This is a genomic window from Reyranella sp. (assembly GCF_965249915.1).
Lineage (GTDB): Bacteria > Pseudomonadota > Alphaproteobacteria > Reyranellales > Reyranellaceae > Reyranella.
The window spans coordinates 3,009,533-3,116,002 of sequence record NZ_OZ252257.1 but is presented as its reverse complement, the minus strand read 5'-3'; the positions used below and the strand labels follow the sequence as shown (position 1 = coordinate 3,116,002).

128 protein-coding genes and 1 other annotated feature (1 of these 129 running past the window's edge) are annotated in these 106,470 nt (G+C 66.6%); of the genes, 69 read left to right on the top strand and 59 right to left on the bottom strand.

Annotation, left to right across the window (positions count from 1 at the left end):
- Positions 1-118: 118 nt before the first annotated feature.
- A complete protein-coding gene (locus ACP15H_RS15495; protein WP_425067081.1) occupies positions 119-613 on the bottom strand; it encodes a hypothetical protein in 495 nt (164 codons plus the stop codon).
- Positions 614-785: 172 nt separating this feature from the next.
- Here ACP15H_RS15495 and nhaA point away from each other — a divergent pair, with 172 nt between their 5' ends.
- Both nhaA and ACP15H_RS15485 read left to right on the top strand, forming a co-directional pair.
- The gene (gene nhaA, locus ACP15H_RS15490; protein WP_425067080.1) at positions 786-1,985 is read left to right on the top strand and encodes a Na+/H+ antiporter NhaA; all 1,200 of its coding nucleotides are present in this window, start codon (positions 786-788) and stop codon (positions 1,983-1,985) included.
- 97 nt (positions 1,986-2,082) lie between these two features.
- Positions 2,083-2,478 (top strand): hypothetical protein, encoded by a 396-nt coding sequence (locus ACP15H_RS15485; RefSeq protein ID WP_425067079.1) that lies wholly within the window; start codon positions 2,083-2,085, stop codon positions 2,476-2,478.
- A gap of 10 nt (positions 2,479-2,488) precedes the next feature.
- Here ACP15H_RS15485 and ACP15H_RS15480 read toward each other — a convergent pair whose 3' ends face one another.
- From ACP15H_RS15480 to ACP15H_RS15460, 5 genes are all read right to left on the bottom strand, one after another.
- Positions 2,489-2,785 (bottom strand): DUF1971 domain-containing protein, encoded by a 297-nt coding sequence (locus ACP15H_RS15480; RefSeq protein WP_425067078.1) that lies wholly within the window; start codon positions 2,783-2,785, stop codon positions 2,489-2,491.
- A 55-nt stretch (positions 2,786-2,840) separates the two neighbouring features.
- Positions 2,841-3,236, bottom strand: a complete 396-nt coding sequence (locus tag ACP15H_RS15475) for a group III truncated hemoglobin (RefSeq protein ID WP_425067077.1) — start codon at positions 3,234-3,236, stop codon at positions 2,841-2,843.
- A gap of 44 nt (positions 3,237-3,280) precedes the next feature.
- A complete protein-coding gene (locus ACP15H_RS15470; RefSeq protein WP_425067076.1) occupies positions 3,281-3,541 on the bottom strand; it encodes a hypothetical protein in 261 nt (86 codons plus the stop codon).
- 319 nt (positions 3,542-3,860) lie between these two features.
- A complete protein-coding gene (locus ACP15H_RS15465; RefSeq protein WP_425067075.1) occupies positions 3,861-4,397 on the bottom strand; it encodes a hypothetical protein in 537 nt (178 codons plus the stop codon).
- A 60-nt stretch (positions 4,398-4,457) separates the two neighbouring features.
- Positions 4,458-4,796, bottom strand: a complete 339-nt coding sequence (locus ACP15H_RS15460; RefSeq protein ID WP_425067074.1) for a hypothetical protein — start codon at positions 4,794-4,796, stop codon at positions 4,458-4,460.
- A gap of 402 nt (positions 4,797-5,198) precedes the next feature.
- Here ACP15H_RS15460 and ACP15H_RS15455 point away from each other — a divergent pair, with 402 nt between their 5' ends.
- Positions 5,199-5,390 carry a hypothetical protein gene (locus tag ACP15H_RS15455; RefSeq protein ID WP_425067073.1) on the top strand — a complete coding sequence of 64 codons (192 nt, stop codon included), beginning with the start codon at positions 5,199-5,201 and terminating at the stop codon, positions 5,388-5,390.
- Between the two features lie 25 nt (positions 5,391-5,415).
- On the opposite strand, the gene ACP15H_RS15450 is transcribed toward ACP15H_RS15455, so the two are convergent.
- The 3 genes from ACP15H_RS15450 to ACP15H_RS15440 all read right to left on the bottom strand — a co-directional run bounded on the left by ACP15H_RS15450 (position 5,416) and on the right by ACP15H_RS15440 (position 7,393).
- Positions 5,416-5,871, bottom strand: a complete 456-nt coding sequence (locus ACP15H_RS15450) for a YccF domain-containing protein (RefSeq protein WP_425067072.1) — start codon at positions 5,869-5,871, stop codon at positions 5,416-5,418.
- A gap of 87 nt (positions 5,872-5,958) precedes the next feature.
- Complete coding sequence (locus ACP15H_RS15445; protein ID WP_425067071.1) at positions 5,959-6,579, bottom strand: hypothetical protein; 621 nt, start codon at positions 6,577-6,579, stop codon at positions 5,959-5,961.
- Positions 6,566-7,393, bottom strand: a complete 828-nt coding sequence (locus ACP15H_RS15440; RefSeq protein WP_425067070.1) for a response regulator — start codon at positions 7,391-7,393, stop codon at positions 6,566-6,568. Before ACP15H_RS15440 ends, ACP15H_RS15445 begins: the two co-directional genes overlap by 14 nt.
- Before the next feature lie 184 nt (positions 7,394-7,577).
- Here ACP15H_RS15440 and ACP15H_RS15435 point away from each other — a divergent pair, with 184 nt between their 5' ends.
- Both ACP15H_RS15435 and ACP15H_RS15430 read left to right on the top strand, forming a co-directional pair.
- Positions 7,578-8,486, top strand: coding sequence for a fructose bisphosphate aldolase (locus ACP15H_RS15435; RefSeq protein ID WP_425067069.1), 909 nt, complete (start codon positions 7,578-7,580; stop codon positions 8,484-8,486).
- 100 nt (positions 8,487-8,586) lie between these two features.
- Positions 8,587-9,000: a hypothetical protein gene (locus ACP15H_RS15430; RefSeq protein ID WP_425067068.1), complete on the top strand. Its 414-nt coding sequence runs from the start codon at positions 8,587-8,589 to the stop codon at positions 8,998-9,000.
- Positions 9,001-9,002: 2 nt separating this feature from the next.
- Here the strand turns inward: ACP15H_RS15430 and ACP15H_RS15425 are convergent, their stop codons facing one another.
- Positions 9,003-9,740, bottom strand: a complete 738-nt coding sequence (locus ACP15H_RS15425; RefSeq protein ID WP_425067067.1) for a C40 family peptidase — start codon at positions 9,738-9,740, stop codon at positions 9,003-9,005.
- Positions 9,741-9,980: 240 nt separating this feature from the next.
- On the opposite strand from ACP15H_RS15425, the gene ACP15H_RS15420 reads away from it, so the two are divergent.
- Positions 9,981-10,703: an SOS response-associated peptidase family protein gene (locus ACP15H_RS15420; RefSeq protein WP_425067066.1), complete on the top strand. Its 723-nt coding sequence runs from the start codon at positions 9,981-9,983 to the stop codon at positions 10,701-10,703.
- A 237-nt stretch (positions 10,704-10,940) separates the two neighbouring features.
- Here the strand turns inward: ACP15H_RS15420 and ACP15H_RS15415 are convergent, their stop codons facing one another.
- Entirely contained in the window at positions 10,941-11,456 is a 516-nt protein-coding gene (locus ACP15H_RS15415; RefSeq protein WP_425067065.1) for a response regulator, read from the bottom strand.
- A gap of 41 nt (positions 11,457-11,497) precedes the next feature.
- On the bottom strand, positions 11,498-11,950 hold the full coding sequence (locus ACP15H_RS15410; protein ID WP_425067064.1) for an Hsp20 family protein: 453 nt from the start codon (positions 11,948-11,950) through the stop codon (positions 11,498-11,500).
- A gap of 207 nt (positions 11,951-12,157) precedes the next feature.
- Between ACP15H_RS15410 and ACP15H_RS15405 the strand changes: the two genes are divergently transcribed.
- The 6 genes from ACP15H_RS15405 (at position 12,158) to ACP15H_RS15380 (ending at position 16,269) form a co-directional block, all read left to right on the top strand.
- On the top strand, positions 12,158-13,330 hold the full coding sequence (locus tag ACP15H_RS15405) for a sensor histidine kinase (RefSeq protein WP_425067063.1): 1,173 nt from the start codon (positions 12,158-12,160) through the stop codon (positions 13,328-13,330).
- Positions 13,331-13,469: 139 nt separating this feature from the next.
- Positions 13,470-13,862 carry a response regulator gene (locus ACP15H_RS15400; RefSeq protein WP_425067062.1) on the top strand — a complete coding sequence of 131 codons (393 nt, stop codon included), beginning with the start codon at positions 13,470-13,472 and terminating at the stop codon, positions 13,860-13,862.
- Between the two features lie 75 nt (positions 13,863-13,937).
- Complete coding sequence (locus tag ACP15H_RS15395; RefSeq protein ID WP_425067061.1) at positions 13,938-14,111, top strand: hypothetical protein; 174 nt, start codon at positions 13,938-13,940, stop codon at positions 14,109-14,111.
- A 235-nt stretch (positions 14,112-14,346) separates the two neighbouring features.
- Positions 14,347-14,979 (top strand): cell envelope biogenesis protein TolA, encoded by a 633-nt coding sequence (locus ACP15H_RS15390; protein ID WP_425067060.1) that lies wholly within the window; start codon positions 14,347-14,349, stop codon positions 14,977-14,979.
- Complete coding sequence (locus ACP15H_RS15385) at positions 14,976-15,599, top strand: hypothetical protein (RefSeq protein WP_425067059.1); 624 nt, start codon at positions 14,976-14,978, stop codon at positions 15,597-15,599. The genes ACP15H_RS15390 and ACP15H_RS15385 overlap by 4 nt, the downstream gene beginning before the upstream one ends.
- 79 nt (positions 15,600-15,678) lie before the next feature.
- The gene (locus ACP15H_RS15380; RefSeq protein ID WP_425067058.1) at positions 15,679-16,269 is read left to right on the top strand and encodes a hypothetical protein; all 591 of its coding nucleotides are present in this window, start codon (positions 15,679-15,681) and stop codon (positions 16,267-16,269) included.
- 41 nt (positions 16,270-16,310) lie between these two features.
- On the opposite strand, the gene ACP15H_RS15375 is transcribed toward ACP15H_RS15380, so the two are convergent.
- The 5 genes from ACP15H_RS15375 to ACP15H_RS15355 all read right to left on the bottom strand — a co-directional run bounded on the left by ACP15H_RS15375 (position 16,311) and on the right by ACP15H_RS15355 (position 20,416).
- Positions 16,311-17,054 (bottom strand): alpha/beta fold hydrolase, encoded by a 744-nt coding sequence (locus tag ACP15H_RS15375; RefSeq protein ID WP_425067057.1) that lies wholly within the window; start codon positions 17,052-17,054, stop codon positions 16,311-16,313.
- 118 nt (positions 17,055-17,172) lie between these two features.
- Positions 17,173-17,556, bottom strand: a complete 384-nt coding sequence (locus tag ACP15H_RS15370) for a nitrile hydratase accessory protein (RefSeq protein ID WP_425067056.1) — start codon at positions 17,554-17,556, stop codon at positions 17,173-17,175.
- Positions 17,556-18,215, bottom strand: a complete 660-nt coding sequence (nthB, locus tag ACP15H_RS15365; protein ID WP_425067055.1) for a nitrile hydratase subunit beta — start codon at positions 18,213-18,215, stop codon at positions 17,556-17,558. The genes ACP15H_RS15370 and nthB overlap by 1 nt, the downstream gene beginning before the upstream one ends.
- The gene (gene nthA / locus ACP15H_RS15360; protein WP_425067054.1) at positions 18,212-18,865 is read right to left on the bottom strand and encodes a nitrile hydratase subunit alpha; all 654 of its coding nucleotides are present in this window, start codon (positions 18,863-18,865) and stop codon (positions 18,212-18,214) included. The genes nthB and nthA overlap by 4 nt, the downstream gene beginning before the upstream one ends.
- A gap of 72 nt (positions 18,866-18,937) precedes the next feature.
- Entirely contained in the window at positions 18,938-20,416 is a 1,479-nt protein-coding gene (locus ACP15H_RS15355) for a SulP family inorganic anion transporter (RefSeq protein WP_425067053.1), read from the bottom strand.
- A 76-nt stretch (positions 20,417-20,492) separates the two neighbouring features.
- Positions 20,493-20,548, bottom strand: a sequence feature (sul1 is cis-regulatory element that is thought to sense ions involved in sulfur or methionine metabolism; They are found in Alphaproteobacteria).
- Positions 20,549-20,764: 216 nt separating this feature from the next.
- Here ACP15H_RS15355 and ACP15H_RS15350 point away from each other — a divergent pair.
- Together ACP15H_RS15350 and ACP15H_RS15345 are read left to right on the top strand one after the other, a co-directional pair.
- Positions 20,765-20,956, top strand: a complete 192-nt coding sequence (locus ACP15H_RS15350) for a hypothetical protein (RefSeq protein WP_425069906.1) — start codon at positions 20,765-20,767, stop codon at positions 20,954-20,956.
- Between the two features lie 17 nt (positions 20,957-20,973).
- The gene (locus ACP15H_RS15345; protein WP_425067052.1) at positions 20,974-21,324 is read left to right on the top strand and encodes an AraC family ligand binding domain-containing protein; all 351 of its coding nucleotides are present in this window, start codon (positions 20,974-20,976) and stop codon (positions 21,322-21,324) included.
- Here ACP15H_RS15345 and ACP15H_RS15340 read toward each other — a convergent pair.
- Positions 21,290-22,396 carry an alpha/beta hydrolase family esterase gene (locus ACP15H_RS15340; protein ID WP_425067051.1) on the bottom strand — a complete coding sequence of 369 codons (1,107 nt, stop codon included), beginning with the start codon at positions 22,394-22,396 and terminating at the stop codon, positions 21,290-21,292. The two genes, ACP15H_RS15345 and ACP15H_RS15340, sit on opposite strands and share 35 nt — an antisense overlap.
- A 404-nt stretch (positions 22,397-22,800) precedes the next feature.
- Here ACP15H_RS15340 and ACP15H_RS15335 point away from each other — a divergent pair, with 404 nt between their 5' ends.
- Entirely contained in the window at positions 22,801-23,085 is a 285-nt protein-coding gene (locus tag ACP15H_RS15335; RefSeq protein WP_425067050.1) for a hypothetical protein, read from the top strand.
- Positions 23,086-23,106: 21 nt separating this feature from the next.
- On the opposite strand, the gene ACP15H_RS15330 is transcribed toward ACP15H_RS15335, so the two are convergent.
- A complete protein-coding gene (locus tag ACP15H_RS15330; RefSeq protein WP_425067049.1) occupies positions 23,107-23,574 on the bottom strand; it encodes a hypothetical protein in 468 nt (155 codons plus the stop codon).
- 42 nt (positions 23,575-23,616) lie between these two features.
- Between ACP15H_RS15330 and ACP15H_RS15325 the strand changes: the two genes are divergently transcribed.
- On the top strand, positions 23,617-24,132 hold the full coding sequence (locus ACP15H_RS15325; protein ID WP_425067048.1) for a hypothetical protein: 516 nt from the start codon (positions 23,617-23,619) through the stop codon (positions 24,130-24,132).
- Between the two features lie 44 nt (positions 24,133-24,176).
- Here ACP15H_RS15325 and ACP15H_RS15320 read toward each other — a convergent pair whose 3' ends face one another.
- The 3 genes from ACP15H_RS15320 to coxB are packed head-to-tail and all read right to left on the bottom strand — an operon-like array spanning position 24,177 to position 27,615.
- A complete protein-coding gene (locus tag ACP15H_RS15320) occupies positions 24,177-24,488 on the bottom strand; it encodes a hypothetical protein (RefSeq protein WP_425067047.1) in 312 nt (103 codons plus the stop codon).
- On the bottom strand, positions 24,485-26,977 hold the full coding sequence (gene ctaD, locus ACP15H_RS15315) for a cytochrome c oxidase subunit I (protein WP_425067046.1): 2,493 nt from the start codon (positions 26,975-26,977) through the stop codon (positions 24,485-24,487). Before ctaD ends, ACP15H_RS15320 begins: the two co-directional genes overlap by 4 nt.
- Positions 26,974-27,615, bottom strand: a complete 642-nt coding sequence (gene coxB / locus ACP15H_RS15310; protein WP_425067045.1) for a cytochrome c oxidase subunit II — start codon at positions 27,613-27,615, stop codon at positions 26,974-26,976. The genes ctaD and coxB overlap by 4 nt, the downstream gene beginning before the upstream one ends.
- Positions 27,616-27,654: 39 nt before the next feature.
- Here coxB and ACP15H_RS15305 point away from each other — a divergent pair, with 39 nt between their 5' ends.
- Entirely contained in the window at positions 27,655-28,185 is a 531-nt protein-coding gene (locus ACP15H_RS15305; RefSeq protein ID WP_425067044.1) for a DUF2231 domain-containing protein, read from the top strand.
- On the opposite strand, the gene ACP15H_RS15300 is transcribed toward ACP15H_RS15305, so the two are convergent.
- The 5 genes from ACP15H_RS15300 to ACP15H_RS15280 all read right to left on the bottom strand — a co-directional run bounded on the left by ACP15H_RS15300 (position 28,152) and on the right by ACP15H_RS15280 (position 33,859).
- Positions 28,152-28,643, bottom strand: coding sequence for a CopD family protein (locus ACP15H_RS15300; RefSeq protein WP_425067043.1), 492 nt, complete (start codon positions 28,641-28,643; stop codon positions 28,152-28,154). The genes ACP15H_RS15305 and ACP15H_RS15300 overlap by 34 nt on opposite strands.
- Entirely contained in the window at positions 28,640-29,335 is a 696-nt protein-coding gene (locus tag ACP15H_RS15295) for a cytochrome c oxidase assembly protein (protein ID WP_425067042.1), read from the bottom strand. Before ACP15H_RS15295 ends, ACP15H_RS15300 begins: the two co-directional genes overlap by 4 nt.
- A 121-nt stretch (positions 29,336-29,456) precedes the next feature.
- Positions 29,457-30,251 (bottom strand): formate/nitrite transporter family protein, encoded by a 795-nt coding sequence (locus tag ACP15H_RS15290; protein ID WP_425067041.1) that lies wholly within the window; start codon positions 30,249-30,251, stop codon positions 29,457-29,459.
- A gap of 6 nt (positions 30,252-30,257) precedes the next feature.
- Entirely contained in the window at positions 30,258-32,525 is a 2,268-nt protein-coding gene (locus ACP15H_RS15285; RefSeq protein ID WP_425067040.1) for an FdhF/YdeP family oxidoreductase, read from the bottom strand.
- A 71-nt stretch (positions 32,526-32,596) separates the two neighbouring features.
- A complete protein-coding gene (locus tag ACP15H_RS15280) occupies positions 32,597-33,859 on the bottom strand; it encodes a DUF2254 domain-containing protein (RefSeq protein ID WP_425067039.1) in 1,263 nt (420 codons plus the stop codon).
- Positions 33,860-34,060: 201 nt separating this feature from the next.
- On the opposite strand from ACP15H_RS15280, the gene ACP15H_RS15275 reads away from it, so the two are divergent.
- Positions 34,061-35,215 (top strand): hypothetical protein, encoded by a 1,155-nt coding sequence (locus ACP15H_RS15275; RefSeq protein ID WP_425067038.1) that lies wholly within the window; start codon positions 34,061-34,063, stop codon positions 35,213-35,215.
- Positions 35,216-35,222: 7 nt separating this feature from the next.
- On the opposite strand, the gene ACP15H_RS15270 is transcribed toward ACP15H_RS15275, so the two are convergent.
- The 8 genes from ACP15H_RS15270 to ACP15H_RS15235 form a co-directional block, all read right to left on the bottom strand.
- The gene (locus tag ACP15H_RS15270; RefSeq protein WP_425067037.1) at positions 35,223-35,969 is read right to left on the bottom strand and encodes a M48 family metalloprotease; all 747 of its coding nucleotides are present in this window, start codon (positions 35,967-35,969) and stop codon (positions 35,223-35,225) included.
- A 164-nt stretch (positions 35,970-36,133) separates the two neighbouring features.
- The gene (locus tag ACP15H_RS15265) at positions 36,134-37,366 is read right to left on the bottom strand and encodes an MFS transporter (RefSeq protein ID WP_425067036.1); all 1,233 of its coding nucleotides are present in this window, start codon (positions 37,364-37,366) and stop codon (positions 36,134-36,136) included.
- Positions 37,356-38,525 carry an MFS transporter gene (locus tag ACP15H_RS15260; RefSeq protein WP_425067035.1) on the bottom strand — a complete coding sequence of 390 codons (1,170 nt, stop codon included), beginning with the start codon at positions 38,523-38,525 and terminating at the stop codon, positions 37,356-37,358. Before ACP15H_RS15260 ends, ACP15H_RS15265 begins: the two co-directional genes overlap by 11 nt.
- Positions 38,525-39,880, bottom strand: coding sequence for an FAD-dependent oxidoreductase (locus tag ACP15H_RS15255; RefSeq protein ID WP_425067034.1), 1,356 nt, complete (start codon positions 39,878-39,880; stop codon positions 38,525-38,527). Before ACP15H_RS15255 ends, ACP15H_RS15260 begins: the two co-directional genes overlap by 1 nt.
- A 57-nt stretch (positions 39,881-39,937) precedes the next feature.
- Complete coding sequence (locus ACP15H_RS15250; RefSeq protein ID WP_425067033.1) at positions 39,938-40,258, bottom strand: ArsR/SmtB family transcription factor; 321 nt, start codon at positions 40,256-40,258, stop codon at positions 39,938-39,940.
- 50 nt (positions 40,259-40,308) lie between these two features.
- Positions 40,309-41,556 (bottom strand): organoarsenical effux MFS transporter ArsJ, encoded by a 1,248-nt coding sequence (arsJ, locus tag ACP15H_RS15245; protein ID WP_425067032.1) that lies wholly within the window; start codon positions 41,554-41,556, stop codon positions 40,309-40,311.
- Entirely contained in the window at positions 41,556-42,599 is a 1,044-nt protein-coding gene (locus ACP15H_RS15240) for an ArsJ-associated glyceraldehyde-3-phosphate dehydrogenase (protein WP_425067031.1), read from the bottom strand. Before ACP15H_RS15240 ends, arsJ begins: the two co-directional genes overlap by 1 nt.
- A gap of 16 nt (positions 42,600-42,615) precedes the next feature.
- Positions 42,616-43,464, bottom strand: a complete 849-nt coding sequence (locus tag ACP15H_RS15235; protein ID WP_425067030.1) for a metalloregulator ArsR/SmtB family transcription factor — start codon at positions 43,462-43,464, stop codon at positions 42,616-42,618.
- A gap of 97 nt (positions 43,465-43,561) precedes the next feature.
- Between ACP15H_RS15235 and arsB the strand changes: the two genes are divergently transcribed.
- From arsB to ACP15H_RS15220, 3 genes are all read left to right on the top strand, one after another.
- A complete protein-coding gene (gene arsB / locus ACP15H_RS15230; protein WP_425067029.1) occupies positions 43,562-44,605 on the top strand; it encodes an ACR3 family arsenite efflux transporter in 1,044 nt (347 codons plus the stop codon).
- A 156-nt stretch (positions 44,606-44,761) separates the two neighbouring features.
- Entirely contained in the window at positions 44,762-45,286 is a 525-nt protein-coding gene (locus ACP15H_RS15225; protein ID WP_425067028.1) for a hypothetical protein, read from the top strand.
- Positions 45,287-45,389: 103 nt separating this feature from the next.
- Positions 45,390-46,064: a nitroreductase gene (locus ACP15H_RS15220; RefSeq protein ID WP_425067027.1), complete on the top strand. Its 675-nt coding sequence runs from the start codon at positions 45,390-45,392 to the stop codon at positions 46,062-46,064.
- Positions 46,065-46,184: 120 nt separating this feature from the next.
- Here ACP15H_RS15220 and ACP15H_RS15215 read toward each other — a convergent pair whose 3' ends face one another.
- The 5 genes from ACP15H_RS15215 to ACP15H_RS15195 form a co-directional block, all read right to left on the bottom strand.
- Positions 46,185-46,496 carry a hypothetical protein gene (locus ACP15H_RS15215; protein WP_425067026.1) on the bottom strand — a complete coding sequence of 104 codons (312 nt, stop codon included), beginning with the start codon at positions 46,494-46,496 and terminating at the stop codon, positions 46,185-46,187.
- A gap of 146 nt (positions 46,497-46,642) precedes the next feature.
- Complete coding sequence (locus ACP15H_RS15210; protein ID WP_425067025.1) at positions 46,643-47,221, bottom strand: peroxidase-related enzyme; 579 nt, start codon at positions 47,219-47,221, stop codon at positions 46,643-46,645.
- A gap of 36 nt (positions 47,222-47,257) precedes the next feature.
- Complete coding sequence (locus ACP15H_RS15205) at positions 47,258-47,563, bottom strand: hypothetical protein (RefSeq protein WP_425067024.1); 306 nt, start codon at positions 47,561-47,563, stop codon at positions 47,258-47,260.
- 87 nt (positions 47,564-47,650) lie between these two features.
- On the bottom strand, positions 47,651-48,157 hold the full coding sequence (locus tag ACP15H_RS15200; RefSeq protein WP_425067023.1) for a hypothetical protein: 507 nt from the start codon (positions 48,155-48,157) through the stop codon (positions 47,651-47,653).
- A gap of 80 nt (positions 48,158-48,237) precedes the next feature.
- Positions 48,238-48,774: a hypothetical protein gene (locus ACP15H_RS15195; RefSeq protein WP_425067022.1), complete on the bottom strand. Its 537-nt coding sequence runs from the start codon at positions 48,772-48,774 to the stop codon at positions 48,238-48,240.
- 140 nt (positions 48,775-48,914) lie between these two features.
- Between ACP15H_RS15195 and ACP15H_RS15190 the strand changes: the two genes are divergently transcribed.
- The 4 genes from ACP15H_RS15190 to ACP15H_RS15175 all read left to right on the top strand — a co-directional run bounded on the left by ACP15H_RS15190 (position 48,915) and on the right by ACP15H_RS15175 (position 51,897).
- The gene (locus ACP15H_RS15190) at positions 48,915-49,586 is read left to right on the top strand and encodes a response regulator (protein ID WP_425067021.1); all 672 of its coding nucleotides are present in this window, start codon (positions 48,915-48,917) and stop codon (positions 49,584-49,586) included.
- Entirely contained in the window at positions 49,583-50,980 is a 1,398-nt protein-coding gene (locus tag ACP15H_RS15185) for a sensor histidine kinase (protein WP_425067020.1), read from the top strand. The genes ACP15H_RS15190 and ACP15H_RS15185 overlap by 4 nt, the downstream gene beginning before the upstream one ends.
- 73 nt (positions 50,981-51,053) lie before the next feature.
- Positions 51,054-51,353, top strand: coding sequence for a hypothetical protein (locus tag ACP15H_RS15180; RefSeq protein WP_425067019.1), 300 nt, complete (start codon positions 51,054-51,056; stop codon positions 51,351-51,353).
- A gap of 61 nt (positions 51,354-51,414) precedes the next feature.
- The gene (locus ACP15H_RS15175; RefSeq protein ID WP_425067018.1) at positions 51,415-51,897 is read left to right on the top strand and encodes a DUF3833 family protein; all 483 of its coding nucleotides are present in this window, start codon (positions 51,415-51,417) and stop codon (positions 51,895-51,897) included.
- 15 nt (positions 51,898-51,912) lie between these two features.
- Here ACP15H_RS15175 and ACP15H_RS15170 read toward each other — a convergent pair whose 3' ends face one another.
- The 4 genes from ACP15H_RS15170 to ACP15H_RS15155 form a co-directional block, all read right to left on the bottom strand.
- Positions 51,913-53,097 (bottom strand): acetate/propionate family kinase, encoded by a 1,185-nt coding sequence (locus ACP15H_RS15170; protein WP_425067017.1) that lies wholly within the window; start codon positions 53,095-53,097, stop codon positions 51,913-51,915.
- A 7-nt stretch (positions 53,098-53,104) separates the two neighbouring features.
- A complete protein-coding gene (locus ACP15H_RS15165; RefSeq protein WP_425067016.1) occupies positions 53,105-54,067 on the bottom strand; it encodes a phosphate acetyltransferase in 963 nt (320 codons plus the stop codon).
- Entirely contained in the window at positions 54,060-54,275 is a 216-nt protein-coding gene (locus ACP15H_RS15160) for a hypothetical protein (RefSeq protein WP_425067015.1), read from the bottom strand. The genes ACP15H_RS15165 and ACP15H_RS15160 overlap by 8 nt, the downstream gene beginning before the upstream one ends.
- Before the next feature lie 114 nt (positions 54,276-54,389).
- Positions 54,390-54,836, bottom strand: a complete 447-nt coding sequence (locus tag ACP15H_RS15155) for an acyl-CoA thioesterase (RefSeq protein WP_425067014.1) — start codon at positions 54,834-54,836, stop codon at positions 54,390-54,392.
- A gap of 397 nt (positions 54,837-55,233) precedes the next feature.
- On the opposite strand from ACP15H_RS15155, the gene ACP15H_RS15150 reads away from it, so the two are divergent.
- Complete coding sequence (locus tag ACP15H_RS15150) at positions 55,234-55,635, top strand: hypothetical protein (RefSeq protein ID WP_425067013.1); 402 nt, start codon at positions 55,234-55,236, stop codon at positions 55,633-55,635.
- Positions 55,636-55,699: 64 nt separating this feature from the next.
- Positions 55,700-56,176 carry a CYTH domain-containing protein gene (locus ACP15H_RS15145; RefSeq protein WP_425067012.1) on the top strand — a complete coding sequence of 159 codons (477 nt, stop codon included), beginning with the start codon at positions 55,700-55,702 and terminating at the stop codon, positions 56,174-56,176.
- A 112-nt stretch (positions 56,177-56,288) separates the two neighbouring features.
- Here the strand turns inward: ACP15H_RS15145 and arr are convergent, their stop codons facing one another.
- From arr to ACP15H_RS15110, 7 genes are all read right to left on the bottom strand, one after another.
- Positions 56,289-56,699 carry an NAD(+)--rifampin ADP-ribosyltransferase gene (gene arr / locus ACP15H_RS15140; RefSeq protein WP_425067011.1) on the bottom strand — a complete coding sequence of 137 codons (411 nt, stop codon included), beginning with the start codon at positions 56,697-56,699 and terminating at the stop codon, positions 56,289-56,291.
- A 163-nt stretch (positions 56,700-56,862) separates the two neighbouring features.
- Positions 56,863-58,059: an aromatic ring-hydroxylating oxygenase subunit alpha gene (locus ACP15H_RS15135; RefSeq protein ID WP_425067010.1), complete on the bottom strand. Its 1,197-nt coding sequence runs from the start codon at positions 58,057-58,059 to the stop codon at positions 56,863-56,865.
- A 46-nt stretch (positions 58,060-58,105) separates the two neighbouring features.
- Entirely contained in the window at positions 58,106-58,477 is a 372-nt protein-coding gene (locus ACP15H_RS15130; RefSeq protein WP_425067009.1) for a hypothetical protein, read from the bottom strand.
- The gene (locus ACP15H_RS15125; RefSeq protein ID WP_425067008.1) at positions 58,474-61,671 is read right to left on the bottom strand and encodes an efflux RND transporter permease subunit; all 3,198 of its coding nucleotides are present in this window, start codon (positions 61,669-61,671) and stop codon (positions 58,474-58,476) included. The genes ACP15H_RS15130 and ACP15H_RS15125 overlap by 4 nt, the downstream gene beginning before the upstream one ends.
- Positions 61,672-61,815: 144 nt before the next feature.
- Positions 61,816-62,793 carry a divalent metal ion exporter adaptor subunit IhpB gene (gene ihpB / locus ACP15H_RS15120; protein WP_425067007.1) on the bottom strand — a complete coding sequence of 326 codons (978 nt, stop codon included), beginning with the start codon at positions 62,791-62,793 and terminating at the stop codon, positions 61,816-61,818.
- Entirely contained in the window at positions 62,790-64,064 is a 1,275-nt protein-coding gene (locus tag ACP15H_RS15115) for a TolC family protein (RefSeq protein ID WP_425067006.1), read from the bottom strand. Before ACP15H_RS15115 ends, ihpB begins: the two co-directional genes overlap by 4 nt.
- A 68-nt stretch (positions 64,065-64,132) precedes the next feature.
- Positions 64,133-64,429 carry a hypothetical protein gene (locus tag ACP15H_RS15110; RefSeq protein WP_425067005.1) on the bottom strand — a complete coding sequence of 99 codons (297 nt, stop codon included), beginning with the start codon at positions 64,427-64,429 and terminating at the stop codon, positions 64,133-64,135.
- Positions 64,430-64,647: 218 nt separating this feature from the next.
- Here ACP15H_RS15110 and ACP15H_RS15105 point away from each other — a divergent pair, with 218 nt between their 5' ends.
- A complete protein-coding gene (locus ACP15H_RS15105; protein ID WP_425067004.1) occupies positions 64,648-65,415 on the top strand; it encodes an HpcH/HpaI aldolase family protein in 768 nt (255 codons plus the stop codon).
- A gap of 70 nt (positions 65,416-65,485) precedes the next feature.
- A complete protein-coding gene (locus ACP15H_RS15100) occupies positions 65,486-65,953 on the top strand; it encodes a hypothetical protein (protein WP_425067003.1) in 468 nt (155 codons plus the stop codon).
- Between the two features lie 30 nt (positions 65,954-65,983).
- Here ACP15H_RS15100 and ACP15H_RS15095 read toward each other — a convergent pair whose 3' ends face one another.
- Positions 65,984-66,160 (bottom strand): hypothetical protein, encoded by a 177-nt coding sequence (locus tag ACP15H_RS15095; RefSeq protein WP_425067002.1) that lies wholly within the window; start codon positions 66,158-66,160, stop codon positions 65,984-65,986.
- Positions 66,161-66,403: 243 nt separating this feature from the next.
- On the opposite strand from ACP15H_RS15095, the gene ACP15H_RS15090 reads away from it, so the two are divergent.
- The 8 genes from ACP15H_RS15090 to ACP15H_RS15055 all read left to right on the top strand — a co-directional run bounded on the left by ACP15H_RS15090 (position 66,404) and on the right by ACP15H_RS15055 (position 72,268).
- Complete coding sequence (locus ACP15H_RS15090; RefSeq protein ID WP_425067001.1) at positions 66,404-66,754, top strand: hypothetical protein; 351 nt, start codon at positions 66,404-66,406, stop codon at positions 66,752-66,754.
- A gap of 132 nt (positions 66,755-66,886) precedes the next feature.
- A complete protein-coding gene (locus tag ACP15H_RS15085; protein WP_425067000.1) occupies positions 66,887-67,087 on the top strand; it encodes a hypothetical protein in 201 nt (66 codons plus the stop codon).
- Positions 67,088-67,114: 27 nt separating this feature from the next.
- Positions 67,115-67,570 (top strand): hypothetical protein, encoded by a 456-nt coding sequence (locus tag ACP15H_RS15080; protein ID WP_425066999.1) that lies wholly within the window; start codon positions 67,115-67,117, stop codon positions 67,568-67,570.
- Between the two features lie 35 nt (positions 67,571-67,605).
- Entirely contained in the window at positions 67,606-68,166 is a 561-nt protein-coding gene (locus ACP15H_RS15075; protein WP_425066998.1) for a cysteine hydrolase family protein, read from the top strand.
- An 80-nt stretch (positions 68,167-68,246) separates the two neighbouring features.
- A complete protein-coding gene (locus ACP15H_RS15070; protein ID WP_425066997.1) occupies positions 68,247-68,708 on the top strand; it encodes a hypothetical protein in 462 nt (153 codons plus the stop codon).
- Between the two features lie 163 nt (positions 68,709-68,871).
- On the top strand, positions 68,872-69,447 hold the full coding sequence (locus ACP15H_RS15065; RefSeq protein ID WP_425066996.1) for a hypothetical protein: 576 nt from the start codon (positions 68,872-68,874) through the stop codon (positions 69,445-69,447).
- Positions 69,448-69,512: 65 nt separating this feature from the next.
- The gene (locus ACP15H_RS15060; protein WP_425066995.1) at positions 69,513-71,687 is read left to right on the top strand and encodes a catalase; all 2,175 of its coding nucleotides are present in this window, start codon (positions 69,513-69,515) and stop codon (positions 71,685-71,687) included.
- A gap of 44 nt (positions 71,688-71,731) precedes the next feature.
- Complete coding sequence (locus ACP15H_RS15055; protein ID WP_425066994.1) at positions 71,732-72,268, top strand: hemerythrin domain-containing protein; 537 nt, start codon at positions 71,732-71,734, stop codon at positions 72,266-72,268.
- Between the two features lie 122 nt (positions 72,269-72,390).
- Here ACP15H_RS15055 and ACP15H_RS15050 read toward each other — a convergent pair whose 3' ends face one another.
- Positions 72,391-72,792, bottom strand: coding sequence for a hypothetical protein (locus ACP15H_RS15050; RefSeq protein WP_425066993.1), 402 nt, complete (start codon positions 72,790-72,792; stop codon positions 72,391-72,393).
- 65 nt (positions 72,793-72,857) lie between these two features.
- Between ACP15H_RS15050 and ACP15H_RS15045 the strand changes: the two genes are divergently transcribed.
- From ACP15H_RS15045 to ACP15H_RS15035, 3 genes are all read left to right on the top strand, one after another.
- A complete protein-coding gene (locus ACP15H_RS15045; protein WP_425066992.1) occupies positions 72,858-73,316 on the top strand; it encodes a hypothetical protein in 459 nt (152 codons plus the stop codon).
- Positions 73,317-73,342: 26 nt separating this feature from the next.
- Positions 73,343-73,930 (top strand): hypothetical protein, encoded by a 588-nt coding sequence (locus ACP15H_RS15040; protein WP_425066991.1) that lies wholly within the window; start codon positions 73,343-73,345, stop codon positions 73,928-73,930.
- A gap of 149 nt (positions 73,931-74,079) precedes the next feature.
- A complete protein-coding gene (locus ACP15H_RS15035) occupies positions 74,080-74,349 on the top strand; it encodes a hypothetical protein (protein WP_425066990.1) in 270 nt (89 codons plus the stop codon).
- Positions 74,350-74,411: 62 nt separating this feature from the next.
- Here the strand turns inward: ACP15H_RS15035 and ACP15H_RS15030 are convergent, their stop codons facing one another.
- Positions 74,412-75,293: an energy transducer TonB gene (locus ACP15H_RS15030; RefSeq protein ID WP_425066989.1), complete on the bottom strand. Its 882-nt coding sequence runs from the start codon at positions 75,291-75,293 to the stop codon at positions 74,412-74,414.
- Between the two features lie 153 nt (positions 75,294-75,446).
- Here ACP15H_RS15030 and ACP15H_RS15025 point away from each other — a divergent pair, with 153 nt between their 5' ends.
- The 21 genes from ACP15H_RS15025 to ACP15H_RS14925 all read left to right on the top strand — a co-directional run bounded on the left by ACP15H_RS15025 (position 75,447) and on the right by ACP15H_RS14925 (position 91,553).
- The gene (locus ACP15H_RS15025; RefSeq protein WP_425066988.1) at positions 75,447-76,985 is read left to right on the top strand and encodes a terminase; all 1,539 of its coding nucleotides are present in this window, start codon (positions 75,447-75,449) and stop codon (positions 76,983-76,985) included.
- Positions 76,986-77,590: 605 nt separating this feature from the next.
- A complete protein-coding gene (locus ACP15H_RS15020) occupies positions 77,591-77,830 on the top strand; it encodes a hypothetical protein (RefSeq protein WP_425066987.1) in 240 nt (79 codons plus the stop codon).
- A 3-nt stretch (positions 77,831-77,833) separates the two neighbouring features.
- Complete coding sequence (locus tag ACP15H_RS15015; RefSeq protein WP_425066986.1) at positions 77,834-79,507, top strand: portal protein; 1,674 nt, start codon at positions 77,834-77,836, stop codon at positions 79,505-79,507.
- A 2-nt stretch (positions 79,508-79,509) separates the two neighbouring features.
- On the top strand, positions 79,510-79,866 hold the full coding sequence (locus ACP15H_RS15010) for a hypothetical protein (RefSeq protein ID WP_425066985.1): 357 nt from the start codon (positions 79,510-79,512) through the stop codon (positions 79,864-79,866).
- Entirely contained in the window at positions 79,859-80,509 is a 651-nt protein-coding gene (locus ACP15H_RS15005; RefSeq protein ID WP_425066984.1) for a hypothetical protein, read from the top strand. The genes ACP15H_RS15010 and ACP15H_RS15005 overlap by 8 nt, the downstream gene beginning before the upstream one ends.
- 12 nt (positions 80,510-80,521) lie before the next feature.
- Positions 80,522-81,541, top strand: coding sequence for a major capsid protein (locus ACP15H_RS15000; RefSeq protein ID WP_425066983.1), 1,020 nt, complete (start codon positions 80,522-80,524; stop codon positions 81,539-81,541).
- 29 nt (positions 81,542-81,570) lie between these two features.
- Positions 81,571-81,996 (top strand): Bbp16 family capsid cement protein, encoded by a 426-nt coding sequence (locus tag ACP15H_RS14995; RefSeq protein ID WP_425066982.1) that lies wholly within the window; start codon positions 81,571-81,573, stop codon positions 81,994-81,996.
- A gap of 14 nt (positions 81,997-82,010) precedes the next feature.
- Complete coding sequence (locus ACP15H_RS14990) at positions 82,011-82,271, top strand: hypothetical protein (protein WP_425066981.1); 261 nt, start codon at positions 82,011-82,013, stop codon at positions 82,269-82,271.
- An 83-nt stretch (positions 82,272-82,354) separates the two neighbouring features.
- Positions 82,355-82,720 carry a hypothetical protein gene (locus ACP15H_RS14985; protein ID WP_425066980.1) on the top strand — a complete coding sequence of 122 codons (366 nt, stop codon included), beginning with the start codon at positions 82,355-82,357 and terminating at the stop codon, positions 82,718-82,720.
- 26 nt (positions 82,721-82,746) lie between these two features.
- Positions 82,747-83,544, top strand: a complete 798-nt coding sequence (locus ACP15H_RS14980; RefSeq protein WP_425066979.1) for a hypothetical protein — start codon at positions 82,747-82,749, stop codon at positions 83,542-83,544.
- A complete protein-coding gene (locus ACP15H_RS14975) occupies positions 83,544-83,780 on the top strand; it encodes a hypothetical protein (RefSeq protein WP_425066978.1) in 237 nt (78 codons plus the stop codon). The genes ACP15H_RS14980 and ACP15H_RS14975 overlap by 1 nt, the downstream gene beginning before the upstream one ends.
- The gene (locus tag ACP15H_RS14970; protein ID WP_425066977.1) at positions 83,777-84,103 is read left to right on the top strand and encodes a hypothetical protein; all 327 of its coding nucleotides are present in this window, start codon (positions 83,777-83,779) and stop codon (positions 84,101-84,103) included. Before ACP15H_RS14975 ends, ACP15H_RS14970 begins: the two co-directional genes overlap by 4 nt.
- Positions 84,100-84,576 carry a lysozyme gene (locus ACP15H_RS14965; protein WP_425066976.1) on the top strand — a complete coding sequence of 159 codons (477 nt, stop codon included), beginning with the start codon at positions 84,100-84,102 and terminating at the stop codon, positions 84,574-84,576. Before ACP15H_RS14970 ends, ACP15H_RS14965 begins: the two co-directional genes overlap by 4 nt.
- Positions 84,576-85,118 carry a hypothetical protein gene (locus ACP15H_RS14960; protein WP_425066975.1) on the top strand — a complete coding sequence of 181 codons (543 nt, stop codon included), beginning with the start codon at positions 84,576-84,578 and terminating at the stop codon, positions 85,116-85,118. Before ACP15H_RS14965 ends, ACP15H_RS14960 begins: the two co-directional genes overlap by 1 nt.
- Positions 85,119-85,739, top strand: a complete 621-nt coding sequence (locus tag ACP15H_RS14955; RefSeq protein WP_425066974.1) for a hypothetical protein — start codon at positions 85,119-85,121, stop codon at positions 85,737-85,739.
- Positions 85,736-88,222 (top strand): ubiquitin-activating E1 FCCH domain-containing protein, encoded by a 2,487-nt coding sequence (locus tag ACP15H_RS14950; RefSeq protein WP_425066973.1) that lies wholly within the window; start codon positions 85,736-85,738, stop codon positions 88,220-88,222. The genes ACP15H_RS14955 and ACP15H_RS14950 overlap by 4 nt, the downstream gene beginning before the upstream one ends.
- Positions 88,223-88,225: 3 nt before the next feature.
- Complete coding sequence (locus tag ACP15H_RS14945) at positions 88,226-89,644, top strand: hypothetical protein (RefSeq protein WP_425066972.1); 1,419 nt, start codon at positions 88,226-88,228, stop codon at positions 89,642-89,644.
- The gene (locus ACP15H_RS14940) at positions 89,641-90,111 is read left to right on the top strand and encodes a hypothetical protein (protein WP_425066971.1); all 471 of its coding nucleotides are present in this window, start codon (positions 89,641-89,643) and stop codon (positions 90,109-90,111) included. Before ACP15H_RS14945 ends, ACP15H_RS14940 begins: the two co-directional genes overlap by 4 nt.
- Positions 90,108-90,563, top strand: coding sequence for a GNAT family N-acetyltransferase (locus tag ACP15H_RS14935; protein WP_425066970.1), 456 nt, complete (start codon positions 90,108-90,110; stop codon positions 90,561-90,563). Before ACP15H_RS14940 ends, ACP15H_RS14935 begins: the two co-directional genes overlap by 4 nt.
- Positions 90,564-90,594: 31 nt before the next feature.
- On the top strand, positions 90,595-91,002 hold the full coding sequence (locus ACP15H_RS14930; RefSeq protein WP_425066969.1) for a hypothetical protein: 408 nt from the start codon (positions 90,595-90,597) through the stop codon (positions 91,000-91,002).
- Positions 90,999-91,553, top strand: a complete 555-nt coding sequence (locus ACP15H_RS14925; RefSeq protein ID WP_425066968.1) for a virion core protein, T7 gp14 family — start codon at positions 90,999-91,001, stop codon at positions 91,551-91,553. Before ACP15H_RS14930 ends, ACP15H_RS14925 begins: the two co-directional genes overlap by 4 nt.
- A 369-nt stretch (positions 91,554-91,922) precedes the next feature.
- Here the strand turns inward: ACP15H_RS14925 and ACP15H_RS14920 are convergent, their stop codons facing one another.
- Together ACP15H_RS14920 and ACP15H_RS14915 are read right to left on the bottom strand one after the other, a co-directional pair.
- A complete protein-coding gene (locus ACP15H_RS14920; RefSeq protein ID WP_425066967.1) occupies positions 91,923-92,912 on the bottom strand; it encodes a hypothetical protein in 990 nt (329 codons plus the stop codon).
- 9 nt (positions 92,913-92,921) lie between these two features.
- Complete coding sequence (locus ACP15H_RS14915) at positions 92,922-94,733, bottom strand: hypothetical protein (protein ID WP_425066966.1); 1,812 nt, start codon at positions 94,731-94,733, stop codon at positions 92,922-92,924.
- 242 nt (positions 94,734-94,975) lie between these two features.
- On the opposite strand from ACP15H_RS14915, the gene ACP15H_RS14910 reads away from it, so the two are divergent.
- The 3 genes from ACP15H_RS14910 to ACP15H_RS14900 are packed head-to-tail and all read left to right on the top strand — an operon-like array spanning position 94,976 to position 96,311.
- Positions 94,976-95,536, top strand: a complete 561-nt coding sequence (locus tag ACP15H_RS14910; RefSeq protein ID WP_425066965.1) for a YidB family protein — start codon at positions 94,976-94,978, stop codon at positions 95,534-95,536.
- Positions 95,537-95,543: 7 nt separating this feature from the next.
- On the top strand, positions 95,544-95,792 hold the full coding sequence (locus tag ACP15H_RS14905; protein WP_425066964.1) for a GlsB/YeaQ/YmgE family stress response membrane protein: 249 nt from the start codon (positions 95,544-95,546) through the stop codon (positions 95,790-95,792).
- A 30-nt stretch (positions 95,793-95,822) separates the two neighbouring features.
- Positions 95,823-96,311 (top strand): DUF421 domain-containing protein, encoded by a 489-nt coding sequence (locus tag ACP15H_RS14900; protein WP_425066963.1) that lies wholly within the window; start codon positions 95,823-95,825, stop codon positions 96,309-96,311.
- A 315-nt stretch (positions 96,312-96,626) separates the two neighbouring features.
- On the opposite strand, the gene ACP15H_RS14895 is transcribed toward ACP15H_RS14900, so the two are convergent.
- From ACP15H_RS14895 to ACP15H_RS14885, 3 genes are read right to left on the bottom strand one after another with little or no spacing between them, the layout of a single operon-like run.
- Positions 96,627-99,098 carry a GcvT family protein gene (locus tag ACP15H_RS14895; RefSeq protein WP_425066962.1) on the bottom strand — a complete coding sequence of 824 codons (2,472 nt, stop codon included), beginning with the start codon at positions 99,096-99,098 and terminating at the stop codon, positions 96,627-96,629.
- A complete protein-coding gene (locus ACP15H_RS14890) occupies positions 99,095-100,036 on the bottom strand; it encodes a CobW family GTP-binding protein (RefSeq protein WP_425066961.1) in 942 nt (313 codons plus the stop codon). Before ACP15H_RS14890 ends, ACP15H_RS14895 begins: the two co-directional genes overlap by 4 nt.
- Positions 100,033-101,670, bottom strand: coding sequence for an amidohydrolase (locus ACP15H_RS14885; protein ID WP_425066960.1), 1,638 nt, complete (start codon positions 101,668-101,670; stop codon positions 100,033-100,035). The genes ACP15H_RS14890 and ACP15H_RS14885 overlap by 4 nt, the downstream gene beginning before the upstream one ends.
- Positions 101,671-101,789: 119 nt before the next feature.
- Here ACP15H_RS14885 and ACP15H_RS14880 point away from each other — a divergent pair, with 119 nt between their 5' ends.
- The 5 genes from ACP15H_RS14880 to ACP15H_RS14860 all read left to right on the top strand — a co-directional run.
- Positions 101,790-102,770 (top strand): GlxA family transcriptional regulator, encoded by a 981-nt coding sequence (locus ACP15H_RS14880; protein ID WP_425066959.1) that lies wholly within the window; start codon positions 101,790-101,792, stop codon positions 102,768-102,770.
- A gap of 202 nt (positions 102,771-102,972) precedes the next feature.
- The gene (locus ACP15H_RS14875; protein ID WP_425066958.1) at positions 102,973-104,454 is read left to right on the top strand and encodes an ABC transporter substrate-binding protein; all 1,482 of its coding nucleotides are present in this window, start codon (positions 102,973-102,975) and stop codon (positions 104,452-104,454) included.
- A gap of 7 nt (positions 104,455-104,461) precedes the next feature.
- Positions 104,462-105,436: an ABC transporter permease gene (locus ACP15H_RS14870; protein WP_425066957.1), complete on the top strand. Its 975-nt coding sequence runs from the start codon at positions 104,462-104,464 to the stop codon at positions 105,434-105,436.
- 50 nt (positions 105,437-105,486) lie between these two features.
- On the top strand, positions 105,487-106,302 hold the full coding sequence (locus ACP15H_RS14865; RefSeq protein ID WP_425066956.1) for an ABC transporter permease: 816 nt from the start codon (positions 105,487-105,489) through the stop codon (positions 106,300-106,302).
- Positions 106,302-106,470 carry the start of an ABC transporter ATP-binding protein gene (locus ACP15H_RS14860; protein WP_425066955.1) on the top strand. The gene runs 830 nt beyond the window's last position, so the window shows 169 of its 999 coding nt (coding positions 1-169); the start codon lies at positions 106,302-106,304; its stop codon lies beyond the right edge, outside the window. Before ACP15H_RS14865 ends, ACP15H_RS14860 begins: the two co-directional genes overlap by 1 nt.

Genomic DNA, 106,470 nt, shown 5'->3' with positions numbered 1-106,470 from the left:
AAGCGAAAGGTCGCTCGCTGCGCTCGGGATGACCCCGTTTTTCTGAACTGACGCACCGCGCCAACCCGAGCGCGATTGATCCTGCACACCGTGAGGGACCGTTGCCGTCGCGCCGCCGCTATTGCCGGGACGCCACGCAGCCGTCGATGCGGGCGCTCATCGTGTCGGGATCGCCGAGGTCGAAGCGGCGCGTCACGTTGCGCGCGGGCAGCAGCACCTCCATGAGCTTCGAGGCGAAGAACGGGTCGGTGAAGTCGTTTTCCAGGACCGGGCTCCACAGCCGGTCGGGCGATCGCTGGACCAGGGGGAAGGTGAAGCGCCTGCCGCTGGGCTGCAGGACGACGACGACCTCGTCCCGGGCGCCGCTGGTCGGCGGGCCCGCCAGGATGAAGTGACGCCGGCCGTCCTCGTCGAAGCTCAGCCGCAATCCCTCATTGTCCGCGCCCGTCGTGTCGGCGACGCAGCTTACGAACCGGCCCTTGTCGTGGACGATGGCGATGTCCCAGCCGCCGAACGTGCCGATCTTCCGGGTCTGCGCACCCGCGGGCGGCGCCGCGGCGAACGCCGACGCCATCAGTCCCAGGACCAGAAGGCCTCCCAAACGCCGAACCATCGCATCTCCCCCTGAGGGCGCCGCTATGCCACGAATTTGCACGCGCGTGCAGCCGGATGCTGTTGCCGTCGCGCGCCCGATGGGCCAGAACAGGCGCGGGTGTCCGCACAACGGTACGGGCAGGGAATAGCGCTGGTCGGGCCGCCAGCGGTCCTTTGTCTTTGCGAGACCCATGACCCGCAATCCCAACGTGCGTCCGACCCTGTTGCGCCGCTTCATCGACGGCGAGGCCTCGGGCGGCATCGTCCTGATGGTGGCCGCGGCGCTGGCGCTGATCGTCGCCAACTCGGCGCTGGCGCCCGCCTATTTCGCCGCGCTGAAGACCTATGTCGGGCCGCTCAGCGTCTCGCACTGGATCAACGATGCGCTGATGGCGCTGTTCTTCCTGCTGGTCGGGCTGGAGATCAAGCGCGAGATCGTCGACGGACAGCTCTCGACCTGGCCGCGCCGCATCCTGCCCGGCCTCTGCGCCGCCGGCGGCATGGCGGTGCCGGCGCTGATCTTCGCCGCGCTCAACTGGCACAACGGCCAGGTGATCCGCGGCTGGGCGATTCCCACCGCGACCGACATCGCCTTCGCGCTGGGCGTGCTGTCGCTGTTCGGCAACCGCGTGCCCGCGTCGATGAAGGTGTTCCTGACCGCGCTCGCGATCATCGACGATCTCGGCGCGGTGCTGATCATCGCCGTCTTCTACACCGGCAATCTCGACCTCGCGGCGCTGGGCGGCGCGGCCGCGGTGCTGGCGGCGCTGCTGGCGCTCAACCGGTTCAAGGTGAGGGCGCTGCTTCCCTATCTGATGCTGGGCGCGGTCCTGTGGCTGCTGGTGCTGCTGTCGGGCATCCATGCCACGGTCGCGGGCGTGGCGCTCGCCTTCACCATTCCGCTCGGCCGTCCCGTGGCCGGCGGGCGCGCGCCGGCGCCCGGCTCGCCGCTGCACACGCTCGAGCACGCGCTGATCAAGGTCGTGCCGTTCTTCATCATCCCGATCTTCGGCTTCGCCAATGCCGGCGTCTCGCTGGCGGGCTTCGATGCGGCGAAGCTGGTCGATCCGCTGACCCTGGGCGTCGCGGGCGGGCTGCTGCTCGGCAAGGTGATCGGCGTCTATGGCACTGCGCTTGCTACGGTGAAGCTGGGGTTCGCCGACGGTCCGACCAACGCGGCCCCCTTGCATGTGCTGGGTGTGTCGCTGCTCTGCGGCATCGGCTTCACCATGAGCCTGTTCATCGGCCTGCTGGCCTTTCCCGACAGTCCGGCCCTGCAGGACGGCGTGAAGATCGGCATCCTGCTGGGCTCGCTGGTTGCGGCGGTGCTGGGGACGATCGTGCTTCTTCTGAGCCCGCGTCCGGGCGGCGCAGAAGCAAAGGCCTTCTAGGAGGCGCCGGCCGCGCGAGTCGATTGCTTGCGCTGCATCCACGCTGCTAAAAGATTGTCAAACGACCTTTAATCACTTTTCAGAGATTGGCTGGCGCATGGCGCTCCATTGGACGATCGATTCGCGGGCTAAGATCATGGTCGCCACCGGTGACGGGCCCATCGATCTCGACGAAGTCAATCGCATGCTGGACATGATCGTCGGGTCCAACATCCTAGGCTATCGCAAGCTGTTCGATGGCCGGCTGGCCCAGACTCAGATGGAGCCCGAACATCTGCTCACGGTCGGCGTCCGCCTCCGGTCGATCCACGAGGCGGCGGGCAGCGGGCTGGGGCCGCTCGCCCTCGTCGTGCGCGACGAGAATTACTGGCAGGTGGCGCGGCTGCTGGGCATCCTCGCCGTGCCGAAGCGGCCGATGCGCGTGTTCAAGCAGGCGGACAAGGCGCGCGTCTGGCTCGATTCGCCCGCCATCCTGGCCAGCACGCCCGCCTGAGACGGTCCGGCTACGGCGTCGGGGCCGCAACCCCGCCGATGTCCGGCGCCCGGTCGTAGAAATCGACCTGCAGGCGCATCCTCCCCAGCGGCTCCACGTGGTGCGGCTGGTCGGGCAGGACGAGCCCCGGGCGATCCGGGGTCAGGATCGTTGCCGCGCCGCCGGCAACGACGAACCTGACCTCGCCCGCGAGCACGCGGATCACGCCCCACACGCCCGCCTTCGTCCGGTGCTCGCGCCGCAGTGCCGCGGGCAGCGTCGTCTCGTCGAACACCGGCGTCGATTTGTAGGGGGCGGGGGAGGGCATTTCGTTCCTCATGCGTCGGCGCTGGTTCCGCGTTTTGTCCGCGCGTCGCGGCGTCTCAGATGCCCCCGCCAAAGCGGGCGAGGTTCAGCTTGAAGCTCTCCGCAATGCGCCCGGCCCTGACCTGCAGGGCGCGCGCGGCGGCGGGCGGCATTTCCGCCTCGGTGGCCTCGCCCCACAGCGTGAGCCAGCGGTCGAACATCGCCGGCGTGATCCGCGCGCGATGCCGGAAATGGGCCGCCATCGGCCTGCCGTCGTAGCGGCCGGTGCCCAGCATCACCGAGGACCAGAAGGCGGCGAGCTTGTCGAGATGCAGCGGCCAGTCGTCGATCGCGTCGTTGAACACCGGGCCGATCAGCGCGTCGGACCGGACGGCGGCGTAGAAGCGGCCGACCAGCCGGGCCAGGCTCTCTTCGTCGACGCCGTCGATCTCGCCAAACGCCAGGCCGCTCATCGCCTCGCTCCGATCCCATGCCGGAGAGACATCGGGGCGCGGCCTCAGTATTTCGTGTCGCCGCCGCCGCTGGAGGCGCCGCGCGCCGAATCCTCCTTGATCCGCTGCTCGAGCATGGTCGAGGAGCTGGTGGCGCCGTTCCAGGTGCCGTTGACGTTGGAGCGGACGCCCATGTAGCGCTCCGACGCCGCGCCGGTGGCGCCGGGGTTGCCGCCGGTCGGGCCGGCCGTGCCGGTGCCGGCGCTGCCGCTGCAGCCGGCCAGAGCCAGGAACAACGCCGCGAACGGCATCTTCTTCATCGACATGAAAACCTCCGCGGAAGAGCTACGGGGCCTGCCAACAGGCGCCCGCCGACGACGTTGCATGGTTTTCCCTGGGCGCGGCGTTGGCAAGGGCGTTGGCGGCAGCATCTGGGCGATGAGGCGGCCTGAGCCGCGGCGGACAGCAGCGTGGCGAGCCCATCCTGTCGCCAGGCCAAGTGGGGCCCGTCTCAGCGCTGATGGATGTCGTCAGCCTCAATCGCCGCTTTCAGTGCGGCGATTGAGGCCTGCTTTCGCCGCACAATCTGCGGAGAAAGAGCGACCCATTCACCGCACGACGCCGTCCACGGCGCCGCATTCGGCGTTACACCGCCGGCGCCCATCGCGCGCGGGCCTCGTTCAGCACGTCGGCGACGCGCTGGGGCGGGAGTTCCCAGAAGCTGCCGAGTTCCACGCTTCCGGTGAGGTAGCGCCGCCAGGCAGGCTTCGGCGGGCCCAGGTGCGTGAACTCGCCGACGACGACGGTGAACCGTCGCGGTCTGGACAACACGTAGAAGCGGGCGAAGGCGCTCCAGGGATAGTCGACGGTGCGAAACGCATGGCGCCAGATCAGTCCGTGCGGGTCGAGAATGAGCGTCGCGGGGCGAACCGCCATCGCACCGAACGTCACGAGGCAAAGTCCCAGAAAGCCCAGGAAGATGAGATGCCAGGCGGAGTAAACGCGCACGGGGATCAGCAGGATGAGGCCGCCCACGACGATGAGACACAGGCACAACAAAGACAGTTTCAGCCGGTCCTGCCGCAGCACGATCGGCGGGTCGTCGAGCGACCCTTCGACCGCCGGCATCCATTTGGGAAGGCCGAGCTCTTGCTTGGTTCGCAGTCTGGCAGGGCGTGTCATCCGTCCCGCCGATCATGCGAAGGCGGTTGGCCTTTCGCAATGGCCGACGCTGGCCGCGCGCTATCGCTGGCGCAGGGAGGCCACGGCGCCGTAACCGGCGAGGGCGCAGAGGCCGGCCAGGAGGACGAAGAACAGCGCGAAGGGATCGCGGCGGCCGAGGCCCATCCACAGGGCGGCGCCGGCGAAGGCCAGGGTGAGGACGAGGGCGCTCCACCAGATCGCGCGCACGCCGACGCGGAGCTTCTGGATGCGCTCGACGGGTTTTGGCTTTTCGTCCGGATTTTCGCGCGGTGCTTCCTGGGGCGGGTCGCCGGCACCGGGAGGGTCGCCGATCGGGACCTCCTTGCCGGGCTTGGGATCGTCGAGGGGGGGATCTGCGGCCGTGCGGAAGTCTGACATGGTCCTCAACGCAGCAGGCCACCGGGGGCTGCGTCGCTAGGGACCCTGTGGCCGCGAGGACACGCTCCGCTCGAAAGGTTGCCCGGCACGGCGGCGCGCCGGAACGGTCTTGCACCCGTGTCGTTCGCTCTCCCGTCGTGCAATGCGACGACGATTTCGAACAATGAACGGGCAACGGGATACCGACATGGACGACAGCTCTCGCCACCTTCTACTCGCGACCTTCGGCTACCTGCTGTTCATGGGTGGTCTCATCGGCACCCTCGGCGCGGCCTTCGGGGGCTGACACCGTCGCCACGCCACGACCCGAGTGATTCGCATATCTCGCGCAATGCTCCCGCCGGTTGCGCCCGGCGGGTTTCGGGTGTTCGATGGCACTGCAGTCCAACGCCGGAGGGGCGCATGGCCATGCAGGACTTCATCCGCCGCAAGAACATCGAGAACCTGACGAAGCAGCTTGCGAGCGGCCGGCTCGACGAGGCGCAGCGCGACTATGCCGAGAGACGGCTGGCCGAGGAACTCGCCGACGAGAGGGCCTGCTCGCTCACGAACGCTCGCGCCCTGGAGCCGGTGCCAGATCCCGCGCCCTGCTGATCGCGACGCGCGGTCAGGCGCTGCCTCAGGCGCGGCGGCGGTCGATCTCGGCGCGGGCGTTGCGGCGCGCCATCTCTTCGGCCACTTCCGTGGGCACGCAGATCTTGTTCACGGGATTGAGCACCGTGCCCAGCGACTTGGCGATCACCAGCGCGACCGGGATGCCGACGATCGACAGGCACAGTGCGAACACCTGGATTGCGTTCAGGATCACGAACAGCACGCCGAACGGCAGGTAAACCAGCATCACCAGCGTCGAGTAGGCGCGCCACAGCGGGTTCTGCGGCATGTCGAGGTCCGACTTGCTCACCATCTCGTTGCCGAACGGCGCCAGCAGGAACTTGCCGAATTCCATCAGCCCGAGCCCCAGCGGCGCGGTGACGACCAGCAGGGTGAGCACCAGGCCGAGCAGCCAGTAGAAGGCCGCGGTGAGGAAGCCCAGGAACGGGATGTGCCACAGAATATTGCCCAAGGTCCTCAACGTCGCTCTCCCCCTGCCGCGGCCCGCGGCCTCGCGGCCTCGCGGCCACCATGCGCCGTCGGCCGTGAGGATGGCAATCGCTGCCGCTCACATGCGATAGGCGCTGGCGACCTGGGGAGCGTCGGGCGGCTTGCGGGTGAAGCCGAGCGGGCCGGCTTCGGCGGCGCCCAGCCACTTCATCTCAGTCGGGCCCGTGAGATGCAGGAACACCATGATCGAGGTGTAGGGCGTGCCGCGTGCCAGCGCGTTCTGCGCGATCAGCTCGTTGCAGGCGGCCGAGCGGCTGCGATCGCCGGCGGTGTAGCAGGAATGCAGGCCGAGCCGGCCGCTGCCTTCGATCGTGCGGTGCGCGCCCGACAGGAACAGGATCTGCGCGCAGGCCGAAGCACAGCTCGCGCCGTCGCGTACCACGGTGGCGACGCGCTCGCGGTCCATCACCTCGACCATGGCGAAGGCCTCGACGATGGCGCCGCCGGGACCGTCGAGCGCCAGCACCTTGTATCCGGCCGGATCGCGGTCGGCCGATTGCAGCGCGATGCGCAGGCGCGCGGCGTCGCCCTCGGCCACCGGCCCCTCGGCCAGCACGATGCGCGTGCCGTCGGGCCGGGTCAGGGTCGAGAAGGTCATGGCCCCGGCGGGCGGAACGATCCCGCCGATCAGGAGCAGGACGGTGAGCCAGCCGACACGGAGGAAGTCAAAGGCGCGCATGCCGGGCCGGGGCGTCTTCGCGGGACGGCGAAACGGGACCCTGCTGCCAGGCGAGTTCCTCCGCCTCGGCGACGTCCTTCGCCAGCATCCTGTTCATCATCCGGGCAAGCTCGTTGCGACGGTAGGGCTTCACCAGCAGGTTGGCATTGGGCTTGATGTTGCCCCGCTCGACCAGCGCGTGCTCGAAATAGCCTGACGTGAAGAGGATCCTGATGTCGGGGCGGATCGTGCGCGCCTCCTCGGCAAGCCGGCCGCCGTCCATGCCGGGCATGATGACGTCGGTGAATAGCAGGTCGATGCTTTCGTCGCGCGCCAGGATGTCGAGCGCTTCCGCGCCGCTGGCCGCACTGAGCACCTCGTAGCCCAGGTCCTCGAGCTGGTGCATCGCCATCACCCGCACGACCTCGTCGTCGTCGACCAGCAGCACCTTCGGCGCCCGCCGTACCGGCGTCGCCGCCGGTCGAGTCGCGGCGTCGCGCGCGGCCTCCAGCGCCTGCATCATGAGACCGAAGGCCACCAGATTGTGCTGCGGGTCGCGCAGCGGGATCACGACCTCTCGCACCTCGAGGCCGGTGCCGTCGCTGTGCGTACGCTGGCAGATCTCCTCATGCCGGCCATAACGCCGGGCCTTGGCCAGCGACGGCGGCGCGCCGGCCGCGTCGAGGGTCTCGGGGGGAACGATGCGGGCAAAAGGCTGTCCGATCGCATCGGCTTCCTCGTAGCCCAGCAATCCCTTCGCGCCCGCATTCCAGCTCAGCACCTTGCCCTCGATGTCGAGCAAGACCAGCCCGCAATCGCGCAGACTGTCGACCATGAGCTGCTTCAGAATATCGGACCCCAAAATATGCACTTGCCGCTCCGCGGGTTGAAAAAGCAGCGCTTGTGAACAGCCCTGCAACCATTGCTACGCTTGAGCGTCAGATTCGGTTTCGGGACACATTCAGCCCTCACCGAATCGTGACGTCACGTGGGCTCCATTGGAACAGAACGAGGGCGGCATGACGGATCTCCGTGAGACGATGCACGACAGGGTCACGGGCGGGGCGGGCTTCGTGGCCGCGCTCGACCAGAGCGGCGGCTCGACGCCGAAGGCGCTGGCGCAATACGGCATCGCGGCCTCCGCCTATTCGAACGAAACGGAAATGTTCGGGTTGATGCACGAGATGCGCGTGCGGATCATGCGGGCACCGTCGTTCACCGGCGAGCGCGTCCTCAGCGCCATCCTGTTCGAGCGCACGATGCGCGGCACCGCCGACGGCACGCCCGTCCCGGCCTTCCTGTGGAGCCGCGGCATCGTTCCCTTCCTGAAGGTGGACGAGGGGCTGCTGCCCGAGCGCGACGGGGTCAGTCCGATGAAGCCTCTGACCGGCCTCGAGGCACGGCTGGCGGAGGCGGCGGATCTCGGCGTGTTCGGCACCAAGATGCGCTCGACCATCCGCACGGCCTCGCACGAAGGCATCGACGCGGTGGTCGGACAGCAGTTCGAGATCGCCGCGCAGATCGCGCGGCAGGGGCTGATGCCGATCGTCGAGCCTGAGGTGCTGATCGACAGTCCCGACAAGGACGCCGCCGAGGCGATGTTGCGCGACGCGCTGCTGCGCCGCCTCGATGGTCTGCCCGAGGGCGTACAGGTCATCCTCAAGCTGACGCTGCCGAGCGATCCGGGGCGCTACGGCGACCTGCTGGACCATGGCCGCGTCGCGCGGCTGCTCGCTTTGTCCGGCGGCTATCCGCGTGCCGAAGCCTGCCGCCGCCTCGCCGCGACGCCGGGCATGATCGCGAGCTTCTCGCGCGCGCTGACCGAAGGGCTGAACGTCACGATGAGCGATCCCGAGTTCGATGTGGCCCTCGCGCGCTCGATCGCCGAGATTCACGCGGCCTCGACGCGCAAGCGGGTCGGCGACTAGGGGCGTCTGGCGGGCGCGGTGCCGCGTGCCTCGATGCGCCGGAGCGCCCACGCCATGCTAACATGTCTCCAACAGGCCTGGGTCAGCTGGAGACGATTGGATGGCAGAGAGGAAGAAGGCACGCCCGCCCGCCCGCCGTGCGGCGGCCGCGAAGCCGGTCGCCCGCGGCGTCTCGGGCGGCAGGCCGGTGCCCTGGGAGCGACTGGTGCGCTGGTATCCTGCCTGTCATCTCGTGACCGGCGAGCACGAGGCCGACCGGATCGACCGGCCGAAGCTGCTGGGCCGGCTGATCGTGGCCCTGCGGGCCAAGGGCGACTGGGCGATCCGCGTCAGCCGCGACCGCGGCCGCCTGCTCGTGCAGGCCGCCTTCGAAGACGAGAACGACGCGCTGCGCCTGACCGAAGTGGTGGGCGCCAGGCCGGTCCGCCGTTATGTCGGCTGGGCCACGCAGCAGGAATTCGCGTTCGACCCGGAGGTCGCCGAGCGCCTGCGCAAGGCGCTGATGCTGACCTGAAACTACTGCGGCGCGAGCCGGACCGCCTTCAGGTAGCGGGTGTTGTAGTAGTCGGCGTCGAGCGACGTCACCATGACCGGCGAGCCGCGATGCGTGGCGTGCACGAACTGGCCGTTGCCGCTGTAGATGCCGACATGGGTGATGGCGCCGCGATAGCCGAACATCACCAGGTCGCCCTTCTGAAGGTCGCTGCGCGCGACCGGCGTGGCCTCGCGCACCATGTCGTGCGGCATGCGCGGGATGCGCTGCCCGAAGACCGCGCCGTAGAGATAGTAGACGAAGCCGCTGCAGTCGAAGCCGGTCTGGGGAGAGATGCCGCCGTAGCGATAGGGCGTGCCGAGATAGTTCATGGCGCGCGACACGAGACGGTCGCCCCACTCGTTGTTGCCGGTGGACGGGCTGGCCTTCGCCGCGCCGGCCGCCGGGCCGGTCGAGAAGGAGGCCGGGGTCACGGCCGCGGCGGCCGGAGCCGCGGAATTGAAGCCTGAGAAAGAGGCGTTGTCCTGCTGCCATTTGGCGTTGAGCTGGTCGGCCATCCGGTCGGTCGGATCGGCCGGCACCGCCTTGGGCGCGGGCTTGAGCTTGGACTTTGCCGGAACCTTCGCCTGGGCCATCGCGGGGGAAACGACGGCGGTCGTTCCGAAGACTGTAGCGGCGGCCAGCACCGCCACCGACCAGGCGGCGGCCCGGAAGAAGAGGCGAGTGCGTGAGGGGATCGGGTGACCGGCTTCCAACGCCATTAACTTTTCTCCGTGGTGGAACCAAAGGTGGCGGCCTGCGGCCTCAGGGATAATGGCCGACCGGGGCCGGTACGTCCAACAAATGTTGTAATTTTGCCACAGTAAAAATCGCAGCCTAAGTCATTGATTTGTAACGATTAACGGCCATTCCGCGCGGCCTGTGAATAGTCTGGCGCCCTGCGGATTGCGGCAATCAGGGCACCGTGGCGCGGCTCACGCCGACGGTGCTAGCCTTCGCAGATGTGCGGCAAGTTCACGGCCCAGGCTTCGTGGCGCGAGGTCGTTTCCTTCTCCCAGCCGCTGACGCAAAGCGCCGGCGGCGAGGCGGGGGAAGGGGACGGTTTCGAAGTCGATGGCGACGACGATCCCCTCGTCACCTACCGCGTCGGCGCGGCGGTGCCGGTCATCGTGTGGGACGCCGAGGCCGGACGGCGACGGGTCGTGCCGATGCGCTGGGGCTTTCCCGATCCCACGGACTGGCGGCGGCCCCGCCCGATCCATGCGCGCTCGGAGACCATCGACGGCAAGGAGCCGTTCCGCACGCCGTTCCAGGCCGGCCAGCGTGGCATCGTGGTCTTCCGCACCTTCAACGAGGGCGAGGCGGTGGTGAAGCCGTCGGGCCGGACCGAGACGCGGCAATGGACGATCGATCCGCGCGACGGCCGCCCGCGCGGCTTCGCCTTCGTGTGGCGGCGCTACCAGATCGAAGGCCAGCCCGCGCCGCTGCTGTTCTGCGTGATGGCCACCGTGCCGGCCAACGATCTCATCCGCCGCACGATCAAGAGCGGCGAGGACGATCCGCGCATGCCCGCGATCCTCGAGGACGGTGTCTGGGCCACATGGCTGGGGGAGGACGGTGCGCCGCCGGCTTCCGCCAAGGCGCTGCTCAGGACGATGCAAGGCGTGAACTGGACCTCGGCGCCGGAGCCGAAGGCGCCGCGCAAGCCGGCGCCGCCGCGCTGACCGGGGAAGGCTTCCCCGCCTGCGCTATGAGTTGTCGATCACCGTTGCGATCAGCTTCGAGATCGTGTCGCGCGTGAGGTCGCCGGCACTGGAAATGTAGGGCGCGGCGTCGCGCCGGTAGAAATAGGTCGCGCCCTTCGCCGTGCCGTCGTTGCCGGTCCGCGTCGCGGGCGAGATTGAGCGGCGGGGCGCGGCGAAGGATGCCTAGTCCTTCGCCGCGGGGTTCACGACTGAATGTCAGAGCTGGGGAAAGACGCGCGGCCAGCTCATCGGCGGCGGCGAGACCGCGTAGGGCAGCTCCTCGTCTGCCAGGCGCGGGGCGGCCATGACGGTTGCCAGCGCTTCGAGCAGGCGCGGCCGGGAGAAAGGCTTCTCCAGGATCGCCGCCCCGGCATGGCGCGCCGGCAGCGGATTGGAGCGCGCCGTCAGGAACAGCACCGGCACGCCGGCATCGACCAGCCGGTCGGCCAGGACGAAGGCCAGCCGGCCGGCATCGGCGTCGACGAGGGCGGCATCGACCTTGCCGCGGGCCAGCAGAGCCTCGACGGCGGGCAGGCTGGTGGCCGGTCCGACGACGCGGTAGCCCGCTTCGCGCAGGGTCCGCTGCAGGTCGAGCGCCACGATCGCCTGGTCCTCGACGACGAGGATGCGCCCGCGCGGCGTCGCGGCCGCCAGAGCGGCGGGAGGCGAGGGGGGCGGGAGAGTTTGATCGGGCTTCCACTGGGTGTTCGTGGAAGCAGCTGAACCAGTCATGCCTGTCCTCCTGTTGAACGAAACGATGGAAGGGTCGGACGCTACTGCCGGCCGATCGAGACGCGCGGTTCGGCCTTTTCCACGGCGATGACGCGCGGCTTCTTCTCCTCCGGCACCTCGCGGCGCAGGTCGATGGTCAGCAGGCCGTTGGCCAGCCGGGCGCCCACGACCCTGACATGGTCGGCGAGCTGGAAGGTGCGCTCGAAGTCGCGCGCGGCGATGCCGCGATACAGATACTCGCGCTTGTCCTCGCCGCCGGCCGACTTGCCGCCGATCAGCAGCTCGTTCTCCTTCTGCACGACGCTGAGTTCGGCCTCGCCGAAGCCGGCAACCGCCATGACGATCCGGTAGGAATCGTCGCCGGTCTTCTCGATGTCGTAGGGCGGGTATCCGGGCGTGCCGGAGCGGCTGGCCACCGAGTCGAGCAGGTCGAAGACCCGGTCGAAGCCGACGGTGCCGCGGTAAAAAGGTGCGAAATCGATGGTGTTGCGCATGAAGCATCCTCCGTTGAGCGATGGTTGCGACCCGGTCCCCCGAGGGGCGGCCGATTCTGCGGGGCCGGTTGGTGTAACCGGCAACGGATCGATCTAGAAAAGCCCGTTCGGGCTTCAAGGGGGCTCTGAAAAAAATCACGCGGGAGCCGGGAAGGCTCCCTGGAACACGGCGGGGGCACCTTTGCGGCGGCCGGGCGTTCACTGGCCATGCCCGACACATCATCCCCGGCGACGGCTGCGGCCGACGTCGAGAAGCTCCGCCGCCATGTCCGCATTCTGGTCGAGCTGGGCCGCCTCGCGGGCCACGATTCGACGCCGGAGCGCTTTCTCGATCACGCGGTCGTCCAGGTCGGGCGCGCCGTCGAGATCCACCACGTCAAGGTGCTGCGCTACCGTCCGACCACGGCCGACCTGTTGATGGTCGCCGGGACCGGGTGGAAGGAAGGCCTCGTGCGCTCGGCGACCTTCTCGTCCGATCTCCGTTCGCCCCCCGGCCGCGCCTACCGGACGGCCGAGCCGGTCTGCATCGGCGATTTCACGAAGGCGCCGGAGTTCGTGCTTTCGGAAGTGCTGAAGGAGCATGGCATCGTCTCGCTGGCGAATGTGCCGATTCTCACCGAAGGTGCAGCCTGGGGCGTGCTCGAAGTCGACAGCACGACGCCGCGCGATTTCACCTCGGATACGGTCGAGTTCCTGGTTGCCGCCGCGGCGATCATCGCGTCCACCGTGCGCAACCACACATCGGCGCGCGGCGAGGCGGCGGCGCTGGCCGAGGCCGCGTCGGAAGCCCAGCGGCGCGAGGTCCTGCTGCGCGAGCTTCAGCACCGGGTGAAGAACAACTTCCAGCTCATCCTCGCCTCCATCAGCCTGCAGAAGCGGCGCTTCAAGGAGGGCGAGGGGCTGCGCGCCCTCGATCACATCGCCAACCGCATCAACGCCATTTCCCTCGCGCACGACCAGCTGGCGCCGCGCCAGGATGCGCAGGCCGTCGATGTCGCGGGCTATCTCCGCGCGCTGTGTGCCTCGATCGAGCAGCAGGTGGAGAATGTCTCGATCGAGATCGAGGCCGACGAGGTCGAACTTTCGATCGAGCGCGCCGTGCCGCTTGGGCTGATCCTCAACGAGGCGGCCACCAACAGCGCCAAGCATGCCTTTGCCGAGAAGGGGGGCCGCATCGTGGTCAGGCTCCAGACCGGGATCGGCTTCGGCGAGGGCCGGCTGACCATCGCCGACAACGGTCTTGGCTTTCAGAAGACCTCGTCCAACGGCTCCGGACTGAAGCTGATCGAGTCGCTGGCGCGGCAGATCGGAGGACAGATTTCGACGGAAAGCTCGAAGGACGGAACGTCGACCTCGGTCATCTTCCCGATCATCAGCTGAACGAGATGCGGTGTGCGGCGTTTTATCTTTCGTCGCTTCCGTTCGGGAACTAACGCATAAGACCGGTCGTTGGGCCGTTTCGTTCAGGGAGCCGAAGGAGTCCGGATCACGCCGGATCGCGGCTTGGGGGGGGTGAGCGTTGGAAAAGACATCGGTCCTTGTTCTGATCGCCGAAGACCAGGCGGAAATCGCCGACGTGTTGAAGATGTCGTTCGAAGATGGCGGCTACGAGGTGCTGCTCGCCTCGACGGCGGACGAGGCGATGGCCGCCCTGGACTCGCGAGGCGAGGAGGTGCGCGCGCTGGTGACCGACATCAAGTTGGGCTCCAGCGCCACCGGATGGGATGTGGCGCGCCACGCCCGCGAGCTGAAGCCGGACATGCCGGTTGTCTACATGACCGGGTCCGAGGGCAACGACTGGGCCTCGCTCGGCGTACCCAACAGCATCCTGGTGCCCAAGCCCTTCGCGGCCTCGCAGGTGCTGACCGCCGTGTCCCAGCTCCTGAACGCCACCAACACGCCCGGCGCCTAGCGGACGGTGCGACTGTCCGGGGAGAGTCGCTCCGAATAGAGGGGCGGGGCCCGGGAGGCCGCGCTATGGTCCCCAATGATCAAAATCGCGCCCCTCAAGAAATATTCGCTGCGGGCCGAACGCCCCGGCACACACCAATACCTGACCGAGGGCTACAACTCGCTGGGCAAGGCCACCGAGCGAAAGGCGGCGCTTGAGGAAGCCGGCTACACCGTCCTCGTCACCCTGTCCGATCCCTCGGCCGCCTGAGGCGAATCGGCGGCGCGGCGAGGTCGTCGATCGGCGCGTCCCGGTAACCTTCGTCCAGCCAAGCCGTTGAAAACGCTGCGAAATCCCGGCCGGTAAACGAAACAAACGAAATAAACGAAACATTCGAAACGAACGTCGCACCTCTCCGGATCAGGTAACATGATACCGCGCCGGACGCCCCGGCAACCGGCAGAGAACCCGAAGCGTTCCTGCCGCTTCGGGAGGGAGCGAAGGGATGGCGCGCAAGCTCAAGGCCTTCACGACCTCGGCGGGCTTCTTCGATCTCGCGGTGTCGGCGCCGTCGATGAAGGCGGCGCTCGAAGCCTGGGGCGCCGGGGCAAATCTGTTTCACCAGGGGTTTGCGCGGCAGACCGACGATGCCGCCATCGTCGAAGCCACGATGGCGCGGCCCGGCATCGTGCTGCGGCGGCCGGTCGGCACCCACCAGGATTTCAAGGAAGAGGCCGAGGCCTCCGAGGCGGCCTTCGAGGGCAAGGTCGAGAGAACGTCGAGGCCGGCGCGCCCGCGGCGCAAGCCGGTGGCGGCGACGGCCAAGGACCGCACGCAGGAGCGTGACGCCGCGCGCGCCTTCGAGAAGGAACGCGAGCGGCGCGAACGGCGGGAGCGCAAGGAGGAAGCGACGCGGCTGGCGGAAGGCCAGCGCCGGGATCGCGCCATTGCGGCGGCGCAGGCCGCGCTCGACGAGGCCGCCGAACGCCATGCGGCAGAGGTCGCCGAGATCGAGCGGGCGCGGTCGGCACTCGAGGCCAGGGCCGATCGCGAAGCCGAGCGCTGGCGGCGTGAGAAGGATAAACTCGAAGACGCACTGCGGCATGCAAAGGTGCCGCGTCATCTTCGGCCGGTGTGACGACGATCCTCTGCAACCTTTTTCCGGGAAGACCGTTTCGGGTTTTGCTGACAGGGGGAGAGGATGCACGGGCCCGCAACACCCACATCGACGTTTCCATCACCGACAGGTGTCCGATGACCGGTGCGCGCGGCCGTCGCCTCGATTGGAGTGCGTTCTTCCAGACCGTCCCGGAGCCGCACGGCATTCGCCTCCGGCTCTCGACAGTCGACGCTTCGTCGCCGGCGGCGATGACCGCCGAGAAGCGCGTGCTGCGGCTCATCAGATCGAGGCTCGCGTCGGAACGCTTTGCCCTGCGGCGTTCCTTCTCGACGGGACCCACGGTCATAGAGTGCGTGTTCGACTCGGCCTCCCTGGCGGACGCGCTGGCCCGCGAAGTCGGGGCCGGGCGCGGCGAGGCGGTTCCCGGCTGGACGAGCGTCCGTACCCTCGTCGCCGACGAGCGGGCGCTGCGGCAGCTGCTCAAGCAGGGCGCTGCGGCGCCGCGTGAGACGAAGCAGCCGGACGAGGTCGTTCCGCCCCATCGACGGCCGGTCGAAGAAGCGAAGTCGCGGCTGCAGAGCATGTCGCTGGAGGAGCAGGCCGCCGCCTTGTTCAAATCGATGACACGCGCGCCCTGACGGGGAGTCCCGCCCCGCCGCATGCAACGTCGGAGCGCCTGAGCCATTACGCCGACAACCAGCCAGGATGGAGGCGTCATTGAACATCGAACAACGCAACGAACTCTTGCAGCAGATGCTCGAAACGGAACTGGGCGGCGTCAAGGTCTACGAAACGGCTCTGACCTGCGTCCTGAACGACGAGCTGAAGGAAGAGTGGCAGACGTATCTCGAGCAGACCAAGCGCCACGTCGAGATCGTGACGACGCTTATGTCTGACCTGGCCGTCCCGCCGATGGAGACGCCCGGCCGCGAAGTCGTGCGCCATATCGGCGGCTCGCTCGTCGCCGCCATGAAGCTTGCCAAGGGTACCGCGCCGCCGGAGGCCGCCGAGATCGTGGCCTGCGAATGCGTCGTCCATGCCGAGACCAAGGACCATTCCAACTGGGAACTGCTTACCCTCTATGCCGAGGCCGCCCGCGGCGCGGAGAAGAAGGCGATCCAAGCGGCGCTCGAGGAAGTGGAGGATGAGGAGGACGAGCACCTCTATCATTCCAGGGGATGGTGCCGCGAGCTGGCGATCGCGTCGCTCGGCATGAAGGCGGTGCTGCCGCCGCCGGAAGAGCAGAAGGACGTCAAGACCGCGATCGGCGCCTCGCGTGCCGAGCAGGCCCGCAAGGCGCTGCTGTAGGGTCTTCCCGAAGCCCCGCCCGTCGAACGGCGGGGCTTCTCCTATTGCAGCGGGTATGTTTGATCGTTCGGCGGGCGGCGATAGGCCCGTTCGATCTCTGCCTGCACCGCGCCGCGCTCCTCCGACCGCACGGCCCGCAGCGGCAGCGCCTCCCGTGTGAGCACGAAGGTCGTGGTGCCGCGCGTCCAGACGGTGTGCGACGCCGCGAACAGATCGACCTCATCGTATTGGGTATGCAGACGCATCATGCCGGCGCGCGCCGCCTCGATCGCGCGGCGGTTGGTGGTATCGGCCGGCCAGTCGGCCCAGCCGTCGTAGCGGCGTGCCACGTCGATCACCTGCCAGCGGCTCGTGACCGGCGTGGGCTCGCCGATGGTGCCGCCGACCTCGCGCCGTCCTATCCCATACCCGCCCTCGGCGCGCAGGGGATTGCCGGTGAGGAGAAAGACGAGGCGGTCACCCGAAGGCGCGCTCGTGTCATTGGCGTGTTGGCGCATCCAGTGCGAGGCGACCTGCGCGCCCTGGCTATGCGCCAGTACGATCACCGGACCGGCCGTGTCTCGCAGCGCCGCGTCGAGCGCGGCCACCCCGCGCGCGATCGAGTCGGACGCGAGGCTCGCGGGATAGCGGACCTGCCGCAGCACGTAAGGCGGGCGCGCGAAGACGCCGCCGAACTGCCGCGGCATGTAGTTGCTCAGATTGAAATTGAGACCCGAGAGCGTCAGCACGGTCGCCGCCACGGGGATCGGCAGCGACCGCTCCTCGGCAGAGGCGGGACCGGCCATGCCGAGAGACAGTACCAGCCACCCAAGACAGAGGGCGCGCTTTACGGCGGCCGTCGATTGCATGGCGGGAAAACGCAGCGGCGCGGCGGCCGTTGCGCGCCCAGGGCACTGCCGCGCGTCAGTCGAAGTCGCTCGGGGTGAGCTCGATGGTCTGGCCGTGCGGCGTGCGATCGGCGGCATGGTCCCAGGCGCGAACGTATCGTTCGAGCGTGTCGGCCGACGCGATGCCCTTGCGTGCGACCAGCCGTTCCAGCGTGGCGAGCCAGTGGCGATAGTAGGTCGTGCCGTCGTCGGGATCGCCCTCTGCGATGGCCGCCTTGATCCGGGCGCCGAGTTCGTCGGCCCATTCGTTCCAGGTGAAGACGCCGCGCTGCTGCAGGCTGAGCGCCATCGCGAACGCCTGGGCCTGCCACGGCTCGACGAACACCGGCGCCTCGCCTTCGCAAGGGATGCCGGGCACGGTTTGCAGAACCGTGCGGACCGAAGCAGAATCCTGCGGCATCACGCCGGCTCCAGGTAGGGCTCGAACGCTTCGATGGAAACGGTGGCGCCGTCCTCTGCATCGGGGCCCCAAAGTTCCCGGCCGTCGAACACCACCGTGTAGAGCCATTCGCCCTGCTTGATACCTTTCTCGACCATCGCGTCGGGAAAGGTGTGGCAGCCCTGGATGCGCTCGATCGTGCCGAGGTGGCCGCGCGCGAAGCGCGGCAGGCGCGTGTGCGAGCGGGGATGGATGTTGCGCGCGCGCACTTTCTGGCCGACCGCGAAGAGGGCGGGCGCGCGCGGCGGCTGGTCGTGGTTGGGGCGGCTGACGGCGGCGCCGGCCTGCGGGCCCGACAGCGGCTTGCGTTTCAGCGCACGGCCCGGTCCGCTCGAGTGACCGCTCGCCAGCTCGGCCTCCGAGACGAGGCCGCGGTCGAGGCAGAGACGTTCGAGGCGCAGGAACCATTTCCTGTAGTAGGACGACGAGAGATAGACCGCGGGCGGCAGCGTCTCGATCCAGTAGCGGCCGACATCGATGTTCCATTCGCCGGCCGAGCCCATGACCCGGTTGAGCGCGAAGGAGCGTGCCTGCCAGTCGGCGTGGAAGGGCACTTCGTGCGGATCGGGCGCGACCTTGCCGAAACCGTCCATGCCGCCCATGTCGTGCACGCCGTTCATGGCGCGACCTCGTTCGCGGCCTTCGGTAAGCCGGTGCCGATCATCGAATCGCGGGTGACCAGGGAGGCGAGCTGCTCCTCCGACCAGCCGTCGGTCGCGGCGGGCCGCATCGGCAGCACGATGAAGCGGGTTTCCGCCGTCGAGTCCCACACGCGCACCTTCGTCTCGTCGGGCAGCGTGACGCCGAAATCGGCCAGCACCCTGCGCGGCTCCTTGACCGTGCGGGCGCGGTAGGGCGCGGACTTGTACCAGGCCGGCGGCAGGCCCAGCAGGTCCCACGGGTAGCAGGAGCACAGGGTGCAGACGATCATGTTGTGCGTGGCCGGCGTGTTCTCGACGGCAATCAGATGATCGCCCACCTTCTGCTGCAGGCCGAGCTGCGCGATCGCCTTGCTGGCGTCGGCGAGCAGCGCTTCGCGGAATGCCGGATCGGCCCAGGCCTTGGCCACGACCTGCGCGCCGATATGCGGCCCGATCTTCGTCTCGTAGGTCTCGATGATCGAATCGAGCGCCGCCGGATCGACATAGCCCTTCTCGGTCAGGATGGTTTCGAGCGCGCGGACGCGAAGCTGCATCTCCGAGAGCTCGGATCCATGCTCGTGGTCATGGTTATCGTTATGCCCATGGCCGTGGTCGTGATCGTGCGACATGGCACCTCCTGAGACTGGAGCGGACAGCGTAGTGCATTCCGCCCGGGCGAAACAGGTCGGGCGGCTCCGCCGTCAGTGCGGCACGGCGCCCAGCTCGACGCCGGTCTTGTCGTGCAGGGCGAAACGGTCGACGAGGTCGGCGCTGGCCTCGTTGTAGCCGATGACCTTCACTTCCGAGCCGTCGCGGCGCAGGCGGGCCACGATCTTGTCGAGCGCGCCCACGCCCGAGATGTCCCATAAGTGCGCCGCCGACACGTCGATCGTCACGCTTCGTCCCGCCTCGGGCAGGAAGGCGCGGGTGAAGCGGTCGACCGAGGCGAAGAAGATCTCGCCGCCGATGCGATAGGTGACCCTGCCGTCGCTCTCGCTGCGTTCGACCTTGAACATGCGGCGGACCTTACCGGCGAAGAAGATGCCGGAGAGCAGCACGCCGGCCAGCACGCCCTGCGCCAGGTCGTGGGTGAAGACGACGACGCAGACCGTCACGATCATCACCACGCTCGAGGTCGGCGGATGGCGGCGCAGGTTGGGGATCGAGTTCCAGCTGAAGGTGCCGATCGACACCATGATCATGACCGCGACCAGCGCCGGCATCGGGATGCGCCCGACCAGCGGTCCCAGCACGGCGAGCAGGAACAGCAGCGCTGCGCCCGCGACCAAGGTCGAGAGGCGCGTGCGCCCGCCCGAGGTCACGTTGATCACCGACTGGCCGATCATGGCGCAGCCGCCCATGCCGCCCACCAGGGCCGCGGCGATGTTGGCGCCGCCCTGGCCCAGGCATTCGCGGCGCTTGTCGCTGTCGGTGTCCGTCATGTCGTCGACGATCTGCGCCGTCAGCATCGATTCGAGCAGGCCGACCGCCGCCATGGTGAGCGCGTAGGGCAGGATGATGCGCAGCGTCTCCCAGGTGAGCGGCACCTGCGGGAGGGCGAGGCTCGGCAGCGCTTCGGGGAGCTTGCCCATGTCGCCCACCGTATGGACCGGCAGATCGAGGCCGATGCTGAGCGCCGCCAGCACGACGATGGCCACCAGCGGCGAAGGGACCGCAGTGGTGAGGCGCGGCAGCAGATAGATGATGCCGAGGCCGGCGGCGATCATCGCATAGGTGTGCCACGACACGCCGACCAGCTGCGGGATCTGCGCCATGAAGATCAGGATGGCGAGCGCGTTGACGAAGCCGGTGATCACCGAGCGCGAGACGAACTGCATCAGCAGGTCGAGGCGCAGGAAGCCCGCCGCGACCTGGATCAGGCCCATCAGGATGGTGGCGGCGAACAGGTAGTCGACGCCGTGGTCGCGCACCAGCGGCGTGACGACGACCGCAACCGCGGCGGTGGCCGCCGAGATCATGCCGGGCCGCCCGCCCAGCAGCGATATGACGAGGGCGATCGCCACCGAGGCCCACAGGCCGACCCTCGGATCGACACCGGCGATGATCGAGAAGCCGATGGCTTCGGGGATGAGCGCCAGCGCCACGACCAGGCCGGCGAGGAAATCGCGGCGGGCCTGGCCGAGGCTGCCGAACCATTGCGATCTGAAATTGGTGAACATCGAGCCGTCTATGCACAGGGCGCCACGGGTCTTCCTCGCCTGCTGGCGAAGACGGCGTGTGGGCGTTCCATGTGAGAGTTGCCCGGCGGATCGGCGGCCGGAATAGCCACCCGGGATTTCACCGGGTCCAGGCGAGTGTGCGCGTGCGTAGACCACGCCTTGTTCTGGAATGCAATCGCGGTGCCATGGACTCCCTTCTGCAACGTTCACGGCCCGGGACGCGTTCAACGCCTCACGTCATGGAAGGAGCAAGCGATGGCTGCGAAAAAGAAGGTCGCCAAGAAGGCGGCAAAAAAGAAAGTCGCCAAGAAGAAGGTAGCCACGAAGAAGGCCGCCAAGAAGAAGACGGTGCGCAGGAGCGCGGCCAAGCGCGAGCTGATCGACACCGGCACCAACAAGCTGTTCGTGCGGCGCAATGCGCTCGGCACCTCCTTCAAGGAAGTCGAGGATGTCGGCCGTTCGCTGACGGCCGATCGTCGCCGCAAGGCCAAGACCGCAGCCAAGCGCGGCCAGGGCGACAAGGGCGACCGGCGCCGCTAACCCCGAGGAGGCTCTTGATGAGAGTTCGGAAGTTTGGGCTGAGCGACGCATCACTCGAACGCTCGCCCGGCCAGGAGGGCGACATCTTTGCCGGCAACGTGATCGACCAGCGTCACGGCGGGCCGATCACGATCGGCTATGGGCGTTACGGCGCCAATCAGCGTCTCGAGGAAACAATGGCGGTCGACGACGTCATGCTGATCCTCGAGGGGCGGATCTCAGTCACGAGTCGCGATGGCACCGTGACCGGCGGACCGGGCGAGTTCATCTACATGCCGAAGGGCGAGGCGGTGACGATCCGCTCGCACGACGAGGGCGCGCTGACGGCCTACGTCACCTATCCGCACTGGCAGGAAGCGCACGGCTGACGGCGTCCGCGCTGCGCGCCGACAGGGGATGCCCGAGGAAGAAGCGCACGAACTCCCGGCTGGCATCGGGGCCGCGCGGGTCGGTAAACGAGCCGGTCGCGCTTCCGCCGGACCAGGCATGGCCCAGCCCTTCGACGACCCACTGTTCGCCGACCGCCCGGCCCTGCATGTCGAGGCGAATGGTGCGCGTGAAGGCCGTGCCGCTCGCGGTCTCGCCCTGCGAGACGTGCGTCCCGGCACCCGGTCCGCCCGATGCCTGTTCGCTCGCCTGATCGCCATTGACCGCATTGACCGTCTCGTCGCGGTCGCCGTGGAAGACGATGGTGGGGACCACGGGCCCCGTTCGCACGGGGAGACGGGCCGCGGGAGCGCCCTGGCGCATGGCCGAGAAGGCGGCCTGCATGTCGCGCGCCGCGCCGCAGGCCAGGCCCGAATGGATGCCGACGGCGGCGTAGAGGTCGGGATAGGTGGCGCCCATGATCGCGGCGGCGGCGCCGCCGGCAGACAGGCCCGCGACATAGATCCGGTCTCCGTCGACCGCATGGTCGCGCACGATCTGGCGCGTCAGCTCGGCGATCAGGTGAGGCTCACCCAGGTCGCGGATCTGGTCGCCGACGTTGAACCAGTTCCAGCACCTGTTGAGATTCGCGGACTTCGGCTGCTCGGGATAGGCCACCAGGAACACATGCTCGTCGGCCAGCTCGTTCATGCGCGTGCCGGCGGCGAAGTTGTCAGCTGACTGCGTGCAGCCGTGCAGCATCACGATCAACGGCACGGGCTGGCCCCGATAGCCCGCCGGAACGTAGAGCTTGAAGCGGCGAATGCCCGCCGCCTTGGCCACGGTATGGTATTCGAACGACGAAGCCTCGCCCGGCTGCGCATCGCCAACGTCCCGCACCCTTGCCACCCCGTTCGTCAAGGCGTCCGTCGCAACGGCTGGCGCCACGACGTCGATCGCGGCCGGGCGATGGGAACTTCCGCTCAAGACGTTCATCGCATCGCCGAGTTTGCCTTCGCGGGTCAATTGCAACGCCTCGAACATGTCGGCTGCGGGAGCGAAGGAAAGAAACATCGGGGATACTTTCTGTACGCTTATCGGGAGGGGACGCTTTGCGCGAGTTCATGCGGCGGGACCGGCGGGTTGCTCGTCCCGACTCATCCCTGTCGTGCGCGGTTCATTGTTGGCGGAAGCCGCTTCAGACCCTGAAGCGAGGCCCTGTTAACTGCTGGAGCGGGGGCGAGTTGCCTCGGGAAGATGCGTTGTTTCCACGCACGACCCATGCGGCCGGCCGGCCCCGATGGATCGCTAGCGCATCATGAACTTGTTGCTTCGTGCAACTCCCGACCGTTTCGCGGGTTGAAGAGAGAGAACCTCACCCGCATTCCGTGGAGGCAGTCCTGCGCAAGCTTTTCGTTGCGGTCTCAATTGGCCTCGTCGCTGCCTCGACTGGAGCGCTCGCCGACTCCTGGCGAGCCATGCCGATCCTGGCAACGGACGCACCGCTGCTCTGTCGTCAGGCCGACGTCTCCAAACTGTTGTTCGCGTTTGCCGACTCGGGCAGCGACCTGTCCGTGAAGGCGGGCGAGGCCGATCCGTTCCTGGTGCCGGTGTCGGCCGACGGTTCGATTGCCAAGACGATCGCCGTCCCGATCGGGCGGAAGACCTTCACCGTGGACCTCACCGGAAATGCCAAGGGTCGCGATCTGCAGGTCTACAATCGCGACTATGCCTGTCTCTTCAAGCTCGAGCCGGTGCCCTGAGGTCCGGGGAGCGAACACCGGCTAGCAAAGCGGCAGTTTCGCGCGATGGGGTTTGGCGGCGGGCGCGATGCCCTGTGCGGCCTGCTGGGCGCGGATTGCCTTGCGGCGTGCCTTCTCTTCGGCGCTGATCGGCTGCTTCGCCTTCGCCTGACGGCAGGTGGGCGCGCCGGGCGATGAGGCAACACCACCTTGGGCGGGGGCAGGGCTTGCGCCATATGTCGTGTTGGGCGCCCCCGGCTCGGTCGAGGGAACGCCGTCGTTCGCAGCCATCGCCGGAGCAGCGCAAGCGACCAAAGCCGCCGCGCAGAGCATGTGCCTCAAGGACATGATAACCCCATGAATGATGATGGGGCCAATTGACCGGAGCATTGCGTCGATTCGGTGTGAACCCGCAGGCGAGGCCAAGGCATTGGCATAGCAAGTAAGGCAATTGTTTGTAATTGCGACCATTCGCACTGCCAATGTCGTCGCCGCCGTGCCGTCCGACATCCCACCCCCTTTATGTGTACCTGGAGCAGGCGCTGGCTGAACTTGGTCGGGAGTTTCGCCCACGACGCGCTCTGGCCGCGCCGCGGCTGGACCGACCAGTGCAGGGCGAGCGCCGCGCTGGCGCTGCTTGCGGTGTTGGTGAGCTGGATGACCACGGGCGACTACCTCGTCCGCAGCCTCGCCGAGCCTCCCCTCGGGGCTCTCGGCGGCTCGCGTGGCCGGGTGGGCGGCTCTTGTCTTGGCGCGCCGCGCGCGCGCAACTTCGCTTCGTCCTTCCCGTTGATCCTGTCGCGAATCGGGAGGAAGTTGGACTTCATGAGCAGCCTGCAGGACGCCACCAAGGTCGCCGCCGCCTTGCGCGGCCAGAAGAAGTATAGCGAGGCCATCGACCTGATCGAGAAGGCGCTGGCCGCCGCTCCGCCGGAGGACTTCGCCCGCGTCGACGCCAACCGCGAGGGCCTGCGCGCGGCCGAAGAAGCGGGGCTGCACGACGTCGCCAAGCGCTTCGCCGATGCCATTTCCTTTCGGGAGAGCGAAGGCGATCCCGACGAGGATTGACGTCCCTTCCTGGCCGCACACACTTTCAGCACAGGGAAAGTTGCTCACGCACACGCCGACGTGAGCGCCACCGGTGAGCCCGTGATCAGTATCGCGCCGGCGCCGGTGAGGGTCGTCGTCAGGGTGACTCTTCGCTCGAAGTCCGACGAGGCGGACCGGGTGAGCCGCAGAAGAGCGAGTCCCACGGCGACGAGCAGCAGCCAGGTAAGGACGAGCATCCAGCGCAGCAGCGAGGCCCCAGCCAGTTGGATCTCCTGCCAGCCATAGGCGCAGCCCGCGCCCTGCAGCGCATACAACAGCGAGAAAGCGAAGGCCCAGAGAAGAAGGCCGGCGCTGATGCGTGCGAGCATCCTCATGCCATCACCGACGGCGCGAGGAGACAAACGATCACGATCGCCAGCGTCGCGGTCGAGTAATCGCTGAACAGGCGGGCGACGCGGAGGTCGAGCGTGCGGCGAGGCGAGACGTGGCCCGCGGCGATGCGCGCGCGGCCGTAGCCGATGCAGAGCAGGGCGATGGTCGCATGCAACAGTGAATAGCCGAGCAGCGCCCAGCTGCAGGCGGCATAGGCATGTTCCTGCGGTGCGGGCAGTGCCGTGACGCCGAGCGTCGCCAGCGCGGCGATTGCGACCAGCTGCGCCGCCGTGCCGGTCAGCGCCGCACGTCCGGCCGCGGCCAGCGCGCCCTCGGTGCTCGCGGCGAGGCTTCGGCGGGCGAACAGGCTGCCCGCCATCGCCGCCGCGACCGCCACGAGGCCGGCTGCGAAGCCGCCCTCGATCCGCTCGGGGGGCGGCCAGTTCGGCGCGATGACCCAGAGGAAGGCGTAGCCGAACAGCAGGGAGGCGAGCGCCGTGCCGTCGGCCACCAGCAGGAAGGCGCTGCCCCACCAGCCGGGCGCTCCCACCGCCTCGCGATGGATCGGTGCCGTTTCGCCGCGCCCGATCGGCAGCGGGCCGATGTCCCGGCGCCAGTCGAGCACCCAGGCCCAGCGCAAACCAAGGGCGATGACGCACGCCAGCGGCAGCAGCGACAGCCAATACTGGCCGGCCAGCAGGCAGAGGAAGAAGCACCCCGTCACCGCGGCCGTGACGATCGGCAGCCGCGTATTGCCGGGCAGGACGACGACGTGATCGACCCCGCCGGTCGTCGTCTCCACCGCCATCGTCTCGCGCCAGCCATGGCGCGGCTCGCCGAGATAGCCCTCGCCGCGCGCCAACGATGTAGCAAGGGAAGGAGACTGGGACAGCGGCTCGCGATCCGCGACGGTGGGCTGGCTCGCGATGTTGTAGGCCGGTGTCGGGATCGGCATGGCCCATTCGAGCGTCCCGGCGGCCCAGGGATTTCGGCGCCGGCGGCGGGCGAACCAGACATGCAGGGCGACATCGATGGCGAACAGGGCAAAGCCGAAGGCCATGACGAAGCTGCCGACCGAGGAGACCAGGTTCAGCAGCGTCCATCCCGCTTCCTCGGGATAGGTATGCACGCGCCGCCGCATGCCCAGCAGGCCGGTCAGGTGCGTCATGAAGAAGGTGACGTTGAAGCCGATGAAGATCAGCCAGAACGAGGCCGTGCCCAACAGCTCGTCCCGGGTGCGGCCGGTGAAATGCGGCAGCCAGTAGTAGGCGCCGGCGAGCATCGGGAAGATGAAGCCGCCAATCAGCACATAGTGCAGATGCGCGACGACGAAGTGCGTGTCGTGCGCCTGCAGATCGAAGGGCACCATGGCCAGCATCACGCCGGTCATCCCGCCGATCACGAAGATCACGAAGAAGCCCAGCAGGTAGAGCATGGGCAGCTTGAGCTCCGGCCGGCCGTTCCACAACGTGCCGATCCAGGCGAAGACCTGCACCGCCGTCGGCAGTGCGACCAGCGCCGAGGCGGCCGAGAAGAAGCCCAGTGCCATGTGCGGGATGCCGGTGGTGAACATGTGATGCACCCACAGGCCGAAGCTCAGGAAGGCGAGCGACAGCAACGCCGCCACGATCCAGCCGTAACCCAGGATGCGCGTGCGGGCGAGGACCGGCAGCACCGTGGAGATCACGCCGGCCGCGGGCAGGAAGATGATGTAGACCTCGGGATGGCCGAACAGCCAGAACAGGTGCTGCCACAGCAGCGGACTGCCGCCGCGCGCGGGATCGAAGAACGGCCAGTCGAAGGCGCGCTCCACCTCCAGCAGGATCGAGCCCAGGATCAGCGGCGGAAAGGCCACGATCATCATCAGCGCGGTGATCAGCAGGTACCAGGCGAACAGCGGCATGCGGTCGAGGCGCATGCCCGGCGCGCGCAGCTTCAGGACCGAAACGGTGATCTCGATGGCGGCCGAGATTGCCGAAATCTCGACGAAGGTGATGCCCAGCAGCCAGACATCGGCGTTGATCCCGGGCGTATAGGCCTTGGAGGAAAGCGGCGTGTACATGAACCAGCCGCCGTCGGGCGCCACGCCGAACAGCATCGACGCGATCAGGATCGACCCGCCGAACAGGTAGCACCACCAGCCATAGGCGGAGAGGCGCGGGAAGGCCATGTCGCGGCTGCCCAGCATCTTGGGCAGCATGTAGAGCGCCAGCCCCTCGAACATCGGGATGGCGAACAGGAACATCATGATGCTGCCGTGCATCGTGAAGAGCTGGTTGTAGATGTCGGGCCCGACGAAGGCGCTGCCCGGTGTTGCAAGCTGGGCGCGGATCATCATCGCCAGCACGCCGCCGATCGCGAAGAAGACGAAGGCGGCGATCACGAAGCGTTTGCCGATGTCGGAATGGTTCACCGACACGGCGGTGCCGCGCCAGCCCTTTGGCGCGCCCCAGATGGCTTCGAGCAGGCGATGGCGTCGCAGCGCGTTCATCGCGTTCCCCCGCGCTGGAAGGCGGCCCAGCCTGCTGCGTCGTGGGCGATCACGCGGAACCGATGGCCGGAATGGCCGCTGCCGCAGAACTCCGCGCACTGGCCCTCGTAGATGCCGGGCTCGGTGGCCTGGATCCGCAACAGATTCACATGACCGGGGATGGCGTCCATCTTTCCGGCGAGCCGCGGCACCCAGAAACTGTGGATCACGTCGACGGCGGCGATGCGCAGCACGACCGGCTGGCCGGCGGGCATGTGAAGCTCATTGTGCGTCACCTGCGTCTCCTCGCCGGCGCGATGGCTGAACTCCCAGGACCATTGCCGGCCCGTCGCATCGATGACGACCGTGCCGGAGAGACCGGGCGCGATGATGCGTTCACCCAGCATCAGCGCGTAACCGACCAGGCCGAGCAGTACGACGATGGGCATTCCGATGCCCAGCCCGCCGATCCACAGGGTTGGGCTGGTGCGGCCTTCGCGGCCGCGGCGCAGGAAGGCCAGCAGCAGCAGCCCGAACACCAGCAGCGTGAGCATCGTCGCGCCGGCCAGCATCGCCCACCAGAAGGAGGCCACGCGCGCCGCCGCCGGACCGGCCGCGTCGAGCGTCGACAGCGGGCCGGAACATCCGCCGACAGCCATCGTTACCAGCGACGCGCCGAGCGGATGAAGGAGGGACCGATGGCCATTGTTTCCGAAGGGTCTCCGCCGGGCGAGGCAGAGATCCGTGTCGATCCGATCGAGGCGCAGTCCCATTTCCACCGGACCGAATCGCGCATCGCCGTGGCCGGCCATCCGATCCACGCCATGCTCGTGACCTTCCCGATCGCGCTCACCATGTGCACGCTGGGCGCCGATGGTTTCTACTGGTGGACGGGGGATGCCTTCTGGGCGCGCGCCGCCCTGTGGGCCAGTGGCATGGCCTTCCTGCTGGGCGTCGCTGCCGGGCTCGCGGGCACCGTCGAACTGCTGCTGGTCCCGGGTATCCGCGCCCGCTCGGCCAGCTGGACGCACTTCGTGCTGGCCGTGATGCTGCTCTCGATCCTGGGCGCCAACTGGGGCTACCGCCTCGCGGGCTATGAGCAGGCCGTGCTGCCGTGGGGCCTCCTGCTCTCGCTGCTGGCGGCGGGTTTCACCGCGATCACCGGATGGCACGGCGGCAAGCTGGTCTTCGACTATCACCTCGGTACCTCGTCGACCGGCAAGAGGTGACCGCGCGGCGACAGGAGCCACGACGGGACGATCGCGTCGCCGACGAACGGCTTGCCGAGCACGAGCGTCAGGATCACCAGCATCGCGAGGCCTGAGACCACGAGCAGTGGCGCCGGATGCGGGGTGGTGTAGTCGCCCTGGCGCTCGCCGACCTGCAGGGTGACATGGCCCAGCCAGGCATGGGCCAGGACCAGCAGGCCGACCAGCGCCAGCTTCACGAACATCCACGGCACGAAGACATCTCGCAGGAAGATCAGCGCCGTGCCCAGCGCGATCGCGATCACGGCGGCCGGCGTCACCACGCCGACATAGGCCACGTGCGTCACCCGCCGGCGCCTCGCATACTGGTGCTGGTCGTCTTCCCGGTTATGGCGTGCAAGCAGAAGCGGCAGGCCGACGAGGCCGGCGCACCAGATCGACAGGGCGGCGATGTGGAAGAATTTCAGCGCCGCGATCATGCCGTGCCGGCGGCCCGCACCCAGACCCGGCGCGCGATCAGCGCCGTCGCCAGCGCATAGGGGATCACGCCCGGTACCCACATCACGAGGCCGGCGAGCTGCTGGTCGGCGACCTGCTCCAGCCCCCAGGGCAGCGTGGACGCGGCGTGGCTGCCATAGAGCGGCGTGCGTGCGAAGGTGAGCAGTGCGCCCAGCATCCCCATCTGCGCCATGGCGAGGATCGAAAACATCGACGACGGCACCGGTGGCGCGGCGAACAGCTCGCGCCAGAACCAGATCGCGCTGCCCAGGAGGGTGAGTTGCATCACCCAGTAGATCGTGCTGTCGCCCAGCGCGCGGTCGTAGAACGCAGGCAGGTGCCAGACCCAAAGGGTCGCGGCCGAAGCCACGAAGGCGATGCCGAGATGCCGCGATCCGCGTGAGGGAACGGCCAGCGCCACGAGCGGTGCGGCGATGGCGACCAGCAGCACGTGATGCACGGCACGCACCGAGAACAGCGCGACGCTGAGCGCGCACAGCGGCGACACGAAGGTCACGGCGAGGATGCCGACCGACGCCAGCGCGAAACGTGAATGGTGTAAACGAACCGCCGCCGCGGCCGCGACGGCCAAGACGACCAGCAGCACCGGGTCGAAGTTCCAGCGCTCGAACCAGTCGTAGGGGTGAGGAGGGGCGCCGCAATAACTGGTCATGGTTCTGCGACGCCGTCCGCCGATGAAGAGGGAGTTCAGTCGGAACGCAATTGGAGGGGCGGAGTTCCCGGCGATGGCGCCGCATCCACCATTCCGTCGTCCCGATATGTGGGTTTGGTCCTCACGGAGCTTCCCGCTTCAGTACGTCGTGCCCATAGGCCAGCGCGAGGGCGAGCAGGGCGCCGCCGACGATGTTGCCCGCCGTGCTGAACAGGAGATTGAGAAGGCCCGACGACCAGTCGACGCCGCCCGGCAGGCCGCTCAGCCATCCCATCGGGATCAGCGACATGTTCGCCACCGAATGTTCGAGGCCGGCCGCGACGAACAGCGTGATCGGGCCGACGATGGCCAGGATCTTGGCCGGAATTGTGCTGGCGTTCGTCGACATCCACACCGCGAGACAGACGAGGGCGTTGGCGAGGATGCCCGAGCAGAAGATTTCCATCGCCGTCTTGCCGAGCTTGTCCCCGGCCACGCTCCGTGCGGCATCGCCCACGCCGCCCTCGAGCCCGCCGCTGGCCGCGAACAGCAGGGCGACGAGGACGCTGCCGGCGAGATTGCCGAGCCAGACGACGCCCCAGGCAGCGGGGAGCCGGCTGACGGGCAGCGCGCCCGTGGCGGCCGGCAGCACCATCATCGTATTGCCGGTGAAGAGTTCGGCGCCGGCGATCATCACGAGAATGAGGCCGACCGAGAAGGTCAGCCCGGACAGGAGCCGCACCGGACCCGTTGTCGGGCCCTCACCCAGAGCGGACTGGGCGACCAGCGAGATCACCGAGCCGAAGGCGATGAAGGCGCCGGCGAGAACGGCCAGCACCGCCATACGCGGCCAATCCTGCATCGCCTTGGCAGCCAGCGATTCCGGTACGGACCGGGCGATGGCCTCTCCAACGGGATCCCTGCCAGCGCGGTCCATGTCGGCTTAGGCCGCTTCGATCCGCACGGGAACGGCCTTCACCGCCGGGGTCTTCGATTTCCGGTCGTGGTGCTTCAGGGCGATCAGCGGATTGAGTTCCGGATAGTAGCCCGCGATGGTGCCGTCCGGCAGATCGAACGGGATGACCTCGAGCCCATCGATGCGTCGGACATGGCCGTCGTCGGCGTCGCCCACGAGGGAGACGCGCTGCCCCGCAGCGAGGCCCGCGCGCTCGATGTCCGCGGCATTCATCAGCACGACGTCGCGCGTGCCCTCGATGCCGCGCAGCCGGTCGCTGTAGCCATAGATGGTCGTGTTGAACTGGTCGTTCGAGCGCAGCGTGATCAGGCGATAGCGGCCGGGCGCATCTTCGACATCGGTGGCCGCCAGCATCGTGGGCGCGGTGAACTGCGCGCGACCGCTTTCCGTCTTCCACTCCCGCTCCCGTGCCGGGTTGCCGCGATAGAAGCCGCCCGGCTCGAACATGCGCTCGTTCATGTCGTAGAACTGCTCGGGATAGGTCTCCGCGATCAGATCGCGCACCAGCGCGTAGTTGGCCGTCCAGTCGTCCCAGCGGACCCGGCGATTGGGCGCGAGCGTTTCCTTGGCGATGCCGGCGACGATCGCGGTCTCGGACAGCAGATGCTCGCTGGCGGGCTCCCGATGGCCGAGCGAACCGTGGATGTGGCTGAAACTGTCCTCGATCGTCACGGTCTGCAGACCGCTCGCCTGCATGTCTTCCTCGCTGCGACCCAGGCAGGGCAGCAGATAGGCGACGCGCCCGTTGAAGAGATGGCTGCGGTTCAGCTTGGTGGCGATCTGCACGGTGAGCTGCATCCGCTCCCAGGCCGGCTCGATGCGCGTCTGGTCGGGAATGGCGCGCAGGAAGTTTCCGCCGAGCCCGATGAAGGCCTGGACTTCGCCGGCAAGGAGTCCTTCGCAGACGGCGACAGTGTTCATGCCCTCGCTGCGCGGCGGATCGAAGTCGAACATTGCCGCGAGCTTGTCGAGCGGCACCAGTTCGGGCTTCTCGGCAATGCCCACCGTGCGCTGACCCTGGACGTTGGAATGGCCGCGCACCGGGCAGATACCCGCGCCCTCGCGCCCGATATGGCCGCGCATCAGCAGGAGGTTCACAAGCATGGCGATGTTCTCGAAGCCGTGGACATGCTGGGTGAGGCCCATGCCGTAGACGCCGATCACGCGCTCCGCCGCGACATAGACGCGGCCGGCTTCCTCGATGTCGGCGCGGCTGAGGCCCGATTCCTGTTCGATACGCTCCCACGAGGTCGCATCGGCCTTGGCGTGGAAGGCCTCGAAGCCGGTGCAGTGCTGGGCGATGAAGGCATGGTCGATCACCGTCCCGCCCCGGCGCTCGTCCTCGGCGAGGACGAACTTGCAGAGGCCCATAATCGCGGCGATGTCGCCGCCGGCGCGCGGCTGGAGATACTGGCAGCTGATCTGCGTTTCCTGTCCCGTCAGCATCTGCAGCGGCCGCTGGGGATTGACGAAGGCGGTGAGGCCCTTCTCGCGGATCGGATTGAAGGTGACGACCTTGCAGCCGCGTTCGACCGCCTTCTGCAGCGGATGGAGAAAGCGCGGGCTGTTGGTGCCGGTGTTCTGGCCGAAGAAGAACATGGCGTCGCACTTCTCGAAATCGTCCAGTACGCAGGTCCCGACCGGCGAGCCGATCAGCTCGTTGAGGGCCACCGACGTCGTCTCGTGGCACATGTTCGAACTGTCGGGCAGATTGTTGTGGCCGTAAAGCCGGGCGAACAGGGCGTAGAGATACGAGGTCTCCAGCGAAGCCCTTCCGGAGGCATAGAACACGGTCTTTTTGGGATCGCTCGCCTTCAGCACCGTGCCGATCGCCGCGAACGCGTCCTGCCAGGTGCAGGGCACGTAGCGATCGCTGGCGGCATCGTAGCGCAGCGGATGGGTGAGGCGGCCCTGCTGTTCGAGATCGTGGTCGCTCCAGCTCCGCAGCTCGCTCACGGTATGGCTGGAGAAGAAGTCGGGCGTGCAGCGATGGGTGGTCAGCTCCCACAATGTCGCCTTGGCGCCGTTCTCGCAGAATTCGAAGGCATGGGGATGTTTTGGCTTGCCCCACGCACAGCTCGTGCACATGAAGCCGCCAGTCTTGTTCTGCTGGCGCAGCGTATCGAGCGCGCCCACGGACGACATCTCGCGGCCGATCGTCTCCACGATACCCCGCAGAGACCCCCAACCACCGGCGCTGCCGTCATAGTCGGTGTGTTCCGGCTGATCGGTCATGGCGCCCACCCTGTATTTCAGTCGATATGCAAAGCGGTCGCGGTGCAAAGGTTGCGCGCGATTCGGGCCTGTTACCTATTGGCAGAAGACGTGCGCTCGCGGAGTGCCGGACGCAGCGCCAGAAGCCTCGCGTGCTCCTTTTCTCCTGCGCTGGCGATCACGGCGTCGAGCGCGGACACGAGCGCCTCCAGCACGTCCGGGTCCGAGCCGGCATAGTGCGCCACGGCGGCAAACGCACGGGCGGCAACCCGATCGAAGGAAACGGGGGCTGCCACCACGCGCAAGCGGCCTTCGTCGTCATGTCGGCATCCCGAGGGCATCGGCCGGTCGGCGAGCCGCATCAGGGCCTCGCGGAGCCGGTCGATGCAGTAGAGCGCGGTCGTCGGGTCGTTGATGCCCGGGGAGAGCGCACGCTGGGTGATCTCGACGATCCGCCGGATCGAAAAGTCGAGATCCTGATACGGCGTGCGTTCGATCCCGATGATCAGAGTGGCGCGCAGCGCGTCGAGTTTCCCCTCATCGGGGGCGTTGGCCGCGATCACCCGTAGCAACGGATCGCGCTCCGTCACGAAGGTACCGGGCCGGGCCACGACATCGACGATCAGATCCTGCTCCTCGGCCAGCCGAAGCAGCGCGGCGCTGTCCACGGACTGGATGTAGCCGCTCGCCCTGGAGTTGATGACGAGCCCCTGATCGAAATCCGGCGGCTCGCATTTCGTTTCCGGTTCCTCATGCCCGATCTTTGTCGGGAAGAGACGGTCGATCGTGGCCGCCGTCTCTTCCGCGAGCGATGCCAGCAGTGTCTCGAGGCGGATCGAACTGGCGGTGTGATGGATGAAATAGATCAACACGGCGAGGCTGGCGACGGCCAGCACGACTCCGATCGCCACGGCGATGTGCGGCACGAAACTCGATCCCTCGACGCCTTTGACGGTGCGCAGGACGAGCAGGCAATAGACGAAGGTGCTGATGAAGGTGCCGAGCACAAGCTGATTGCCGCGGTCGCGCATGAAGTTGCGCAACAGGCGCGGCCCGAATTGCGAGGAAGCGAGCTGGAGCGTCAGCATGGTGATCGAGAAGGTGAGGCCCGCGACCGTGATCATGGAGGTCGCCACCGCCGATAGGATCGCCCGCGCGCCTTCCGGCCCGAACAGATAGATGAACTCGAAGCGGCCGTAGGCATCCGCTTCCATCGCGGCGTCCAGTTTCACCACCGCGAAGGACAGCAGCACGGCACCCGCCGCCATCATGCTCGGCAGGAACCAGAAGCTGCCCCGCAGCAGCTCCCAGATGGAAATGAGACGTGTGACCGAGGGAAAGGCGCGCATCGGCATTGAACGCAGGCCGACGGCAATTGCTCCGGAGCGCCGAAACGCGCCGGCGGCGCTGTCACGGAACCCCGCGTATCCCTTCGCGTTCACCAGCGAAGGTGGAGCGAGGCCCGCACCGCGGCTCGCCTGTACCACCGTCTTTCCCGTCGCCATACGCTGCAGCGTCGCGCTGCATCGCTACCCTCGTTCGAGGAGGGAGAAAGCATGACAACAATGACTGTCACCAGGCAGGAGATCACTTCGCTCACCGGCGACGTCCTCAAGGAAGTTTCAGCGATCGCAAACGGCCCGTGCCTTTCGCTCTATCAACCGACCCACCGGCGCCATCCAGAGAACCAGGAAGACCCGATCCGCTTCCGCAATCTCGTGAAGGAGCTTGAAGCCTCCCTGCACCAGAAATATCCGGCGGCCGAGGCCCAGCAACTCCTCGAACCGTTCCATGCGCTCGCGCAGGACGGCGAGTTCTGGAACCACGCGCTGGAGGGACTGGCCGTGCTGGGCGCGCCGGGCTACTTCCGGGCGCTCAGGTTTTCGCAGCCCGTCGACGAACTGGTCGTCGTGGCCGACAGCTTCCACACGAAGCCCTTGCGACGCTTCCTCCAGACGGCCGATCGCTACCATGTTCTCAGCCTAACCCTGCACGGCATCCGGCTGTTCGAGGGCAACCGGCGTTCGCTCGACGAAGTCGACTTGACGAAGGCGGTCCCCGGCACGATCGACAAGACGACGGGCGAGGAGGCGCCCGAGGGCGCCGGCGGGGCGGGGCTTCCCCTACGGCATGGGCTGGGCGGCAAGGGCACCGAGGCGGACAACGAGGCGGACCGATATTTCCGGGCCGTCGACCGCGCGGTGCTCGAGCACTACTCTCGTCCCTCTGACCTGCCGCTGATCCTGGCGGCGCTGCCGGAACATCACCATCGCTTCCACGAGGTCAGCCAGAATCCCTTCCTGGTCGCGGGGGGCATCAAGATCAATCCGGAGTCGCTGTCGGCCGAACAGCTGCGCGAGCACGCCTGGGAGGTCGTCGAGCCGCAGTATCAGGCGCGGCTGGAGACGCTTCACGGCGAATTCGAGCAGGCGAAGGCGCGCGGCACCGGCAGCGACATGATCGCCGAAGTCGCGGAGGCCGCTGTTGCGGGTCGCGTCGCGACCCTGATGGTCGAGGCCGGCCGCGAGATTGCCGGTCGTCTCGACGTCGAGACGGGGCGGATCGAGAAGGCCGAACTGGGCGCTCCCGATGTCGATGACATGCTCGACGATCTGGGCGAACTTGTCACGAAGATGGGCGGAACCGTGCTGGTGGTTCCCGCCGAGCGGGTGTCGCTGCCGAACGGCCTCGCCGCGACCTACCGCTACTGAACGGCGTCTATGCCCGTGCCGGGAGCGCGCCCTTGGCGGCGCGGATCTCGGCGACGGCGCGGTCCCAGGCCGCCAGGCGTTCGGGGCCGGCCGGATGGGTGTCGAGCAGGGCGGTGTCCCGGCGTCCCGAGGCGCGCGCCATGGTGACCAGCAGGCCGCGCGCCTGGTCGAGATCCACGTTGGAGCGGTAGAGGATCACCGCCGCGAGATAGTCGGCCTCGCGCTCCTGCTCCTTGGAGTAGGAGATGCGGCCGATCGCGCCGCCGACCTGGGCGCCGGTGTCCATCGCCGAGCGTGTGATCTGCCCGCCATAGGGGCTTCTGTAGGACGCCGCGGCACCGGCCGCGCCCAGCAGGATGGCGCCGATCAGCGCGCCGGTCGTCGTGTTGCGCTTGTTCGTGGCGAGGTGATTCGCGGCCTGATGGCCCATCTCATGGGCGAAGACGAGGCAGACCTCCTCCTCGCTGGATGCGTATTCGACGACGCCGCGGTTGATGAAGATCGACCCGTTGGCGCCCGCGCCGGCGTTCATCGAGCGATTCGACGATGCGGTGATCTGCCAGTTGCACACGCCCACATTCATCTCGCGGCACGTCTGTTCGGCCGTCGGACGGATGCGGTCCAGCGCCGAGCGCATGATCTCTCCGGCCTGCTCGTCGGTCAGCACGCGCCGCGCCGGCGGCCCGCCGGCACCCTGCACCTCGCTCTGCGCCAGGCTGAGATGGCTGTCGCTGACCTGCGGCAGCTGATGCACCGCCCCGGCACACCCACACAGCATGCACGCGCCCCCAAGCGCGAAAAAGGATCGCCTGTTCATGGATGCCCCCAAAGCGCTGCCCCCGGTTGCAGCGTTCGGGGTCACGCTACCTAGAGGTAGGGCGCGGAGTCAACGCCGCGGTCTGTCCGCCGCGAAGCAGGCTACCGCCCGTGCTCGCCCGCGAGGTTGGCGGGTCTCATGATCAGGAAGGCGGCAAGCGCCACCAGCATGAGGAGGGCGACGGCGAGGAAGGCGAGGCCCCAGGCGAGCGGCGACATGCCGCCGGCGAGATCGAGCGTCCAGCCGACGACCAGCGGGCCCACGAAGCCGCCCGCATAACCCAGGGTCGAGTGCACCGCGAGGGTGGCGCCGCGGCGCGAGGGCTCGGCATTGCCGGCAGCGCCCGCCGTGACCGACGAGGAATCGAGCCAGACGACGACCCCGTAGGCGATCACCAGGAACACCGCCAGCCAGTAGCCGGTCGATCCCGCGAAACCCAGTATCGCGGCAAACCCGATCGACAGGATCATCGCGGTAGCCACGAGGCGGCGGCGGCCGAAGCGGATCGAGGCCTCGTTGCCCAGCACGCTGGCGAAGGTACCCAGCAGCGCCATGACCGTGACCACCAGCGCGGGCGAGAGCGTTCCCTCGGTGACGCCGGTGCTGCCCGCGACGAAGGCCAGGAAAGCCACGCCCCAGCCGCGCAGCGCACTCATTTCCAGCGTATGAACGCAGTAGACGACTGAATAGGCAAAGGCCGACCTGTTGCGCACGACCGGCCGGAAATCGAACAGCGCCCCCTGCGCCTTGGCGCGCGGCGCCGGCGTCTTCGACGGCACCGACAGCGCCACCATCGTCCAGGCAGTCGCCGCGGTGAGGGCGGCGAAGGCGAAGGTCCAGCGCCAGCCGATCTGGTCGGCCAGCACGTCGCCCAGCAGGTAGGAGACCGCACCGGAGATGCCGATGCTGGCGGCATGCCCGGTGACGGCGCGCGACATCAGCTTGGAATCGACCTGGTCGGCCAGCAGCTTGAGGCCGGTCATGTAGGTCCCCGCCCAGCCAATGCCCGCGAGTGCGCGCGTGAAGAAGGCCGACCAGAAGCCGTCGGCGAACAGGCCGAACATCAGATGGCCCGCGACCGTGCAGGCGACGCCGAACAGATAGACCTTCTTGCCGTCGATCCGGTCGGTGAGCGTGACCAGCACCGGCACCGCCACCATGTAGGCGCCGAAAAAGATCGCCGTGATCCAGCCGGCCTCGCTGTTCGACAGGCTCCAGCGCTGCATCATCTGCGGCAGCAGTGCGGGCCAGAAGCCGGCGCCGATCTGCACGAAGATCTGGGCCGCACAGACGATCGCGACCAGGCGCGCGCCGGACAGGGTCCTAGTCGGCATGGCTCGCTGTCGGCTGTGGCACCGGGATCATCCAGAGCGCCGCGAAGGCGGTAAGGCAGAGGGCGGAGGAGATGATGAGGACTCCGGCGCCCAGCCGGTCGATCAGCAGGGCGAAGACGAAGGGCGCGCCGGCCGACAGGAAGCGCGACGGGGCGCCCAGCAGTCCCAGCCGATAGCCGTAGCTCTTGGGCCCGTAGAGCGCGAGAGGCACCGTCCCGCGCGCGATGGTGATGACGCCGTTGCCCATCCCGTGCAGCACCGCGAAGATGCTGGCCGCGACGCCGCCGCCCAGGCTGAGCAGAAGGACGGTGCCAACGGGATGCGTCGTGGTGGCGAGGCGGCCCGAGGTCAGGGGATGCAGGTGGCGCAGCGGCCCGGCTTCGAGCATGCGCGCCGCCACCTGGGCCGGGCCGATCAGCGCGCCGGCCGCGATGGCCTGGGTGGGCGTGGCACCGGCGGCTTCCATGATGCGGGGGAAGTGTGCCGCCATGCCGGACGAGACGATCCAGGCGCCCGAGAAGGCGATGGCCAGCAGCACCATCGTACGGTCGAACGGGACGGGCTCATCGACCGCCTTCAGGGTGGCGGCGAGATCGGTCGGACGCGGCAGCAGCAGGAAATTGCAGGGAAGGCCGATCACGATATGCGCCGCGGCCCACAGCAGGCAGGTCTCGCGCCAGCCGATCCCCGCGGCGCCCCAGGCGGTGAGCGGCCAGGCAACGGTGCTGGCGAAGCCCGCCAGCAGGGTGATGCCGGTGATCGCGCCGCGTGCATCCTTGCCGTAGAGCCGTCCCAGCGCGCCGAAGGCGGCGTCGTACAGGCCGAGCCCCATGCCGATTCCCAACAGGGTCCAGGCGGCGGCGAAGGGCAGGAACGACTGCGCCTGCGACAGCAGCACCAGCGCCGCAGCAAACAGCAGGCTCGATGCCGACAGCACGCCGTTGCCGCCGGCGCGATCGATCATCCGCCCGACCTTCGGCCCGATCATCGCGGAGATGATCAGTGCCGCGGAGAAGGTGCCGAAGAACAGGTTGGTCGAGATGCCGATGTCGCGCGCCATCTCGTCCGCCAGCACCGCCGGCAGATAGTAGGTCGAGCCCCAGGCCAGCGTCTGCGCCGTGCCCAGAACGATGATCGTCGAAACTCGGCGGCGATCCATCAGGAGGCGTTGGGTCCGGCGCAGCAGGCGGTGGCGGCAGGCACCGCCTTGGCCGGCGCGCAGCATCCCGACGCCGCCGCGGACGAAGCCGACGGGGCGGGACCGTTGCAGACTCCGGTTTCCGGCAGCACCAGCTCGACGCGGCGCGCAGCGTCATGGTCGCCCGCCAGATCGGCGGCGATCGAACGGACCTGCTCGTAGCCTGTCATCATCAGGAAGGTCGGCGCGCGACCGTACGACTTCATGCCGGCGAAATAGAAGCCCGCTTCGGGCTGCGCCAGCTCGCGCGCGCCATGCGGGCGCACCGAGCCGCAGCTGTGTTCGTTGGGATCGATCAGCGGCGCCAGCGCCGGCGGGCATTCCAGCGCGGGATCGAGCGAGAGCCGGATCTCGCGCAGGAAGTCGAGGTCGGGCCGGAAGCCGGTCGAGACGACCAGCTCGTCGACGGCCACATGGCGGCCGGGGCATCCCGCGCCCGCGACGACGATCCGCTCGCCGTCGCGCGCGATGCGGTTCACCCGGAAGCCGCTCTCGATCGTGACGCGGCCGCTCGCCACCAGGGCTGCGAAGGCAGTGCCCAGCGCGCCGCGCGCCGAGAGCTGGTCGGCCGCACCGCCGCCGAACGATTTCTCCGGCTCAGTCCCGCGCAGCAGCCAGACGATGGTGGTGGCGGGCTCCTGGTCCTTCAGTTTCGCGAGGTCGATCAACGTGCCGACGGCGGAATGGCCGGCGCCCAGCACGGCCACGCAATGGCCGGCGTAGCGCGGCCGGTCGCGGCCCAGCACGTCGGGCATGCCGTAGGCGATGCGGTCGTGGGTTTCGCGTTCGCCGATCGCAGGCAGGCCGTTGGCGCCAGCGGGGTTGGGCGTGAACCAGGTGCCCGTGGCATCGATGACGGCGTCGGCGCGCAGCACCTCGGGGCCCTTGCCGTTCTCATAGCGGATCTCGAAGGGGGCGGCGTCGCGGCCGCGCGTCTTCACCTTGTCGAAGCCCAAGCGGCCGATCGCCGTCACCAGGCTGCGGGTCCGGATATGGTCGCTGAGCAGCGTGCGCGTGGCCAGCGGCTCGAGATACTGCTCCGCAAGCTCGGCTCCGGTCGGGTAGTGGTCGGGCTGCGGCCGGTTCCAGCCTGCTGCGCTTAGCAGTCGGGCGGCGGCCTTGTCGATATTGTATTCCCAGGGCGAGAACATGCGCACATGGCCCCACTGGCGCACTGCGTGGCCGACAGTCGGACCGGCCTCGATCACGACGGGCTCCAGTCCGCGCTCCAGCAGATGCGCCGCTGCGGCGAGGCCCACGGGACCGGCGCCGATCACGGCGACCTTCTTCTTCGGCAGGGCGATCGAGTCGGGCATGTCAGTTCTCCTATCCTTCTAGAATTTTGGAAAGACCAGGCGCAACAAAAACATCAACTAAGCGACGCATGTCTTCCTCGCGGCCGGCCGGACGCCGTCGGCGCAGCATTCCTCGGCCAGGTAGGCGAGAAGCTCGTGCATCACGTCGTAGTTGGCATGGCAGACAAGGGTCGCGCCCTCGCGCACCTGGGTGACGAGGCCGACGATCACCAGCGATTTGATGTGATGGGAGAGAGTCGAGGCCGCCGCATCGAGCTTGGCCTGCAGCCGACCGACCGGCATGCCCTCGGCGCCGGCGCGCACCAGGGTACGATAGATCTTCAAGCGGGTCGGATTGCCCAGCGCTTCCAGGCGGGCGGCGGCATCGTCGAGTTTCATGAGTCGAAGATAGGCAGAGGTCCCGCGGAGTCAACTATATTTCTAGAATTCTAGAAATTCGATCTGACTGTGCATGCGCGAACCTTCCCTGTGTTCCCCCGGGGCAGCAGGAAGGTGATGGCCCAGCAGGCGAGCAGCATCGCCGCCGAGCCGGCGAGGCAGAAGCCTATGCCGCCCCACTGGTAGAAGAGGCCGGAGAGCAGCGTACCGGCGAGCCGGCCGCACGCATTGGCGGCGTAATAGAAGCCGACGTCCTCGGCGGCCTTCTCCGAACCCGCATAGGCCAGGATCAGGTAAGAGTGCAGCGAGGAGTTGACGGCGAAGGGCAGGGCGAAGATCGCCAGTCCAACGACGACGATGAGATCGGAGCGCACGTCTAGCGGACTAGTCAAGGCGAGAGCGATCGCCAGCGGCACGGCGAGCAGGAGGCCCGCCCAGAGGCGCGCGCCCGGCACTTCGCGGCTGAGCCCGTCGGCGCTGCGCGGCACCAGCGCGGGTGCCACTGCCTGCAGGCCGCCATAGGCGATCGTCCAGGCAGCGAGGAACGCGCCCACTTCCACGAACCGCCAGCCCGAGGCGTAGAGGAAGACCGGCAGGCCGACGACGAACCAGACGTCGCGCGCGCCGAACATGAACACGCGCGCCGCGGCGAGAAGATTGACGCCCGCCGACTTGGCGAACAGCTCGCGCATCGTCTTCGACGCCTTGGCCTTGCCGAGACCGCGCGGCAACAGCAGTAACCCGGCCAGCAGCACGACGAGGAGGAGCGCGGCCATCAGCCAAAGCGCCGCGCGGAAGCCTGCCGCCTCCAGCAGCAGGCCACCCACGAAGAAGCCCAGGCCTTTCATCGCGTTCTTCGAGCCGGTGAACCACGCCACCCACTTGAACAGACGGCCCGCGCCGTCGCCCGCCGTCGCCTTGATGGCCGACTTCGAGGCGGTCTTGGTGAAGTCCTTGGCCAGCCCCGCGATGCCTTGCGCCGCAACGACCCAGGCGATGGACACGAGGACGGTCCAGGCGGGATCGAGCGCCGAGAGCATGAGCAGGCTTACGATCTGCAGCAGCTGGCCGGTCATCATCATGCGCGGGATGCCGAAGCGCGTGGCTAGCCAGCCGCCGGCGAGATTGGCAACGATGCCGGCGAACTCGTAGAGCAGGAAGAGGAAGGCGAGCGTGAACGGCGAATAGCCGAGTCCGAAGAAGTGCAGCAGCACGAGCATGCGCAGCGCGCCGTCGACCAGGGTGAAGCCCCAGTACGACGCCGTGACGATCAGATAGTCCCGCGCCTTCGTGCCCATCAGGCGCCTGCTTCGATCACCATTTTCGCCAGATCGACCATGCGGCAGACATAGCCGACCTCGTTGTCGTACCAGGCATAGACCTTCAGCAGCGTGCCATCGGTCACCATGGTGCTGGGCGCGTCGACGATCGAGCTGCGCGTGTCGTTGCAGTAGTCCGCCGACACGAGAGGCCGCGTCTCATAGCCCAGGATCCCGGCCAGCGACCCTTTGGCCGCGATCTGGAACAGCTCGTTGACCTCGGCTTCGGTGGTCGACCGCGCGAGTTCGAACACGCAGTCGGTGAGACTGGCGTTGAGGACCGGCGCGCGGACGGCGTGGCCGTTCAGCTTCCCTTTGAGTTCGGGATAGATGACGGTGATCGCGGTGGCGCTGCCGGTCGTCGTCGGTTGCAGCGACAGCATGGCCGAGCGCGCGCGGCGCAAATCCTTGTGCGGCGCATCGACGACGACGTTGGTGTTGGTCGGCGCATGGATCGTCGTGATCTGGCCATGCCGGATGCCGATGGACTCGTGCACGACCTTGACCACGGGGGCGAGGCAATTGGTCGTGCAGGAGGCCGCTGTCAGCAGGTGATGACGGGCCGGCTCGTAGAGATGATCGTTGACGCCGACCACGATGTTCAGCGCCCGATCGTCCTTGACGGGAGCCGCCACGATCACCTTCTTCACACCGCGATCGAAGTAGGCCTGCAGCTGCTCCGGCTTCAGGAACTTGCCGGTGCATTCGAGCACCATCTCGCAGCCGAGGTCGCCCCAGGCCACGTCTCCCGGCGACGCGGCGGCGCTGAAGCCCAGATAGGTGCCGCCGACCGCCAGGCCACGCTCGCCGTCGAGTTCGAAGGAGGTGTGCCAGCGGCCGTGCATGCTGTCGAACTCGAGGAGATGCGCGGTGGCGGCCGCTCCTCCCTTGATCTCGTTGAGGTGGATGACCTCGATGCGGTTGTCGCGCCGCGGATCGTCCAGTGGACGCTGCACGCCGCCTAACGCAGCCCGAAGGGCGAGGCGCCCCATGCGCCCCATGCCGTTGATTCCGACTTTCATCGTCCGCGCCGCCCGCTTACGCCGGGACTTTGGCGGAGTCGCCGATCTCGTCGAGGCGCTTCTTGAGCGCCATCCGGTCGAGCGACGCATAGGGAAGATTGACGAAGATCTCGAGGCGCCGGCGGATCATGCCGTAGAGTTCGTTGATCATCGTCGCGCGCTCGACCTCCGACCCCATGAACTTGGCGGGATCGGGCAGCGGCCACGCTCCTGTGACGGACCGCTCGCCGAAGTCCGGGCACTGCTGGCCCTCCAGCACGTCGCAGAGCGTGATGACGAAATCCATGCGGGGGGCGTTCGGTCCAGTGAACTCGTCCCACGACTTGCAGCGCAACCCCTCGACCTCATGGCCGAGCGCGCGAAGCTTGGCGATCACCTCCGGCATCGGCTGTCCCGCCGGTTCGGAGCCGGCTGAGTAGGCGTTGAACCGGCCCTTGCCCACCTGCTCGAGGATCGCCTCGGCCATGAGCGATCGGGCGGAATTGTGCGTGCACAGGAACAGGACGTTGAAAGCGGGGGTCATGTGAACCTCGGGTTGATCCTCGGGGAGGAGTCGCGCCAGGTCGCCACAGAGGTCCGGTCGTCCGCCACAGCACGTCTCCGTCAGGAAGCTGAAGAGCGCGCGCAAACCGGCGAATCGGACCGCATATATGATGCTGCGGCCCTGCCGGGTGGACTGGACGAGGCCGGATTGTTCGAGAGCGGCCAGATGGAACGACAGCGTCGAGGGCACCTGCCCCAGGGCGCTGGCGAGTTCGCCCGCCGCCATGCCGGACGCGCCCCGGGTCGCCAGGAGCCGCATCAGGTTGAGGCGGGTTTCCTGCGAAAGGGCACTGAATCCGATAGCGGCGTCAGACGATTCCATAGTTCTCGAATAATCCAATAATGTGACATACGTATTACCCAGTTGGCCGCCATGAGTCGATGGCGAGCCTCGGCAGATCGATCCGGAGACGGCCCAGATGTCCCTATTCGAGCGTTACCTGACCCTGTGGGTCGCCCTGTGCATCGTCGTCGGCATTGCGCTGGGGCACTTTTTTCCCGTGCTCTTCCACGCGGTCGGCAGGGCGGAGGTAGCGCACGTCAACCTGCCGGTCGCGGCGCTGATCTGGCTGATGATCATCCCGATGCTGATCAAGGTCGACTTCGCCGCCATCGCCGAGGTGCGCCGGCACTGGCGCGGCATCGGGGTGACGCTGTTCATCAACTGGGCGGTCAAGCCCTTCTCGATGGCTCTGCTGGGCTGGCTGTTCATCGGCTGGCTGTTCCGGCCGTGGCTGCCCGCCGACCAGATCGACAGCTACATCGCTGGCCTCATCCTGCTGGCCGCAGCGCCCTGCACCGCGATGGTTTTCGTTTGGAGCAACCTCTCCGACGGCGAGCCCGACTTCACGCTGACCCAGGTGGCGCTGAACGACACAATCATGCTCGTGGCCTTCGCGCCCTTGGTGGGTCTGCTGCTCGGCCTCTCGGCCATCATCGTGCCGTGGCAGACGCTGCTGCTGTCGGTCGTGCTCTACATCCTCGTGCCGGTGGTGCTGGCGCAGTTCGTGCGCCGTGCGGTGCTGGCGAAGGGCAGCCAGCCGGGGCTCGACCGGCTGCTGGCGCGGCTGCAGCCCGCCTCGCTGGTCGCGCTGCTGGCGACGCTCGTCCTGCTGTTCGGCTTCCAGGGCGAGCAGATCATCGCGCAGCCGCTGATCATCGCGCTGCTGGCCGTGCCGATCCTGATCCAGGTCTATTTCAATTCCGGCCTCGCCTATCTCCTCAACCGCGCGGCCGGCGAGGACCATCGCATCGCCGCGCCCTCGGCGCTGATCGGCGCCAGCAACTTCTTCGAACTCGCCGTGGCGGCGGCCATCAGCCTGTTCGGCTTCTCCTCGGGCGCGGCGCTGGCCACGGTGGTCGGCGTCCTCATCGAAGTGCCGGTCATGCTGTCGGTGGTGAAGATCGTGAATGCCAGCAAGGGCTGGTACGAATCCGGCGCCGCGGTGTCGCGTCGGCGTTGACGGACGCTATGGCTTCGAGCGTTTCCACGCAAAGGAGAGAGGCCGGACGGCATCGATCGATTTCGAGACGAGCATTGAGTCGGTCACGATCATCGTTTCTGGCTTGATGCTGGCGACCCCACGTCCTGCACGCTATATGACGAGCCGGGAGGGCGCATGATCCATAAAGTTGTATTGATCGGCATTCTGGCCTCGATCGTCGCGGCGTGCCAGCCGCGCTCCGAGCCGCTGATGGCGACGGCCGACTATGAACAGCAGGTTCGAAAGATCGCACCGCCGCCAGACGACAGGGCGCGCCTCTACATCTTCACGGGCAAGATGGGCGACACCGCAACGCTGCACAGCAGCACGGGCGACATCTACATCGACGAGACCAAGATCGGCACGATCAATCCCAAGGAAGCGATGGTCGTCGACGTAATCCCCGGCAAGCACAGCCTCCACTGGCACTACATGAACCAGACGGGCGGTCCGTTGCTGAGAAGCAAACGCTTCGAGACGGACTTCGCCGGCGGCACGGCGAATGTGCTGTTTGCGAACATTGGATGGTTCGACCTGGAGATCGCGCCGGGCATCGTGGTGACCGCCACCAATCCGGGGCCGGCCAACAATGTCATCCCATCGCTCTTCAAGGTCGTGCGTCCCTCCTCGTGTCCTTCGACGATCTGCATGACGCCCTGAACACGGCATCCGTTGCTCACTGCGGAACAGGCGCTGCGCGCGCGGTATGCCGGTGCGCAGCGCCTGCTATCCTCCGCCCGCGACAGGGAGAGCGTGAGGAACAATGGATTTTCAGGAACTGGTGCACAGCCGCCGCAGCACTCGTGGTTTCAAGAGCAAGCCGATCCCGAAGGCAGTGATCGCCGAGATCATCGAGGACGCCAAGCGCGCGCCCTCGTCGATGAACAGCCAGCCGTGGCACGTCCATGTCTTGGCCGGCGCGCCGCTCGATGAGGTGCGTCGCCGCAACATGGAGGAGATGGTTGCGGGCAAGCCCTCGAAGCGGGACATCTTCACCCACGGTCCCTACGAGGGCGCCCATCGCGAGCGACAGGTCGGCGTCGCCAAGCAGCTGTTCGCCGCTATGGGCATTGCGCGTGACGACAAGGCGATGCGCCAGGACTGGGTGCTGCGCGGCTTCCGCCAGTTCGACGCGCCGGTGTCTCTGGTGCTCACCTATGACCGCGTGCTCGATCCCGGTGCCACCTGTCATTTCGATCTCGGCGCACTGTGCTACGGCATCGTGCTGGCCGCCTGGGACCGCGGCATCGGCGCCGTGGTGAACGGGCAGGGCATCGCCCGTTCCGACATCGTGCGCGAGGTCGCGAACATCCCCGAGGACGAGGCGATCATGACCTGCGTGGCCCTCGGCTATCCCGACGACTCGTTCCCCGCCAACGCCGTGAAGTCGGAGCGCACGCCCGCCGAGGAGTTCGTGAGGTACGTCGGGTTCGACTGAGAAAGTCCGACGTCCGTGAATTGAGGCGTATTTCGAGGGCTCGGATCGCGTGGCGCGCAGACGGGCGCGCGCCACGCGCCAGGCCCGCGCCAGCGGGGCTTCGTCTTGCCGTCGCGTCGGCTACATGCACTGCGCCTGGACGGTCATCGCGGTTTCGAGGCCCTTCATGACCTTGGGCGTCATTTCCGGCGAAGCGGGGGTGCCGCCTTTGGCCATCACGGCGTTGGTCGTGGTCATGGCCCCGATCACGTCGGCGCGGTCCGCGCCGGCGATCTTGTCCGACATGCACTTGCAAATCTTTTCGGCCTCCGGAACGGGCGTGCCGATCTTGCATTGAGCGATGAAGTCATCCGCCGCGGCGGTGACCGTCAGCCCGGCCGACAGAGCGAGGGCCGCCGCGGCGACGCGGAAGCCTGTTCCCAAAATACGCATTGATTGTCCTGTGCTGGCCGGCGTCGGACTCGACGTCGCGCGCCGTGACATGGTCACAACGAACCAGCCGCCTCAAGTGCCAAGGGGCGCCTCACGAGCGCCCCCGCCGAAGGGCCTTATGCGCTCTCTCTGGTTCCACGGAGACCTCAGCCGCGGCCCATCGCGTAGAACTCCGGATTCGGGCGCATGCTGGTGACGTTGGCCATGCGGTTCGACAGGCCGAAGAAGGCGGCGATGGCGGCGATGTCCCAGACGTCTTCCTCGTCGAAGCCGTGCTTCTTCAGCGTCTCGATGTCGTCGTCGCCGGCCAGATGGGCCGACTGGCTCACCTTCACGGCGAAGTCGAGCATCGCCTTCTGGCGCGGCGAGATGTCGGCCTTGCGGTAGTTGATCGCGACCTGCTCGGCGATCAGCGGGTCCTTGGCGCGGATGCGCAGGATCGCGCCATGGGCGATCACGCAATACTGGCACTGGTTGAGGTTCGAGGTCGCGACGACGATCATCTCACGCTCGGCCTTGCTCAGGTTGCCGGGCTTGTCCATCAGGGCGTCGTGGTAGGCAAAGAAGGCGCGGAATTCGTCGGGACGATGCGCCAGCACGAGGAAGACGTTGGGGATGAACCCGGACTTCTCCTGCACCTTCTCGATGCGCGCGCGGATGTCGGCGGGCATGTCCGCGATAGTGGGCACGGGAAAGCGGCTGATGGCGGGATCCTTGGCGGACATGTCGTACTCCGGAAAGCTCAAATACGTGTTTGCGCCTCAGCTTTCCTCTTCTTCGTCGCCGCTGTCGAGCCATTCGACGACGCGGACCATGCGCCCGTCCTTGTCGAACACGATGCGCAGGCTGTCATACTCCGTGCCGTCGGGCGTATCCTTCAGATACTGCCAGTGGGCCACCGTGCCGCTGCCATGGCCGCGCACGCGGACGGCCTTGCCGAACTGGCTCACGACGTCGGCATAGGTCGATTGGCCGGGCGTCAGCCTCCCGACCGCCTCGGCATCGATCGGCTGGCCGATCTCGCGGGCGCAGGCGCCGAGGGCGACCACACATGCGAGAGCCGCCATCGCAAGGCGGACCGCTCCGAGCCGTTCAGTTCGCATGGGCACGCTACACACCTCAACACCCGCTGATGGGGAAAACACGCCACGGATTCATGGCGATTTCTTGGCGCGCAACAGCTCCCACTTCGGCTCGTCGCGATCCGCCGGCTTGGTCTTGCGGATGTGGCCGTCGAGCTCGATGTGCAGTTCCGAGAAGCGGCCGTTGCGCTTGCCCAGCACCTCGAAGTGCTTGGGCTTGCGGCGCGGCTTCGCGGCCGGCTCGTAGCCCGCCTCCCGCGCGGCACGGAGCACGATTTTCGGGTCTGCCGGACCGTGATGGTGCTCATGATGATGGTCATCGTGGTGGGGATGGTGGTGATGAGGCTTGCCATGCTCGATCTTGACCGTACGGCCGTCGACGACGATGCGGGACACCTTGAGTTCGGAAGGCTTCATTTCGCCGTCGAGCTTGACCGTGTCGCCGACGTTCAACTCGATCTGGTCGAGCCCCTTCGGCGTGAGGTCGGCCAGGAGGGCGCCACTCTTCGTCTGGACGACGAAACGGTGCGAGAAGACATGAAGGATTTTGCCGGAAACACTGAGTTGATGGTCGGACATTGCCAACTCCTGCGAACGAGGGGAGGTGAGAGGGATAACGCGGCCCGAACCGATGGATTCGGGCCGCCGGAGGTGAAGGCTCAGCGCGGCACGAGCGGCGGCGGCGGGGGACGGCGGCCCGGGCCGCGATCGGCTTCACGACCCGGAGGAGGCGGCGGCGGGGGGCCGAAGGCCTCGCTGCGGCCGTCGGCGCGCGACAGGACCTGCGCCGCGATAAAGCCGCGATCGAAGCGACCCTGGACGGAGACCTGCTCGCCTTTCGTCACGACGGCACGGTCGTCGCCCTGCGGCCCGAGATCGACCAGCATGCGGCCGCTGTCGTCCTCGAGGATGAACTTGTTGCCGTAGATCTCCGCGACGCTGCCCTTTACCGCGACCACATCGGCCGGCTGCAGCTTGGCGATCGCCATCGGCGTGATGAGCATTACGACCTGCGGCTGGCCGGGGGCGGCGGCCGGGGGAGGGGGCGGAGCGATTCCGGCGACCGGGGGCGGCGGCGGTGTCTGGGCGCCGGCGATGCCGCCGATGCCGGCGAGCAGCAGCGCGCCGGCGGCGACGGCCAGGGCCCTGACGCGGGGCTTGCCGGATGGTGAAGGAACGATGGCGTTGGTGGTCATGATCGCCTCCTGTATGTGTTGCGATGCCGTCAACATAGGAGGCGCCCCTAAATGCACGCTGAACCCCGCAGTTCAGCCTGCGTTCAGCTTCGGTGCCCTATTTCAGCCGGCATGAGGCACATGCCTGAAGCGGGAATCCCATGAAGGTCCTCCTGGTCGAAGACGACGCGCCGCTTGCCGAGATGATCGCGCGGGCGCTGCGCGCCGAGAACTTCGCCGTCGACATCGCGGCCGACGGGCTCGACGGCCAACATATGGGCGAGACCGAGGCCTATGATGTCGCCGTGCTCGATCTCGGCCTGCCCAAGGTTCCGGGCGCCACCGTGCTGCGCGCCTGGCGCAAAGCCGCCCGGCAATTGCCGGTGCTGATCCTGACGGCGCGAGACGGCTGGACCGAGAAGGTGGACGGCTTCAAGGCCGGCGCCGACGACTATCTCACCAAGCCCTTCCGGGTCGAGGAACTCATCATGCGCCTGCGCGCGCTGGTGCGGCGCTCGGCCGGCCACGCGACGCCGCGCATCGAGTGCGGTGCGGTTTCGTTCGACGCCCAGACCGGTGTGTTCGAACTCGACGGATTGCCGCTCAAGCTCACGGCCCTGGAATGGCGCGTGCTCGAATGCCTTATCCTGCGCAAGGGCGTCGTGGTCGAGCGGGGCGACCTCACGGAGAAGGTTTATCAGGGCGATGTCGGCACCGATTCCAATTCGCTCGAGGTCATCGTCGCGCGCCTGCGCCGCAAGATCGGCCGCGACGCGATCGAAACGGTCCGCGGTCGCGGCTATCGCCTGACCCCGTCGGGGCCACCTCGGTGAAGGCCGACGCGTCGCTCGGCCGGCGGCTGCTGCTCGGCGCCTCGGTGTTCATCGTCGTGGCACTGGTCGCCGCCGCCATCGTCATCGGTTTCGTTCTGCACCGCTTCGTGCAGGGCCAGATCGACCAGCGCCTCGACACGCAGGTCAACTTCCTGGCCTCGACGGTGCGGGTCGCGGCGGCCGGCGACCTCGCGCTCGACGGCAGCGCCGATGGGCCGCCGTTCGACCGGCCCGGCCGCGGCTGGTACTGGCAGGTGAGCGGCCCGCGCAACGTGGTGCGCTCGCGGGCCCTCGGTGCCGACACGCTGGACGTCGCTGGCCTGCCGCTTTCGCCCCCCCCTCCGCCGCCGCCTCATCGCACGGGAGCGCCGCCACCGCCGCCGCGCGCGGTGCCGCCGCCGCGTCCGGCCGATGGTCCCGGTCCGGGGGGCGAAGCGCTCCATTACCGGATCCAGCACGTCGCGATCGACGGCGTGCCCGTCGAGATCGTCGCCACGGCGCCTCGCGCCGCGGTGATGGGTCCCTGGCGAGAGGCGATGACGACGCTCGCCCTGTCGCTGCTCGTGCTGGGTGCGGCCCTCCTCCTGGCCATCGTGCTGCAGGTTCGGCTGGGCCTGCGTCCGCTCGACCGGCTGCGCGCCGCCATCGCGGACGTGCGGGCCGGGCGGCGGGCGACCGTTCCCGAGGAGCAGCCCGCGGAGGTGCAGCCGCTGGTCGCCGAATTGAACGAGCTGTTGAAGCAGAACGCCGCCAACCTTGAACGGGCGCGGGCTCATGTCGCAAACCTCGCGCACGGTTTGAAGACGCCGTTGGCGACGCTCAGCGTTGCGCTGTCGGCCGGAAACGAGGCGAAGAGCGACGGCAAGCTGGCCGAACTCGTCGACCTGATGGAGCGGCGCATCCGCCACCATCTGGGGCGCGCGCGCGCCGCGGCGCTCGCCGGACCGACCCGCGCGCAGACGCCACTCGCGCCCGCCATCGGCGACCTGGGCGCCGTGCTCGCCAAGGTCCATGCCGCCCGCGGCATCGCTTTCAGCGCCGACATTCCGGCCGGGCTGGCCGTGGCCTGCGAGCCGCAGGATTTCGACGAGATCGCCGGTAACTTGCTCGACAATGCCTTCAAGTGGGCCTCGACCGCCGTGACCGTGCGGGCGGTCGCGGAGGCGCGGATCGTATTGGTGCAAATCGAGGACGATGGGCCGGGCTTGTCGCCCGAACAGGTGCCGCATCTTTTGAAGCCTGGACAGAGGCTCGACGAAACCGCGCCGGGCTTCGGATTCGGCCTGTCGATCACGCGCGAGCTGGTCGACCTCTATGGCGGCAGCCTCGACTTCGCGGCGGCCCCGGGCGGCGGCCTGCGTGTCAGCCTCCGCCTGCCGTGGGCGGGCCCGTGACGGGCATTGATCGGGTGAACAGGGGTCCCGGCACTCGTGGGCCGAAGGGGCTGTCGGGACGGAGGCGGCCTGCGTGAGTGAGCGCGACCGATACATCAAGGCATGGGACGATCGCCGTGCCCGCCTGTTCATGTTGTGCGTGGCTGTCGTGGGCTTCGCCTTCACCGTGCGGTCGTCGCCCTGGATCGCGGGCGCCTTCTTCATCGGTGCGATGGTCGGCGCCTATCGTTACTATGAGTTCCGCTGTCCGCGCTGCGACCGGCATTTTCTGCCGTTCCCGCGCGATCAGATCTTCTTCGACACAGGCCGGTGCGACAGCTGCGGTCTCGCAGCGAACGCGCTTCCACCGGATGACGGCGGCGGGGCCGCATAGCGCCGCACAGTGCCCAGATAATCGCTCATGGAACGGCCTTCCTTTTCCGTCGTTGGTGCTCATGGACATCAAGGATTTTGTCGGCACATCGCCGGAACTGCTTCCCGAATCCTATCTCGCGGGCGACCTCGAAGGGTGGGGCGTGGTCGAACGCTTGACCGGCGGCCTGCAGCAGCGCTTCGCCGTCAAGGCGCGCGGCACATGGGACGAGGCGGCACGTGTGCTCAGCTTCACCGAAACCTGGACTTTTGACGATGGACGCCAGGACACGCTCAGCTGGCGTATCGCGAAACTCGCCTCGGGTCGTTACAGCGGCGAGGAACCGCGGGTCGAAGGCGAAGCCGAGGGCGACCGGGCGGGCTGTGCATTCAACTGGCGCTACACACGCGACACGCCCCAGAGCGGCGGCGACAACAAGTCCATGGTGTTGAACTTCAACGATTGGTTCTATCGCATCGACGAGCGGGTCGTGATGGTGCGCGGCAGCGCTGGGCGCGCGGGCATTCCCTTTTCCATCGTGCACGCCACCTATCGCCGGCTCTGAATCGCGAGCCGACGATCAGGAGCTGGCCAGCGCCGACCTCGTATACTGTGCGATCATGCGTTCCTCGTCGGTCGGCACAATCCAGGCGGAGACGGTAGAATTGTCCATGCTGATCCGTCCCTCGCCAGCGCGATTGCGTTCCGGGTCGAGCGTCACGCCCAGCCAACGGCAGCCCGCGAGAATCTCGGCACGGGTCGCCGCGTCGTTCTCGCCGATGCCGGCCGTGAACACGATTCCGTCGACGCCACCCAGGGCCGCCGCGAGAGAACCGATCTCGCGCACGATGCGGTAGACGAAGAGGTCGATGGCCTCACGTGCCGAACGCTCGGCCGATGCACGCAGGGTGCGCATGTCGGAGGAGATGCCCGATACGCCGAGAAGGCCCGATTTGCGATAGAGAAGATCCTCGATCGCCGAGAAGCTCATGCCGCGCTGTTGGGCGAGATACAGCAGCACGCCGGGATCGAGCGTGCCGGCCCGCGTTCCCATCACGAGTCCGTCGAGCGCGGTGAAGCCCATCGTGCTCGCCACGCTGCGTCCATCTTTGGTGGCGCAAAGGCTGGCACCGTTGCCGAGATGGGCGATGATCAGCCGGCCCTGTGCCAGTGCCGGCTGGGTGCCAAGCAGGCGCTTCGTCACGAAGTCGTAGGACAGGCCGTGGAAGCCGTAGCGCCGCACGCCTTCCGCGGTCAATTCGCGCGGCAGGGCGAATTCCTGCGCGAGAAGCGGCTGGGTGCGATGGAATGCGGTGTCGAAGCAGGCAATCTGCGGCAGGTGCGGGGCCGCGTTCAGGATCGCGGCGACCGGTGCCAGATTGTGCGGCTGGTGCAACGGTGCCAGCGGCACGAGCGCGTCGAGCTCGGACACGATCGTCCGGTCGATGCGGACCGGCGCCACGAACTTCGTGCCGCCATGGACGACGCGATGGCCGAAGGCGAGGACGGGGCGGCTGGCGAGCAGCGCCTGACCCTGCGCCAGGATCTCGGCGGTGGCGCCGTGATGGTCGAGTGCGTCATTCGGCCATTTCCTCTCGGCCACGACCTTGCCCGCGGCGTCCCGGACCTCGAGATGGGGCCCGACGCCGATGCGCTCGATCTGCCCGCGAAACAGCACGTCGCCGTCGGTGCCGGACTCGTAGATCGCGAACTTGATGCTGGAGGAGCCGGCGTTGAGGACGACGATGCAACCGGTCTCGGTCATAAGCGCCTCAGGCGATGGAAGTGGCGGCACTGGTCCGGCGCGCGGCGGCCACCAGCGACGCGACGGCGCAGGAGGCGAGCCGCGTGGTCAGCGAATCGGCGCGGCTGGTCAGGATGATCGGCACGCGCGCGCCGAGCACGATCCCGGCCGCGTCGGCGCCGGCCAGGAAGGTGAGGCTCTTGGCCAGCATGTTGCCGGCCTCGAGGTTAGGTACGATCAGCACGTCGGCGCGGCCGGCGACCGGCGAGGAAATGTTCTTGATCGATGCCGCCTGAAGGCTGATCGCATTGTCGAGGGCCAGTGGACCGTCGAGGATGCCGCCGGTGATCTGGCCGCGATCGGCCATCTTGCACAGGGCGGCGGCCTCGATCGTCGAGCCGACCTTCGGGTTCACGGTTTCCATGGCGCTCAGGATCGCGACGCGCGGCTGGGCGATGCCCAGCGCGTGCGCGAGGTCGATGGCGTTCTGCACGATGTCGACCTTGTCCTCTAGCGTCGGCGCGATGTTTACCGCGGCGTCGGAGATGATCAGCGCCTGCTCGTGGCGGGGCACGTCCATGACGAAGCAGTGGCTGATGCGCCGGGCCGTGCGGATGCCGGTCGCGCTCGAGACCACGGCGCCCATCAGCTCGTCGGTATGGAGGCTGCCCTTCATCAGAGCCTCGGCGCGGCCGCAGCGTACGAGCTCGACCGCCCTGGCGGCTGAATCATGGCTGTGGGCCGATTCGACGATCTCGAAGGCGCCGACGTCGAGTGACGCCCTGGCGGCAACGGCGCGGATGCGGGCCGGGGGGCCGACCAGGATAGGGGCGAGCAGGCCTTCGCGCGCCGCCTCCACCGCGCTCTCCAGCGAGACCTCATCGCAGGGATGCACGACGGCCGTTGCCAACGGCGCATGCATGCGCGCGGCAGCGATCAGGCGGTCGTACTTCTCGCGCGGGCCCTCGGTCGGGGGCGTGGCGTCAGGCATCCTGTTTCTCCTGTGGCAGCGGACGTGCGCCGACGAACATGGGCTCCAGCCGCTGCATGCGCAGATCTTGTTGCAGCATCGCAGAGCGCGCGGGCGGATCGTTCCGGGTCGTGCCGCTCGCGCGCAGGGCCTCCAGTGTCAGGACGGAATGCGGCCAGGCATCGATCGAGTATTCCTGGAAGAGGTTGAACGGCGATCCGACCGACACTGGGCACTCCCCGAGACAGGCCCGCAAACTAGGGGGTGGCATCCCCCCGGCCTTGATCTTCGTCAAGCCCCGTGTCGGCGGGGTGACGCAGGGCGTGGCCGTCCCAGGCGCGGGTCAGGCCGCGAGCAGGTCGGCCACCGCCGCCTTCTGTGCCTCCGTGAGCGCCACGCTGCGGCGCGTGGCGGCATCGACATAGACGTGGGCGAAGTGGCCGACGGCTGCGGGTAGCTCGTTTTCGCGGATGAAGATCGCAAGCTCGTAGCGCAACGAGCTGTTGCCGATGCGGCCGAGGCGGATGCCGACATCGACCGTCTGGGGAAAGTCGACCGGCGCCAGGAATTCGCAGCCGCTGGCGATGCACAGGCCGATCGAGGTCTGGCCCGGCGCCCGCAGGATGCCGCGCTCGATGGCCAGGGTCGTCAGCGCCGAGTCGAACCAGTTGTAATAGACGGCATTGTTGACGTGGCCGTAGGCGTCGCAGTCCGACCAGCGGCTCGCGACCGGCATCCACCATCCATAGTCTCCACGCCGCTCGTCCTTCGCCGCTTTCTTGTCCGCCATACTGTCCCCTCCTGATTCCGGCGCTTTCTACAGACGGCGGCGGGAGGGGTGCAACGTCGCTCAGCCCGGAGAGTCGGTCTGCGGTGGTTCCTCCCGAGAGGCAGGCCCGCCGATCGGTTCGAGGATGGCGCGCGCCACCGCCTCGAGCGTGTCTGGATTCCACATCACGCTGCGGCCGCGAGGTTCCATCGGCAAGAGGCTGCCGCACATGGTCGATTGAGTGACGTCGGGCCCGGAGGTGCCCCAGCCCTCAGGCTGGGCCGGGGGGCGGAAGCAGCCGTTCTCCCGTCTACGTATTGCCTCCAATGGGACCTTGGCGCATGTTACGCGCCTGCTCTTCGATACGCTTGGACTAGACTGAATGTCTTTGCACTGGACCATCGATTCCCGGCTGCAGATGTTCGCCGCCACCTGTGAAGGCAAGGTCGATCTCGGCGAGGTGAATGCGATGATCGACGCGATGGTGGGGGCGAACGCGCTCCGGTATCGCAAGATTTTCGATGCTTGCCGCGCCAGTACCGACATGGGGGAGCAGGAATTCCTGAGCATCGGTGCGCGTATGCGCATGCTCCACGTCGAGCGAAACGACTACGGTCCCCTGGCCGTCGTCTTGTCGGAAGACAAGTGCACGCAGATGTCGCGCGTGCTCGGTATTCTGGCCGCCGCGAAGCGGCCGATGCGTGTCTTCAGCGATGTCGACAAGGCTCGAAAATGGCTCGACTCGCCGGCTATTCGGGGCAACCTGCCCCCGGCGCAAGACCCCGAGATGATTGCCTGGCGCTCCCAGGATTGGCGCTAGGCGAGTCAGCTCTTCCATATTGTCGCGTTGCGGATGCGGTCTTCGCCCCCTATCTCCCGCCTGCATGGCAACCGAAATCGAGCGCAAGTTTCTCGTCATCAGCGAGGGGTGGCGCGCCAGCGTCGTTCGTCAACAGCATCTGAAGGATGGTCTGGTGGCCATGACGGGCGGGCGAAAGGTGCGGGTCCGCATCTGCGACGGGCAGGCGACGCTCACCGTCAAGGCACGCCAGGCGCCGGGTGTGAATGCGGAGTTTGAATATCCCGTTCCCCTCGCGGATGCGGAGGAAATGCTGATCCGACATTGCGACGGCAACGTCATGAGCAAGACCCGATCCTTCGTGCCGTACCGCGACTTCACCTGGCAGGTCGACGTCTATGACGGCGTCATGGCGGACGTGGTCTTGGCCGAGGTCGAACTTACCCGCATCGATTGCGATGTCCCGCTGCCGCCCTGGGTCGGACGGGAAGTCACCGGCGATCCCGCCTATCGCAAGATCAACTTGTTTCGTGCCCGCACCGGCCCGACCGCGGCAGACTGAGCCAGGAGCCGAGGGCATGCGGCTCACCCAGGTGATCGCGTCGATGGGAATGACGCCGGTTTTGCGCGTTTCGCGAGGATGCTTCGCGGGAGTTGAAGGGGGGAACCCGCTGTCAATCGATGATCACGTCCTTGCCGGCCGCTTTCAGGCGGGCGATGCCGTCCTTCATTTGCTGCAACTGCCCGGGCGTATGGCCCTTCCACTCCAGCACTTCGCCTACAATCCGAAGCGGTTCGCGAGAACGGTATGATTTTGTCGGATTTCCCGGGAACTTCTTGTCAGTAAGGTTGGGGTCGTCGACGAACAGGCCGAGGGGCTCGACGATGTAGATTCGCTGCCGCCCTTCGCCTGCCGCGAGTTCGGCTCCCCAGATCGCGGCTTCCAGGGTCTTGCTGAAATAGACCCAGGACATCGTTGTTCCCTCGCGATAGTTCGATCTGAATCCCACCCGGATGAGATCGCCTGTGCGAAGGTCCGCGCGTGTCCCGTGATAAAAGCGATCGGCCGTTCCGGAGTCTTGCATGCGGACTCTCCCCATTCCCATTCTCCGGCAGACGCTACTCGAAAAGATGCTGGGGGTTCCGTCGGGCGACTTCGATATTTCTCGTGCCCCATCGAGAGGCTGAGAAGCAGGGTCGCGTCCTGTCGTCCCCGACGCCGCCGGGAGATGGGGGCAGCTCCGGCCGTCAGGTCAGAATATGTCCGGCCGCCGGTCGGCCCTCGGCTTTCCCGGGGCTCTTCGCCAACACATCCTGCCCCTCCGCGACAAGCTGGCGGTACGATTGTTCGAACCAGCCGATACGCTCCTCGATGGCCGACAGGAAGGGAGCCTTGTCAACCTGGTGGGCGACCTGCTGAAGCCTCTCGCAGGCATCGTTGTCTTCCCGCCCCACGCGACGGACGTAGTGCGGGAGCAACCGGTTGCGGACGGGATCGCTCAGCGTCCGGGGCCAGCGGACATGCCAGGCATGATCAGCCGGGAAAGGGGCAGGAAAGAGCCGAATGCTCTGGATCGAGCGGTCGTGCGCCACGGGCACGGATTGCTGGAAGTAGCAGTGGAAGAACATGCCATCCGACCGGAACAGGGCCACAATCAGGTTCGGGAGGATCTGGAAGATGCAGTAGTGCGTCGCCCTGAAGGAGCCGCTGGCGCAGGCGGCGGACATTCGCGCGAAGGCGTCGGGCACGCGGGTGTCGAGGAAGGCGCTGTGCAGACCGAAGCGGACATAGGTGATGTCCTCGCGTCGTATATAGCCGTTCTTGCCGAAGGTCGTCGGATGGAGGGCGACCGTGTGATAGTCGTCGAGGCTGATATGCAGGTTCAATCGCCAGTTGGCCGCAACCGGCATCGTAAGGGTTTGCGGGGGCGATCTCGATCGCGACAGGGCCGCCAGAATCGGAAACCCGTCACCGAGGAATTCCTCAAGCGTCTCGCGCCGTATCTGAGCGGGGAAGCGGCCGAAGACGAGTGTGCCGCAGGTCGCGATCTCGATGGGATTGAGCCGCGCGCCCAAGGCGCGTGACACGGTGCCGAAATTCTCCTGGCACTTCGGAATGCCGATGGCGGCGCCGTCGCCATCATAGCGCCAGTGGTGAAAACCGCAGACGATCGGCCCGTTGCCCTTGTCCTTGGTCCGCAACGGATAGAAGCGATGGGCGCAGACATTCTCGAAGCCCTTGAGCTCGGCGCCGAACCGCTGGACGAAGACCGATCGCGTCGCCAGCGAGGCGCGGAACCAGTCGCCGTCATTCTCGACATCGTGCGTGAACCCGAGGAACGTCCAGGCGAAACTGAGGCAGCGCTGCTCGTGTGCGAACGCAAGCGGATCGACCAAGGTGCGCGCCCAGTCGGGGGCGAAGGCGAGATCACCGCGAAGGGCCATTGTGCGCCCAAGCTGCCATCTTGCGGTGGCTCCGTCCATCGTGGCCTCAGAACTTCACTTGCCCCGATTTGCCAGCAGCGTTCTTCAGCACGAGCGTGACGGTGGCCCCGGCGGGGATCGCGGACTTGGCCTCGCCCCTAAGGGCGTTGTCGCTCGATGCAGTGAGCTGGACGGTTTCGCGCGTGCTGCCCGAGACGATCAGGACCGAGCCCGAAAACCCCTTGGCCGTCGCGGGTTTGTTGTTCTCGTCGAGGATGTAGAGGGTGACGGTGTTTCCGGCCATGACCAGCTCGGCATGCACACCTGCCACGTCCTGCACGACGCCGCCGTTCGGCCCCTTGGTGCTGCCGTGACTGTGCTGCGCCGCCGCGGCGCCGGTCCAGAGGATGGCAAAGGCCAGGATCAGGAACTTCTTCATGTGCTCTCTCCTTGTTGTCGAGCGGGGGTGCGGTCGCGATGGAACAGCGCGTAAAGCGCCGGCAGCACGACCAGGGTGAGGAGGGTCGAGGACAGGATGCCGCCGATGACCACGGTGGCGAGCGGCCGCTGCACCTCCGCCCCGGCGCCGGTCGCCAGTGCCATCGGCACAAAGCCCAGCGAGGCGACCAGCGCCGTCATCAGCACGGGACGCAGCCGCTTGGTCGCGCCCATACGCACGGCCTGGTCCACCGTCATGCCCTCGGTGCGCAGGCGCTGGATGAACGAGATGATCACCAAGCCGTTCAGTACCGCGACGCCGCTCAGCGCGATGAAGCCGACGCCGGCACTGATGGACAGCGGAAGGCCGCGCAGCGCGAGCGCCGCGATGCCGCCAGTCAACGCCAGTGGCACGCCGCTGAACACCAGGGTGGCGTCGCCCATCGAGCCGAGGCTCATGCAGAGCAGGGCGAAGATCAGCAGCAAGGCCACCGGCACGACCACCGCCAGCCGCTGCGAGGCACCGACCAACTGCTCGAACTGGCCGCCCCAGCCGATCCAGTAGCCGGCCGGCAGCTTCACTTGGCCCGTCACCTGGCGCTGCACCTCGCCGACGAAGGAGCCGAGGTCGCGGTCGCGCACATTGGCGCTGACGACGATCCGGCGCTTGCTGTCCTCGCGGCTGATCTGGTTGGGACCGGGTGCGGTTTCAATCGCCGCGACTGCCGACAGCGGCACGTAGGGTGCGGCGGCGCCGCTGCCAGTCTGCACGATCGCTCGGCGGCCGGTGTCACCCGGCGTCGCTGCCGCCTGTGGCACGGGAATGGGCAGGGCGGCGAGGGCATCGAGGTCGACGCGCAGATGCTCAGGCAGACGCACGACGATGTCGAAACGCCGGTCGCCCTCGAAGACCAAGCCGGCTTCCTTGCCGCCGACCGCGATCTCGACCACCTCCTGCAACTCGGCCAGCGTGATGCCATAGCGCGCCAGGGCGGCGCGGCTGGGTTTCACCGTAAGCATCGGCAGGCCGCTTATCTGCTCGGTGCGCACATCCGCGGCGCCGGGGACGCGCTGCACTGCCGCCTGCACCTTGTTTGCGAGAGCGATCAGCGTGTCGAGATCGTCGCCGAAGATCTTTATGCCGAGGTCGCTGCGCACGCCGGAGATCAGCTCGTTGAAGCGCATCTGGATCGGCTGGGTGAACTCGTAGTTGTTGCCCGGCACCTCCGAGACGCGCTTCTCGATCGCCGCCACGAGATCGGCCTTGGGTCGGTTCGGATCGGGCCATTGCCCGCGCGGCTTCAACAGGATGAAGGTGTCGGCGACGTTGGGCGGCATCGGATCGGTGGCGACCTCGGCCGTGCCGATCTTGCCCGCGACCTCCTTGACCTCGGGGAACTCGAGCACGGCTTTCTCGACCGCCTCCTGCATCTGCACCGACTGGCTGAGGCTGGTGCCGGGGATGCGCATCGCATGCATGGCGATGTCGCCCTCGTCGAGCGAGGGGATGAACTCGCCGCCCATGCGCGACGCCGCCACGCCGCTCACCGCGACGAGGAGTAAAGCCAGCCCGACCACGACGACTCGCAGCCGGATCGCCTGATCGAGCACCGGCGCGTAGAGGCGGAGTGCGCCGCGCATGAACAGGTTTTCCTTTTCTGCCACCTTGCCGGTGACCAGCAGCGCCACCGCCGCCGGTACAAGCGTCATCGAGGCGATGGCGGCTCCCGAGAGCGCCAGCAGGACGGTGAGCGCCATCGGCGTGAACATCTTGCCCTCGACGCCGGTAAGCGTGAGCACCGGCAGGTAGACGACGCCGATGATCAGAGTGCCGAAGAGGCTCGGTTTGATGACCTCGCGGGAGCCGGCGAGGATCGCGGCGATACGCTCCTGACGAATGAGCGCGCGGCCGCGCCGGTGCTGCTCCTCGGCCAACAGGCGCAGGCAGTTCTCGACCACGATCACTGCGCCGTCGACGATGATGCCGAAGTCGATGGCGCCGAGGCTCATCAGGTTGGCGCTGATATGGTTCTCGACCATGCCGGTGATGGTGAAGAGCATCGACAGCGGGATGACGCAGGCCGTGACGAAGGCCGCGCGGAAGTTGCCCAGGATCAGGAACAGCACGACCACGACCAGCAGCGCGCCTTCCAGCAGGTTCTTCTCGACCGTCCGGATTGTGGCATCCACGAGCTTGGTGCGGTCGTAGAAGGCACGCGCCACGACGCCCTCGGGCAAGGAGCGTTCGACCTCGGCGAGCCTTGCGGCGACGCGCTGGGCGGCCGTCCGGCTGTTCTCGCCGATCAGCAGCATGGCGGTGCCGATCACCGCTTCCTTGCCGTCGACCGTCGCAGCACCTGTCCGCAGCTCGTTGCCTTCCTGGACCTCGGCGATGTCGTCGATGCGGATCGGCACGCCGCCGCGCGAGCCGACGACGATGCCCCGAATGCCCTCGATGTCGTCGACCTGGCCCGGCGTGCGCACGAGATACTGCTCGCCGTTGCGCTCGATGTAGCCCGCGCCAACACTGGCATTGTGGGTGGCGAGTGCCGCCATCACGTCGCGGAAGGTGAGCCGGTAGGCCATCAGCTTCGCCGGTTCGGGCAGGACGTGGAACTGCCGCTCGAAGCCGCCGATCGTGTTGACCTCGACGATGCCCGGCACCGTGCGGAGCTGCGGCTTGATGATCCAGTCCTGGATGGTCCGCAGCTCGGTGGCCGAGTAGGGGTTACCGTCCGGCGTCTTGGCACCGGGCTTGGCCTCGACCGAGTACATGTAGATCTCGCCAAGGCCCGTCGAGACAGGACCCATCGAGGTCTCGACGCCGGGCGGCAGCCTGTCTTTCGCCTGCTGGATGCGCTCGTTGACGAGCTGGCGGGCGAAGTAGATGTCGGTCCCGTCCTTGAACACGATTGTGATCTGGCTGAGCCCGTAGCGCGACAGCGAGCGCGTGTGGTCGAGCTTCGGCAGGCCGCCCATCGCCGTTTCCAGCGGAAAGGTGATGCGCTGCTCGACCTCCAGCGGCGAGTAACCCGGGGCCACGGTGTTGACCTGCACCTGCACGTTGGTGATGTCGGGCACCGCGTCGATCGGCAGGCGCGTGAAGTTCCAGGCGCCCAGCGCGCCGACGGCGATGGCGGCGAAGATGACCAGCCAGCGATTCTGGATCGAGAAGGCGAGGATGCGGTCGATCATGGCGCGCACCTCGCGAGGAGCCTCAAAGGTCCTTCGCTGCGCTCAGGATGACAATTTTGTTTGCATCGGCTGCACTGCACAAGTTTCGCTATCGTTGTCATCCCGAGCGCAGCGAGGGACCTTTCCCGTTTCTTCACACGCCCCTCAATGTTCATGCGCCGCTCCCGCCTTGCCGATCTCGGCCTTGATGACGAAGCTGTTCCTTGCGGCGTAGGTGTCGCCGGCGAGCACGCCGAAGAGCACCTCGACCCAGTCGGCGTCGCGTGCGCCGAGCTCGACCTCGCGGGCGGCGAAGGTCTCGCCCTCGCGCACGAAGACCACGGTCTTGCCTTCCAGCATCTGCAGCGCGGTGGTGCGGATCGCGACGTCGACAGGCTTGGCCGACAGCACGACCCTGCCATCGACGAACAGGCCCGGCCGCAGCCGGTTGTCGCCGTTCTTCACGATCGCCCGCGCGATCGAAGTCTGCGTGTCTGGCGAGCCGATCGGCGACAGATAGTCGATGCGTGCCTCGACCGGCGGACCACCGTCGCCGACATCGACGGCGACCGCATCGCCCATGCGCACGCGGCTGAAGTCGCGGCGGAACACCGCGAAGTCGATCCACATGGTCGAGAGATCGGCGATGGTGAAGAGCGGCTTCGCTTCGGAGGCGAACTCGCCCAGCGTGCCGTCGCGATCGATGACGGTGCCGTCGATCGGCGCTTTCAGATCGTAGCTGGTCAGGCTCTGGTTGCTCTCCACCGTCGCCAGCACCTCGTCCTTCTTCACCTTGTCGCCCAGCCGCTTGCGCATGCTGCGGATCACGCCGGGGAAGCGCGGCGTCACCTTGACCAGCGTTTCCTGATTGGGCTGGATGATGCCGTTGAGACGCAGCATGTCGCGCAGTTCGCGCGGGCCGGCCTGCAGCAGTTCGATGCCGGCCGCCGCGACCTGGGCATCCGAGAGCGTCACGCCCTCGTCGTGGGCGTGGGCGCCTTCTTTGTCCTCGGCGTGACCATGTCCACCCTTGGCCGAGCTCGCCGTCTTCGCAAAGCGTGGATCGAAGGCATACCAGCCGGCGGCGCCCGCTGCGCCGGCGCACGCCAGCGCGATGGCGAGATATCTCAGGAGCCGGATCATTTCGCCCTCGCGAGCTGGAGAGGGCTGCCGGTCAGCCCTTCGATGGTGGCAATCGAGGTGTGGAAGCTCGCCAGCGCCTCGTGCTCCTGCAACTCGGCATCGGCCACGGTCCGGTAGGCGTCGAGAATCTCCAGCAGCGTGTAGCGGCCCTGGCCGTACCCTGCCTCGACGGTCGACAGGGCGGCGCGCGCCGCCGGCAGGACCGTCCGGCGCAGCAGGTCGACCTGGGCCAGCGCGCCGGTCGCGGTGTCGTGCGCCTTGCCGACGATGGCGATCAGGGTGAGCCGGTTGACCGCGCGTTCCGCGCCGGTCTTCTGCGCGGCTTCCTGCGCTTCGCGGATCGCGCCGGTGTTGCGGTCGATGACGTTGATCGGCACCGAGACGCCGAGGCGGAGTGCATTCTGGCTGGACTCGGCATAATGGCGCCAGGCGACAGCTGCCGTGATGTCGGGCAGCGGCTTGAGCCGTGCCGACAGCAGCGCACCATCGCGCTGGGCCCGCACCGCCGTCCAGCGCATGAGCTGCGGATTGTCCTCGATGGCCTTGATGGCGGTGTCGAGCGGCGCCGGCCGTGAGATGCGACCGAAATCGCCCGCGACGGCGGTGAAGTTGGGTCGGTCGAGGCCCATCAGCGCGGCGAGCTCGCGCCGCGCGACGTTGAGCGCGGTCCGCGCGCGCTCGCGGTCCAGGCGCACCATCCCGGCCGCGGCCTGCGTACGCGACACTTCGGACGGCGAGGAGGCACCGGCCTCGACCCGCTTCTGCATCTGCGGCACCAGCCTGTCGAGGGCAGCGGCATGGCGCTCCAGCAGGGCGATCTTGCGCTCCACCGACAGCGCCTCGACGAAGGCGATGGTCGTCTCCGACAGTAGCTCGAGCCGCGTCGCCTCGCGTTCCCAGCGCGCCGTGTCATAGTCGCCGAGGGCGGCCTGGACGCGGGCATTGCGCTTACCGCCGAGCTCGAAGAGCTGGCTGATCTGGAGCGTGTACTCGGCGCCGCTGGTGAGGCCGTTCTGGCCATAGGCGAAATTGTCGACCTCGACGCCCAGGGTCGGGTTGGGAAGGGCGCCCGCCTGCTCGCGTCGTCCGTCCGCCATGTTGATGGTCCGGTCGGCGATCGACAGGCGGGGATTGGCGGAAATGACGGTACGCAGCGCCTGGGGCAGCGACAGGGCGCCGGCGCGCTGTGCCGCCGCTGGGCCCGTTTGGGCCATCGACGGGTGCGCCGCGACGACGGCAAGCGTCGCGCAGAGCCAGAGACGGGGAGACATGGAGACTCCGATCGCAGGAACGGGAACGACCCGAAGCTTTCAGGCTTCAGGCGGACGACGTGCGGCGATCAGGCTCTGGGTGGGGGCGGGGCGAGGGAGGTCTGGAAGGAGACGAGGTCGCGGACCGGCGCCTGCCGCACGGCGATGGCGTCCGGCGACGCTTCGGTCGTTTGCGTCAGCGCCGGCAATGAGACCGTTGCGCAGATGTGACACTTCTCGGCCGAAAGGCCGGCGTCGGCCGGCTGAGCGTCGTCGGCTCCGGCGGTTTGGATCGCCGTTGGCGCCGAAACGCTTGCCGTCGCAATGCCACAGACATGGAACGTCGTGACGAAGGCCACCGCCAGCGCGCAAAAAAGCCGGAACACTCGCGAAGAAAAGTGACGCGTCACGGCGCGGAGTGAACAACACGTGGTCCGCGCGGTCAACGGCGTGCGACGATGTTGGTCAGATCGGACTCACCCTCTATCGCTAGGGTAGCCTGAACAAGGCCACCGCTCAGCGGTTCTGGAGCCTTGATGCAGGCTGCCTGTTCGTGCCCAATGCTGGTGCTTTGAGACTCAAGGGACGAATGAAAGGTCCGGCCATGCGAAAGAACAAGATCAAGGAAATCTGGGCGGCGGGGAAATGCGCGACGCTGGGCTGGCTCTCGGTGCCGAACACCTTCACCGCCGAGGTCATGGCGCGGCAGGGCTTCGACGCTTTGTGCGTCGACCTCCAGCACGGGCTGTCGGAGATGAAGGATGTGGCGCCGATGCTGCAGGCGATCTCTCAGACCGACACGGTGCCGGTGGTGCGAGTGGCCTGGAACGAGCCGGCCGCCATCATGAAAGCGCTGGACCTAGGCGCCTACGGCATCATCGTCCCGCTGGTGAACAATGCCGAGGAAGCCGCGAAGGCCGTGGCCGCGTGCCGCTATCCGCCCGTGGGCATGCGCTCCTCGGGCCCGGTGCGTGCTGTTCATTATGGCGGCGCCGACTACGTGGCCAACGCCAATGACGAGATCATCGTCATGGCGATGATCGAGACAAAGGAAGGCCTCGAGAACCTTGAGGCGATTTGTGCGACACCCGGCCTCGACGCCGTCTACATCGGCCCGGCGGATCTGTCGTTTGCGCTGGGCCTGACGCCGCGCGGCGACAATCCCGACCCTCTGCACATCGCGACCTGCGACAAGATCCGCGAGACTGCCCACAAGGCCGGCATAAAGTGCGTCATGCATTGCGCCGCCGCGCCGTTTGCCGCCGGTGCCGTGAAGCGCGGCTTCGACATGGTGATGCTGACGGCCGATCTGTCCTGCATGATCGCCGGCGCCCGCCAGCAACTCGAGGAGCTCAAGGCGAAGTCGGCCTGAACCCGCTATCGGGCGGAACCTTCACGGATTCCGCCGATTGATTCCTGATGATTATCATCAGGAGAATGTCATGCGGTTCGTACGGTGCGGCGCGGTCGTTCTGTTTGCGATGGTGAGCGTTTCGGCACTGGCTGAGGCGCCTGCCTCGCAGGCTCCGGGCCAGGCGGCCGCTCCGCCGAACGCGGCTCCAATTCTTTCGATGGAGTGCCATCTCCTCTATCGAGGGCGGCCACACCCGGACCCCACTTACTTCAGGGTTATCGGGAATGAGCTTTACGGCGTCAGCGGGCCGATCAAGACCAAACTTTCGCAGGCGGGAGCCCCGGTTTCGCTGGGAAGCACGAAGGAGGCCGACGGCTCCACTACCGAAACCTTTGCCTCGCATACGGTGACCGGCACGACCCTGGAGCGGACCGTTTTCTGGAAGAAGCACGGTGCCGCCATGAAGCCGGCTTTCAAAGGGACGTACGACTTCAAGGCGAGCACGGTGGTGAGTTCGACCGACAAGATGGACTTCTGCCATTCGAAAGGCCGCTAGCTCGGGGCCGCAGGCCGGTCGCGCGCCCCTTCACTTCATCGTGTCGAGCGCCTGTCGGATCTGCTTCTCCGCCCGCGGCCAACGCGCAATGGCCTGTTCGGCTTTCAACACCTCGGTCTCCAGGGCCGATTTGGTGTGGACGATTTCGCCGTCATCGTTGATTTCGAGCGTTCCGTCGATTCCTGCGATCGCGATTTGCCTGGCCATATTTTTGTGTCTCCATGCGGATATTCGTGACCTCTACGCACCGGTCACCGATCTGTTGCATGGCGATGGGGGCGTCCAAGCCTCGCCCCAATTAGGTCTGAATCTACATGAAAAGTGCATATTGTTAATTACGAATAGTGATTGTGTGCCGAAAGCTGCCGATTCATGGTTCGTCGAATCGAATATCACGGCAATCCATCGTAGTGCTTGGATGCTTCCGGTTGTTGAGATAGTGGTGTGCGCATGACGGATTTGGCAGAAGCGACACGCGCCACACTTTGCCAGCGTATCCACCGTTTCGTGCTGGTATTGGAGCGATTCAGGCGCAATCCCAATCGTCGGGAGGCCTATCACATCCTCTCGGCCATCGAGGCGCTGCGAGAACAGCGCTATGAGGCGGGCATGCAGTTCGTCCGCTCCGCCGAACATGTCGAACCGATTCCCGATGGTCTGGCGATCCTGCCGGGTCTGCATGACGACATGACCGCCGCAGAGCTGCGCCAGGCCCTCCGCAACGTCGTGCGGCCGCCCAACGCCGGCGCGGCCGCTGCCGGCGACGCCGGTCCGGCGGAAGAGATCGACCTCGGCAAGTAGAGCCCCAGCGGGAGCGCTACCCGGGCACCGTCACGAATTTATCACCGGATTCCTTGCAACCGCCCTCGTGTTGCCCCGTTGGCAGAACGGCACGGGTTCACCCGCGCGTCAGGCCAGCGTGAGGAGGGTAAGTTGCCGACCGATATCATGCATGTGGGACTGGGTTCCGAGGTCGCTTCTCTGCGGGCTCTCGGCGAGGTGCGCCGCCGCCAGTCGCTGGTCGACCGTCTGTTGCGCGAGCGACGCGAGACGTCGGCGGTATCTGAGCGACTTCGGATCCGCCGGGCCGGTTTCAAGGCGCCGCTGGCTCCCGTCCCGGGCAACGAGCCCTAGATCCCCCTCGCGAGGAGCCCCTTGCCGATGCCTCGTCTCGCTTGGACCGATCTCGCAAGTTCTCCCGGTACTGCTTTTCTTCTCGTCGGTGAACTCACGCCCTGCTTTGCGGGCGGAAAGCGCGAGGACGATCCCTTCGACAGTGCGCGCCTCCGGTTCGCAGCCAACCTTCTGGTGCGCACCTGCAGCCATCTCAAGCTCCAGGGCCCGTTCGCCGTTCAGCCCTCGCGCGAGGGCAATGCTTTGGTCATTCAATGCGCCGTCACCGAGGCCCATGATTTCGCGCGGCTCGCCGAGTTGATGGGCGGTCGTGAAATCGAAGCCTCTGAGTGGTGCGGACATCGCCATTTCCTGCTCGACGATGCAAAACACGAGGCGTTGCTCGCCATCGCTGGACCGCCCGATGGGCGTGGTGCCGGCCGGCGCGCCCGGGCCGCTGCGCGTGAGTCCGACGAGCAGCGTTACCGGTGGGGACAGGACTGAAGCGCGCCTCCGTTGCGCTCGAAGAGCGCGCGACAATGCATCTATGCATCGACATGCAGCGCCTCTTTGCCGAGAAGACGGAGTGGCAGGTGCCCTGGCTGCCGAAGGTGCTACCGGCGGTGTTCGAAATCGCGTCAAGACATACAGCGGACACCGTCTTCACCCGTTTCGCCCCACCGACGACGCCCGAAGCCACCTCAGGAGCCTGGCGGAACTTCTATGAACGCTGGCCGCAAATGACGGGCGAGGCGATCGATCCCGGTCTCCTCGATCTGGTCGAGCCGCTTGCGCGGCTGGTGCCGCCAGCACGCTTGATCGACAAGCCCGCAAACTCCGCGTTCAGCCGGCCGGGCCTGGCGGCGGCTCTCAGGCGGCGGGGCATTACGACGCTCGTCGTGACGGGCGGCGAAACGGATGTTTGTGTTCTTGCGACCGTGATGCAGGCGATCGATCTCGGGTTTCGGGTGGTGCTGCCGACCGACGCGCTGTGCAGCACAAGCGATGGCGCGCACGATACGGTCGTCGATCTGTTCGGTGCACGCTTCTCTTCACAGGTCGAGGCGACCACCACTGGGGAATTGCTGCGCCGCTGGTAGGATCGTTCGCCGCCGGACCGCAGGAGACGGGAGAGTCTGTCATTTTTTCCGGCAATGTTGTCGCTGCCGGGGAGACCTCCTTGCCAAAAGTGCCATGGGCAGACCTCGCAGGGGATGCCGGCAAAGCCCATCTGCTGATCGCAGACCTTGAGGATACGTTTTTCGAGGGTAGGAGCGCGAACGATCCGTTCGATTCGCACCGCCTGCGAGAGGGCGTCAATCTGTTGAGCCGCGTGTGTACGCGTCTGAAACTGGCTGGCACGTACTCGATCACCACCTCGCGCGCCGGGAGCGGCAGCCTGGTGCTCTGTGCCTTCGAAAACGAGGATGATCGCGATCGGGTGGGAGGCCTCGTCGACGTGCGGTGTACCCGAGAAGATCGCGCAGAATGGGCCAGCCGCCGCCAGTTTTCCCTGACCGCCTCGATGCACAAGCGGCTGATCTCAGTGGGTGGCGAAACGGACAATCGCTATGCCGGACGCCGCCGTCGCGACCGCGAGCGCAGCGCCGCCGAACAGAGCCTTCGCTGGGGCGACGTCTAGCCTTCAGGCATCGGCGATGCTGCGGCCGCTTACGTTGCCGCGGGCGACGCGGATCACCGGAGCCCAAAGAATAAACAGTTCGCTTACGGTGCGCCGGGAAACCGAACTTCCGGGCAGCTGCGCGTAGACGCCGTTCCCCGTCTCACTTCCATACGAGGACACGATGCGACCGACGTTCGGCTTTCTAACGACGCTCGCGGCGGTTGCTGCCGCCGCGCTTTCTCTATCGCCAGCACGCGCCGCCACGATCGGCGGCACGTTCTATGCGGTGCAGTACGACTTTCAGGAGTTCTGGACCGCCACGGACGGCAAATCCTTCCGCGTCGTGCTGGCCGGCAACCCCTTTCCGGCGCTGCCACCCGCGCAGGCGGCGGCCGGTCTGCTGCCGGTGATGCAGACGGCCAAACCGCGGCCGGCGCTTACCTTCACCTACGACACATCGAGAGAGGAGCCCCGTCCGGACTATCGCCTGGTCCTGGTGTCCAATGCCGCCAACGACCTGAACGGCGACACTGTCTGCAAGGGCACGACGCGCTTCAAGCCTGGCCCGGCGGGCATCGTCAACCTGTTCGCCGTGTACTGCCGCAACGATATGGCGATGTCGATGGCGACGGCCAGCACGCCGGCGTCGTCGCCAGATGATCCAAAGGTGTCGCTGCTCTTCCGGGAACTCTTCATGGTTGTGTTCAGCGACACGCCCGCGCTGAAGCCGAACGCCGGCGGAATGGGCCGCCGCTAGCGCAACCGTTACCCGGTCAGTCCGTTGGAGGGAGCCTTTTCACGCACAACTGATCGGAACTCCCCATGGCCAAGAAGCCTGTAACGCCAACGATGGCGCCTCCCTCTCCTCGTACGGCAGGGCAGGACACGCCTCTCGACAAGGAGAACGCGGCGCGGCAGGAGACGGCCAAGACCAGTTCCATCCAGCCGGACACGATGCCGCCTGGGGAGGTGCTGACCACCAACCAGGGCGTCGCGATCAGCGACGACCAGAACTCGCTGAAGGCGGGCGTTCGGGGCCCCACGCTCCTCGAAGACATCCTGATGCGAGAGAAGATCACGCATTTCGACCACGAGCGCATTCCGGAGCGCGTGGTGCATGCGCGCGGTACCGCGGCACACGGCGTGTTTCAGGTCTACGAAGATCTCTCCGAGCTGTCCTGTGCGCAGGTCTTTCGCGACCCCAAGGTCCAGACGCCGGTATTCGTCCGCTTCTCGACAGTGGCAGGCTCGCGCGGCTCGGCCGACACGCCGCGCGACGTGCGCGGCTTCGCTGTGAAGTTCTACACACAGGAGGGCGTGTGGGATCTGGTCGGCAACAACATGCCGGTGTTCTTCATCCAGGACGCCAACAAGTTTCCGGACCTCATCCATGCGGTGAAACCCGAACCCAACAACGAGATCCCTCAGGCGGCCTCGGCGCACGACACGTTCTGGGATTTCGTGTCGCTGACGCCGGAGAGCGCCCACATGCTGACGTGGGTCATGAGCGATCGAGCGTTGCCGCGGACCTTGGCCACAATGGAAGGCTTCGGTGTCCATACCTTCCGCTTGGTTGACGCCGACGGTGGCTGGCGCTTCGTCAAGTTCCACTGGAAGCCGGTCAAGGGCGTGTGCTCGATGGTGTGGGACGAGTCCAACCTCCTGTGCGGGCGCGACCCGGACTTCCAGCGTCGTGACCTGTTCGAATCGATCGAGCGCGGCGACTATCCGGAGTGGGAACTCGGCCTGCAGATCGTCGAACCTGCCGACGAGCACAAATTCGACTTCGACCTGCTGGATCCGACCAAGATTATCCCCGAGGAGTTGGTGCCGATCCGCAAAGTCGGCAAGCTGACTTTGAACCGGAACCCCGACAACTACTTCGCTGAGACCGAGCAGGTGGCGTTTCATACCGGCCACGTCGTTCCCGGCATCGACTTCTCCAACGACCCGCTGCTTCAGGGCCGTCTGTTCTCCTACATCGACACCCAGTTGCGTCGTGTCGGGCCGAACTTCCATGAGCTGCCGATCAACCGTTCGCTGCGTCCTGTCGACAACAACCAGCGCGACGGGTTCGGGCGCCAGACGATCAACACTGGCAAGGTTGCCTACTTCCCGAACAGTCTGGGTGGCGGTTGCCCGATGCATTCGCCGACGGCCGCGGCAGCGTTCCGCTCGGTCGCGGTGCAGGAGGCCGGCGCGAAGCTTCGCCAGCGCAGCGAAAGCTTCAACGATCACTTCAGCCAGGCCACGATGTTCTGGAACAGCATGAGCGACTGGGAGAAGGACCACATCGCGGCGGCCTTCTCCTTCGAACTCAACATGGTCGTCGACCAGGGAGTCCGGAATCGCGTGATGAACGAGCTGCTCTGCAACATCTCTCCGCAGCTCGCCGACATGGTCTCCGGCGCCACCGGCATCGACGTCGCGCCGGCCGGTACGCCCCAGGCGCCGACGCCGTCCGCTCCAACCCCCTCCGGGCCGCTCAATCCCAAGGCCGCCGAGCTGCGGTCCCCGGCGCTCTCGATGGACAAGGCGCCGCCGATGGTGCGGGGCCGGAAGATCGCGATCCTGGTCGGCGACGGAGTCGACTCGACGATCGTGAAGGCGATGGTGAGCGAACTCGCCAAGGCGGGGCAGGTCCCCGAACTGATCGGGCCGACCGCCGGCGCTGTAATCGACGCCTCGACAAAGCCGCTACCGGTGAATCGCGCGGCGCCGAATGCGCCGTCGGTGATTTACGATGCCGTACTGATTCCGCCGGGCGTCGCGAAAGGGCTGATGGCCATGCCGATCGCTCAGCGCTTGATCGACGAGGCCTTCCGCCATGGCAAGCCGATTGCGGCGGCGGGAGATGCCAAGGCCCTGTTCGCCAAACTGGAGATCGCGGAAGCCGAAGGCGTGGTGCTGGGCGACAACAAGCTCGTCACTCTGTTGCTCGACAACCTGGCCCAGCATCGCTTCCCACGCCGGGTTTCCAACCTGGCGCCGAACTGAGCACCGCCAGCCATTTCCACAGAACACGATTTACAGGAGTAATCATGGCTACGCACGAGAACGCGGTCGCGCTTTTGAAAGCCGACCATCGCAAGGTCGAAAAGTTGTTTGAATCCTTCGAGAAGGCTCGCACGGACGATCGCAAGAAGGCGCTCGTCCAGCAGATCTGCACCGAACTGATGGTGCATTCGACGATCGAGGAGGAGATCTTCTATCCGGCCTGCAAGGGCAAGATCGAGGACGAGGAACTGCTCGACGAAGCCTATGTCGAGCACGACGGCGCGAAGGTACTGATCGCCGAGCTGCTTCAGGGCACGCCGTCGCACGGGTTCTACGACGCCAAGGTCAAAGTTCTGTCGGAGATGATCAAGCATCACGTCAAGGAAGAGGAGATGCGCTCCGAAGGCCTGTTCGCCGAGGCGCGCGATGCCGGCGTCGATCTCGAGGATCTGGGCGATCGCATGAAGGCGCGGAAGGCCCAGCTCCTCACGCAGTTCAAGGAGGTCGGCAAGTTGCCGCCGCCGCAGACCCGATCCTACACCGGACACAAGCTCACCCAGAGCCAGCCGGTGACGGCTTAGCCCGACGCCAGGGAGGGGCGGCTTCGACCGATCCGCCCTTGGGGGGCGGATCGCGGACAAGTCCAGACACAGAAAAGCGCGACGCCGGAAGGCGTCGCGCTTTTTCCTCAGTCGACCCGCTGTTAGCGAGGCGGTATGGGCGTGGGCTCGATGGTTGAGACGGGATCGCTCCCGGGAAAGCTGTCCTTCAGCGCCTCGTCGAGCTTCCGCTCCATCTTTTCGGCATCGGAGTGCGGCTTGTCGCCCTTCATACCAGCCTTCTCGTTTCCGGAGCGACCGATGCGCTGCTCCAGCGCCATCAATTCCTGCTCCATCATCTTCAGATCCGAGGTCTCGCGTTCGGACTCGGTCTTTGCTTCGCGCGCGCTGGCGATCTTCGCCTGAAGGTCATCGCGTTCCTGCATGAGCAGTTCGGTCTTCGTCATCAAAGCCCCCTTGAGAAAATGCGTGTGTGCAGGAAGCAACGTCCGTCGCCTCGCGAAGTTGCCAGTGAAGTACGCCCAGCGTTCGCTTGCGAACCGCAACCATCGAACCCTGGCCCGTTGAGATGGCGGCTGAAATGCTCAGCTCCCATTCGAGAGGAATGAAAATGAAGAAGATGTTTGCCCTCGCGGCCGCCGCGTTCGTCGTTGCCAGCGCCCCTGCTTTCGCTGCCACGGACGCCGAGTGCCAGGACATGTGGAAGAAGGCCGACACCAACAGCGATGGCACCGTCTCTGGCGGGGAAGCCATTCGTTATATGTCGTTCATGCGCGTCGCGGGGATGACCGTAGCGACCGAGGGCACGATCACGCAGACCGAGTTCATGACGGCTTGCAAGGCCGACACGTACAAGGTGAAGCAGGCAGATGCCGGCGCGCCGCTGAAGGGCTCGAACTCCTTCACTGAGGCACAGGCCAAGGACCGCATCATTGCCCAGGGCATGGATAACGTGACCGGTCTGACCAAGGACGGCGACGGTATCTGGCGCGGTACGGCGCAGCAGGCGGGTAAGCCGGTCCAGGTTGCCGTTGACTACAAGGGCAATGTCGTCATGGCCAACCAGTAAACACTGAACAAGAAGGGAATTCACAGATGAAAACCGTTAGCCGAGCCTACGACAGCTATGCCCAGGCCCGTGCGGCCGTCGATGCCGTCGAGAATGCGGGCGTGCCCAGCAGCGACGTCAGCATCGTCGCCAACAAGTATGTGAGCGCCGAATATGCCGACGTCGATGACGTGAACAAGGCAGCCGCAGGTGCGGGCATTGGCGGGGCGGTCGGTGCAGGCGCCGGACTCCTGGCCGGTCTTGGCCTGCTCGCCATTCCGGGCCTCGGTCCGGTCGTGGCGGCGGGCTGGCTCGCTTCGACCGCAGCCGTCGCCGCGGGTGGCGCTGCTGCCGGCGGTATCGTCGGTGCGATGGTCGAAGCCGGCACCGACAAGGAGCATGCCGAAGTCTATTCGGAAGCTGTGCGTCGCGGCGGTACACTGGTGACTGCGCGCGTTCCCGACGGCGACGCATCGCGCATCGAGGCGATCCTCGCCGCGTCGAGCCCGATCGATCCGGTCGCGCGTGGCGCGGAGTATCGGGCCGCCGGATGGAAGAACTTCGATCCCAAGGCCGCACCGTATCGCCCGAGCCAGACCGAGATCGACCGCATGCGTGCCAACTGGCCGGGTTGATCTATAGCAAACGAAGCGAAGGAGGGGCCCACTCGTCGGGCCCCTTTTTTGCGTCTTGCAGTCGGTGTTAGGTTCTTGCTGGACCACCGAGGCAGTCACGCAACAACCACAGCGTCCGGTCATTGAGTCTCAAAGGAAAGGAGACTGATATGGAAACGGCCAGGACGTTGCTGGAAGATATCGCTCAGTACTTCGGCAGTCGCGTTACGCCGCGTGACCAACTCGACCTGCTTCGACGCGACCGGCTCGACGCGGAGGCCGAGATCCGGACCGTCCTCGATAGACTGGCGAGCAAGTATGACGTGGCGAGCGAGGACGTCGACGACACGATGAACAGCATCGGCGCCGCCATTGGCGACATGACCTACGAGCCCGAGGCCGAGTGTCTCCAAGAGATCGACGCCAAGCCGCCGGTATGAAATCGAAGAGCGTGCGCCTGTTGCCGGGTGTATCGGCAGGCAACGGCGCCTCTGTTTCAAGCTCAGTGCGCCAACGCGAAGCGGATCGGGATGACCAAGATGAACGGCGAGGGCTTGCCGTCGTTGAGATACGGTTCGATCCGCGCTTCCTTCGCGGCGTCGGTTGCTGCCTTGTCGAGCGCCGGGTGGCCGGAGGACTGTTCGACGGAGATGAACTGCGGCGCGCCATCGGTCCGGAAAGTCACCTTGAGCCTTACGGTGCCTTCTTCCCCGGCCAGTCGCGACGAGTCGGGGTAAACCGGCTTGGGCGGAACCTTTAGGACGACCGGCGGGCCGCCCGTGGCATCTGGTGACGTGCCCGACGTGGAGGGCGCCGATTGCGGTCGTGGGATGGGTGGTCCAGAGACGCCCTGCAGAGTTCGACCGGCATACTCCTTGGTGCAGGCTTTCAAGCGAGCCATCGCGGCGTCGAAGTCCGTTAGCACCATCGTAAAATGCCGCTGGCTTGCCGTGATGCCGATCTGCTGGCCTGACTGCAGCGCCGCGAAGAAGTCCGGCCCAGCGTCGACGGTCAGGGCGTCCGCGGTCCGGGCAACGCCGGTGAAAGTGAACTGCCGGGCACCGGCCGTCAGCGACGTCGGATAGGTCTGGCGCGCCTGCAACCCCCAGCGGGGCGCGGACGCGGCGAAGAAGTGGACGCCGCCCGTGGTGAGGCCGAGATATATGGCGAAACCGTCGTTTTCGACACGCCGCATCGTGCAGTGTTGAAACGTGCGCGAGACCGCCGTGGCAACGAGCGTCCACGAGCCGATCTGGGCGGCGGACTCGGGAAAGTTCTGCGCCGCAGCGGGCGTTGTGAGCGCCACTGTGGCTACAAGCAACATCGCCCAGGGCTGACGCCGCTTCGGTCCCCCGGAAATGCCAGAAATCGAGTTGCGCCTCACCAGTAGCTCCGTCCCTGCATTTCGGCAATTCTAAAGCGCAACCCGCGTGTCGCCTAGGTTGTATCGTTCCCCAGGCGTCGCTCTCCGGAAGCAATGGAATCCCGCGTCTTTCCGCTTGCACATGGCAGGTCCGGTGCATCAGCACCCAGCATCGTGGCTGACGTTCCGGACTCTTCTTCCCCGCTAGCACCCATCCTCGATCCGCTCGGCGTCGAGGCCGGGACCTATGCACACGATCCGCTGGGCTTTGTGTTGTTCGCTTTTCCCTGGGGCGAGGCGGGGACGGTGCTGGAGCAGGATGCCGGGCCCGAGCCCTGGCAGCGCGAGGTACTCGCGCATATTGGGCGCTCACTCGGTAGCGTTCCGGACGCGGTTCGCATTGCTGTGGCCTCCGGGCACGGCGTCGGCAAGTCGGCTCTGGTGGCTTGGATCATCGTATGGGCGCTCGCGACCTTCCGCGACTCGCGCGGCATCGTTACCGCAAATACGGCGACCCAGCTCAAGACCAAGACCTGGCCCGAACTCACGAAGTGGCTGCGACTCTCGGTCTGCGCCGACTGGTTCGATATCTCGGCCACCGCGATTGCCAGCACCGAGCCGGCGCACGAGAGGACCTGGCGTATCGACGCCGTGCCGTGGAGCCTGCGCGCCACCGAGGCCTTCGCCGGCCTGCACAATCAGGGGCGCCGGCTGTTCGTCGCCTTCGACGAGGCCTCGGCCATTCCCGACCCCGTGTGGGAGACGATCGAGGGGGCACTGACCGACCGGGACACCGAAATCGTATGGCTGGCGACCGGCAATCCGACGCGCAACACCGGCCGCTTCCGCGAGTGCTTCGGCCGCTTCCGCCATCGCTGGCAGCGCCACCAGGTCGATGGCCGCAAGGTCTCGCTCACCGACAAGGACGAGATCGCGCGCTGGGCGGCCGATTATGGCGACGACAGCGATTTCTTCCGTGTCCGCGTGAAGGGCGAGTTTCCCCGGGGAGGGGCTATGCAGTTCATTGACGGCGAGACTGTGGAGGAGGCGGTATCCCGTCCCACCGAGAGCCATCTGCGCCAACCGCTCGTCATGGGCGTCGATTGCGCGCGCGGTGGCGACGACCAGAGCACGATCTGGTTCCGCCGCGGCCGCGACGCGCGCTCCGTGCCCGCAATCAAACTCCGCGTTAGCGATTTGATGGTCCTGTCCGGCAAGGTGGCGGAACAGGCACTGCGGCATCGCGCGGCTGCGGTGTTCATCGACGAGGGCGGCATCGGCGCCGGCGTCGTCGACCGCGTGCGCCAGATGCTGGCGGGCCATCTGGTCGTCGGCGTCAATTTTGGCAGCAGGGCCGACCGCTACACCTTGGGCGACGGCATGCCGCTCACGGCCAACAAGGCCGCCGAGATGTGGGCCTCGATGCGCGCCTGGCTGAAGACAGGCGCTATCCCCGACGATCCCGAACTGAAGGCCGAGCTGACGGGGCGCGAATACGGCTTCGACCTGCACAACGCGCTGCGTCTCGAGAAGAAGGAGGACATGAAGAAGCGTGGCCTGTCCTCGCCCGACAACGCCGACGGGCTGGCGCTGACCTTCGCCTATCCAGTGGCAGATCTGCCGGAGGAGACGCAGTTCGAGGCGGGTGTAGGAACGGGCGCGGCTGCCGCCGTGACGATCCGGTCCGATTACGACCCGTATGCGGATCTTTAAGCGCTGGACTCACATCGACTGCATTGGCATGGTCGAAGCCAGTCGCCCGCAGAGGCGACCGGGAGGCATCCTGGGCGACCGCTCGATCGGCCGACACGGTGTCTAGGGCCCGCCACTCCCCTCATCCCAGAGGGAGCGGCGGGCCTTTTCAATTGCGCGGCGAGGTTGGCGCGGGCGTTCACGCCGGGGGCCAGCGCGAACTTACGCCGGACTTGTTCCTCGGCGGCTCGCTAAGCTTCGGCAGTTCGTGAATGAACGCAGGCGGTGGGGCAGGCCTTTCGCTTGGTGGCTTTCGCAGGACCTTGCAGCGCCCGCGGCGCTTGGCATCGTCGAGCACGGATTCGAGATGAAGGCGGACTATCGCCTGGCCGGACAGTCGTTTCTCAGCCAGACGATCGCGCTGAGTGGGGCGTGGCACTTTGGATGCAGCGGACCAAGGGTTTGGCTTCAAGACGGAAAGCCTCTGGAGGACGAGATGCTTGACCGACAGTAGGCAGAGCACTCCAAGCAGCCTGCCAATCGAATCTTTTTCAACTTGCCGCTTGCATCCTCAAAATCCGGTTCATCAGTAACTCAGGGGCTCGCTTCTCACAGGAGAAACGCCCTTGGGTATTTTTGGTGGCGGCCAGGCCGCTTTTCCCCCGATATCGCCGCCGGCCCTGCCGCCGGCGCCCGAGCCCGCGCCGTCGATGGTCGATCCGTCGGTTCGCGAGGCGCGGGATGCGCAGAAGAAGCGCGCAGCCGCCATGGCGGGTTACGCCTCGACGATCACGACCGGCGGACTCGGGCTCACAGGCCCGGCATCGACCACCGCCGCGCCCGGCAAGACGATGCTGGGGGCCTGAGCGATGGCCCACGATCCCGCCCTCCGCCGACACGTCGATTCGCGGCTCGGTGTCCTTAAGCGCCAGCGCCAGTCGTGGGAGCCCAGCTGGCGCGAGCTCTCGCGCTTCGTCAATCCGCGGCGCGGCCAGTTCTTCTCCTCGCCCAACCAGGGCGGTCGTGGCGCGCAGGCCAACGCCGCCATCCTTGATCCGACCGCGCTTTTCGCGCTGCGCACCCTGGTGGCCGGCCTGATGTCGGGCGTCACCTCGCCGGCGCGGCCGTGGTTCCGACTCTCCATTCCCGACCGCCGCGTGGCGTCGCTGGCGCCGGTGAAGGTGTGGCTCGACGAGTGCGCCGAGCGCATGCGCATGGTGTTCAACGCCGGCAATCTCTACTCGGCGCTGCCGCTGATCTATGAGGAGCTGGGCCAGTTCGGAACCGGCTGCGCGATCGTCGAGTTCGACCGAGAGGATGTGATCCGCCTCTATACCCTGTCGACCGGCGAATACTGGCTCGGTCTCGACTGGCGCGGCCGCGTCGACACCCTGGCCCGACGTTTCATGTATTCGTACCGGCAGATCGAGGCGCGCTGGCCCGAGCACGGCATTCCCGAAGTCTCCGAGCGGGCGCGCGGCGCCGACGCTGACACCGAGATCGCCATCCTGCACCTGATCGAGCCTAACGCCGGCTATGAGAACGGCCGTCTCGATGCGGCGGGTAAGAAGTTCCGGTCCGTCTACTGGCGTGAGGGTAGCGGCCACGCCGAGGGCGAGTTCATCCATTGCGGCGGCTATTCGCAGTTCCCGGCGCTGACGCCGCGCTGGTCGCCGATCGGCAACGACGCCTATTCCAAGGGGCCCGGCCACGACGCGCTGCCCGACGTGAAGTCGCTGCAGATCCTGAAGAAGCGCGAGCACAACGCCGTCGACAAGCATGTGAACCCGCCGATGGGCGCGCATATCAGCCTGCGTGGCTCGGCCTCGTCGGTGCTGCCGGGCGCCATCAACTACTTCACCACCCAGGAGAGGGGAGCGGGGATGTGGCCGCTCTACCAGACCTCCCCCGGCGCCATCGCCGAGGTCGAGCGTCTCGTCGCGCGCACCCAGGCCACCATCAAGTCGGCCTTCTTCGCAGACCTCTTCCTGATGTTCGACGAGATGGAGGGCGTGCAGCCGCGCAACCAGCTCGAGATCAGCACGCGCCGCGAGGAGAAGATGCAGATGCTCGGGCCGGTGCTGGAGAACCTGCACGACGACCTTTTGCAGCCGCTGGTCCAGCGCACCTTCACCATCATGGGCGAGCACGGGTTGTTCAGCGAGGCGCCGCGCGAGCTCCATGGCTATCCGCTCGACGTCGAGCTGATCTCGATCCTGGCGCAGGCACAGAAGGCTGCGGACCTCGGCTCGGTCGAACGGCTGTGGGCTTTCGCGGGCAACATCGCGGCCGCCCGGCCCGAGGTTCTCGACAAGCTCAACGCCGACGAGAGCATCGACGTCTATGCCGACAAGCTCGGCGCGCCGGCTGCGATCACCGTGGCCGACGACGTGGTAGCCAAGCTGCGCGCGGCGCGGGCGCAGCAGGCCCAGGCCGCGCAGGCGATGCAGATGGCCAGCACTGCGGCCCAGGGCGCGAAGACGTTGAGCGAGACCGAGGTCGGCGGCGGCCGCAATGCCCTTCAAGCCGTGCTGGGAGTTTGAAGATGCACGATCCCAATGATGCGCGGCAGGTCCGCCAGGCCGAACAGCTCGAGCGGATCGCGCAGGACCGCGTCGCCGATGATCTCCGCGCGGTGATGGGCAGCGAACAGGGCCGCCGCTTCGTGCACGGGCTTTTAGGCCTCTGCGACCTCCGCAGCGACGGCTACGTGCCGGGTGGCCCCGAGGCCCAGCGCCACCAGGACTACATGGCCGGCCGCCGCAGCATCGGCATCGAGCTTTTGAGCGAGCTCGAACGGCATGCGCCGGACCTGACCGAGCAGATGAGCAGCGAGGCTCGCCTCAACGAGATCGAAACCGAATTCGCCGCCATGGCCGCAGAGGAGCAGAACGATGGGTGACGTACTCGACACCACGATGACACAAGTGCAAGGGGCCACCGAGCAAGGCGTCAGCACCGAGTGGCTCGATGCCGCTCGCGTCGAAGTGGGGCGTACGCAAGCCGCGCCGGCGAGCGAGGCGACCGCCGATGCGAAGCCTGGCGCCGAAGCAAACGGCGGTGCGGATGCGGGCGCCGAGGTCTCTGTCGACTATTCTGGCCTCACGCTGCCGGAGGGCTATCGCACCGACGATCCTGTGTTCGCCGAAGCGGTAAAACTGTTCGACAGCGAGAAGATCGCGCCGGAAACGGCGCAGAAGCTGATCGACTACACCGTCAACCGCGACAAGGAGATCGCGCGGGCCGTCAACGAGCACTCCGTGGCCTCGTGGAGCAAACAGACGGCCGACTGGCGCGCGACGTCCGAGAAGGAGTTCTCGCCCGAGGCGCTCGGCAACGCGCGCACCGCGCTCGCGCAGGTCTTCGACCGTCAGACGATCAACTACCTCGAAAGCCTGGGCTTCACCAACCATCCTGGGCTCATCCGCGGGATGGTGAAGGTGGCCAATACCATCAAGGACGACGCTTTCGTGGCCGGCAATGCCGGCCGCGGCAGCGGCGCGCTGGACCCCAAGTCCCTCTACCCCAACTCGCAGCACAACTAGGAACCCCGCTCCATGGCAACGCTTTCCGTGACCAATCCGACCCTGGCCGACTGGTCCAAGGTCATCGATCCCAATGGCAGCATCGCGCAGGTGATCGGCCTGCTGTCGCAGATGAACGAGATCACCGACGACATGGTGTGGAACGAGGGCAATCTGCCGACCGGCCACCGCACCAGCGTGCAGACCTCGCTGCCGACCGGCACCTGGCGCCGCTTCAACGAGGGCATCGTGCCGACCAAGAGCACGAGCACGCAGATCACCGACTCCTGCGGCATGCTTGAGACCTATTCGGAGATCGACAAGGCCCTGGCCGACCTCAACGGCAACACGGCGGCCTATCGCCTTTCCGAGGACCGCGCCTTCCTCGAGGGGCTGACACAGCAGCTCGCCGGTGTGCTGTTCTACGGCAATACCGCGACCAATCCCGAGCGCTTCATGGGGTTCGCGCCGCGTTACAACACGACCTCCACGGCGACGTCGCAGACCGCCAACAACTTCATCTCGGGCGGTGGCGTCGGCTCCGACAACACCTCGATCTGGCTGGTCGGCTGGGGCGATCTCACCGTGCACGGCATCTTCCCCAAGGGCAGCAAGGCCGGCCTGTCGATGAAGGACCTGGGCGAGCAGACGCTGCTCGACGCCGCAGGCAACCGCTACCAGGGCTATCGCACACACTACAAGTGGGATGCGGGCCTGACGGTGCGCGATTGGCGCTACGTCGTGCGCATCGGCAACATCGACGTGTCGGACCTCGCGGGCTCCACGCCGGCCGATCTCGTCAAGCTGATGATGCGCGCGATGAACAAGATCCCGAACATCAGGATGTGCCGGCCCGCCTGGTACATGAACCGCACCGTGAAGCAGTGGCTGGATATCCAGCGCAACCTCGGCGCCGCGGTCTCCAACACGACCAACAACACCAACATCCGCCGCACGCTCGAGGAGAGCGACGGCCGCCTCTTCGACAGTTTCGGCGGCATCCCGATTCGCAAGTGCGACCAGATCACGCTGGCCGAAGCGACCGTGTCGTAGGCGGCAGGGCAGGAAAGGACGGAGACATCATGATGTACGACAAGCTCAACACCTTCGGCACTGACCAGGCGGTCACCACGACCGCCGCGTCGGCCGACATCGTCGATCTCGGCGCGGCCCGCGACATGGGCAATGGCGAGCCGCTGGAGCTGGTGATCCTGGTCACGCAGAGCGTGACGGCCGCTGGCGCCGCGACGGTCACCTTCACTCTGGAGACCGACGACAATGCGGGCTTCTCCTCGCCCGTCGTGCTCGCGAATTCGGGCGCGATCGGCAAGGCCGCACTCGGGGCGGGCACCGAGGTGCTGCGCGTGAAGGTGCCGCTCGATGCCGAACGGTACCTGCGCACCAACTACACGGTGGCCACCGGCCCGCTGACCGCGGGCACGTTCACCGCGTTCCTCGCCCACGACCGTCAGGCCAGCCGGGCCTACGCGTCCGGTTTCACCGTCTGAGCGGAGGCAGAGACATGGCCAGGCAAGAGAAGAACGAGAAGTCCGCCGAATACGTCGTCGTCGACAATCCCTTCTACGATGGCGTCCAGCTCCACCCGATCGGTGCGCGAATCCTGTGGTCCGGTCCGCCGGGGCTCTCGCTCATCCCGGTCGATGCACCGCGCCGCCGCAGCGCCGGCGACACGCCGATCTTTGGCGATCCGCTGGCCGGTCGCGGCGACGGCGCGCCGGTGAAGGCCGCCAGACCCGGCGACCAGGTCGTCCTCGTTCAGTGATCGGCATGCAGTGATCGTCGAACCGTAGTCGCAGATGGGGGCCGGTCTTCGGGCCGGCCCCGCCACCGCGAGGAGAAGATTCCATGGCTCAAGACATCGCCTACCAGTCCGCCGCCCGGCGCAACGGTATTCCCGTTTCGGAGACAAATCCGCTCCCGGTCGTGCTGACCAACCTCACGGGGACGGCACTGGTCAAATCGATCGTCACCCTGTCAGGCGCCTCTGCCGAGCTGGTCCCGGCCGATCCCACGCGACGGATTGTCATCGTGAGCAGCAGCAGAACCAATGCCGATGCGGCGATCGATCCGACCGGCGGCGTCTGCGCCCTCGATGCCGGCATTCCCCTGTCGGGCGGCGACACGGTGCAGATCACCGGAAAGGAGGCGCAGAGCGCCATGACCCAAGTCGGCACCAGCGGTCAGAAGCTCACCGTCTACGTCGGGGGCTGAACATGCCGATCAGTCATTTGAACAGGATGCGCGGTAGCGCGGACCGCGCCTTCGATGCCGACGTTCTGTCGTGGCGCGATGCCGTCGTTGCCAACGGCAGCTCGGTCTCGCTCGCGCGCCTGATCGTCGTCGATCAGTTCGTCTTCAGCGAGAAGGAGGCGGGCAATTGGGCGCTGACTGACGACTATCTCGGGCTGTGGGCCGAGAACGCCGCCCAGGCCCTGACGTCGCTCAAGCAGCGCCGGCTGGCCACCGCCCTCAACTCGCCGGTCTTCACGGCCGACCGGCATTACATGTTTGACGGCTCCACCAGCTACATCGACACCGGCTTCGTCCCGTCGACGCACGCCCTGTCGATGAGCACCGATTCGGTGCATGCGGAGATCTATGAGCGTTCGAATCTCTCCGGCAGCACCACGTCGATGGGCACGAACTCCGGCAGCGGCAGGCAAATTCGGGTTCTCGCGCGTAACGGTAGCGGTGCCACGGGCTATGCAAACTGCAACCCGGCCAGCTTCACCCTCCCGTCGAACACCAGCCTCGGCCTGACGCAGATCGGACGCAGCAGCAGCGCGCCGACTGATGCCTATGGCGCCAAGAATGGACTCGCCATGATCAGGACCGTCGATCCATCGGCCATCAGTCCGTCCCTGCCGGCGCACAGTTTCTACATCGGTGGCTTCAACAACCAGGGAGCCTTCGCGAACGGACGTGCCTGCACCGTGGGATTCGCGGCGTGGGGTGCGGCTCTCTCCGGTGGACAGTGCCTGGCACGCTACAACGCCGTCCAGGCGTGGGCCACTTCCGTAGGAGCTCAGGTCTGATGACAATGTTCATCCTCCTGACGGGCGAGCAAGCCGATCATGTGCGGGGCCCGTCGGCGATCACGCCTTCGGCCGCACTCGCTCCCGTCGAGCGTCAGGGCGAGCTGTTCGTCCTCGGCATCGAAGTTTTAGCGGATCCTGCACACATGGCGCATTGGGACTATCTCGCGCTGCTGCCGCAGCTCGACGGCAATGACCCCTCGCTTCCCGAAGCGCTGTCGGCAGTCGACGCATGAGCAACACCGACCTCCCCGAAGGCAACGGCGCCAACGGCAGGAGCGGCCTCGGCATCCAGGCCTATCGCTGGCTGGTCGGCGGCGGCATGGCGCTGCTCGTCCTGCTCTCGCAGCGCACGCTCGCCACCCTGGACGACACAGTGGCCGCCGTTCGCAGCCTGCAGGCCCAGGTCGCCACCATGCAGGGCATCACCGAGAGCCGTTTCAATGCCCATGGCCAGCGGCTCGACACGATGGACCGCAGGAACGACTCGCAGGATGTGAAGATAGACGGCCTGTGGCAGCGCCCGTGGTCAGCTGCTCCGACGACGAGGACGCCATGAGCCATCTCGCCAACACGCTGCTGGTCACATCGGAAGCCGGCCTTGCGCTGATCAAGGTCTCGGAGGGGCTGGAGACCGTAGCATACCCCGATCCGGGCAACCGGGAGACGGGCGAGCCCTGGACTATTGGCTACGGCCATACGTGCGGCGTGCGTCGCGGGGACAGGTGCGACGAAGAGCAGGCCACCGCCTGGCTGCGCGAGGACCTCGGCGCAGCAGAGCGTGCGGTGCGTCACCTGGTCGAGGTGCCGCTGTCGCAAGGGCAGTTCGATGCGCTGGCGAGCTTCGTCTTCAATGTTGGCCCGTCGGCTTTCGGAAATTCGACGCTGTTGCGTCTGCTCAATGCCGGCGATGCGGCAGGTGCGGCCGAACAGTTCAAGCGCTGGAACCGGGGCGCCGACGGCCCTCTGCCGGGCCTCGTCGTCCGCCGAGCGGCCGAGCGCACTCTCTTTCTCTCGCAGGAGTCTGCCTGATGCCGTTCCTTCCCTTGCTGCTTGGCCTCGCGCCGACCGTCGCCTCCTGGATCATGGGCGACAAGACCGGTGCCGCCGTCTCGAAGGTCGCCGGCATCGCCCAGGAGATCCTGGGCGCTTCGGACGCCGCCGGCATCGAGCGGGCGATCGCGGCCGATCCCAACCTGGCGCTGCAGTTCAGGATGGCCGTTATCCAGGCGGAGGCCGATGCCCGTCGGCAGGAGTTCGACACGCTGCAGGCGGGGCTGGCGGACGTGGTGAGCGCCCGGAGCCAGACCGTCGAACTCGCTAAGGCCGGTTCGGCGATCGCCTGGGGTGCCGTTGCCGTCAGCCTGCTCGTCACGGCGGCGTTCATGGCGGCACTCTGGTTCGTCGTCCGCCAGGAGATCCCTGCCGCGTCGCGCGAGATCGCCTACATCCTGCTGGGCACGCTGGGCGCCAAGTTCGGCGACATCGTCGCCTACTGGGTCGGCTCGAGCTCCGGCTCGGCGCAGAAGTCCGCAGCGCTGGAGAAGGCCGTCGTTGTCGGGGGAGGGCGCTAGATGCCGGCCGACACAGACATCGGCAACATGGCGCTCAGCCGTCTCGGCACGCGCGCCACGATCGCCGACCTCACCGAGAACAGCACCGAGGCGCGACAGATCAATCTCTGGTACGCCACCGTGCGCGACGAACTCCAGTCTCTGGTCGACTGGAACTTCAACCGCGTCACCCAGGCGCTCGCCGCCTCGGGGACCCCGCCGGCGCGCTGGTCCGCCAGCTACGCCTATCCTTCCGATTGCCTGCGGATGCGGCGGCTCGATCTCGGCGCTTCGACCTGGCAGGCGGGCGAGCCCGCGAGCGGCTTCGAGATTGCCTCGAACGGCAGCAACACCTTCCTCTACTGCAACGAGGACCGCGTCACGGCGGTGTTCGCGCAGCGGGTCGTCGATCCGGCCCGCTTCACGCCGGGCTTCATCCTGGCCTTCGTCGACTGTCTCGCGGCCTCGATCGCGCTCGCGATCACCCAAAAGGCCGATCTTGCCGAGCGTCTTGCGCGACAGGCCCGGGAACGGATCGAGCGCGCCCTGGCCGATGGCGCCAACGAGGGCATGATGCCGAAGGATGCTACGCACGTGGCGCAAAGCCTCAGGATACGCGGCTTCGATGGGAGCGCACCATGACACTGCCCATCCTGATGCCGAGCTTCGCCGCCGGCGAGCTGGCGCCGGCGCTGCAGGGCCGCGTCGACCTCGCCAAGTACCAGGTCGGCCTCGCGACCTGTCTCAACTGGTTCGTTCATCCGTTCGGCGGCGTCAGCACCCGCGCCGGCACGGCGTTCGTGGGCGAGACCTGTGACGCGGCCGTACGCAGCCGGCTGATCCCGTTCAGCTTCAATACGCAGCAGACTTATGTGCTGGAATTCGCCGACCGGAAGATGCGTGTCGTGAAGGAGGGCGGCTACGTGCTCGAGGCCGCCATGTCGATCACCGGAATCACGCGCGCCGGTCCTGGCATCGTGACGACGGCCTCGCCGCACGGTCTGTCGAGCGGCGATGCGGTGTGGCTCGACCTCGTTCAGGGGATGGAGGAGGTCAACCGCCGCCGCTTTACGGTGACGGTGCTGGGTGGCTCATCCTTCGCCCTCGGAATCGACACGTCGGGCTACGCCGACTGGACCGGCGGCGGAACGGCAGCCCGCGTCTACACGATCGTAACGCCCTATCCCGAAGCGGACCTGGCGCTGCTGAAGTACGTGCAGAGTGCAGACATGATGACGTTGACGCACCCGTCCCATGCGCCGCGCAACCTCACCCGCACCGGCCATGCGTCGTGGACCCTCACCACGATCACCTATGCGCCGACGCAGCAGGCGCCGACTGCGCTCGCCTCCAGCTCTGCGGGCTCGGGCTTCGACTACGTCGTCACGGCGGTAGCCGAGGAGACCGGCGAGGAATCTGTCGCATCGGCCCCGGTGAGCGCCACGACGCAGACCTCGACCATCACCTGGGCGAACGCCGCCGGCGCGAACTCCTACAACGTCTACAAGGGCAAGAACGGCGTCTATGGCTTCATCGGCCGGGCGGGGGACGGCACGACAGGATTTGAGGATACGACGGTGGCGCCCGACACGTCCGATACGCCGCCGGAGGACAAGAACCCGTTCGACGTCGCCGACAAGTATCCCGGCTGCTCGACCTATCACGAGGGGCGGCAGTGGTATGCCCGCACCAACCAGAAGCCGCAGACGCTCTACAGCTCGGCCTCGGCCGCGTTCAACAACATGAACACCAGCTCGCCGTCTAAGGACAGCGACGCCATCACCCGCACGATTGCCAGTCGCGAGGTGAACGAGATCCGCTTCCTGCTCAGCCTCAACGTGCTGCTGGTCTGGACCTCGGGAGCGGTATGGAAGGCGTGGGCGGGCCAGCAGGCCGATGTCATGACGCCGGCGAATTGCGCGGTGAAGCCGCAAAGCTACGAGGGCATCGCCGAAATCCCGCCGATCGCTACCGAGAGTGCGGCGCTCTATGTCACCGCATCCGCCAAGAAGGTGCGCGACGTCGCCTACGATTTCGGCTCGGACAGCTGGGCCGGCCGCAACGTGTCGATCCTTGCGGGCCACCTGTTCGAGACGTACGGCATCGAGGAATGGGCCTATGCCCGCGATCCGCACGGCATCGTTTGGTGCGTCCGAGCCGATGGCGTGCTGCTGGCCTTCACGTACCTCAAGGAACATGACGTCTATGCCTGGTCACGCCACGTCACGGAAGGCCGGGTCGAGAGCGTCGCGGCGGTGCAAGAAGCGGACGAAACGGTGCTGTACCTGTCGGTGAAGCGCACGGTCGGCGGGCAAACGAAGCGCGTCGTCGAGCGCATGGCCAGCCGCGGCTTTGCAGACGTTCAGGCGGCCTGGTGCGTGGATTGCGGCATTCGATACGACGGGTGGAACAGGAATGCGGTTCGCACTCTGGCCATCGCGGGGGCGCGCTACGAGGCAGGCGACGGCGTGACTCTCACGGCCTCGGGCCATGCTCCGTTCGACGCCGCGTCGGTCGGCGCCAGCTACATCCTGCGCGATGGCCAGAACCAGGTGACCGTGACGGTCGTGTCGTACATCGATGCGACGCATGTTGGCGCCACCCTCGACATCACGCCGCATGCCAGCCTGCAGGATCGTGAGACTGCGGAGTGGGCGCTGGCGTCGCGCGCGCTGGGCGGGCTATGGCACCTTGAGGGATGTGAACTCGCAGTGCTGGCCGATGGATCGGTCCAGCCCCGTGCGACCGTGAGCGATGGCACGATCGTCCTGCCTCGGGCGTCGGGTTCGATCCTCGCGGGCCTCCCTTATGTGTGTGACCTCGAGACGCTGAACCTCGAAGCCGGGCCGCCCACGCTGCAGGGCCGGCAGAAGGTGGTGAACGAGGTGGTGCTGCGGGTAAAGGACACGCGCGGTCTCAGCGCCGGGCCCACGGCGGATCGCCTCGTGGACGTGAAGGAACGCACCAGCGAGCAGCCGGGCTTTCCCACCATGCTGACGACCGGCGACGAGCGCGTGCTGATCGATCCGTCGTGGAATGCCGCCGGTCGCGTCTTCGTGCGCCAGGCCCACCCGCTGCCCGCGACGGTGCTCGCCATCATCCCCCGCCTCGAAACCGGAGCCTGAGCCATGGCCCTCACGAATACCGACCGCAAGGTGACCCATGCCGGCAACGGCAGCGCCACGGTCTTTCCCTACGGCTTCCCGATCCTGAACGACGCACATCTCTCGGTGATCATCACCGACGGTGCGGGCGTCGAGACGACGCTGTCGCCATCGCTCTATGCCGCCGCGGGAATTGGCAGCCAGGGCGGCGGTTCCGTCACCTATCCGCTGGCCGGGGCCGCTCTCGCCACTGGGACCCGGCTCACGATCGTGCGCACGGTGCCCTATACGCAGACGACGGTGCTCTCCAACCAGGGCGGCTATTACCCCGAGGTGGTCGAGCGTCGCCTCGACGAGATTTACATGGCGATGCAGCAGCTTGCCGAGATCGTCGGCCGCATGGCGGTGAGCAGCATCAGCGATCCCGCCACGGAGCAAAGCAACTACGCGCTGATCCAGTCGCTGCAGACTTTCCGCGGCAGCATCGACAAGCTTACCACGACAGGCGATCTCCTGACCCGCGACGGCATCGGCTACAAGCGCCTGCCGCGCGGCACGGCGGGCCAGTTCCTGGGCATCAGCGGCGCCGATGCGGCGTGGCAGACTCCGCCCTATCCGGCCTTCTCGGGCCGCCGCCAGACGGTGAGCGCGGGTCCCGTGAGTGCGGCCGGCCTGCCCACCTTCCTGCCTGCCACGACCACGGGTACGCTCACCCTGCAAAGTTCCAACGTCTCGCCGACCTATCCGCTGGTGGCGACGGCCGCGGCCGGCTGGTCGAATGCCTCGGGCGCCCCGGTCGATGTGATCGGTGTCACGACCGGCCCGCTCACCTGGACGGGCCTGGTTGCCAATCGCGCGGCCGCGACGCCGAACTTCCTCTATGTGACCATTGCCGGTCTGGTCCTGACGACCGGCAGCACGCTCCTGCCGCCGATCTATCAGTTCGGCGGCACGCCCGCTGTCACGAGCGGTCAGTTCACCTTCAACATCGCCGAAATGCGCGGCTATCTCGGGAATGGTACGAGCGCCCCGCAGGTGAATCTCGTCATGGTGGGGGAGGCGGCGACCGGCACTTCCGCCGTCGTCTCGACAGTCGCTTATGCGTACAACGGTTTTTACGATTCGGGTTGGACCGCGACGCTCAGTAATTCGGGCCTTACGGCAAGCTGCAATGTCGGGGCGGAACCATCGCTCTACGTCACCAAGTACGCAATTTACTGTACGACCGCGGACCTTGGCTATTCGGTCGGGGACGTCCTGATCAACAATGTCTTTGCCGGGGGTACCAACTCCTCCCCGATCGTACCTTACGCGACGCGCAACACTGTTGGCATTCCCGTGGTCGTGAATCAGGCGGCGATCGTCAAGACGTCGGGCAATATGACGACCCAGGCTACTCTCTCAAGCTGGAAGTACAAGCTTATTGCGGAGCGTGGCTGGTGATCATCTTGTTACCCGCCCGCGAGGTCGATGCGCGCGAACTGGCGCCGGTGCTGCGCGAGGAGGACCGGGCGGAAGTACTGGCCCTGCTCGGGCCGGTCCATCCGGTCGAAGGACCGTGCGCCAGCCTTCTCCAAAGTCTCGCCTCCGCGCGTGAAGCCTGGACGGCGCGCGATGCCGGGGGGCGAATCATCTGCATGGCGGGTGTATCGCGGATGAGCCTGATCGGCATGACCGGGGTGCCGTGGCTTCTCGGCTCAGACCTCGTGACCGCGTACCGACGGGCGTTCCTGGTCGAAAGCCGCCGTATGGTCGCCCGCTGGCTCACCTTGTTCGAAGTGCTGCGAAACGTCGTCGATGCGCGGTACGCGACGGCACTCCACTGGATGCGCTGGCTCGGCTTCGAGATCGGCCCGCCATTCGCACTGGCGCACGGCTTGTTCCGCCGCGTGTCCAAGGAGGCGGCATGAACGTGCAGATGAGCACTGTCGCCGAGTTGGAGCGCGATCCTGGCCTCGCGGTCCTGCTGGCAGAGTATGCCGCCGAGTCGTCGATCGCGGGCATGCCGCCGCCGGCGGCCAGGATGGAGAGCTACCGCGAACTCGAGGTTCGCGGGTTGCTGAAGGTGCTCAGCGCCACTTGCGACAAACGCCTCATCGGCTTCCTCACCTTGCTGGCGCCGGTGCTGCCGCACTATGGCGTGGCAGTGGCCGTCAGCGAGAGCTTCTTTGTCGCCCGTGCCCATCGCGGGACCGGCGCCGGGTTGAAGCTCCTGCGGGCGGCAGAGGTGCTGGCACGCCGCCTGGGCTCTCCCGGTCTCCTGGTCAGTGCGCCGTTCGGGGGCGATCTCTTCAAGGTGCTGCCGCGCGTCGGCTATGTCGAGACCAACCGCGTCTTCTTCAAGAAGGTGAGCGATGACTGACCTTGCACCGCCCCGCATCCACATAGCGTCCATGAGCGCGGCTGCGATCGACAGAGTGCGGCAACTCGAGAGCTTTGCTTTGGCATTGCCGCAGGTCGCCATCGGAACGGACCACGTCTTTCATGCCGGCGTCTACGCGCGCACGATAAAGGTGCCGGCGGGCGTCATGATCACCGGCGTGCTGATCAAGATTCCGACGCTGCTGATCGTGCAGGGCGACGCCATCGTACACGTCGAGGGTGGCCCCCGCGAACTGCACGGATACAACGTCGTGCCGGCCGGTGCGGGCCGGAAGCAGGCCTTCGTGGCACTGACCGATACCCACCTCACGATGATCTTCGCGACCGATGCGGTCGACGTGGACACTGCCGAGCGGGCCTTCACGGACGAACTCGACAAACTCATGACACGCAGGGAGACAGCAACATGTCAGGCATGAGCACGGCCGCCCTCATCTCGTTCGGCCTATCGGCCGCCGGCACGGCGGTTGGCTTCGCGGGTCAACTCCAGCAGCAGCAGGCTCAGCAGAAGACGGCGGCGGCGGCCGCCGCCCAGGCCGTCTATCAGGCGCAGGTCGCGCGCCAGAATCAGGAGGTGATGAACCGGCGGGCGGACGACGCCCTTCAGCAAGGACGGATCGCCGAGGAGACCAGCCGCCGGCTTACCAGTCAGCGGATCGGAGCCCAGACGGCCCGCTTGGCCGCGCAGGGAACCGACCTCGAGGGCAGCCCCACCGACATACTGGGCGACACGGCCGGTGCGGGTGAGGCTGACGCCCTCGCCGTGCGCGCCAAGGCTGCGCGCGAAGCCTATGACTACCAGGTGGCCGGAGTCGGCTACGGCAACACAGGAATCCTCGAAACCGCCCGCGCGCTCAACGCGGTCAACAGCCCGACCTATCTAGGCGCAGGTGCGTCCCTTCTGTCGGGCGCATCGACGCTTGCGGACAAGTGGCGGAACTTCCAACTCAACCAAGGTGGACGGGTATAGTGGATGCACGCTGCCTCTACCAAATACGGCAATGATCCGGTTTTGTCGCGTCCCCGTCCTATTGACCTCTCTTATCCAGGTAGGCGTCCCTGAGCGGGCTCATGCAACCGGACGTTGACTTTTTTTCGCCGCCACGACGACACGTGCGGGATGCCGACAGTTTCCCGCCCGCCATGGACGTCTCCCAGCTACCGACCAGACATCGATGGTTTGCGCGCGATATCAGTCATCGTCGTGCTCTTTTTCATGCCTTTTCCAAGTCATATTCGACCGATGTTCAATCAGATCTCGTCAATGCGACGCGGCAATTGACCACCTGACTTCGTTTATCGACATAACTCTGTTAGCGGCCAAAACTCGCGGCAATGCTTACTGCGATTTTCGATCAAACTCCATGAGGAGGCGGTTGACGTATTGATCGCGCGGCGTGCCGCGGAGATGGGTGGGTACAAAGCGAATACCCAAGGGACCTCTTTCAAGGTCGGCTGAATTGGTGTTTGGACCGAGGCCGTAGCGGGCCCATACCACGAGTCGGTCCGTGCGGGTTGGGACGATGCCGCGATGCAGAGCGAGTGTGTTCACCAGGAACATCGATCCGGCAGGACCGGTTAGTTGCACCGCGGCATTCTTGAAGTGTTGCTCGCAGGCGAGCGAAAAATCCTCACCCATATCGTCCACGAAGCTACGCTCAAGGTCCATTTTCGAGCGCCAGAACGGAATACCCTTGATCAGCTTCTTCATGCCTTCGAGAGAGTGCGATTCGGGCACGACCTCGTGCGGTCCCCCATCGACAGCAACGTCCGTGAGGTAAATGAAGAGTGTGACGAACCGCCAGTCGTCCGTGTCGCGGTGAAAATACTGTACGTTCGTCATTTCCGGCCGGGGAGCGACGAACGACCACCAAGCGTTGACTGAATATAGAGTCGGCACGCATCCGAGATAGGCTTCGATCAATTGGAGGAGGCGCGGGTCGTTCATGGTGTCGATCAAGCCAGGGGCCCGAATGACCGATTCGGCCGAATAGGCGGCCAGTGGGAAGTCCTGCCGAGCCGCAGCCAGAGATTTCGCCCGTCCGTCGAACGACAACGCATTGGCGCCCTTGTGAACAGGCTGATCGTCGAAATACCGGCGCAACTCGTCGACATTGGAGAGGGTGATTGGGACCTGGACGTGCGAACGGTCCCGCAAATTGGCTGCAAGGCCGTCGAAGTGGCCGGAGGGCGATTCTTCTCGAAGGTGGTCCTCGATCCCCTGACGATCGCGCACGATCTTCTCGGCGAACTGGTCCCATTGATGCTTTGGCAGGCTGCGCCTGATCACCGTGAGGGCCCGCGCGGTGAGGTCGGTGTACACGGTCATGCGAATGTCTCAGTTGAAGAAGGTGCTCGCTGGGCCGCCGCCAAGCTCGCTTGAGTAAGGGATGGTGCGCACATTGGCTGGAATGGCCTGGATCTGTTCCGGATCGAAAACATAGTTGTGGCGGACGAGGCGATCGCAACCTGAAATGTGGAGATAGCAGTTGATCGACCAGAACACGCGCATTTCGAAGACCGGATAGTACATCTTGTCTATGCTATTGTCTCCGATCCCCAGTTTCCCGAACAGATCGCGACGGACGAAGATGGCATTCCAAGTCGTGGCGGCGGCCAGTTCGTAGCCCAGCGCCGTGGCGAGTTCGATCAGGGCGCTCAGGGAGGCGCCGTCGTTCTTCGCTGCACTGTCTTCCTGGACGAAAAGCACATCGTTGGGTATCGTCGGATTGAAATCGATCATGACGACGCGCGGGCGATATCCTCTCAGGTTCGCCCACAAGTGGTAGTCATTGCCCTCGACATCGATGCAGAGGAAATCAATCTCGGTCGGCGCGGAAGCGCTCGCAAGCAGGTTGCCGAGGCTATTGGAGCCCGTCGAGGCCACCTTTGCATTCACCGTTCTGACTCGTTCCGACCCCCGATAGGTATTCTCGAGCTTACGATAGGCGGCGGCATCGCTCTCGATCATCAACCCGGACCAGCCTCGATCACGTATGAGTGCAAAGGTATTGGAGAAGCGGACACCGTCGTTTGCTCCGACTTCGACGCAGTAGCTGCTGGCTGCGCCCAGCGTTTCGAACAGATGTGCGAGAATGCCGTCTTCGCCGCATTCGGAAGACACGTTGTTCTGGAAGTCCAGCAACTGATTGGATGGAATCCTAGCACGGTCCAGACGGCCGGCATTCTCTTCCAGAAAGCTGTTCCTGTAAGTCAGTCGGGGTTGGAATACGCGGAGGCCTTCCGGCAAGACCTGAATGTCTGCGTCCGATACGTGGATGCGCTTGATCTCCCCGTTTCGGTCGCGTTGATGGCGCCAGATCAATTCCCGATTGCCGGCCAGGAAGAGGGTGCCGTCGTAGCTCTGAAACAGTCGAGTGTTCGCGAATGACCGAAACATTCCCCGAGGGGAATTGTCGCGGATCTCGAAGAGGGATGCGTACTCGTGGAGGACGAAAAGCGCGTTTCCACCAACGACGGCTATGAGATCGTAGCCTTTTTGCTTGCCGAGTTCGCAGACGGCTGAAAGGGAAGCCGACGAAGGTCCCGGCGCGACCGGATCCTTTACGTAGTAGATCTCCGGCGGGCAAAACTCGCTGAACTCGATCATCACGACCTTGGGGCGGTACCCCTGCAGTGACTTCCAGATGTGCCAGTCGTTGCTGTCGATATCGATGACGAGGAAATCGAAATCCCTGGGTAGGGGAGTCCGTGCAAGCAGTGCGTCAAGGGATTTTGGACCCTCTATTTCGATGAATTCATTGATGCAGTGGACGTCCGGCAAGGCGGAGGAGTTCTCGACGAGCTTTGCGAAAGCCGTTTCGTTGGCTTCAATATAGACGGCCTTCCAACCGCGATTGTGCACGAGGTCCCATGTATTGGCGTTGAACTTGCCGTCCCAGGCACCGAATTCCACGCACCAGCCAGCGGCTATCTCCAGCCGGTCAAGTATGTGGGCAATCACGCCATCTTCGCCGACCTGCGACGTGATGGACTTGGCGTGGCGGATCAGGGGATTGTTCCGCTCGATCCGCTCCCGTTCGGCTGTCTCGTCCGGGTGAATGACTTCCAGGCGCCGCTTGCCGGTGCGAAAGCGTGCCAAGTCCGGCCGAAAGAGACGATCCACCCACCGCAAGACATTATCAATCACGCCAACGTTCTCCCCTGGATGGCAGCAGCCTCAAGCTCGCCGTCGCACGTGACGAGCCCCATTGCGTGAGCCAAAGACCTAGCGGGCATGCCACTTTTGGCATCTTTCGTACAGGGCCGGATACGAGGGGAGGGCAAGAGCTTGAGGCCCACCTGTATTGAGCCCGCGCCAGTCGCTTCTTCGCAACGTCATGCGTCTTTCGACGTTGCTGGCGCACCAAATCCTCTGGTGCGGAGATCGCGATGGGCCTGCTCGACGTTTTGACCGGAATGCGCAACGGCCCGCGAGGCGGCAGCGGGGGCGGTGGCGGCATGTCGCCCGTCACGATGGCCCTGCTCGGACTGCTCGCCTACAAAGCCGTCAAAGGCTTCGCACCCTCTGCAATTCCGCCCGGAGCGACGCCGGTCAAGCCTGGCGGGGCCGCCCCGGAGGGTGGTGGAGGTCTGGCCGACATTCTCGACCGGCTGGGGATGGGGAACAGCCCGCTCGCCCGCGGGTTGGGGGCGAGCGGCCTGGGCGGCATCCTGAGCGGCGGCCTGGGAGATCTGCTCAAGCAGTTCCAGGGCGCCGGCAAGGGTGACGTGGCCAACTCCTGGGTGAGTACCGGCCAGAACAGGCAGGTCGCCGCGGAGGAGTTGAGCGAGGTCCTCTCGGAGGACCAGATCGCCTTCCTGATCGAGAAGACGGGATTGTCGCGCGAGGAGCTGTTGAAAGGCCTGGCCGACGAGCTGCCCCGGGCGGTCAACGAGCTGACGCCAAGCGGCCGCCTGCCGTCCCCCGGCGACTTCGACAAAGCGATCTGAGGGCCCGATGCTTTGGATCGTCGTCATCGGCTTCGTGGCCGGGATCATCGCGCGTCTGCTTTCTTCGGCGCCGAACAAGCCGGCAGGCTTCCTCCTCACGACCCTGCTGGGCATCGCCGGCGCTTTCGTCGCCACCTTCATCGGCCAGACGGTCGGCTGGTACCGGGCCGACCAGGGCGCGGGCTTCATTGCGGCCACCGTGGGCGCGCTGGTCGTGCTGTTCATCTGGAACCGCTTCGCGGCCCGCCGGGCCTAGTCGCGGCTGATTCCTCAGCGGGAGTGCCCCATGGACATCGACTGGGCGGCAATCTTCGCGCTGCACACTTCCGTGCCCGAGCTCGTGCTGCGCGCGACGATCATGTACCTGATGATCCTGGTCATGCTGCGTCTGGTGCTGCGCCGGCAGGTCGGTGGGATCGGGACGGCCGACATTCTGGTCATCGTGCTGATCTCCGAGGTGTCGGGCAATGGCATCTCGCCCAGCGAGCAGTCAGTGGTTGAGGGCGGTATCCTGGTCGCGACGATCCTGTTCTGGAGCTTCGTGACCGAATGGCTGCAGTACCGATTTCCCGCCTTCGAACGGCTGGTCCGCGACCCCAAACTCAAGCTGATCGAGAACGGTCGCCTCCTGCGAAGGAACATGCGCAAGGAGTTCGTGACGCTGGACGAACTCATGGCCCAGCTGCGCGAGAACGGGCTCGAGGACTGCAGCGACGTCAAGGCCGCCTATATGGAAGCGAATGGCGCTATCAGCATCATAAAGGCGAAGGATTAGCCAAGCGGCGGTGCGTCCGCCATTGTACCGGGGCGAGCGCCCTTAGGAGCGCTGGCATCGACAGCTCTCGCGATGAGTGCGCGTCGCCTCTGCGGCCTCCTTCCAGATGGCGTGCGCCGCCCCCCTGATATCTTCGGGATATCCGACCAGGCGCTCATAGCGCTCCCGCGCCTTCCGTTCGGCCTCCAACAGTTGGGCCAGCGTGGGTTCCGGTTGCCTGTTCGATGTGACCATGCAAGCCAACACCTTTGCTGCCGCGAACGTTGCGGCGGAATCCATAGCTCCGCCAGGTCCATTCCGATGAAGCCGGGCAGGCTACTGGCGGACGCGGGCTCCCTTCGGATCGTAGAGCGGCTTCATGCTCGCGAAGGCGGGTATCCGCTCGCCCGCGACCTCGATTTCATAGCGCGAGGCAAGAAGATCGGCGTCCGTCGCGCCGGGCTCGAGAGGAACGTATCCCAGCCCGATGGCGGCGCCGAGATGGTGACCGTAGCCGCCGGACGCCAGGAAGCCCGCGACCGCGCCGTCCTTCAGGATGGGCTCGGCGTGATAGAGGAGGGGCCGCGGATCGAGGAGCTGGAACTGTACCAGCCGGCGGCTGAGGCCCGCTTGCTTCTTCTGCATGACCGCGGCACGGCCGAGGAAGTCGCCGAACCTGCCGGGCCGCTTGTCGACCTTTACGGCGAACCCCAGGCCGGCCTCGAGAACGTGATCCTCGTCGCTGATATCGTGGCCGAAGTCGCGATAGGCTTTTTCGAGCCGCAGCGAATTCATGGCATGCACGCCGGCCAGGCGGAGCCCGTAGGTCTCGCCGGCATCGACCAGGAGATCGAAGATCTGCCGCGCGAACTCTGTCGGCATGTAGAGTTCCCAGCCCAGCTCGCCGACATAGGTGATGCGGTGGGCGCGCACCAGCGCCATGCCTAGTTCGATGGTGCGGGCGGTGCCGAAGGGAAAAGCCGCGTTCGACAGGTCGGCCGTCGTCAGTGACTGCAGGAAGTCGCGCGCGCGCGGACCCATCACGGCCAGGCAGGCCTCGCCGCTGGTGACGTCGAGTGCCGTGCAGTGAGCTTCAGCCGGGATGTGCCGCGTGAGCCAGGCGAGGTCGCGCGTGACCGCCGCGGCCGCCGTGATCACCAGGAACGAATGTTCGCCCAGGCGCGTGACGGTGAGGTCGGCTTCGATTCCTCCGCGTTCGTTCAGCCACTGCGTATAGACAATGCGTCCGGGCTCGACGGCGACGTCATTGGCCGAGAGGCGCTGCAGCACGGCCTCGGCGTCACGGCCCTCGACGCGGAATTTTCCGAAGGCGCTCATGTCGAGCATGCCGAGGCCGGTGCGGACGGCGCGATGCTCCTCGGCCGCATAGTCGAACCAGTTCTGCCGCCGCCACGAATAGCGATAGGCAGGTGGCACGCCGGCCTCGCGCCGGTCGGCCGGCTCAAACCAGTGCGCGCGCTCCCAGCCCGCCGTCTCGCCGAAGCAGGCGCCGCGTTCCTTCAGGCGCTCGTAGAAGGGCGTGTGGCGCACGCCGCGCGCCGAGGTGAATTGCCTGTACGGAAAATGGTCGGCATAAAGGAGCCCCAGCGTCTCCGTCACCCGCGCCTCGATGAAGGACTTGGTCGACTGATAGGGAAAGGTTCGCCGCACGTCGACGTCCCACAGGTCAAAAGGCGGAGCGCCGCCCACGATCCATTCCGCCAATGCCTTGCCGGCGCCGCCGGCCGATTGGATACCGACCGAGTTGAAGCCACAGGCGACGAAGAAGTTCCGCACGTCCGGGGATTCGCCCAGCAGATAGCGGTCGTCGTGGGTGAAGCTCTCGGGTCCGTTGAAGAAGGTATGGATGCCGGTCTTCTCCAGGACGGGCATCCGCCGCGTCGCCATCTCGAGGATCGGCGCGAAGTGGTCGAAGTCTTCCGGCAGCTGGTCGAAGCAGAAGTCTTCGGGAATGCCGTCCATCGCCCAGGGCTTTGCGACCGGTTCGAAGGCGCCCAGCAGTATCTTGCCGGCATCCTCCTTGTAGTAGGCGCATTCGTCGGGCACGCGCAGCACCGGCAGGGTGCGCGACAGGCCGGGGACCTGCTCGGTGACGATATAGAAATGCTCGCAGGCCTGCAGCGGCAGGCCGACGCCCGCCATCTTGCCCACGGTGCGGCCCCACATGCCGGCGCAGTTGACGACGAACTCCGACTCGATCGTGCCTTTGTCGGTGGCAACGCCGGTCACGCGGCCGCGATCCTTCGAAATTCCGGTCACCATGGTGTGCTCGAAGATCCTGGCGCCGAGCTGGCGTGCGCCCTTGGCGAGCGCGAGCGCGATATTGGTCGGATCGCCCTGTCCATCCTTCGGAAGGGCCACCGCGCCGACCACGCCGTCGGTGTTGAGCAGCGGATGCAGCACCGCAGCCTCTGCGGCGGAAATCGTCTCGATCTCGACGCCGAAGGACCGGGCCATGGACGCGCCGCGCTTCAGCTCTTCAAGGCGCTCCGCGGTGAGTGCGACGGTCAGCGAGCCGTTGCGCTTGAACCCGGTCGCCAGCCCGGTTTCGTCTTCGAGCCGGCCGTAGAGTTCCTGGCTGTATTTGGCGAGCCTGGTCATGTTGGCGGTCGCGCGAAGCTGCGCGATCAGTCCCGCCGCATGCCACGTGGTGCCCGAGGTGAGCTGCTTGCGCTCGAGCAGGACGATGTCTGTCCAGCCGAGCCTGGCAAGATGATAAGCGACCGAACAACCGATGACGCCACCGCCAATGATGACGACGCGGGCATGGCTTGGCAGTGCGTTCACGAGTCTGTCCTGCGCTGGAGGAGGCACGCGCCGAAGGCGCCGTCGAGTTGGGCTTCGTCGATGCTGCCCGCCCGTGCGATCACCACGATCTCGGCGCCCCTCCGGTCTGGCGCGCCAGCGAGCGAATCGACGGTGACGGCCTCGCCGGCACGGTGCAGGGCAACGCGGTGGCCGGCGCCCGTGGCGACAATGCCTTTCACGCGCACGATGCCGTCGGGCAGCCCGGCGACGACGGTGTGCAAGGCCTCGATGTCGACCGGCGAGTCCGTCCTCCAGAGATAACTTTCGAAGAGGCGAGAGGCGGTGTCGAGTCCGGCCGACGCGCAGGCGAGCAGGCGTCCGATCCGCGTCGGGCTTCCGGCGAACAGATCCGTGGCGCCCACGCGGCCGCGCGATGCTTCGATCATGCGGGCGCCCGGCGCCTGTGCCGTCGCGAAGGAGCGGGCGTCCTCCAGGGCTCCAGGATCGACGAGGTCGATCTTGGTCAGGACGACGAGGTCGGCCGCGGCGAGCTGGCGGCGCACGAGGCCGCCCACGAACTTATCGCGGGCACGTGCACGCACCGTGGCGGCATCCGCGACTACGACCGTGGCTCCGCGGCACAGGCCGGGCGACCCCGCCAGTGCCGCGATACGGGCCGGATCGGCCACGCCGCTCGCCTCGATCACGATCTGCTCGTAGCGGTCGGGGCGGCCGGCGAAGCGATCCAGTGCCATCGCGAGGTCGCCGGCGACCGAGCAGCAGGCGCAGCCGTTAGCCAGGGTGACGACATCGTCGTCGCGCGAGACGATCAGTTTTTCGTCGATGGAGATCGCGCCGAAATCGTTGACCAGCACGCCGATCCGCAGCCCGTGGTCGCCGGCGAGCAGGCCGTTGACCAGGGTTGTCTTGCCGGCGCCGAGATAGCCGCCGATCGTGATGACGGGAATGGACGTCATCGCCTGCCCAGCGGATAGGGCTGGCCCTCGAACACAGTGCCCCAGATCGGAATGTCGCGCAGTTCCAGGGGTGGCACTTCGCAGGGGTCGGCTTCGAGCACGGTGAAGTCGGCCTTCTTGCCGCTGCTGATGCTGCCGATCTCGTGCTCGAGGCCCATCACGTAGGCCGCATTGATGGTGATCGCACGCAGCGCTTCGTCGAGCGAGACCCTTTCCTGCGGGCAGAGCACGTCGCCGGCGGCATTCACGCGGTTGAGCGCAATCCAGGCATTCTGCAGCGGCCGGGCGGGCGCCATGGTGAAATCGGAATGGAGCGCGAAGGGCACGCGGTTGCGCGAGAGCGAGCCCAGCCGAACCATCTGGCTCGCCCGTTCATGGCCCACGCCGCGGCGCGCATAGATGTCGCTCAGCTCATACACATAGTAGGGATTTGCCGAGACGAGGGCGCCGAGATCGGCGATGCGCCGCGCCTGGGCGGATGTCGAAATGCCGAAATGCTCGATCGTGAAGCGATGGTCGATGCGCGGGCGCTCCCACTGCAGCTTCTCCAGCACGTCGAGCGCCAGTTCAACGCCGAGATCGCCCGTACAGTGGACGTGGATGACATACCCGTCGTTCCACAGAGCGCGTGCTGCCTTTTCGAACGCCTCCGGGGCCATCAGCCATTCGCCGTCGTGCCCGTCGATGTAACCGGGGCCGCCGAGCTGCATGAGCTGCGAGAAGAAGGCGCCGTCGGTGAACAGCTTGACGTGCTTGCCGAAGCGCAGCCGGCGCCTGTTGCGTTCGGGAAGTGCGGCGAGCTGCTCCAGCCGCAGGCCCGTGCCGGCGAAGGCCACGTGCGGCACGAACTCGACCCGGAAAGGCGTGTCGTCATTGTCGAAGGCCGCGACCGAGCCCGCCCACTCGGCCTCGGGGTCGAAGATGCCGAACGCCATGTCGCCGACCGTCGTATGTCCGCCGAGATGGATGACCTCGGCGGTGCGCTTCATCGCCGGGCCCCGGCGCTGCTCCGACAGGAGGTAGGCGGAAAGCTTTGCGCGCACGAAGCGGTTGCCTGCCTCGTAGAAATGGCCGCGGTTCACATCGACCTGGTGGGCGCCCCGCAGCTTCTCTCGGTCGAGTTCGAAATAGTCGAGGGCGGCGTCGTTCATGATCGTCTCGTGAAACGACCGATGGACGAGGATCAGCGGGCGCGTTCTGGAGATGGCATCGAGGTCCTGAAGCCAGATCTCGCCGTGCCAGTCGCGATGATAGCCCCAGGTGAAGAGCGGTTCCCTGGGGGCGGGGTTCGCCTCGTGCAACTCCTTCAGACGCGCAAGGAAAGCGTCGCGCGTCCGCACCGGTGCGACCGTGCGGTCGGGCAGCTGCCATTCCATGGCGGTGATGAATTCGCACTGGAGCAGATAGGCCGCCATCGAAGGATGGAGGTGCGGATCGATGAAGCCCGGCATCAGCACGTGCTTCTCGAACGTCCGGTCTATCGTGTGGGGATGGGCCTCCAGCCACGGCCGCAGCGTTTCGAGGGTGCCGACTTCGACGATCGAACCGTCCCGGACGGCGACGGCCGTGGCCTCGGGCAGCGACGGCTCCATGGTCCGGATCTTGCGGGCGACGAAGACGGTGATTCTCGACATGAGCTGCATCCCCAGCGAACGGTCCGGCTGTCCGGCCGACGATACAGTCTAGGGCGCCGGTGATGTGGGGATGTATACTTTTGGGCCAAATCCGTGTCTGATTGGGCCGGAGCCTTTCGATGCCGCCTCTCTCTCCAAAGCTGCCCGCCAAACCGGCCGCCGAGCTGCTGCCGAGCCCGATCGCGGTCCTGCTGATCCCGCAGTTCACCTCGATCGCGCTGTCGTCGATCATCGAGCCGCTGCGCATCGCCAACCGCTATATCTCGCGCCCCTACCGCTGGGTGCTGGTATCGGCCGACGGCGAACCCGTGCCCGATCGCAACGGGGTGAAGGTGGCTGTCGACAGCGCACTGGGCGATGTCGGCAGCGTCGGCACCCTGCTGGTGGTCGCCGATGCCCAGCCGACGCGGCGCCTGGAGCGGGCGATCCTGCCGACGTTGCGGCGGTTGGCCCGCGCCGGCGCGACCATCGGCGGCGTCGATACCGGCCCTCTCGTCCTGGCGCGTGGCGGGTTGCTCGACAGTCTCTCGGCCACCGCCCATTGGGAGGTCCTCCAGACCTTCCGCGAGCAGTTTCCTAAGGTGAACGTGACGGAGCGCCTCTTCGAGGTCGGCCAAAGGCGCTGCACCTGCGCGGGCGGCTCGGCGGCGCTCGATCTCGTTCTCAAGGAGATCGAGCTCCGGTTCGGTAGTCAACTCGCCTTGAGGGTGTCGGAGCATTGCATGCATGGGCTGCCCCGCCCGGCCGGGGCGGCGCAACGGGATCTGCCCGGGGGCGTCGGCGCGCGGCATGGGCGCAAGTTGGCGCGCGCCATGCAGATGCTGGAAGACGACGGCACCCGGCGCACGCGCATGGATACGGTCGCGCAGGCGATCGGCGTTTCGCGACGACAGCTCCAGCGCATCTTCTCCGACAAGCTGGCCACCAGCCCGGCGCGGTTCCGCCGCAAGGTGCGGCTCGACCGGGCACACCAGATGCTGGCCAATGCCGAGGCATCCGTGACTGAGGTCGCGATGGCGACCGGCTTCAAGTCGCGTTCCTACTTCTGGCGCTGCTATCGAAAGGAATTCGGAAGAGCACCGAGCAGCGACAAGCGCTGAAGAAGTTTTGGCTCAAAAGGAGACATAACTTGCCGAAACGTGCACGTTTGCGGGACGTGTGAAGCTATCGTTTCAGCCTGGGCACAGGTTGGGGACAGGCCATGCGGCAAGCGATAGCGGCTTTCATCACAACTCTTGCCGTTGCGATCGCGGTCGCGGCGGCGGCCTCGGCGCAGGAACCCGTCGCGGTGGCACGCTGGTCATGGGCCAGTCGACGGGCACCACCAGCTTCAACAACGCCGTCGGATCGGGAACCGGCATAATGGTTCCGGGTGCGCAGATCTTTGCCAGCCCGGTGATGCACGACGACAAATGGAATCCCAAGCCGTACCTCGCGGAGTCTTGGGAACTCTCGCCCGACTCGCTCTCGATGACGCTGCACCTGCGCAAGGACGCGTTGTTCCACGACGGCACACCCGTCACCTCGGCCGACGTCGCCTTCTCGATCCTGACGATCCGCGACAACCATCCTTTCAACACGATGCTGGAACCGGTCGAGCGGGTCGACACGCCCGACGCCAGCACTGCCATCATTCGCCTCAAGCATCCGCATCCCGCGCTGATGTACGCGATGGGGCCGCCGCTGATGCCGATCCTGCCCAAGCACATCTACGGCGACGGTCGGCCGATCAAGACACATCCCAACAACAGCAAAGACGTCGTGGGCTCCGGCCCGTTCAGGCTGGTGGAGTTCAAGCCGGGTGACCAGATCGTTCTCGAGCGGTTCGACCGGTTCTTCATCAAGGACCGGCCCTATCTCGACCGCATCATCCTGAAGACCTACCCCGACTCGCAGACGTCGATCCTGGAGCTCGAGGCGGGACGACTGCTGCTGCAGCCCTTCTTCAATCGCGTACTCGAACTCGACCGCGCCAAGGCCAATCCGCAGCTGGTCATCACCAACGAGGGTTATGCGGCGGTGGGCGGCATCAACTGGCTGCTCTTCAACAACAAGCGCAAGCCGTTCGACGACGTCCGGGTGCGGCAGGCCTTCGCCTACGCGATCGACCGCGACTTCATCGTCAAGGCGCTGCACAAGGGCCTGTCGAGGGTGGCGACCGGGCCGATCCACAGCGGCTTCCCGCAGTACTCGCCCGATGTCACCAAATACAGCCTCAATCTCAAGAAGGCCGAGGAGCTGCTGGACGCCTCCGGCCTCAAGAAGGGGCCGGACGGGATCCGGCTCAAGGTGACGTGCGACTACTATCCGGGCGACGAGGACGGGCAGAAGCGGCTGGCTGAATACATGAAGCCGGCGCTGAAGAGGGTCGGCATCGAGGTCGAGGTGCGTGCGCCCGCCGACTTCGCGGCCTGGGCCAAGCGCATGGCGGACAAAGACTTCGATATCAGCATGGATGCGGCCTTCGCCTGGGGCGATCCCGTGATCGGCGTCAACCGCACCTATCTCTCGACCAACATCCGGCCGCTGGTCTTCACGAACAACGCCCAGTACGCCAACCCCAAGGTCGACGAGTTGCTCAATGCAGCCGGCCGCGAGCCCGACGCCGTCAAGCGCCAGGCGCTCTATGGTGAGTTCCAGAAGATCGTCACAGCGGATCTGCCGCTCTTCTGGCTGACAGAGCTGCCCTACCACACGATCTACAACAAGCGGGTCCACAATCCCCCGACCACCATCTGGGGCACGGCCTCGCCGATGCTGGACGTCTGGCTCTCCGACAAATAGGCGCGGCGTGGCCCTGATCCTGCTCCTGGTGCGGCGCCTGTTCTATGCATCGATCCTCGTGGTCGGGGTCATGGTCCTGAGTTTCCTGCTGATCCGGCTGGCGCCCGGCGATCCTGTAGACACGCTGGCGGGCCAGATGGGCGGGATGACGGAGGAGATCCGGGCCGGCCTGCGCAGCGAATACGGCCTCGACAAGCCCACCCTGACCCAGCTCGGCATCTACCTGGAGCGCTTTGCCTCGGGCAATCTTGGCTATTCCTATTTCTTCAACCTGCCGGTCCTCTCGCTGATCCTGCAGCGCCTGCCGGCCACCCTGCTGCTCGTGCTGACGGCGCTGATCGTCGCGGTCTTCAGCGGCACCATCCTGGGCGTTCTGGCCGCGCGGCGGCCCAATGGGCCTATCTCGCAGATCATCACGGTCGTCTCAGTGATCGGCTATTCCGCGCCGGTCTTTTGGACGGGCATGCTGCTGATCATCCTGTTCGCCTCGACGATTCCCATCCTGCCGGTCTCGGGTATGACTGCGACAGCCGTCAGCGGCGGCTGGCTGCTCGATTCGCTGGACGTCGCCCATCATCTCGTGCTGCCCGCATTGTCGCTGGCGGTGGTCTATCTCGCCCAGTACAGCCGGCTCACCCGGGCCAGCATGCTCGACGTGCTGGGCTCGGACTATGTACGCACCGCGCGGGCCAAGGGGCTGGAGGAGCGAAAGGTCTTCTTCAAGCATGCCTTTCGCAACGCCGTGCTGCCGATCATCACCATCGTGGGCCTGCAGTTCGGAAACCTGCTGGCCGGGGCCATCGTGGTCGAGACCGTCTTCAACTGGCCGGGCCTCGGGCGCCTTGCCTTCGATTCCGTACTGCGCCGTGATTATCCCACTCTGCTCGGCCTGCTTTTCTTCTCCTCGCTGCTGGTGATCGTGGCCAACCAGCTCGTCGACGTCTGCTACCGCCTGGCCGACCCGCGGATCAGGGCGTCATGAGTGTCGCCGGGGTTCCGAGGACGGAGCATCCCTCGCTGGAGGCGGTGCGCATGTTCGCCCGCAGCCCGGTGGCCGTGGGTAGCCTGCTGCTGCTGATCGCCATCCTGTTGGTGAGTCTGGTCGGTCCGCTGGTCTATGTCGCCGATCCCTTCGACATCGTGGCCGCGCCGCTGTCGCCGCCGTTCAGCGAGGGCGGCTTTCTGGGCTCCGACCAGCAGGGGAGGGACGTGCTGACCGGACTGATCTATGGCGGCCGGGCGACCCTGACGGTCGGCGCCGCCGCGGCGCTGATCTCCGTCGTGATCGGCATCGCGGTCGGCGCGGTTGCCGGCTACTTCGGCGGCACGGTCGACGAATTGTTGATGCGCTTCACCGAGTTCTTCCAGGTTCTGCCGTCACTGCTCTTCGCCATGGTTCTGGTGACGCTTTTTTCGCCGACCCTGACCACAGTCGTTCTGGCGATCGGCGTGGTGAGCTGGCCCGGCACGGCCCGCCTCACGCGCGCGGAGTTCCTCAAGATCAAGCAGTACGATTTCGTCGCCGCCGAACTGGCGATCGGGGCGCGGCGGGGGCGCATCATGTGGAAGGTGATTCTGCCCAACGCCCTACCGCCGCTGGTCGTGTCCGCTACCCTGGCGGTCGGCGCGGCGATCCTGTTCGAAGCCAGCCTGTCGTTCCTGGGGTTGGGGGATCCTAACCGGATGAGCTGGGGTCTGATGATCGGCTCGAGCCGGTCCTACATGCTGTCGAGCTGGTGGGCCGTGACCTTTCCCGGCCTGATGATCTTCCTCACCGTGCTGGCGGTCAGCCTGATCGGCGACGGGCTGAACGATGCCCTCAATCCCAAGCTACGGGAGCGGCGCTGATGAACGGCGCCGCACCGACCCTGCTCGACATTTCGGGCCTGTCCGTCGAGTTTCGCGGCGGCGGTCGGACGGCGCGCGTCCTGAACGACGTGGCGCTCACGGTCGCGGCCGACGAGACGTTGGGAATCGTGGGCGAATCGGGCTGCGGCAAGAGCATGACCGCGCTCG

Excerpts from the sequence above, each read along its gene's own strand:
- ACP15H_RS15225 (WP_425067028.1), top strand. The coding sequence starts at position 44,762 with ATGATCCATAAAGTTGTATTGATCGGCATTCTGGCCTCGATCGTCGCG.
- ACP15H_RS15215 (WP_425067026.1), bottom strand. The coding sequence starts at position 46,496 with ATGCGTATTTTGGGAACAGGCTTCCGCGTCGCCGCGGCGGCCCTCGCT.
- ACP15H_RS14985 (WP_425066980.1), top strand. The coding sequence starts at position 82,355 with ATGGCTCAAGACATCGCCTACCAGTCCGCCGCCCGGCGCAACGGTATT.
- ACP15H_RS15115 (WP_425067006.1), bottom strand. The coding sequence starts at position 64,064 with ATGTCTCCCCGTCTCTGGCTCTGCGCGACGCTTGCCGTCGTCGCGGCG.
- ACP15H_RS15305 (WP_425067044.1), top strand. The coding sequence starts at position 27,655 with ATGGCCATTGTTTCCGAAGGGTCTCCGCCGGGCGAGGCAGAGATCCGT.
- ACP15H_RS14990 (WP_425066981.1), top strand. The coding sequence starts at position 82,011 with ATGGCCAGGCAAGAGAAGAACGAGAAGTCCGCCGAATACGTCGTCGTC.
- ACP15H_RS15495 (WP_425067081.1), bottom strand. The coding sequence starts at position 613 with ATGGTTCGGCGTTTGGGAGGCCTTCTGGTCCTGGGACTGATGGCGTCG.
- ACP15H_RS15335 (WP_425067050.1), top strand. The coding sequence starts at position 22,801 with ATGCCGATCCTGGCAACGGACGCACCGCTGCTCTGTCGTCAGGCCGAC.
- ACP15H_RS15425 (WP_425067067.1), bottom strand. The coding sequence starts at position 9,740 with ATGGCGTTGGAAGCCGGTCACCCGATCCCCTCACGCACTCGCCTCTTC.
- ACP15H_RS15320 (WP_425067047.1), bottom strand. The coding sequence starts at position 24,488 with ATGAGGATGCTCGCACGCATCAGCGCCGGCCTTCTTCTCTGGGCCTTC.
- ACP15H_RS15240 (WP_425067031.1), bottom strand. The coding sequence starts at position 42,599 with ATGAAAGTCGGAATCAACGGCATGGGGCGCATGGGGCGCCTCGCCCTT.
- ACP15H_RS15125 (WP_425067008.1), bottom strand. The coding sequence starts at position 61,671 with ATGATCGACCGCATCCTCGCCTTCTCGATCCAGAATCGCTGGCTGGTC.
- ACP15H_RS15460 (WP_425067074.1), bottom strand. The coding sequence starts at position 4,796 with ATGTCAGACTTCCGCACGGCCGCAGATCCCCCCCTCGACGATCCCAAG.
- ACP15H_RS14970 (WP_425066977.1), top strand. The coding sequence starts at position 83,777 with ATGAGCAACACCGACCTCCCCGAAGGCAACGGCGCCAACGGCAGGAGC.
- ACP15H_RS15195 (WP_425067022.1), bottom strand. The coding sequence starts at position 48,774 with ATGACCACCAACGCCATCGTTCCTTCACCATCCGGCAAGCCCCGCGTC.
- ACP15H_RS15410 (WP_425067064.1), bottom strand. The coding sequence starts at position 11,950 with ATGCGCAACACCATCGATTTCGCACCTTTTTACCGCGGCACCGTCGGC.
- ACP15H_RS14980 (WP_425066979.1), top strand. The coding sequence starts at position 82,747 with ATGCGCGGTAGCGCGGACCGCGCCTTCGATGCCGACGTTCTGTCGTGG.
- ACP15H_RS15100 (WP_425067003.1), top strand. The coding sequence starts at position 65,486 with ATGCGGTTCGTACGGTGCGGCGCGGTCGTTCTGTTTGCGATGGTGAGC.
- ACP15H_RS15390 (WP_425067060.1), top strand. The coding sequence starts at position 14,347 with ATGGCGCGCAAGCTCAAGGCCTTCACGACCTCGGCGGGCTTCTTCGAT.
- ihpB (WP_425067007.1), bottom strand. The coding sequence starts at position 62,793 with ATGATCCGGCTCCTGAGATATCTCGCCATCGCGCTGGCGTGCGCCGGC.
- ACP15H_RS15005 (WP_425066984.1), top strand. The coding sequence starts at position 79,859 with ATGGGTGACGTACTCGACACCACGATGACACAAGTGCAAGGGGCCACC.
- ACP15H_RS15055 (WP_425066994.1), top strand. The coding sequence starts at position 71,732 with ATGGCTACGCACGAGAACGCGGTCGCGCTTTTGAAAGCCGACCATCGC.
- ACP15H_RS15205 (WP_425067024.1), bottom strand. The coding sequence starts at position 47,563 with ATGGCGGCTCTCGCATGTGTGGTCGCCCTCGGCGCCTGCGCCCGCGAG.
- ACP15H_RS15275 (WP_425067038.1), top strand. The coding sequence starts at position 34,061 with ATGACAACAATGACTGTCACCAGGCAGGAGATCACTTCGCTCACCGGC.
- ACP15H_RS14935 (WP_425066970.1), top strand. The coding sequence starts at position 90,108 with ATGAACGTGCAGATGAGCACTGTCGCCGAGTTGGAGCGCGATCCTGGC.
- ACP15H_RS15105 (WP_425067004.1), top strand. The coding sequence starts at position 64,648 with ATGCGAAAGAACAAGATCAAGGAAATCTGGGCGGCGGGGAAATGCGCG.
- ACP15H_RS15015 (WP_425066986.1), top strand. The coding sequence starts at position 77,834 with ATGGCCCACGATCCCGCCCTCCGCCGACACGTCGATTCGCGGCTCGGT.
- ACP15H_RS15455 (WP_425067073.1), top strand. The coding sequence starts at position 5,199 with ATGGCCATGCAGGACTTCATCCGCCGCAAGAACATCGAGAACCTGACG.
- arsJ (WP_425067032.1), bottom strand. The coding sequence starts at position 41,556 with ATGGGCACGAAGGCGCGGGACTATCTGATCGTCACGGCGTCGTACTGG.
- ACP15H_RS15045 (WP_425066992.1), top strand. The coding sequence starts at position 72,858 with ATGAAGAAGATGTTTGCCCTCGCGGCCGCCGCGTTCGTCGTTGCCAGC.
- ACP15H_RS15415 (WP_425067065.1), bottom strand. The coding sequence starts at position 11,456 with ATGACTGGTTCAGCTGCTTCCACGAACACCCAGTGGAAGCCCGATCAA.
- ACP15H_RS15340 (WP_425067051.1), bottom strand. The coding sequence starts at position 22,396 with ATGTTTCTTTCCTTCGCTCCCGCAGCCGACATGTTCGAGGCGTTGCAA.
- coxB (WP_425067045.1), bottom strand. The coding sequence starts at position 27,615 with ATGGCTGTCGGCGGATGTTCCGGCCCGCTGTCGACGCTCGACGCGGCC.
- ACP15H_RS15075 (WP_425066998.1), top strand. The coding sequence starts at position 67,606 with ATGCATCTATGCATCGACATGCAGCGCCTCTTTGCCGAGAAGACGGAG.
- ACP15H_RS14900 (WP_425066963.1), top strand. The coding sequence starts at position 95,823 with ATGGACATCGACTGGGCGGCAATCTTCGCGCTGCACACTTCCGTGCCC.
- ACP15H_RS15445 (WP_425067071.1), bottom strand. The coding sequence starts at position 6,579 with ATGCGCGCCTTTGACTTCCTCCGTGTCGGCTGGCTCACCGTCCTGCTC.
- ACP15H_RS14910 (WP_425066965.1), top strand. The coding sequence starts at position 94,976 with ATGGGCCTGCTCGACGTTTTGACCGGAATGCGCAACGGCCCGCGAGGC.
- ACP15H_RS15440 (WP_425067070.1), bottom strand. The coding sequence starts at position 7,393 with ATGGTCGACAGTCTGCGCGATTGCGGGCTGGTCTTGCTCGACATCGAG.
- ACP15H_RS15135 (WP_425067010.1), bottom strand. The coding sequence starts at position 58,059 with ATGGCCCTTCGCGGTGATCTCGCCTTCGCCCCCGACTGGGCGCGCACC.
- ACP15H_RS15265 (WP_425067036.1), bottom strand. The coding sequence starts at position 37,366 with ATGCCGACTAGGACCCTGTCCGGCGCGCGCCTGGTCGCGATCGTCTGT.
- ACP15H_RS15420 (WP_425067066.1), top strand. The coding sequence starts at position 9,981 with ATGTGCGGCAAGTTCACGGCCCAGGCTTCGTGGCGCGAGGTCGTTTCC.
- ACP15H_RS15485 (WP_425067079.1), top strand. The coding sequence starts at position 2,083 with ATGGCGCTCCATTGGACGATCGATTCGCGGGCTAAGATCATGGTCGCC.
- ACP15H_RS15200 (WP_425067023.1), bottom strand. The coding sequence starts at position 48,157 with ATGTCCGACCATCAACTCAGTGTTTCCGGCAAAATCCTTCATGTCTTC.
- ACP15H_RS14920 (WP_425066967.1), bottom strand. The coding sequence starts at position 92,912 with ATGACCGTGTACACCGACCTCACCGCGCGGGCCCTCACGGTGATCAGG.
- ACP15H_RS15165 (WP_425067016.1), bottom strand. The coding sequence starts at position 54,067 with ATGCCTGACGCCACGCCCCCGACCGAGGGCCCGCGCGAGAAGTACGAC.
- ACP15H_RS14965 (WP_425066976.1), top strand. The coding sequence starts at position 84,100 with ATGAGCCATCTCGCCAACACGCTGCTGGTCACATCGGAAGCCGGCCTT.
- ACP15H_RS15080 (WP_425066999.1), top strand. The coding sequence starts at position 67,115 with ATGCCTCGTCTCGCTTGGACCGATCTCGCAAGTTCTCCCGGTACTGCT.
- nthA (WP_425067054.1), bottom strand. The coding sequence starts at position 18,865 with ATGTCGCACGATCACGACCACGGCCATGGGCATAACGATAACCATGAC.
- ACP15H_RS15170 (WP_425067017.1), bottom strand. The coding sequence starts at position 53,097 with ATGACCGAGACCGGTTGCATCGTCGTCCTCAACGCCGGCTCCTCCAGC.
- ACP15H_RS14960 (WP_425066975.1), top strand. The coding sequence starts at position 84,576 with ATGCCGTTCCTTCCCTTGCTGCTTGGCCTCGCGCCGACCGTCGCCTCC.
- ACP15H_RS15250 (WP_425067033.1), bottom strand. The coding sequence starts at position 40,258 with ATGAAACTCGACGATGCCGCCGCCCGCCTGGAAGCGCTGGGCAATCCG.
- arr (WP_425067011.1), bottom strand. The coding sequence starts at position 56,699 with ATGCAAGACTCCGGAACGGCCGATCGCTTTTATCACGGGACACGCGCG.
- ACP15H_RS15175 (WP_425067018.1), top strand. The coding sequence starts at position 51,415 with ATGGACATCAAGGATTTTGTCGGCACATCGCCGGAACTGCTTCCCGAA.
- ACP15H_RS15010 (WP_425066985.1), top strand. The coding sequence starts at position 79,510 with ATGCACGATCCCAATGATGCGCGGCAGGTCCGCCAGGCCGAACAGCTC.
- ctaD (WP_425067046.1), bottom strand. The coding sequence starts at position 26,977 with ATGAACGCGCTGCGACGCCATCGCCTGCTCGAAGCCATCTGGGGCGCG.
- ACP15H_RS15375 (WP_425067057.1), bottom strand. The coding sequence starts at position 17,054 with ATGGCCGGTCCCGCCTCTGCCGAGGAGCGGTCGCTGCCGATCCCCGTG.
- ACP15H_RS14930 (WP_425066969.1), top strand. The coding sequence starts at position 90,595 with ATGAGCGCGGCTGCGATCGACAGAGTGCGGCAACTCGAGAGCTTTGCT.
- arsB (WP_425067029.1), top strand. The coding sequence starts at position 43,562 with ATGTCCCTATTCGAGCGTTACCTGACCCTGTGGGTCGCCCTGTGCATC.
- ACP15H_RS15000 (WP_425066983.1), top strand. The coding sequence starts at position 80,522 with ATGGCAACGCTTTCCGTGACCAATCCGACCCTGGCCGACTGGTCCAAG.
- ACP15H_RS15465 (WP_425067075.1), bottom strand. The coding sequence starts at position 4,397 with ATGACACGCCCTGCCAGACTGCGAACCAAGCAAGAGCTCGGCCTTCCC.
- nhaA (WP_425067080.1), top strand. The coding sequence starts at position 786 with ATGACCCGCAATCCCAACGTGCGTCCGACCCTGTTGCGCCGCTTCATC.
- ACP15H_RS15330 (WP_425067049.1), bottom strand. The coding sequence starts at position 23,574 with ATGTCGGACGGCACGGCGGCGACGACATTGGCAGTGCGAATGGTCGCA.
- ACP15H_RS15280 (WP_425067039.1), bottom strand. The coding sequence starts at position 33,859 with ATGCCGATGCGCGCCTTTCCCTCGGTCACACGTCTCATTTCCATCTGG.
- ACP15H_RS15040 (WP_425066991.1), top strand. The coding sequence starts at position 73,343 with ATGAAAACCGTTAGCCGAGCCTACGACAGCTATGCCCAGGCCCGTGCG.
- nthB (WP_425067055.1), bottom strand. The coding sequence starts at position 18,215 with ATGAACGGCGTGCACGACATGGGCGGCATGGACGGTTTCGGCAAGGTC.
- ACP15H_RS15150 (WP_425067013.1), top strand. The coding sequence starts at position 55,234 with ATGTTCGCCGCCACCTGTGAAGGCAAGGTCGATCTCGGCGAGGTGAAT.
- ACP15H_RS15210 (WP_425067025.1), bottom strand. The coding sequence starts at position 47,221 with ATGTCCGCCAAGGATCCCGCCATCAGCCGCTTTCCCGTGCCCACTATC.
- ACP15H_RS14950 (WP_425066973.1), top strand. The coding sequence starts at position 85,736 with ATGACACTGCCCATCCTGATGCCGAGCTTCGCCGCCGGCGAGCTGGCG.
- ACP15H_RS15090 (WP_425067001.1), top strand. The coding sequence starts at position 66,404 with ATGACGGATTTGGCAGAAGCGACACGCGCCACACTTTGCCAGCGTATC.
- ACP15H_RS15155 (WP_425067014.1), bottom strand. The coding sequence starts at position 54,836 with ATGGCGGACAAGAAAGCGGCGAAGGACGAGCGGCGTGGAGACTATGGA.
- ACP15H_RS14925 (WP_425066968.1), top strand. The coding sequence starts at position 90,999 with ATGAGCACGGCCGCCCTCATCTCGTTCGGCCTATCGGCCGCCGGCACG.
- ACP15H_RS15190 (WP_425067021.1), top strand. The coding sequence starts at position 48,915 with ATGAAGGTCCTCCTGGTCGAAGACGACGCGCCGCTTGCCGAGATGATC.
- ACP15H_RS15435 (WP_425067069.1), top strand. The coding sequence starts at position 7,578 with ATGACGGATCTCCGTGAGACGATGCACGACAGGGTCACGGGCGGGGCG.
- ACP15H_RS15060 (WP_425066995.1), top strand. The coding sequence starts at position 69,513 with ATGGCCAAGAAGCCTGTAACGCCAACGATGGCGCCTCCCTCTCCTCGT.
- ACP15H_RS15130 (WP_425067009.1), bottom strand. The coding sequence starts at position 58,477 with ATGAAGAAGTTCCTGATCCTGGCCTTTGCCATCCTCTGGACCGGCGCC.
- ACP15H_RS14865 (WP_425066956.1), top strand. The coding sequence starts at position 105,487 with ATGTTCGCCCGCAGCCCGGTGGCCGTGGGTAGCCTGCTGCTGCTGATC.
- ACP15H_RS15295 (WP_425067042.1), bottom strand. The coding sequence starts at position 29,335 with ATGACCAGTTATTGCGGCGCCCCTCCTCACCCCTACGACTGGTTCGAG.
- ACP15H_RS14880 (WP_425066959.1), top strand. The coding sequence starts at position 101,790 with ATGCCGCCTCTCTCTCCAAAGCTGCCCGCCAAACCGGCCGCCGAGCTG.
- ACP15H_RS15095 (WP_425067002.1), bottom strand. The coding sequence starts at position 66,160 with ATGGCCAGGCAAATCGCGATCGCAGGAATCGACGGAACGCTCGAAATC.
- ACP15H_RS15290 (WP_425067041.1), bottom strand. The coding sequence starts at position 30,251 with ATGGACCGCGCTGGCAGGGATCCCGTTGGAGAGGCCATCGCCCGGTCC.
- ACP15H_RS15035 (WP_425066990.1), top strand. The coding sequence starts at position 74,080 with ATGGAAACGGCCAGGACGTTGCTGGAAGATATCGCTCAGTACTTCGGC.
- ACP15H_RS15475 (WP_425067077.1), bottom strand. The coding sequence starts at position 3,236 with ATGAGCGGCCTGGCGTTTGGCGAGATCGACGGCGTCGACGAAGAGAGC.
- ACP15H_RS15405 (WP_425067063.1), top strand. The coding sequence starts at position 12,158 with ATGCCCGACACATCATCCCCGGCGACGGCTGCGGCCGACGTCGAGAAG.
- ACP15H_RS14945 (WP_425066972.1), top strand. The coding sequence starts at position 88,226 with ATGGCCCTCACGAATACCGACCGCAAGGTGACCCATGCCGGCAACGGC.
- ACP15H_RS14890 (WP_425066961.1), bottom strand. The coding sequence starts at position 100,036 with ATGACGTCCATTCCCGTCATCACGATCGGCGGCTATCTCGGCGCCGGC.
- ACP15H_RS15480 (WP_425067078.1), bottom strand. The coding sequence starts at position 2,785 with ATGCCCTCCCCCGCCCCCTACAAATCGACGCCGGTGTTCGACGAGACG.
- ACP15H_RS15470 (WP_425067076.1), bottom strand. The coding sequence starts at position 3,541 with ATGTCGATGAAGAAGATGCCGTTCGCGGCGTTGTTCCTGGCTCTGGCC.
- ACP15H_RS15345 (WP_425067052.1), top strand. The coding sequence starts at position 20,974 with ATGAGAGTTCGGAAGTTTGGGCTGAGCGACGCATCACTCGAACGCTCG.
- ACP15H_RS14995 (WP_425066982.1), top strand. The coding sequence starts at position 81,571 with ATGATGTACGACAAGCTCAACACCTTCGGCACTGACCAGGCGGTCACC.
- ACP15H_RS15220 (WP_425067027.1), top strand. The coding sequence starts at position 45,390 with ATGGATTTTCAGGAACTGGTGCACAGCCGCCGCAGCACTCGTGGTTTC.
- ACP15H_RS15285 (WP_425067040.1), bottom strand. The coding sequence starts at position 32,525 with ATGACCGATCAGCCGGAACACACCGACTATGACGGCAGCGCCGGTGGT.
- ACP15H_RS15255 (WP_425067034.1), bottom strand. The coding sequence starts at position 39,880 with ATGCCCGACTCGATCGCCCTGCCGAAGAAGAAGGTCGCCGTGATCGGC.
- ACP15H_RS14905 (WP_425066964.1), top strand. The coding sequence starts at position 95,544 with ATGCTTTGGATCGTCGTCATCGGCTTCGTGGCCGGGATCATCGCGCGT.
- ACP15H_RS15235 (WP_425067030.1), bottom strand. The coding sequence starts at position 43,464 with ATGGAATCGTCTGACGCCGCTATCGGATTCAGTGCCCTTTCGCAGGAA.
- ACP15H_RS15065 (WP_425066996.1), top strand. The coding sequence starts at position 68,872 with ATGCGACCGACGTTCGGCTTTCTAACGACGCTCGCGGCGGTTGCTGCC.
- ACP15H_RS15430 (WP_425067068.1), top strand. The coding sequence starts at position 8,587 with ATGGCAGAGAGGAAGAAGGCACGCCCGCCCGCCCGCCGTGCGGCGGCC.
- ACP15H_RS14875 (WP_425066958.1), top strand. The coding sequence starts at position 102,973 with ATGGGCCAGTCGACGGGCACCACCAGCTTCAACAACGCCGTCGGATCG.
- ACP15H_RS15370 (WP_425067056.1), bottom strand. The coding sequence starts at position 17,556 with ATGCCGCAGGATTCTGCTTCGGTCCGCACGGTTCTGCAAACCGTGCCC.
- ACP15H_RS14955 (WP_425066974.1), top strand. The coding sequence starts at position 85,119 with ATGCCGGCCGACACAGACATCGGCAACATGGCGCTCAGCCGTCTCGGC.
- ACP15H_RS15300 (WP_425067043.1), bottom strand. The coding sequence starts at position 28,643 with ATGATCGCGGCGCTGAAATTCTTCCACATCGCCGCCCTGTCGATCTGG.
- ACP15H_RS15260 (WP_425067035.1), bottom strand. The coding sequence starts at position 38,525 with ATGGATCGCCGCCGAGTTTCGACGATCATCGTTCTGGGCACGGCGCAG.
- ACP15H_RS14885 (WP_425066960.1), bottom strand. The coding sequence starts at position 101,670 with ATGTCGAGAATCACCGTCTTCGTCGCCCGCAAGATCCGGACCATGGAG.
- ACP15H_RS15145 (WP_425067012.1), top strand. The coding sequence starts at position 55,700 with ATGGCAACCGAAATCGAGCGCAAGTTTCTCGTCATCAGCGAGGGGTGG.
- ACP15H_RS14975 (WP_425066978.1), top strand. The coding sequence starts at position 83,544 with ATGACAATGTTCATCCTCCTGACGGGCGAGCAAGCCGATCATGTGCGG.
- ACP15H_RS15395 (WP_425067061.1), top strand. The coding sequence starts at position 13,938 with ATGATCAAAATCGCGCCCCTCAAGAAATATTCGCTGCGGGCCGAACGC.
- ACP15H_RS15355 (WP_425067053.1), bottom strand. The coding sequence starts at position 20,416 with ATGTTCACCAATTTCAGATCGCAATGGTTCGGCAGCCTCGGCCAGGCC.